The organism is Rhizobium terrae (assembly GCF_003425685.1).
Lineage (GTDB): Bacteria > Pseudomonadota > Alphaproteobacteria > Rhizobiales > Rhizobiaceae > Neorhizobium > Neorhizobium terrae.
In genome coordinates this window covers 170762-281666 of record NZ_QJKM01000004.1, presented here as the reverse complement: position 1 = coordinate 281666, position 110905 = coordinate 170762, and the positions used below count along the sequence as shown (strand labels likewise).

The 110905-nt window shown below is 61.5% G+C and carries 114 protein-coding genes, 1 tRNA gene and 1 pseudogene (2 of these 116 cut by a window edge); 68 read left to right on the top strand and 48 right to left on the bottom strand.

All coding sequences use genetic code 11. The features are described 5' to 3' along the window. Positions 1-684, top strand: the 3' portion of a protein-coding gene (gene serA, locus DMO26_RS09330; RefSeq protein ID WP_117191780.1) for a phosphoglycerate dehydrogenase. It extends 912 nt beyond the left edge of the window; 684 of the gene's 1596 nt are visible here — the last part of the coding sequence; the start codon falls outside the window, past its left edge; its stop codon occupies positions 682-684. A 92-nt stretch (positions 685-776) separates the two neighbouring features. Here serA and DMO26_RS09325 read toward each other — a convergent pair whose 3' ends face one another. Next, complete coding sequence (locus tag DMO26_RS09325; protein WP_117191779.1) at positions 777-1682, bottom strand: alanine--tRNA ligase-related protein; 906 nt, start codon at positions 1680-1682, stop codon at positions 777-779. Between the two features lie 242 nt (positions 1683-1924). On the opposite strand from DMO26_RS09325, the gene DMO26_RS09320 reads away from it, so the two are divergent. Beyond that, entirely contained in the window at positions 1925-2953 is a 1029-nt protein-coding gene (locus tag DMO26_RS09320; protein ID WP_117191778.1) for a Tim44 domain-containing protein, read from the top strand. Here DMO26_RS09320 and DMO26_RS09315 read toward each other — a convergent pair. Both DMO26_RS09315 and DMO26_RS09310 read right to left on the bottom strand, forming a co-directional pair. Continuing rightward, the gene (locus DMO26_RS09315) at positions 2950-3369 is read right to left on the bottom strand and encodes a DUF1810 domain-containing protein (RefSeq protein ID WP_117191777.1); all 420 of its coding nucleotides are present in this window, start codon (positions 3367-3369) and stop codon (positions 2950-2952) included. The genes DMO26_RS09320 and DMO26_RS09315 overlap by 4 nt on opposite strands. A 200-nt stretch (positions 3370-3569) precedes the next feature. Continuing rightward, positions 3570-4283, bottom strand: a complete 714-nt coding sequence (locus tag DMO26_RS09310; RefSeq protein WP_162894778.1) for a methyltransferase domain-containing protein — start codon at positions 4281-4283, stop codon at positions 3570-3572. A 301-nt stretch (positions 4284-4584) separates the two neighbouring features. Between DMO26_RS09310 and mnmA the strand changes: the two genes are divergently transcribed. Both mnmA and DMO26_RS09295 read left to right on the top strand, forming a co-directional pair. Beyond that, entirely contained in the window at positions 4585-5781 is a 1197-nt protein-coding gene (gene mnmA / locus DMO26_RS09300) for a tRNA 2-thiouridine(34) synthase MnmA (protein WP_117191774.1), read from the top strand. Between the two features lie 134 nt (positions 5782-5915). Continuing rightward, positions 5916-5992 (top strand) — tRNA-Met (locus DMO26_RS09295). Positions 5993-5999: 7 nt separating this feature from the next. Here the strand turns inward: DMO26_RS09295 and DMO26_RS09290 are convergent. Then, entirely contained in the window at positions 6000-7361 is a 1362-nt protein-coding gene (locus DMO26_RS09290) for an amidase (protein WP_117191773.1), read from the bottom strand. A gap of 155 nt (positions 7362-7516) precedes the next feature. On the opposite strand from DMO26_RS09290, the gene DMO26_RS09285 reads away from it, so the two are divergent. Next, positions 7517-7831: a hypothetical protein gene (locus DMO26_RS09285; RefSeq protein WP_117191772.1), complete on the top strand. Its 315-nt coding sequence runs from the start codon at positions 7517-7519 to the stop codon at positions 7829-7831. On the opposite strand, the gene DMO26_RS09280 is transcribed toward DMO26_RS09285, so the two are convergent. Then, complete coding sequence (locus tag DMO26_RS09280) at positions 7832-8701, bottom strand: glycerophosphodiester phosphodiesterase (RefSeq protein ID WP_117191771.1); 870 nt, start codon at positions 8699-8701, stop codon at positions 7832-7834. A 216-nt stretch (positions 8702-8917) separates the two neighbouring features. On the opposite strand from DMO26_RS09280, the gene DMO26_RS09275 reads away from it, so the two are divergent. Next, positions 8918-9334, top strand: coding sequence for a DUF983 domain-containing protein (locus tag DMO26_RS09275; RefSeq protein WP_117191770.1), 417 nt, complete (start codon positions 8918-8920; stop codon positions 9332-9334). Between the two features lie 161 nt (positions 9335-9495). After that, positions 9496-10353 carry an SDR family oxidoreductase gene (locus DMO26_RS09270; RefSeq protein ID WP_117191769.1) on the top strand — a complete coding sequence of 286 codons (858 nt, stop codon included), beginning with the start codon at positions 9496-9498 and terminating at the stop codon, positions 10351-10353. Positions 10354-10440: 87 nt separating this feature from the next. On the opposite strand, the gene DMO26_RS09265 is transcribed toward DMO26_RS09270, so the two are convergent. From DMO26_RS09265 to treZ, 4 genes are all read right to left on the bottom strand, one after another. Continuing rightward, positions 10441-10725, bottom strand: a complete 285-nt coding sequence (locus DMO26_RS09265; RefSeq protein WP_117191768.1) for a hypothetical protein — start codon at positions 10723-10725, stop codon at positions 10441-10443. Further along, positions 10722-12047, bottom strand: coding sequence for an NAD(P)/FAD-dependent oxidoreductase (locus DMO26_RS09260; protein ID WP_117191767.1), 1326 nt, complete (start codon positions 12045-12047; stop codon positions 10722-10724). Before DMO26_RS09260 ends, DMO26_RS09265 begins: the two co-directional genes overlap by 4 nt. Before the next feature lie 329 nt (positions 12048-12376). Then, positions 12377-14917 carry a malto-oligosyltrehalose synthase gene (treY, locus tag DMO26_RS09255; RefSeq protein WP_117191766.1) on the bottom strand — a complete coding sequence of 847 codons (2541 nt, stop codon included), beginning with the start codon at positions 14915-14917 and terminating at the stop codon, positions 12377-12379. Continuing rightward, positions 14914-16740, bottom strand: a complete 1827-nt coding sequence (gene treZ / locus DMO26_RS09250) for a malto-oligosyltrehalose trehalohydrolase (protein WP_117191765.1) — start codon at positions 16738-16740, stop codon at positions 14914-14916. Before treZ ends, treY begins: the two co-directional genes overlap by 4 nt. A gap of 188 nt (positions 16741-16928) precedes the next feature. Between treZ and DMO26_RS09245 the strand changes: the two genes are divergently transcribed. The 7 genes from DMO26_RS09245 (at position 16929) to DMO26_RS09215 (ending at position 24484) form a co-directional block, all read left to right on the top strand. After that, the gene (locus DMO26_RS09245; protein WP_117191764.1) at positions 16929-18059 is read left to right on the top strand and encodes an acyl-CoA dehydrogenase family protein; all 1131 of its coding nucleotides are present in this window, start codon (positions 16929-16931) and stop codon (positions 18057-18059) included. Positions 18060-18070: 11 nt separating this feature from the next. Beyond that, complete coding sequence (locus tag DMO26_RS09240; RefSeq protein WP_117191763.1) at positions 18071-18832, top strand: SDR family NAD(P)-dependent oxidoreductase; 762 nt, start codon at positions 18071-18073, stop codon at positions 18830-18832. Between the two features lie 38 nt (positions 18833-18870). Further along, positions 18871-20121 carry a 3-methyl-2-oxobutanoate dehydrogenase (2-methylpropanoyl-transferring) subunit alpha gene (locus DMO26_RS09235; protein ID WP_117191762.1) on the top strand — a complete coding sequence of 417 codons (1251 nt, stop codon included), beginning with the start codon at positions 18871-18873 and terminating at the stop codon, positions 20119-20121. Positions 20122-20314: 193 nt separating this feature from the next. Beyond that, entirely contained in the window at positions 20315-21328 is a 1014-nt protein-coding gene (locus tag DMO26_RS09230) for an alpha-ketoacid dehydrogenase subunit beta (RefSeq protein ID WP_117191761.1), read from the top strand. A gap of 1 nt (position 21329) precedes the next feature. Continuing rightward, positions 21330-22637 carry a dihydrolipoamide acetyltransferase family protein gene (locus DMO26_RS09225; protein WP_117191760.1) on the top strand — a complete coding sequence of 436 codons (1308 nt, stop codon included), beginning with the start codon at positions 21330-21332 and terminating at the stop codon, positions 22635-22637. Positions 22638-22652: 15 nt separating this feature from the next. Then, complete coding sequence (gene lpdA, locus DMO26_RS09220) at positions 22653-24050, top strand: dihydrolipoyl dehydrogenase (RefSeq protein WP_117191759.1); 1398 nt, start codon at positions 22653-22655, stop codon at positions 24048-24050. 71 nt (positions 24051-24121) lie between these two features. Continuing rightward, complete coding sequence (locus DMO26_RS09215; RefSeq protein ID WP_404947029.1) at positions 24122-24484, top strand: DUF4087 domain-containing protein; 363 nt, start codon at positions 24122-24124, stop codon at positions 24482-24484. A 39-nt stretch (positions 24485-24523) separates the two neighbouring features. Here DMO26_RS09215 and DMO26_RS09210 read toward each other — a convergent pair whose 3' ends face one another. From DMO26_RS09210 to DMO26_RS09200, 3 genes are all read right to left on the bottom strand, one after another. Further along, a complete protein-coding gene (locus DMO26_RS09210) occupies positions 24524-25210 on the bottom strand; it encodes a metallophosphoesterase family protein (protein ID WP_117191937.1) in 687 nt (228 codons plus the stop codon). A 62-nt stretch (positions 25211-25272) separates the two neighbouring features. Next, positions 25273-26067 (bottom strand): nucleotidyltransferase family protein, encoded by a 795-nt coding sequence (locus tag DMO26_RS09205; RefSeq protein WP_117191936.1) that lies wholly within the window; start codon positions 26065-26067, stop codon positions 25273-25275. A 185-nt stretch (positions 26068-26252) separates the two neighbouring features. After that, the gene (locus tag DMO26_RS09200) at positions 26253-26468 is read right to left on the bottom strand and encodes a hypothetical protein (protein WP_117191758.1); all 216 of its coding nucleotides are present in this window, start codon (positions 26466-26468) and stop codon (positions 26253-26255) included. A gap of 176 nt (positions 26469-26644) precedes the next feature. Between DMO26_RS09200 and DMO26_RS09195 the strand changes: the two genes are divergently transcribed. Next, positions 26645-26833 carry a DUF3008 family protein gene (locus DMO26_RS09195; protein ID WP_117191757.1) on the top strand — a complete coding sequence of 63 codons (189 nt, stop codon included), beginning with the start codon at positions 26645-26647 and terminating at the stop codon, positions 26831-26833. An 84-nt stretch (positions 26834-26917) separates the two neighbouring features. Next, positions 26918-27148, top strand: a complete 231-nt coding sequence (locus DMO26_RS09190; RefSeq protein WP_117191756.1) for a hypothetical protein — start codon at positions 26918-26920, stop codon at positions 27146-27148. 270 nt (positions 27149-27418) lie between these two features. Here the strand turns inward: DMO26_RS09190 and hutX are convergent, their stop codons facing one another. Together hutX and DMO26_RS09180 are read right to left on the bottom strand one after the other, a co-directional pair. Then, complete coding sequence (gene hutX / locus DMO26_RS09185; protein WP_117191935.1) at positions 27419-27940, bottom strand: heme utilization cystosolic carrier protein HutX; 522 nt, start codon at positions 27938-27940, stop codon at positions 27419-27421. Between the two features lie 8 nt (positions 27941-27948). Next, positions 27949-28293: an antibiotic biosynthesis monooxygenase family protein gene (locus DMO26_RS09180; protein WP_117191755.1), complete on the bottom strand. Its 345-nt coding sequence runs from the start codon at positions 28291-28293 to the stop codon at positions 27949-27951. 165 nt (positions 28294-28458) lie between these two features. Here DMO26_RS09180 and DMO26_RS09175 point away from each other — a divergent pair, with 165 nt between their 5' ends. The 3 genes from DMO26_RS09175 to DMO26_RS09165 are packed head-to-tail and all read left to right on the top strand — an operon-like array spanning position 28459 to position 31228. Beyond that, the gene (locus DMO26_RS09175) at positions 28459-29361 is read left to right on the top strand and encodes a heme/hemin ABC transporter substrate-binding protein (protein WP_117191934.1); all 903 of its coding nucleotides are present in this window, start codon (positions 28459-28461) and stop codon (positions 29359-29361) included. Further along, positions 29361-30449 carry a FecCD family ABC transporter permease gene (locus DMO26_RS09170; RefSeq protein WP_117191754.1) on the top strand — a complete coding sequence of 363 codons (1089 nt, stop codon included), beginning with the start codon at positions 29361-29363 and terminating at the stop codon, positions 30447-30449. The genes DMO26_RS09175 and DMO26_RS09170 overlap by 1 nt, the downstream gene beginning before the upstream one ends. Further along, positions 30446-31228, top strand: a complete 783-nt coding sequence (locus tag DMO26_RS09165) for a heme ABC transporter ATP-binding protein (RefSeq protein WP_117191753.1) — start codon at positions 30446-30448, stop codon at positions 31226-31228. The genes DMO26_RS09170 and DMO26_RS09165 overlap by 4 nt, the downstream gene beginning before the upstream one ends. A 20-nt stretch (positions 31229-31248) precedes the next feature. Here the strand turns inward: DMO26_RS09165 and DMO26_RS09160 are convergent, their stop codons facing one another. Further along, positions 31249-31605 carry a YbaN family protein gene (locus DMO26_RS09160; RefSeq protein WP_117191933.1) on the bottom strand — a complete coding sequence of 119 codons (357 nt, stop codon included), beginning with the start codon at positions 31603-31605 and terminating at the stop codon, positions 31249-31251. Positions 31606-31761: 156 nt separating this feature from the next. On the opposite strand from DMO26_RS09160, the gene galE reads away from it, so the two are divergent. From galE to DMO26_RS09140, 4 genes are all read left to right on the top strand, one after another. Next, positions 31762-32751, top strand: coding sequence for a UDP-glucose 4-epimerase GalE (gene galE / locus DMO26_RS09155; protein WP_117191752.1), 990 nt, complete (start codon positions 31762-31764; stop codon positions 32749-32751). A gap of 10 nt (positions 32752-32761) precedes the next feature. Further along, on the top strand, positions 32762-33469 hold the full coding sequence (gene ung / locus DMO26_RS09150; RefSeq protein ID WP_117191751.1) for a uracil-DNA glycosylase: 708 nt from the start codon (positions 32762-32764) through the stop codon (positions 33467-33469). 129 nt (positions 33470-33598) lie between these two features. Further along, complete coding sequence (locus tag DMO26_RS09145) at positions 33599-34528, top strand: VOC family protein (RefSeq protein WP_117191750.1); 930 nt, start codon at positions 33599-33601, stop codon at positions 34526-34528. 74 nt (positions 34529-34602) lie between these two features. Then, positions 34603-35217 carry an alpha/beta hydrolase gene (locus DMO26_RS09140; protein ID WP_117191749.1) on the top strand — a complete coding sequence of 205 codons (615 nt, stop codon included), beginning with the start codon at positions 34603-34605 and terminating at the stop codon, positions 35215-35217. 66 nt (positions 35218-35283) lie between these two features. On the opposite strand, the gene DMO26_RS09135 is transcribed toward DMO26_RS09140, so the two are convergent. Then, a complete protein-coding gene (locus tag DMO26_RS09135) occupies positions 35284-36213 on the bottom strand; it encodes a DUF4344 domain-containing metallopeptidase (protein ID WP_162894777.1) in 930 nt (309 codons plus the stop codon). A gap of 316 nt (positions 36214-36529) precedes the next feature. Here DMO26_RS09135 and DMO26_RS09130 point away from each other — a divergent pair. From DMO26_RS09130 to DMO26_RS09115, 4 genes and pseudogenes are all read left to right on the top strand, one after another. Next, positions 36530-36832 (top strand): annotated as a pseudogene (locus tag DMO26_RS09130) (EmrB/QacA family drug resistance transporter); the annotation flags it as partial. Between the two features lie 80 nt (positions 36833-36912). Then, complete coding sequence (locus tag DMO26_RS09125; protein ID WP_117191747.1) at positions 36913-38340, top strand: aldehyde dehydrogenase family protein; 1428 nt, start codon at positions 36913-36915, stop codon at positions 38338-38340. Next, positions 38330-38722: a RidA family protein gene (locus DMO26_RS09120; protein WP_117191746.1), complete on the top strand. Its 393-nt coding sequence runs from the start codon at positions 38330-38332 to the stop codon at positions 38720-38722. The genes DMO26_RS09125 and DMO26_RS09120 overlap by 11 nt, the downstream gene beginning before the upstream one ends. Before the next feature lie 211 nt (positions 38723-38933). Further along, positions 38934-39362, top strand: coding sequence for a L,D-transpeptidase (locus DMO26_RS09115; RefSeq protein ID WP_117191932.1), 429 nt, complete (start codon positions 38934-38936; stop codon positions 39360-39362). An 8-nt stretch (positions 39363-39370) separates the two neighbouring features. Here the strand turns inward: DMO26_RS09115 and DMO26_RS09110 are convergent, their stop codons facing one another. Next, positions 39371-39946: a transglycosylase SLT domain-containing protein gene (locus DMO26_RS09110; RefSeq protein WP_117191745.1), complete on the bottom strand. Its 576-nt coding sequence runs from the start codon at positions 39944-39946 to the stop codon at positions 39371-39373. 54 nt (positions 39947-40000) lie between these two features. After that, entirely contained in the window at positions 40001-41203 is a 1203-nt protein-coding gene (locus tag DMO26_RS09105; RefSeq protein WP_226951242.1) for a low temperature requirement protein A, read from the bottom strand. A gap of 101 nt (positions 41204-41304) precedes the next feature. Between DMO26_RS09105 and DMO26_RS09100 the strand changes: the two genes are divergently transcribed. Next, a complete protein-coding gene (locus tag DMO26_RS09100) occupies positions 41305-41913 on the top strand; it encodes a GNAT family N-acetyltransferase (RefSeq protein ID WP_117191744.1) in 609 nt (202 codons plus the stop codon). 121 nt (positions 41914-42034) lie between these two features. Here DMO26_RS09100 and DMO26_RS09095 read toward each other — a convergent pair whose 3' ends face one another. The 6 genes from DMO26_RS09095 to DMO26_RS09070 form a co-directional block, all read right to left on the bottom strand. Next, a complete protein-coding gene (locus tag DMO26_RS09095) occupies positions 42035-42613 on the bottom strand; it encodes an NAD(P)H-dependent oxidoreductase (protein WP_117191743.1) in 579 nt (192 codons plus the stop codon). Continuing rightward, entirely contained in the window at positions 42613-44019 is a 1407-nt protein-coding gene (locus DMO26_RS09090; protein ID WP_117191742.1) for an FAD-binding oxidoreductase, read from the bottom strand. Before DMO26_RS09090 ends, DMO26_RS09095 begins: the two co-directional genes overlap by 1 nt. Position 44020: 1 nt before the next feature. Beyond that, entirely contained in the window at positions 44021-45334 is a 1314-nt protein-coding gene (locus tag DMO26_RS09085; protein WP_117191741.1) for a cytosine deaminase, read from the bottom strand. Then, positions 45334-46185, bottom strand: a complete 852-nt coding sequence (locus DMO26_RS09080; RefSeq protein WP_117191740.1) for an ABC transporter permease — start codon at positions 46183-46185, stop codon at positions 45334-45336. The genes DMO26_RS09085 and DMO26_RS09080 overlap by 1 nt, the downstream gene beginning before the upstream one ends. After that, complete coding sequence (locus DMO26_RS09075) at positions 46185-47009, bottom strand: ABC transporter ATP-binding protein (RefSeq protein WP_117191739.1); 825 nt, start codon at positions 47007-47009, stop codon at positions 46185-46187. Before DMO26_RS09075 ends, DMO26_RS09080 begins: the two co-directional genes overlap by 1 nt. Before the next feature lie 253 nt (positions 47010-47262). After that, positions 47263-48279: an ABC transporter substrate-binding protein gene (locus tag DMO26_RS09070; RefSeq protein ID WP_117191738.1), complete on the bottom strand. Its 1017-nt coding sequence runs from the start codon at positions 48277-48279 to the stop codon at positions 47263-47265. Between the two features lie 190 nt (positions 48280-48469). On the opposite strand from DMO26_RS09070, the gene DMO26_RS09065 reads away from it, so the two are divergent. Next, the gene (locus DMO26_RS09065) at positions 48470-49429 is read left to right on the top strand and encodes a LysR family transcriptional regulator (protein ID WP_117191737.1); all 960 of its coding nucleotides are present in this window, start codon (positions 48470-48472) and stop codon (positions 49427-49429) included. Between the two features lie 21 nt (positions 49430-49450). Here the strand turns inward: DMO26_RS09065 and DMO26_RS09060 are convergent, their stop codons facing one another. Beyond that, positions 49451-50239, bottom strand: a complete 789-nt coding sequence (locus DMO26_RS09060) for a creatininase family protein (protein ID WP_117191736.1) — start codon at positions 50237-50239, stop codon at positions 49451-49453. Positions 50240-50494: 255 nt separating this feature from the next. On the opposite strand from DMO26_RS09060, the gene DMO26_RS09055 reads away from it, so the two are divergent. Next, positions 50495-51046 (top strand): transglutaminase-like cysteine peptidase, encoded by a 552-nt coding sequence (locus DMO26_RS09055; RefSeq protein WP_117191735.1) that lies wholly within the window; start codon positions 50495-50497, stop codon positions 51044-51046. An 84-nt stretch (positions 51047-51130) separates the two neighbouring features. On the opposite strand, the gene DMO26_RS09050 is transcribed toward DMO26_RS09055, so the two are convergent. Further along, the gene (locus tag DMO26_RS09050) at positions 51131-52024 is read right to left on the bottom strand and encodes a DMT family transporter (RefSeq protein ID WP_117191734.1); all 894 of its coding nucleotides are present in this window, start codon (positions 52022-52024) and stop codon (positions 51131-51133) included. A 284-nt stretch (positions 52025-52308) separates the two neighbouring features. Between DMO26_RS09050 and DMO26_RS09045 the strand changes: the two genes are divergently transcribed. Continuing rightward, positions 52309-53607, top strand: coding sequence for an adenylosuccinate synthase (locus DMO26_RS09045; RefSeq protein WP_117191733.1), 1299 nt, complete (start codon positions 52309-52311; stop codon positions 53605-53607). 59 nt (positions 53608-53666) lie between these two features. Then, positions 53667-56324: a hypothetical protein gene (locus tag DMO26_RS09040; protein WP_117191732.1), complete on the top strand. Its 2658-nt coding sequence runs from the start codon at positions 53667-53669 to the stop codon at positions 56322-56324. A gap of 120 nt (positions 56325-56444) precedes the next feature. Here the strand turns inward: DMO26_RS09040 and DMO26_RS09035 are convergent, their stop codons facing one another. The 7 genes from DMO26_RS09035 to DMO26_RS09010 all read right to left on the bottom strand — a co-directional run bounded on the left by DMO26_RS09035 (position 56445) and on the right by DMO26_RS09010 (position 61607). After that, complete coding sequence (locus tag DMO26_RS09035; protein WP_117191731.1) at positions 56445-56828, bottom strand: ACT domain-containing protein; 384 nt, start codon at positions 56826-56828, stop codon at positions 56445-56447. 89 nt (positions 56829-56917) lie between these two features. Next, complete coding sequence (rpoH, locus tag DMO26_RS09030; RefSeq protein WP_117191730.1) at positions 56918-57820, bottom strand: RNA polymerase sigma factor RpoH; 903 nt, start codon at positions 57818-57820, stop codon at positions 56918-56920. Positions 57821-58014: 194 nt separating this feature from the next. Further along, entirely contained in the window at positions 58015-58800 is a 786-nt protein-coding gene (locus DMO26_RS09025) for a class I SAM-dependent methyltransferase (protein ID WP_117191729.1), read from the bottom strand. A gap of 225 nt (positions 58801-59025) precedes the next feature. Beyond that, the gene (locus DMO26_RS09020; RefSeq protein WP_117191728.1) at positions 59026-59343 is read right to left on the bottom strand and encodes a DUF1127 domain-containing protein; all 318 of its coding nucleotides are present in this window, start codon (positions 59341-59343) and stop codon (positions 59026-59028) included. A gap of 91 nt (positions 59344-59434) precedes the next feature. Continuing rightward, positions 59435-59596, bottom strand: coding sequence for a hypothetical protein (locus DMO26_RS33615; protein ID WP_162894776.1), 162 nt, complete (start codon positions 59594-59596; stop codon positions 59435-59437). Between the two features lie 79 nt (positions 59597-59675). Beyond that, complete coding sequence (locus DMO26_RS09015) at positions 59676-60509, bottom strand: helix-turn-helix domain-containing protein (protein ID WP_117191727.1); 834 nt, start codon at positions 60507-60509, stop codon at positions 59676-59678. 72 nt (positions 60510-60581) lie between these two features. Continuing rightward, a complete protein-coding gene (locus DMO26_RS09010; protein WP_117191726.1) occupies positions 60582-61607 on the bottom strand; it encodes an RluA family pseudouridine synthase in 1026 nt (341 codons plus the stop codon). Positions 61608-61648: 41 nt separating this feature from the next. On the opposite strand from DMO26_RS09010, the gene DMO26_RS09005 reads away from it, so the two are divergent. Together DMO26_RS09005 and DMO26_RS09000 are read left to right on the top strand one after the other, a co-directional pair. Next, the gene (locus DMO26_RS09005; protein WP_117191725.1) at positions 61649-62035 is read left to right on the top strand and encodes a hypothetical protein; all 387 of its coding nucleotides are present in this window, start codon (positions 61649-61651) and stop codon (positions 62033-62035) included. Then, positions 62035-62856, top strand: coding sequence for a TrmH family RNA methyltransferase (locus DMO26_RS09000; RefSeq protein ID WP_117191724.1), 822 nt, complete (start codon positions 62035-62037; stop codon positions 62854-62856). Before DMO26_RS09005 ends, DMO26_RS09000 begins: the two co-directional genes overlap by 1 nt. 2 nt (positions 62857-62858) lie before the next feature. Here the strand turns inward: DMO26_RS09000 and DMO26_RS08995 are convergent, their stop codons facing one another. Together DMO26_RS08995 and DMO26_RS08990 are read right to left on the bottom strand one after the other, a co-directional pair. Then, positions 62859-64070 carry a coiled-coil domain-containing protein gene (locus DMO26_RS08995; RefSeq protein ID WP_117191723.1) on the bottom strand — a complete coding sequence of 404 codons (1212 nt, stop codon included), beginning with the start codon at positions 64068-64070 and terminating at the stop codon, positions 62859-62861. Positions 64071-64241: 171 nt separating this feature from the next. Continuing rightward, positions 64242-64835, bottom strand: coding sequence for a DUF1134 domain-containing protein (locus DMO26_RS08990; protein ID WP_404947034.1), 594 nt, complete (start codon positions 64833-64835; stop codon positions 64242-64244). A 190-nt stretch (positions 64836-65025) separates the two neighbouring features. Between DMO26_RS08990 and chpT the strand changes: the two genes are divergently transcribed. Both chpT and DMO26_RS08980 read left to right on the top strand, forming a co-directional pair. Continuing rightward, the gene (chpT, locus tag DMO26_RS08985; protein WP_117191722.1) at positions 65026-65673 is read left to right on the top strand and encodes a histidine phosphotransferase ChpT; all 648 of its coding nucleotides are present in this window, start codon (positions 65026-65028) and stop codon (positions 65671-65673) included. A 110-nt stretch (positions 65674-65783) separates the two neighbouring features. Continuing rightward, positions 65784-66146, top strand: a complete 363-nt coding sequence (locus DMO26_RS08980) for a response regulator (RefSeq protein WP_117191929.1) — start codon at positions 65784-65786, stop codon at positions 66144-66146. 141 nt (positions 66147-66287) lie between these two features. On the opposite strand, the gene ctrA is transcribed toward DMO26_RS08980, so the two are convergent. After that, positions 66288-66989 carry a response regulator transcription factor CtrA gene (ctrA, locus tag DMO26_RS08975; RefSeq protein ID WP_117191721.1) on the bottom strand — a complete coding sequence of 234 codons (702 nt, stop codon included), beginning with the start codon at positions 66987-66989 and terminating at the stop codon, positions 66288-66290. Positions 66990-67413: 424 nt separating this feature from the next. On the opposite strand from ctrA, the gene DMO26_RS08970 reads away from it, so the two are divergent. Then, a complete protein-coding gene (locus tag DMO26_RS08970) occupies positions 67414-67764 on the top strand; it encodes a flagellar export protein FliJ (RefSeq protein ID WP_117191720.1) in 351 nt (116 codons plus the stop codon). Positions 67765-67887: 123 nt separating this feature from the next. Here DMO26_RS08970 and DMO26_RS08965 read toward each other — a convergent pair whose 3' ends face one another. Next, on the bottom strand, positions 67888-68166 hold the full coding sequence (locus tag DMO26_RS08965; protein ID WP_117191719.1) for a GNAT family N-acetyltransferase: 279 nt from the start codon (positions 68164-68166) through the stop codon (positions 67888-67890). Between the two features lie 67 nt (positions 68167-68233). Here DMO26_RS08965 and DMO26_RS08960 point away from each other — a divergent pair, with 67 nt between their 5' ends. Next, positions 68234-68743 (top strand): paraquat-inducible protein A, encoded by a 510-nt coding sequence (locus DMO26_RS08960; protein ID WP_404947033.1) that lies wholly within the window; start codon positions 68234-68236, stop codon positions 68741-68743. Between the two features lie 73 nt (positions 68744-68816). Here DMO26_RS08960 and sciP read toward each other — a convergent pair whose 3' ends face one another. The 3 genes from sciP to DMO26_RS08945 form a co-directional block, all read right to left on the bottom strand. Further along, positions 68817-69092: a CtrA inhibitor SciP gene (gene sciP / locus DMO26_RS08955; RefSeq protein WP_007769470.1), complete on the bottom strand. Its 276-nt coding sequence runs from the start codon at positions 69090-69092 to the stop codon at positions 68817-68819. Positions 69093-69289: 197 nt separating this feature from the next. Then, on the bottom strand, positions 69290-70030 hold the full coding sequence (locus tag DMO26_RS08950; RefSeq protein WP_404947028.1) for a sugar transferase: 741 nt from the start codon (positions 70028-70030) through the stop codon (positions 69290-69292). 121 nt (positions 70031-70151) lie between these two features. After that, positions 70152-71180: a DUF2793 domain-containing protein gene (locus DMO26_RS08945; RefSeq protein ID WP_117191718.1), complete on the bottom strand. Its 1029-nt coding sequence runs from the start codon at positions 71178-71180 to the stop codon at positions 70152-70154. Between the two features lie 250 nt (positions 71181-71430). Here DMO26_RS08945 and DMO26_RS08940 point away from each other — a divergent pair, with 250 nt between their 5' ends. The 11 genes from DMO26_RS08940 (at position 71431) to DMO26_RS08890 (ending at position 84838) form a co-directional block, all read left to right on the top strand. Continuing rightward, entirely contained in the window at positions 71431-72681 is a 1251-nt protein-coding gene (locus DMO26_RS08940; protein ID WP_117191717.1) for a sarcosine oxidase subunit beta family protein, read from the top strand. A gap of 10 nt (positions 72682-72691) precedes the next feature. Beyond that, entirely contained in the window at positions 72692-72973 is a 282-nt protein-coding gene (locus tag DMO26_RS08935) for a sarcosine oxidase subunit delta (RefSeq protein WP_117191716.1), read from the top strand. Further along, positions 72970-75927 carry a sarcosine oxidase subunit alpha family protein gene (locus tag DMO26_RS08930; RefSeq protein ID WP_117191715.1) on the top strand — a complete coding sequence of 986 codons (2958 nt, stop codon included), beginning with the start codon at positions 72970-72972 and terminating at the stop codon, positions 75925-75927. The genes DMO26_RS08935 and DMO26_RS08930 overlap by 4 nt, the downstream gene beginning before the upstream one ends. A 9-nt stretch (positions 75928-75936) precedes the next feature. After that, entirely contained in the window at positions 75937-76485 is a 549-nt protein-coding gene (locus DMO26_RS08925; RefSeq protein ID WP_117191714.1) for a sarcosine oxidase subunit gamma, read from the top strand. Positions 76486-76612: 127 nt separating this feature from the next. Beyond that, positions 76613-79039 carry a GcvT family protein gene (locus tag DMO26_RS08920; RefSeq protein WP_117191713.1) on the top strand — a complete coding sequence of 809 codons (2427 nt, stop codon included), beginning with the start codon at positions 76613-76615 and terminating at the stop codon, positions 79037-79039. Positions 79040-79317: 278 nt separating this feature from the next. Then, a complete protein-coding gene (locus DMO26_RS08915) occupies positions 79318-80220 on the top strand; it encodes a branched-chain amino acid ABC transporter permease (RefSeq protein WP_117191712.1) in 903 nt (300 codons plus the stop codon). A gap of 37 nt (positions 80221-80257) precedes the next feature. After that, positions 80258-81610, top strand: a complete 1353-nt coding sequence (gene livM / locus DMO26_RS08910; protein ID WP_404947032.1) for a high-affinity branched-chain amino acid ABC transporter permease LivM — start codon at positions 80258-80260, stop codon at positions 81608-81610. Continuing rightward, positions 81610-82491: an ABC transporter ATP-binding protein gene (locus tag DMO26_RS08905; protein ID WP_117191710.1), complete on the top strand. Its 882-nt coding sequence runs from the start codon at positions 81610-81612 to the stop codon at positions 82489-82491. The genes livM and DMO26_RS08905 overlap by 1 nt, the downstream gene beginning before the upstream one ends. Beyond that, entirely contained in the window at positions 82491-83219 is a 729-nt protein-coding gene (locus tag DMO26_RS08900) for an ABC transporter ATP-binding protein (protein ID WP_117191709.1), read from the top strand. Before DMO26_RS08905 ends, DMO26_RS08900 begins: the two co-directional genes overlap by 1 nt. 10 nt (positions 83220-83229) lie before the next feature. Beyond that, entirely contained in the window at positions 83230-83583 is a 354-nt protein-coding gene (locus tag DMO26_RS08895; protein ID WP_117191708.1) for a DUF6867 family protein, read from the top strand. 139 nt (positions 83584-83722) lie between these two features. After that, the gene (locus DMO26_RS08890) at positions 83723-84838 is read left to right on the top strand and encodes a branched-chain amino acid ABC transporter substrate-binding protein (RefSeq protein ID WP_117191707.1); all 1116 of its coding nucleotides are present in this window, start codon (positions 83723-83725) and stop codon (positions 84836-84838) included. Between the two features lie 78 nt (positions 84839-84916). Here the strand turns inward: DMO26_RS08890 and DMO26_RS08885 are convergent, their stop codons facing one another. The 4 genes from DMO26_RS08885 to DMO26_RS08870 form a co-directional block, all read right to left on the bottom strand. Next, a complete protein-coding gene (locus DMO26_RS08885; protein WP_117191706.1) occupies positions 84917-85477 on the bottom strand; it encodes a chemotaxis protein CheD in 561 nt (186 codons plus the stop codon). Between the two features lie 269 nt (positions 85478-85746). After that, entirely contained in the window at positions 85747-86685 is a 939-nt protein-coding gene (locus DMO26_RS08880) for a response regulator (protein WP_117191705.1), read from the bottom strand. After that, complete coding sequence (locus DMO26_RS08875; protein ID WP_117191704.1) at positions 86678-90064, bottom strand: hybrid sensor histidine kinase/response regulator; 3387 nt, start codon at positions 90062-90064, stop codon at positions 86678-86680. The genes DMO26_RS08880 and DMO26_RS08875 overlap by 8 nt, the downstream gene beginning before the upstream one ends. Before the next feature lie 123 nt (positions 90065-90187). After that, entirely contained in the window at positions 90188-90922 is a 735-nt protein-coding gene (locus DMO26_RS08870; RefSeq protein WP_117191703.1) for an SDR family oxidoreductase, read from the bottom strand. 355 nt (positions 90923-91277) lie between these two features. Between DMO26_RS08870 and DMO26_RS08865 the strand changes: the two genes are divergently transcribed. After that, entirely contained in the window at positions 91278-92039 is a 762-nt protein-coding gene (locus DMO26_RS08865; RefSeq protein ID WP_117191702.1) for an aspartyl/asparaginyl beta-hydroxylase domain-containing protein, read from the top strand. Between the two features lie 76 nt (positions 92040-92115). Here the strand turns inward: DMO26_RS08865 and DMO26_RS08860 are convergent, their stop codons facing one another. After that, positions 92116-92712 (bottom strand): LysE family translocator, encoded by a 597-nt coding sequence (locus DMO26_RS08860; RefSeq protein ID WP_117191701.1) that lies wholly within the window; start codon positions 92710-92712, stop codon positions 92116-92118. Positions 92713-92778: 66 nt separating this feature from the next. Beyond that, positions 92779-93222: a DUF488 domain-containing protein gene (locus tag DMO26_RS08855; RefSeq protein WP_450088444.1), complete on the bottom strand. Its 444-nt coding sequence runs from the start codon at positions 93220-93222 to the stop codon at positions 92779-92781. A gap of 89 nt (positions 93223-93311) precedes the next feature. On the opposite strand from DMO26_RS08855, the gene DMO26_RS08850 reads away from it, so the two are divergent. Further along, complete coding sequence (locus tag DMO26_RS08850) at positions 93312-94352, top strand: GlxA family transcriptional regulator (RefSeq protein WP_117191700.1); 1041 nt, start codon at positions 93312-93314, stop codon at positions 94350-94352. Here DMO26_RS08850 and DMO26_RS08845 read toward each other — a convergent pair. Next, positions 94275-95936 (bottom strand): alpha-amylase family protein, encoded by a 1662-nt coding sequence (locus DMO26_RS08845; protein WP_117191699.1) that lies wholly within the window; start codon positions 95934-95936, stop codon positions 94275-94277. The two genes, DMO26_RS08850 and DMO26_RS08845, sit on opposite strands and share 78 nt — an antisense overlap. A gap of 89 nt (positions 95937-96025) precedes the next feature. Further along, positions 96026-96364: a putative quinol monooxygenase gene (locus DMO26_RS08840; protein WP_404947027.1), complete on the bottom strand. Its 339-nt coding sequence runs from the start codon at positions 96362-96364 to the stop codon at positions 96026-96028. 179 nt (positions 96365-96543) lie between these two features. On the opposite strand from DMO26_RS08840, the gene urtA reads away from it, so the two are divergent. The 17 genes from urtA to ureG form a co-directional block, all read left to right on the top strand. Continuing rightward, positions 96544-97833 (top strand): urea ABC transporter substrate-binding protein, encoded by a 1290-nt coding sequence (gene urtA, locus DMO26_RS08835; protein ID WP_117191697.1) that lies wholly within the window; start codon positions 96544-96546, stop codon positions 97831-97833. Positions 97834-98079: 246 nt separating this feature from the next. Beyond that, a complete protein-coding gene (gene urtB / locus DMO26_RS08830) occupies positions 98080-99696 on the top strand; it encodes an urea ABC transporter permease subunit UrtB (RefSeq protein ID WP_117191696.1) in 1617 nt (538 codons plus the stop codon). Then, positions 99693-100856 (top strand): urea ABC transporter permease subunit UrtC, encoded by a 1164-nt coding sequence (gene urtC / locus DMO26_RS08825; protein ID WP_117191695.1) that lies wholly within the window; start codon positions 99693-99695, stop codon positions 100854-100856. Before urtB ends, urtC begins: the two co-directional genes overlap by 4 nt. Positions 100857-100866: 10 nt before the next feature. Further along, on the top strand, positions 100867-101628 hold the full coding sequence (gene urtD / locus DMO26_RS08820; protein WP_117191925.1) for an urea ABC transporter ATP-binding protein UrtD: 762 nt from the start codon (positions 100867-100869) through the stop codon (positions 101626-101628). A 23-nt stretch (positions 101629-101651) separates the two neighbouring features. Then, positions 101652-102347 carry an urea ABC transporter ATP-binding subunit UrtE gene (gene urtE / locus DMO26_RS08815; protein WP_117191694.1) on the top strand — a complete coding sequence of 232 codons (696 nt, stop codon included), beginning with the start codon at positions 101652-101654 and terminating at the stop codon, positions 102345-102347. 292 nt (positions 102348-102639) lie between these two features. After that, positions 102640-103719: an alpha/beta hydrolase family esterase gene (locus tag DMO26_RS08810; RefSeq protein ID WP_226951240.1), complete on the top strand. Its 1080-nt coding sequence runs from the start codon at positions 102640-102642 to the stop codon at positions 103717-103719. Then, complete coding sequence (locus DMO26_RS08805; RefSeq protein WP_117191692.1) at positions 103656-104501, top strand: urease accessory protein UreD; 846 nt, start codon at positions 103656-103658, stop codon at positions 104499-104501. The genes DMO26_RS08810 and DMO26_RS08805 overlap by 64 nt, the downstream gene beginning before the upstream one ends. A 19-nt stretch (positions 104502-104520) precedes the next feature. Continuing rightward, the gene (locus tag DMO26_RS08800; protein ID WP_117191691.1) at positions 104521-104823 is read left to right on the top strand and encodes an urease subunit gamma; all 303 of its coding nucleotides are present in this window, start codon (positions 104521-104523) and stop codon (positions 104821-104823) included. A gap of 10 nt (positions 104824-104833) precedes the next feature. After that, complete coding sequence (locus tag DMO26_RS08795; protein WP_117191690.1) at positions 104834-105085, top strand: DUF1272 domain-containing protein; 252 nt, start codon at positions 104834-104836, stop codon at positions 105083-105085. Between the two features lie 23 nt (positions 105086-105108). Continuing rightward, positions 105109-105414 carry an urease subunit beta gene (locus tag DMO26_RS08790; protein WP_117191689.1) on the top strand — a complete coding sequence of 102 codons (306 nt, stop codon included), beginning with the start codon at positions 105109-105111 and terminating at the stop codon, positions 105412-105414. A gap of 35 nt (positions 105415-105449) precedes the next feature. Next, positions 105450-105824, top strand: a complete 375-nt coding sequence (locus tag DMO26_RS08785) for a lysozyme inhibitor LprI family protein (protein ID WP_226951239.1) — start codon at positions 105450-105452, stop codon at positions 105822-105824. A gap of 71 nt (positions 105825-105895) precedes the next feature. Further along, positions 105896-107605, top strand: coding sequence for an urease subunit alpha (ureC, locus tag DMO26_RS08780; RefSeq protein WP_117191687.1), 1710 nt, complete (start codon positions 105896-105898; stop codon positions 107603-107605). A 26-nt stretch (positions 107606-107631) separates the two neighbouring features. Further along, the gene (locus tag DMO26_RS08775) at positions 107632-108303 is read left to right on the top strand and encodes a TIGR02117 family protein (protein ID WP_117191686.1); all 672 of its coding nucleotides are present in this window, start codon (positions 107632-107634) and stop codon (positions 108301-108303) included. Between the two features lie 156 nt (positions 108304-108459). Further along, the gene (locus DMO26_RS08770) at positions 108460-108999 is read left to right on the top strand and encodes a peroxiredoxin (protein WP_117191685.1); all 540 of its coding nucleotides are present in this window, start codon (positions 108460-108462) and stop codon (positions 108997-108999) included. 129 nt (positions 109000-109128) lie between these two features. Next, positions 109129-109644 (top strand): urease accessory protein UreE, encoded by a 516-nt coding sequence (ureE, locus tag DMO26_RS08765; protein WP_117191684.1) that lies wholly within the window; start codon positions 109129-109131, stop codon positions 109642-109644. A 6-nt stretch (positions 109645-109650) separates the two neighbouring features. Next, on the top strand, positions 109651-110322 hold the full coding sequence (locus DMO26_RS08760; RefSeq protein WP_117191683.1) for an urease accessory protein UreF: 672 nt from the start codon (positions 109651-109653) through the stop codon (positions 110320-110322). A 42-nt stretch (positions 110323-110364) separates the two neighbouring features. Continuing rightward, positions 110365-110905: the 5' portion of an urease accessory protein UreG gene (ureG, locus tag DMO26_RS08755; protein ID WP_117191682.1), read on the top strand. The gene runs 71 nt beyond the window's last position; only the first 541 of its 612 coding nucleotides appear in the window; the start codon lies at positions 110365-110367; its stop codon lies beyond the right edge, outside the window.

The following is a 110905-nucleotide window of genomic DNA, read 5'->3' as shown; positions in this document are numbered from 1 at the left end:
CTGGTGAAGGGCGCGGTCTCCAACGCCATCAACATGCCGTCGATCACGGCGGAAGAAGCGCCGATCCTGAAGCCGTTCATCCGTCTGGCAGATGTGCTCGGCGCCTTCGTCGGCCAGGTCACCGAGGATGCGATCAAGGAAATCGAGATCCTTTATGACGGCGCGACCGCGACGATGAACACCAAGGCCCTGACGAGCGCGCTGCTCGCCGGCCTCATCCGCAGCCAGGTTTCCGACGTCAACATGGTTTCGGCGCCGATCATGATCAAAGAGAAGGGCATCATCCTTTCCGAGGCCAAGCGCGACAAATCGGGTGTGTTCGACGGCTATATCAAGCTCACCGTCACCACCGACACGATGACCCGCTCGGTCGCCGGCACGGTGTTCTCCGACGGCAAGCCGCGCTTCATCCAGATCAAGGGCATCAACCTCGACGCGGATGTCGGCGCCAACATGGTCTACATCGCCAATACCGACGTGCCGGGCATGATCGGCTTCATCGGCACGACGCTCGGCAATGCCGGCGTCAACATCGCCAACTTCCACCTCGGCCGCGACAAGGAAGGCGGCGACGCCATTGCGCTCCTCTATGTGGACGGCCCGGTTCCGGCGGACGTGCTTGTAAAGCTTACGGCCAACCCGGCGATCCGCCAGGCCAAGCCGCTGGCGTTCAACGTGGATTGAGATCAGGAAAATCTGCTCGCGTCCGTCACGGTCGCGAGAGGGTCGGAACAGGAAAAGGGCCTCCGGCGAAACCCGCCGGAGGCCCTTTTCGTTTATCCCTCCGGTGCCTCCATGTCGGAAAGTTCGATACCATGGGTGTCGAACCACCATTCCGGGCTCATGCCGGGATGTCTTTCGCGCAGGCGCAGATACCTGGCCCGAAGTCGCTCCTGTCGCGCGATTTCCTCCGTGAAGAAGGGATGGTCGACCGCGCCACCCATCCGATGCAGGCTGCGAAGCAGTTTGCGCAGGACATAGCCCTGCTCCTTGTTGCCCGGCCGGTAACCGCTTTCGATGATCTTCGTAATCGCGCTGCGCAACGTTTCCTGCACATCTTCCGGCGGCCTGCCGTTAATGAGCATGTCGAGGCGATCGGCGCCGAAGCCGACGTCGATGCAGGTTCCGAGCGGATTGACGATGTTTCCGATCTCCACGCCGTCTTTGTAGAACTCGGTGCAATATCCACGGATGTTGCCGTCGCTCCATGTGCATTCCGGATCCGGGACGACGGGAACGCGACCGCGGTAAAGCGGTGTCCATTCGGCCAGACGATCGGGATGGATGGTGACGTGATCCGGTTTGAGCCCCAGTGTTGCCAGGAATTCGAACCAGAAGTCGATGGCGTTGCCAACACTCATCTCCCTGAAGGAAAAGAGGCCGAGCATGGTGAAGTGGAGGAAGTGGGTACCGTCTCCGATTTCTTCGAGGTCGCCCAGGCGCAGGCAGGTCTGGCTGTTCGCGACGGTTCCCTTGCAGGATGGATCGGAGAAGTGGGGTTTGTACTGCTGCATGCCCGCACCGCAGAAAAGCGTGGTGGTGTCATACGGCCTTACGGATTCAATGCGTGTAAAGTTTATGCCTTTTGACAGGCAGAAGTCTCGGTAGTGCTGGATCAGGCGTCCAGCAGTGACATAGGCAACCTCCTTTGCTGTTCGTGCCTCCCCTAAAAATAATCGCATCCCGCCCGGCGGGCAACGCGCTCCAGCAAATATATCCCGGGTCATAACGGCCGCCGCGCGCGCATGTCGCAGAGCTGTGATGTAAAAACATTATCTGTGGTTGTGTTTGCGGGGATTGGCTCCCGTTTCGAAGTTTATTATCTACTTCGGCGGGAAAAATGGACGGTGCCACTAAAATCGTGACCGGCCCGTCGCTATATAGATCGGGAATCCCGCACCGATGCGGGCAAGAGGAGAAAGAGATGTTATCCAACCTTCGGCGCTTCAAGCAGCTGTTCGCGGTCGTTGCGATCGGAATGGCGGTTTCCTTGTCCGCCGTGGATTTTGCGGAAGCCCGGCGTGCCGGCGGTGGCAGCAGCTTCGGCAGCCGCGGCACGCGCACCTATTCGGCTCCGCCGACAACCAATACCGCTCCCGCAGGTCCGACCGGCATCAACCGGTCGATGACGCCGAACACGCAGCAGAACGCAGCCAGCCCAACAACGGGCGCCGCGCAAGCCGCCCAGCAGCGCCGTCCCGGCATGTTCGGGGGTATGTTCGGCGGCCTTCTCGGCGGTCTCGCCCTCGGCGGTCTTTTCGGCATGCTGATGGGTACGGGCTTCGGCGGCATGGCCGGTTTCTTCGGTATGCTGCTGCAGATCGCCCTGATCGCCGGCCTCGCCATGCTGGCCTTCCGCTTCTTCGGTCGCCGGCAGCAGCAGCCCGCCGGTCCGGTCGGCAGCTACGGTCAGCAGCGCAATGCCCATGAACAGCCGCAGCACAGCCAGTCCGGCGGCTTCCAGATCCCTAAGATCGGCGGTTTCGGCGGTGGTGCTTCGGCAGGCTACAACGCCGCTCCGCGTCAGGCTGGCCCGGAGACGGACGAGATCGGCATTACCAACCGTGACCTCGATCATTTCGAGAAGCTGTTGACCGACGTGCAGAGCGCCTATGCGGCCGAGGACTATGCGAAGCTGCGCAATATCACCACGCCCGAAGCCATGTCCTATCTGGCCGAAGAACTCGGCGAGAACGCCACGAACGGCCTCAAGAACGAGGTGAAGGACGTGAAGCTGCTGCAGGGGGACCTTGCTGAAGCCTGGCGCGAAAACGGCCAGGATTATGCGACGGTGGCGATGCGTTACTCGAGTGTCGATTACATGAAGGACCGCAACACCGGGGCCGTGGCTGAGGGCGATCCGAACGAGGTCACGGAAACCGTGGAAATCTGGACCTTCGTCCGCAAGCCGGCCAATGACTGGAAGCTCTCGGCGATCCAGGCTGCGGCTTAACTTCCGAGCAGCGCGAGCGTCTTGTCATCGCGCTCACCGTTATAGAACTGTTCAAGGGCTCGCTCGAAAGGCGAGCCCTTTTTACTGACTGCTTCGAACAGCGTCATCGAGCTTTTGAATTTCATGTCGTCGGGCGAGCCGAGGATGGCGTGGGCCGAGAGGTCCGCATGGGAGAGCATCGCCTCCGTGCATTCGAGAAGTCGGGCGCCGAGCAGCGGATGGGCGAGATAGGCCGCGGCTTGCGCCTTCGAAGCGATCGCGAAACGCTGCGACATGATCGAAAAGCCGAGGCCGGCGACTTGGGGGAACACGTACCACATCCAGTGCGAGTGCTTCTTGCCGGCTTTGAGTTCGGCGATCACCCGGTCATAGACGGGGGCTTGCGCGTCGACGAAGCGCATCAGGTCGACTTCCATCCTCGTTTCCGTCCTCTGCCCTGTTGCCGCAAATCACCCCGCAGGCATGAAGCCTGTCAATCTTGAGGTTTTTGCGGCCGCATCTTTCGATGCTGCAATGCAGCTTGGCCGAGGCTTTGGAAAAGTCGCCGGCAGGTGAGGGAGGGGCGACCGGAGGAGAACGGACGATACGGAAAGGCGCCGGGCTTCGGTCTCGTTCGTCAGGCCGCGGCCTTCGCAAGTTCCCCGACAGAGCGCGAGGGGCCGTAGAGCGTGTAGGATTTCGGCAGGCCCAGGAACATCTCCTTGAAAAGATTGGCATTGGCCGGAGAATAACCGCGGAATTCCTTGAGCGTCAGGATCTGGATCTCGTTGAAATAGTCCTTGATGTGCTCTTCCGTCGGCTTGGAGAGGTAGCGCCAGGGCGAATAGCGAACCGCATGTTTTCCGACGCTGCGGGGCAGCCAGTGAAGGGCCGGGCAGAAGAAGTGCGGCTCGATCGGGAAAATGAAAGCCGGCGTCTGGATGAAATAATAGTTCGAAATGCGTTCCATCTCGCGGACCAGATTGGCGCGCAGATGGAGCGGCACGTGCTCGATGACCGAATTGCAGGTCGCGACGTCGAACGACTTGTCTTCGAACGGCAGGCGCTCGCCATCGTAGAGCACGACCTTGAACTGGCCCATCTCGCCGGTAAACGAACGGGCCTGGCCGTCGTCGCGGATATTGACGAGGGTCAGGTCCTTCGGGATGTTGACCGCATCCTGTTTTTCCCAGAAATGCCGGGAACCGCCGACGTCGCAGATCTTCAGCGAAGTGAAATTCGGCAAGACTTCGCGAAACAACGATCCGCGCTTGCGGCGGAAATATTCCGACGAGGCGTGAACCAGCTTGTCCCAGATATCGACGCTATGAGGTACTTGGGTATCTTGCATCGCCATCCTATCCCGCCTTTGGATCTCGATTTTCTTCTAATCGAAAAACGACGGGAATGTTTGGTTTTCGGCCACGATAGTAAATATTGGCTGCACCAGAGGCATAAATCCCTAATCATATCGGTGACGGCGGCAGTCGGTTTCCTTCCCGAATACGGCCTTATCCAGGCACTCCTTGCGCCGGCCTCAAATCCTTTCTATATCCGGCAGCAGCAGTCTCCGACGGCCGAACCCGCCGCAGGCCTTTAAATTCGCCCTCCCGGGCTGGGACAGGCGGCTTGAGATACCGAGAGAGTTACTCGTGAATACGCTGGATTTTGACAAGAGGCCGGAAGACACGCGCGTTGTCGTTGCCATGTCGGGGGGAGTGGATTCCTCCGTCGTCGCCGGCCTGCTCAAACGCCAGGGCTATGACGTGCTCGGCATCACGCTGCAGCTCTATGATCATGGTGCGGCCGTGCACCGGGCCGGCTCCTGCTGTGCCGGCCAGGATATCGATGACGCACGGCGGGTCTCCGAAACGCTCGGCATTCCGCATTACGTGCTCGATTACGAGAAGCGTTTCCGCGAGACCGTGATCAATCCGTTCGCCGAAGCCTATGCGATGGGCGAAACACCGATCCCGTGCGTCGCCTGCAACCAGACCGTCAAGTTCGCCGATCTTCTGGCGACGGCGAAGGAACTCGGCGCCGACGCACTGGCGACCGGCCACTACATCCGCTCGGCCGCCAATCCCTCGCCGGACAACCCGAACCGCCGCGCGCTGTTTCGGCCGACCGACAGCGATCGCGACCAGAGCTGGTTCCTGTTCGCGACCACGCAGGAGCAGATCGATTACCTGCGTTTTCCGCTCGGCGGCATGTCGAAGGCGCAGGTGCGAGAGCTGGCCGAAGAGATGGGCCTCGTCGTCGCCAAGAAGGCGGACAGCCAGGACATCTGTTTCGTGCCGCAGGGCAGATATGCCGACATCATCAACAAGGTGAAGCCGAATGCGGCACTCGCCGGCGACATCGTGCACATGGACGGCCGGGTGCTCGGCCGCCACGAAGGCATCGTGCATTATACGATCGGCCAGCGGAAAGGTTTGGGCATTGCGACCGGCGAACCGCTCTATGTCGTCTATCTCGACGCCCGTTCGCGGCGGGTGATCGTCGGGCCACGGGAAGCGCTCGATACGCACCGCGTCTATCTGCGCGACGTCAACTGGATCGGCGACCGCTCGCTGGAACAGGACGCGAAGGATGGCTTTGCCTGTTTCGCCAAGGTGCGCTCGACGCGCCCGCCGACGCCCGCCACGCTGCATTGCGATGAGAAGGGGATCTATGTGGATCTCGCGATCGGCGAAGCGGGCGTTGCGCCCGGGCAGGCCTGCGTGCTCTACTCGGCGGAAGGTGCCGACGCGCGTGTCTATGGCGGCGGTTTCATAGAGCGCTCGGAACGGGCGCCGGCAGCGGAAGCCTCGCTGAAGGCGCTGCTTTCCGCACCTGTCGCGGCCTGAGGCAGGCATGTCCGGCGGCTTTAAAAAATGCCGCCGGATTTTTGGCCCGACCCTGCTTGACACTTTGGTGACGGGGGACTTATAAGCCGCACGACCGAAGCGGACCGGGCCTTCCGGAACACCGCAGACCCTGTGGCGGGGTAGCTCAGTTGGTGAGAGCGCAGGATTCATAACCCTGAGGTCGGCAGTTCAATTCTGCCTCCCGCTACCAGTCTCCTTCATCCTCTTATGATCTCTTCACAGCCGATGGCTGACCGCAGCAGTTCCTCGTCGCCGTTGGTTTTGGCCGACAGGAGGAAGCCGACCGGCATGTTCGCGTCGCCGGTGCCGCAGGGGATGGAGACGCCGCACCAGTCCAGGAAATTGCCGAAGCCGGTGTTGCGCAGCGTCCTGCCGTTCGTCGCGAAGAAGAGCTCGTCGTCCTTTTCGAGCGGGGCGATCGGCGGGGCGACATGGGCGACCGAAGGCATGGCGACGAAACGGTCGCCGATCAGGGCCTCGGTCTCGGCAATCATGCGGGCGCGGGCCTCCATGATCGCGATGTAGTCGGGCAAAGTGGTCTTCTCTCCCAGCCGCGTACGGGCGACCACGCGGTGATCCATGTCGGCAGCCTGCGGCCCGGCGAGCTTTTCCCGGTGCAGGGCAAAGGCCTCGGCGGTGACCATGGGCCCGTATTTCGCCATCAGCTGCGGCAGCTCGTCGAAACTCGGGAAGGTGAGGCGGGTGATCCTGGCGCCTGCCCTGGCGAGCCGTTCGATCGCGGCCTCGAAGGCCGCTACGACGCCGGGTTCGGCGCCGTCGAAAACGCCGTTGGCCGGTACGACGATATCGAGCGGCCGTACGGGTCGGCGGGCGATCTGCGGAGCCGCAAGGCCGCGCATCGCCGCATCCACCCAGACGGCGTCCTGAACCGAGCGGCAGAGCGGTCCGAGCGAATCGAGGCTGGTCGCCAGAGGGTAGACGCCGTCCATCCGGTAGCGGCCGCGGGTCGCCTTGTAGCCGACGATGCCATTCAGTCCGGCCGGAATGCGGATCGAGCCGCCGGTATCCGTTCCCATCGCGACAGGGACGAGGCCGGCGGCGACGGCCACCGCGGAGCCGGACGAAGAGCCCCCGGGGATGCGTGGTTGGTCCTTGCCGTGCGGATTGTGCGGCGTGCCGTAATGCGGGTTGATGCCGATGCCCGAAAAGGCGAATTCGCTCATGTTGGTGCGGCCGATCGCGATCATGCCGGCCTGTTTCAGGAGATCGACGATTGCCGCATCCTTCGCGGCGGGGTTTGCGGTTCTTAAAACCTTCGAGCCGGCGGTGGTCGGCAGGCCTTCGATATCGAAGAGGTCCTTCCAGGCGATGGGGATGCCGTCGAGCAGCCCGAGCGAGCGGCCTTCCCTGATCCGCTTCGAGGAGGCTTCAGCCTCGGCAAGCGCGCGCTCTTCGAGGAGCGAGATGAAGATCGCCTTGTCCGGATGGGCCTTGATGCCGGAAAGAACCGCCTGCGTGATGTCGACCGGATCTGCGGCTCCGGTCTGGATCACAGCGGAAAGTTCGGCGATCGACATCGCTCCGTAGGAATTCGTCACGGCACTCATTCTCCCATTCGTTACTGGCGGCTGACAGGTGTAGCGAATATTTTGATCGTGGGTAGACGGTTTGTTGCTTCTGCCAAACAGGAACTTCACCGGTTGGTGCCAAGTTTGATGAACCGATGTCAGTGGAAGCCGGGAAGGAGCATCCCATGAGAATAACCATCATCGTCGCCGGCCTTGCCGCGGCACTCGCCGGTTGTGCTGCCGATGGCAGTTCCGGTCCCGGCCGCCCCACGCCCGCCCTCGAGATCGGGCCGGGGATCGAACCCATTCCGGGCAGCATCACCTATCGGGGTCAACCGCGCACCCGGCTCACCAAGGCGCCGGTGGGCAGTATCGTGCCCCATGAATTCCGCAACGAGCTCGGCCAGCGCGTCGATGAGACCTACATCATTCAGCCGGACCGCAGCCTGAAACTCGTGAGCCGGCGGGTCTATCGCGATCCGTTCGGGATCGACGACTGATCAAGTCCGGTCTGCGTCGCCGGCGATCCACGCCCAGGCGCGCTCGGTGGCGACGGATTCGTCGGTGGTGATCTGGTCGGGTTTGAGAGCCATCAGGGCAGAAAAGTCGCGCGACTCGTCGGCGTCAAAACCCCGATCGGGGTTTGCGAGGTTAAAGGTCCATGCATCGACCAGCCTGCCGGCATCATGGCAGAGGCCGATCAGGTCAAGCCCTCCGACCGCTGCCTGGAGCACCAGTTCCCAGGCGAGATAGATCGTATCCGGCTCGGTTGGGCCGGATAGATCGGCCCGCAGATCGTCCTCCACGGCTTTCAGACCCTGATGGCGGTAGATTTCCACCAGCCTGTCGGTGGGATCGATGCCGCGCCTGACCTCCGGAAGCTGCTGCTTGACCGCGATGATGAGATCCAGGTCGTCGCCGCTGACGATGATCGAGGAGCTTGCGCCGGCAAAATATTCGGCGAGGTGCGCCATGCCTCGCGGACCGATGAGCGAGAGACTGTCCTTCATGTCGAATTGCAGGAGTGCATCGGGATGGGCGGTGCGGAGCATTGCGGCAAGGTCTTCGCTGAGGATCGGCGGGTGGCCACCTTGCAGAAGGCGTAGGTTGCGGATGTCCTGTGGCTGAGTGTTGCGGATGAGGCCATGCCCGGTCGTCTCGCCCTCCAGTTCCTCGTCGTGCAGCACCACGAAACCGCCGTCGCCTCGTACGCGCAGATCAAGTTCGGTCGAGGCGCCGAGCCTGAAGCCCTCCTCCATCACCTCGGCGGAAAACAGCGGATCATTGAAGCTGCGGCGCAGGCGGTGCCATTTCAACCGCGTCCTGTGACCGTGATGAATGATGTCGAGGCCTGAAAATTCCGATGTCATGGTACCGTCTATGGATGGCGATTCGATGCATTGAGCTTATGATGGCCGGAGGTATCTGCCATAGATCGATGACGGTCGTTTGGGCATGATGCCGCGCCTTTGCAAATGACCGGGAGCGAGGCAGATTGACGCGTGTCAAGGGAACAGCTTGCTGCCGGGCCGGGTTCGGCAGTATCGCGAACCACGAATTGCATTCCTGAACGAAAGGCAGACATCATGGCTTATGAAGCGAACTGGGCTCCGCTTTCGCCCTACAGCACCGGGGTGCGTGGCCGCTGCCCTCGTTGCGGCCAAGGCCATCTGTTCAAGGGGTTCCTGACCCTGCGTCCGAATTGCGAGGCCTGCGGCCTCGACTATTCCTTCGCCGATCCGGCCGACGGCCCGGCCTTCTTCGTCATCTGCTTTGCCTGCGTGCCGAGCGTGGCGCTGGCCGTGTGGATCGAGGTCATGTTCCAGCCGCCGTTCTGGGTACACCTCCTGATTTCGCTTCCCTTCCTGTTGGTGACCTGCATCCTGCCGCTCAGGCCGCTGAAGGGATGGCTGGTCGCAAGCCAGTATTTCTACAAGGCCGAGCAGGGCAAACTCGACAAAGGGGCTAGCAGCTCCGAGCGGGGAGAGAGCCGGAGCGGCTGAAATTCGGCGGACGCGCAAGGTTCCCGAAAAGCTCCCGATGAAACGTCTGCGGGCGGCTGTGGGCATGATAGCGCCGGGCGCTCGGCAGGTTTGCGGGAACATAGACGGTGCCGGGCAGTTGGAAGCTCAATTCCCCCGAAGCGACGACAAAGGAAGCTCCCATGCCCCAGTATCCGACACCGCCTTTTCCCGAACAACAGCAGCCGATGCCCGGTTTTACCGGCCGCATGGATCCGGTGCCGGATCATGGCGAATTCTCCTATCGCGGCTCCGGGCGGCTCGCCGGCAAAAAGGCCGTCATCACCGGCGGCGACAGCGGCATCGGCCGGGCGGTCGCAATCGCCTACGCCCGGGAAGGCGCCGATCTGCTGCTCTCCTATCTCGATGAGGATGAGGATGCCGAAGATACCCGGCGCCTCGTAGAAGAGGCTGGCCGCAAGGCGGTGCTGATGCCCGGCGCCATCAAGACGCCAGCCCATTGCCGCGCGATCATCGACCGGGCCAGGGACGAACTCGGCGGCATCGACATCCTGGTCAACAATGCCGCTCACCAGGCTACGTTTTCCTCGATCGAAGATATCAGCGACGAGGAATGGGAACTGACCTTCCGGGTCAACATCCATGCGATGTTCTACCTGACCAAGGCGGCCGTGCCGCACATGAAGCCCGGCAGCGCCATCATCAATACGGCCTCCATCAACTCCGACAATCCGAACCCCACCCTGCTTGCCTATGCGACCACCAAGGGTGCGATCCAGAACTTCACCGCCGGTCTTGCCCAGCTGCTGGCGGAGAAGGGAATCCGGGCCAATGCCGTGGCGCCCGGCCCGATCTGGACGCCGCTCATTCCCTCCACGATGCCGGAAGACAAAGTCAAGGAATTCGGCACGCAGGTTCCGATGAAACGCCCCGGCCAGCCCGCCGAGCTTGCCACCGCCTATGTCATGCTTGCCGACCCGCTTTCGAGCTACGTCTCCGGCACGACGATCGCGGTGACCGGAGGTAAGCCCATTCTTTGAGTTTTTTCTCCTCCACGCCCAAAGCGGCGGCGTGTGCGCACGCCGCCGTTCAGGAGGCTGCAAGCTCTTGTTCGTGTCCGCTCAGGCTCACGTCCGCCGGCCGATTTCCCGCGCCAGATCGTCGAAACAGAATTTCGTGCCCTGCTGATGGGCTTCGTTGGCCAGAAGGAGCACCCGCACGGGAAAGGCGACGGCCTTCTGGTGCGAACTCGAAATGGCGAGCTGCTTGTCGTCCGAAAGCACCCCTCGCTCGACCGCCTGCAGGGCATCCTGAATTTCTGAATGGGAAACGACGCCCTTATCCACGAGAAGCCTGTTGATGGCGGCGACAGCGAGATAGAGACCCTCGAGTTGGGGATTTGCGGTGTTCATGTCTCTGTCCTTTGCGTCGAAGACGGCACTGAGATTGCGGCATTCTCATCGATCAGCCGGGCACCCCGCTGGCGCGTCAGGTAACGCCAGATCCACTGGATGCTGACCAGCAGGCGCTTTTCGAAATTGACGAGCAGGTAGACATGGACAATCGCCCAGAGGAACCAGGCGAGGCGGCCTTTCAACGTCCATTTGCCGAAATCGAAGATCGCCGCGTTGCGGCCGATCACGGCGGTGTTGCCGCGGTTCCGGAACTGGAAGGGGCTGGCCACTCGGCCTTCGAGCAGCCCCTGTCGCAGCGCCTTGCCGAGATATTCGCCCTGCTGCTTGGCGACCTGCGCCAGTGCGGGGAGCGGCTTGCCGTCTTCGCCCAGCGCTGCCGACGTGTCGCCCACCGCATAAATGTCGGCAAAGCCGGTGACGGAGAGGTCCGCACCGACGGGAATGCGGCCGGCGGGCTTGCCTTCGATGCCAAGCCATGTGCCGGCGGGCGAGGCCTTGACGCCGGCGCCCCAGATGACGCATCCGGTTCGGATACGTAGCGAACCGGCGACGACCTCGCCGTTGGTGACGGATTGGACGGGCAGGTTGGTCATGACCTCGACGCCCGCCTTTTCGAGTGCCTTCAGCGCATATTGCGTCAGGTTGTCGGGAAAGGCGGCGAGGATCTTCGGCCCGGCCTCGATGAGGATGACCCGCATGTGGTCCGGTTCCAGCCGGCGGAAATCCCGGGTGATCATGAACCGGCCAAGCTCGGCAATGGCGCCGGCCATTTCGACGCCTGTCGGCCCACCGCCGATGATGACGCTGGTGAGCAGCGCCTTCTTTTCTTCCGGATCGTGGGAGAGCTCGGCCTTCTCGAAGGCGATGAGCAGGCGCTGGCGGATCAGCCGCGCTTCGTGGATGGTCTTGAGACCCGGTGCCCAGGCGCGCCAGTCGTCATGGCCGAAATAGTTGTATTCCGAGCCGGTGGCTATGACGAGGCGGTCATAAGCGACATCCGTGCCGCCGTCGAGTTTCACGGTTTTCGCCACGGCGTCCACGCCGATCACTTCCGCCAGCATCACGCGGATATTGCGGTAGCGCCCGAGCGTGCGGCGGATCGGTTCGGAAATGTCGGCTGGGGAAAGGGCCGCGGTTGCGACCTGATAGAGCAGCGGCTGGAAGAGATTGTGGTTCCTGCGGTCGATGACGGTGACGTCTATCGCGGTGTTGCCAAGTTCCCGGGCAGCCGCAAGGCCTGCGAAACCGGCGCCGACGATGACGACCCGCGACGACCTCGCCTGGCTTTCCGCACCGTCTCGCAAACTTGCTTCAGCCATTTGATCCCTGCCTTCCAGCCAATGATACCCTGCGAGACAACCTGCGTTCAACCACCGTTCAGAGCATTTGTTCCCTCCGCAGTTCCCAGTCTTTTGCCGGAACCTTTTTTCGTCGGCGCCGTTCCCTTCACAACATCGAAAGGAGAAGGTCATGAACAGCATCGTATGGTTGGTTGGCGCCGTCGTCATCGTCATCGCCGTTCTGAATCTTGTCGGATTCGCTTGATTTCATTCAAGAAATCCAGCGGAATTAAAGCTCCGCAAGAGAATCAAAGGGCGCCGGTGGGAGTACGACCGGCGCCTTTTCCTTATGCTCCGAAGAAGGCGGATCACTCCGCCAGAAGCAGCGCGAACGGGTGCTCGGCGAACACCCAGTTGACCACCACCTGCTCCTTCGGATCGATCGTTTGGCCGGTGCAGATGTCGCGGTAACGGCGGTTGCGGAGTTTTTCCGGCAGCGCGATTTCCGTTTCCGCCCAGCGTTCGGCGCGGGGCGGCGCAAGGCCGGCATGGAGGGCGCGGAAGACGAGGCGGGGCGCGATTACGATCAGCGCGTCGTCCGCCTCGGCGCGGGCGAAGGCGACGATGTTTTCCGCGCGCTTGCCGGTGGCCGACAGCGGTATGTAATCACCCTTGCGGAAGAGGCTCGGCACTTCCTGCCGGAGCCGGAGGAGGGCAGCGACGACATGCTGTTTCAGCCGGCCCGTCTGCCATTCCTTTTCGTCGTCTGAGGTAAGCTTTGCCTTTTCAGACAGGCGTTTCTGCAGGAGGTCAAAATTCGGTTCACGACGGTTGTCGGGATCGACGAGGCTGAAATCGAGCCCCTCGGTGCCCTGGTAGATATCCGGCACACCGGGTGCCGTGAGCTTGATGATGGTCTGGGTGAGGCTGTTGACAAGACCGGCACGGATGAAAGGGCGCAGCGTGTCGGCGAAGTCCGCGAGGAAGGCCCGATTGTCCGGCGAGAGAAGCTGGCGGGCATAATCGAGCACGGCCTTTTCGTAGGTCTCGTCTGAATCACCCCAGTTGGTGCGGAGCTTCGCCTCCCGCATTGCCTTTTCCACATAGGCGATGAAGCGTTCTTCAAGTGCTTTGAGACCTTCTGAATATTCCGGATGAAGATCCGTCGGCCAGACGCCGGCAAGCGCCTGGTACAGCATCCATTCGACTTCGGGCTCCGGGGCAGGGCCGTCATTGAGAGACTGCACGGCCTCACGGTTCGTCTCCCGCCAGCGCTTGACGCCTTCCGCCCAGAGATCCGGCGCTTCGGTGATGGTGTAGAGCCTTGCGCGGGCATCTTCGCCGCGCTTGGTGTCATGAGTGGAGGTGCCGGAAAGGGCATCCGGCTGCCTTTCGAGCCGCGTCTGCATTTCCTTGTGAAAACGGTCGAGAGAGAAGGGCCGGGGCAGAGGCTCGGCGCCCACTTCGTTCAAGGCCAGCGCCATGTGCTGGCGGAAGAACAGCGTATCCTCGACCGATTTCGCCATCAGCGGGCCGGTTAACTGCTGAAAGCGAGTACGGAAGATCGAGGCCTGGCTTCGAGCCTGTTGCTCGACATCGCCAGCCAGAATGCGTTCGAGGAAGGCGAGCGCCTGAAGGTCGGGAGCATTCGTGCTCCGGCGGACCTGGTCGAGGACATGATCCAGCATCTCCCGGCTTTCCGGCGGGAGGCCGTCACGGGTGCCATAGGTGCGGTATACCGGGAAAGCGACCAGCAGTTCGCGCAATGCCGATCTGATCGAAATCTCGGAAAGGGTGGATTGCCGGTCCTCCGCCCGGCCGATCTGCAGCGCAAGCTTTACGAGAGCCGCAACTTCGCCGGCGAAGTTATTGTCCGCGATCAGCAATTTCGCGCTGCGCAATTCGGCTCGCATGTCTATCGGCTGGCCGACAACCTTTTCATAGGCGGCGCTGAGTTCATCCAGTTTCTCGCCATCCACCAGCGCATCGCTGACCGCCGCGATGAACTCATAGCCGGTCGTGCCGGAGACCGGCCAGTCGGCCGGAACATGTTCGCGTTGGCCGAGGATCTTTTCGACGGTGATGTAGCAGTCCGGTCCCGCTTCGCGACGCAGGCGCTCCAGATAGGCTTTCGGATCCGCAAGACCATCGACATGGTCGACGCGCAGGCCATCCACCTTGCCATTGTGGACGAGTTCGAGGATCAAACGGTGCGTATCGTCGAAGACCGCTCCGTCCTCCACCCGCATGCCGGCGAGGCCGGTGATCTCGAAGAAGCGCCGGTAGGAGAGTTCGCGGCGGGCATCGCGCCAGGACATCAGGCGGTAGGTTTGCCGGTCGTGCAACTCGGCAATGGCTGGCTTGTCGGCGATCTCCAACACTTCGGCCTCGCGGCCGGAATAAGTTGCCGGGTTCAACGGATAGAAGGTCTCGTAATAGGCGAGCGCCGGTTTTCCGGTCTTCGGGTCTGGTCGAACCGAGATTTCACCCGCCTCCAGCACGGTTTCGAACGTGTCGCCCAGAAATGGCAGCGTCAGGCGTCGGCTCCAGTCTATATCGAAATGGCGCGCATAACGGCTCGTCTCGCCGTTTTCGATCACATCGCGCCACCATGGGTTTTCGAGCGATGCCGCCATGTGGTTCGGCACGATATCGAGGATCAGGCCGAGGCCTGCCGCTTTCAATACCCTGACCATCCGTTCAAAACCCTCGCGGCCACCGATCGACGGGTCGATCTCGTTGGCATCGGTCACGTCATAACCGTGGGTGGAACCGGAGGTTGCGGCGAAGATGGGCGATGCGTAGAGGTGGCTGATGCCGAGGCGTTTGAGATAGGGCACCAGCGCCGCAGCGCGGTCGAAGGTCATGCCGTTGCGGAACTGGATGCGATAGGTCGCGGTCGGGATCATCTGGCGGCTCCCGTAGCTTCGAAGCAGGCGAGCGCGGAATTGGGCGGTAGTTCCGTCACGTTTTCGGGATGATCCTTCTTGGGATAGGCAAAGATGCCCTTGCCCGGCATGTCCGGGACGCCTTGTGTCTTGTCACCGATATTGACCGCCATGGAAAACTTGCCCCCCGGGAATTGCCAGGACACCGCAACAAAACCTTTGTCGGTCTTCACGATCCTGCCGGAGCGGCCGCCTGCCGAGCCGAGCAGCGGCACTATGATCTTCTGCCGCAGTTTCAGGAGCGACTTCGTGAAGTCCAGCCAATCCCGGCCCTGTGCGGATTTCATTTTTCCCCAGTCGAGCTTGCTGATGTCGAAGCTCTTTCTGGCATTGGGATCGGGTACGGTCTCGCCTTCATGGCCCGCATGCCCCTCGAATTCCTTGCGGCGACCTTCGCGCACTGCTTTTGCAAGATCGCCGTGGAAATCGGTGAAGAAGAGGAACGGATTCGTCTCCCCGTATTCCTCGCCCATGAAGAGAAGCGGAATATGCGGCGAAAGCAGGAGCGCAACGAGCAGCACCTTCACCTTGTCCGCTCCAGCCAACTCGATCAGCCTCTCCCCCTGGGCGCGATTGCCGACCTGATCGTGGTTTTGGATGAAATCCACGAAGGCGACCGGCGGCTGGTCGATGCTCTTGACGCCGCGCTTCCTGCCGGTCTGTGGCGACACCTCGCCCTGATAGGCGAACCCTTCCGTCAGCACGCGGGCGACCAGCTTTTCGGGGTCCTCGGCGAATTCCTTGTAATAGGCATGCGTTTCTCCCGTCGCAAACACATGTACCGCGTTGTGAAAATCGTCGTTCCACTCGCCGGTGAAGAGCGGTGCTGAACCGTCCTCGTTGCGCGGATGCAGGAAGATGACGTTGCGGCTGTCTTCCGTCGTCAGATGGATCGGCCGGTCGGTGATCTCGGCGCGGATGCGTTCGGCGATCTCGACCAGCACATGCTTTTCGGAGATATCCTCGATCTGGTCGATGGCGTCGAAGCGGAGGCCATCGAGATGGAATTCCTCCAGCCAGTAAAGCGCGCATTCCGCAATGTAGCGGCGGACAGGCTCGACGTCATAGGCGATCGCGGCGCCCCAGGGCGTCATCTTTTCTTTATGGAAGAAATCGGGCGCCAGGAGCGGCAGGTAATTGCCTTCCGGGCCGAAGTGATTGAGCACGATATCCAGCACGACCGAAAGGCCGTGGCCATGGGCGGCATCGATGAAAGCCTTGAAATCCTCCGGTGCGCCATAGGCCGCATGCGGCGCGTAGAGCAGCACGCCGTCGTACCCCCAGCCGCGGTTGCCGCCGAAATGGGCGACCGGCATTACCTCTATCATGGTGATGCCGAGCTCGGCGAGATGTGGCAGCTTGTCGATCGCGGCGCGGAAGGTACCCTGTTCGGTGAAGGTTCCGACATGCAGTTCGTAGACGACGGTCTCTTCCCATGGCCGGCCTTTCCAATCCGGATGCCGCCAGTCGTAGCTTGTGGGATCGATGACGAGGGAAGGGCCGTTGACATCCTTCCTCTGGCCTCGCGAAGCCGGATCGGGCACGACCATGCCGTCCGCCAGGACGTAGCTGTATTCCGCACCGGGTGTGACGCCGGTTGCCAGTAATTCGAACCACCCGTCGTCACTGCGGCTCATTTCGGTGTCTTCGCCGTTCAGGCGCAGCGCCACCGTTTTCTGGCCCGGCGCCCAGAGCCGGAAGCGCACTTCGCCGGCAGCGACATATTCGGCTCCCCATGTTTTTGGATAGATGCGGAACTCGGCTACGGCGTCCAGATCCGGCATATGCTCACCTGCCCCTGATTGAAAGAGACCGGCAAACGATCAAATGGCTTTGTGGTTCCATGGCACCTTTCTGGCGAAAGAAAATTGCTGGAACTCGCAATAAATAACAAGTTCGAAAGAGTGGCCTGCCGTGGTTTGAGGCCCTAAATTAGGCGCTATGCAGACGGTTTCGAGGAGGAGATCTTTGCATGCTGACAGATGAGGAGGAGCTCATCCGTTCCACCGCCGCGGAGTTTTCCCGCGAGGTTCTGAAACCCGGTGCCAGCGCGCGCGACAAGGCGCATGCGATCGAGCCGGACGTGCTGCGCCAGCTCGGCGAGCTCGGTTTTCTCGGCATGCGCGCGGGCGAGGAATGGGGTGGCGTCGGCTGTTCCTATGTCGCCTATGCCAGCGCGCTGATGGAGATCGCGGCCGGCGACGGGGCGGTTTCGACACTGGTCAGCGTCCACAATTCTCCCGTCTGTTCGCTCATCGACGCCCATGCTTCCGACGCCCAGAAGGAAACATTCCTGCGACCGCTCGCCGAGGGCCGGCATATCGGCGCCTTCGCGCTGACCGAGGCCGATACAGGCTCCGACGCTGCGGCGATCCGCACCCGCGCCACGAAAGACGGTGACGATTATGTCATCAACGGTTCGAAGATGTTCATCACCTCCGGCAAGATCGCCGGGACGATCATCATCTTTGCCGTGACCGATCCTTCGGCCGGCAAGCGCGGCATTTCCGCCTTCGTGACTTCAACCGATGTTCCGGGTTTCGCCGTCTCGAAGATCGAGGACAAGCTCGGGCAGAAGGCATCCGACACCGCGGCGCTGATGTTCGACAATCTTCGCATTCCCGAAAGCCAGCGGATCGGCGCGGAAGGCGCGGGGCTGAAGATCGCGCTCTCGGGTCTCGAAGCGGGTCGCATCGGCATCGCCGCGCAATGCGTCGGCATGGCGCAGGCGGCGTTCGATGTGGCGCTGACTTACGCCAAGGAGCGAAAGACCTTCGGCAAGATCTTGCTGGATCATCAGGCGATCGCGTTCCGGCTGGCCGATGCCAAGACGCAGATCGAGGCGGCTCGTCAACTCGTGCTGCATGCGGCGCGGCTGAAGGATCGCGGCGAACCCTGTCTCGACGAGGCCTGCATGGCCAAACTTTTCGCCTCCGAGATGGCGGAAAAGGTCTGCTCGGCGGCGATCCAGACGCTCGGCGGCTACGGCTATATTTCCGATTTCCCGGTCGAGCGCATCTATCGCGATGTACGCGTCTGCCAGATCTACGAGGGTACGTCCGATATCCAGAAGATCATCATCGCCCGCGGGCTTGCGAACTGAGGAGAGGCGGGATGCGGATCGAAGGCGGAAACTTTCTGGTCACCGGCGCTGCCTCCGGCCTCGGGCTCGCGACGGCTAAAATGCTGGTCGAAGCCGGCGGTAAGGTTGCTCTGCTCGACCTCGATGAAAAGAACGGTCAGGCGAAGGCGGAAGAACTGGGGGTTATCTTCGTGAAGGCGGATGTGCGGAGCGGCGAGGCGGTCGAGCAGGCGGTTGCGAAGGCGGAAGCGGTCAATGGTCCGATCCGCGGCGCGATCTGCTGCGCCGGCGTGGCGCCTTCGGAGAAGGTTCTCGGCAGGCAGGGCGTCCATGCGCTCGAAAGTTTCGTCCGCGCACTGGAGATCAACACGGTCGGCACGTTCAACGTGATCCGGCTGGCGGCGCAGGCCATTGCGAAGGCCGAGCCGAACGAGGAGGGCGAGCGCGGCGTGCTGGTCGCCACCGCGTCGGTCGCGGCCTATGACGGACAAATCGGCCAGGCCGCCTATTCCGCCTCCAAGGCGGCTGTGGCCGGCATGACGCTGCCGATCGCCCGCGAGCTTGCCCGCGACGGCATCCGCATGATGACGATCGCGCCGGGCATTTTCGAAACGCCGATGATGGCGGGCTTTTCCGAGGAGGTGCGCGCCTCGCTCGGCAAATCCGTGCCGTTTCCGCAGCGGCTCGGACGGCCGGCGGAATATGCACGCCTGGTGCGCGACATCATCGAAAACCCGATGCTCAACGGCGAGGTTATCCGCCTCGACGGCGCACTGCGCATGGCCCCGCGTTGACGGGGCTGAAATACTCGGTTCTTTGGGAGGAGAAGCGAATGACGGACGGACAAGGCAACAACCCCACGGGCAGGCTCAGCCTGCATGTGCCGGAGCCTGAGGTGAGGCCGGGGGGCAAGCCGGACTTTTCCAACGTGACCATCCCCAAGGCGGGTTCGGTGCGCCGGCCGGAGGTGGACGAACATCCGGAAGCGATGCGCGACCTCGCTTTCTCGATCATCCGCGTGCTGGACCGCGAAGGCGAGGCCGTCGGCCCCTGGGCCGGGTCGCTCACCAATGAGGAACTGATGGAGGGCCTCAGGCACATGATGCTGCTGCGCGCCTTCGACAGCCGGATGCTGATGGCGCAACGGCAGGGCAAGACCTCGTTCTACATGCAGCATCTCGGCGAGGAGGCGGTCTCCTGCGCCTTCCGAAAGGCACTGCTGCCCGGCGACATGAACTTTCCGACCTACCGGCAGGCCGGCCTTCTGATCGCCGGCGGTTACCCCATGGTCGACATGATGAACGAGATCTATTCCAACGATGCCGATCCACTGAAGGGGCGACAGCTACCGGTCCTCTACTCCTCCAAGGAATACGGGTTCTTCACCATTTCCGGAAATCTCGCCACGCAATATATCCAGGCTGTCGGCTGGGCGATGGCATCTGCCATCAAGAACGATACCAAGATCGCCGCCGGCTGGATCGGCGACGGAGCGACGGCGGAGTCGGACTTCCATGCGGCCCTGGTATTTGCCTCCACCTACCGGGCGCCGGTCATCCTCAATGTCGTCAACAACCAGTGGGCCATTTCCACCTTTCAGGGCATAGCACGCGGCGGTTCGGGTACGTTTGCGGCGCGGGGCCTCGGTTTCGGCCTGCCGTCGCTGCGCGTCGACGGCAACGATTATCTCGCCGTGCATGCGGTCGCCAAATGGGCGGCGGAACGGGCGCGGCGCAATATCGGCCCGACGCTGATCGAATATGTCACCTATCGCGTCGGGGCGCATTCAACCTCCGACGATCCGTCCGCCTATCGGCCGAAGGAGGAGTCGGAAGCCTGGCCGCTCGGCGATCCGGTCATCCGGCTGAAGAACCATCTGATCCGGATCGGCGCCTGGAGCGAGGAGCGCCACAAGCAGATGGAGGCGGAAATCCGAGATACTGTCGTGGCGGCGCAGAAGGAGGCGGAGAAGCACGGGACGCTTCATTCCGGCGGGCGACCTTCGATGCGGGACATGTTCGAGGGTGTGTACGCGGAGATGCCGCCGCATCTGAAGCGGCAGCGGCAGCAGGCGGGGGTGTGAGGATGAGTTTGTTGAACGCTTGGACACCGAGCCCCCTCATCCGACCCTTCGGGCCACCTTCTCCCCGTGGGGAGAAGGGAAGTGCTGCGCCATCTCCACTCCTCCTCTCCCCTCGGGGAGAGGGTGGCCGAGCGAAGCGGAGGCCGGGTGAGGGGGCCTCTTGCTCCAACTTCAAATCCATGGAGGCCTCCTCATGCCACGCATGACGATGATTGAGGCGATCCGCAGCGCCATGGATGTCTCCATGGAGCGCGACGGCGATGTGGTCGTGTTCGGCGAAGATGTCGGCTATTTCGGCGGCGTCTTCCGCGGCACGCAGGGCCTGCAGCAGAAATACGGCAAGACGCGCTGTTTCGATGTGCCGATCAACGAATCCGGCATCGTCGGTGCTGCGATCGGCATGGCGGCCTATGGCCTGAAACCCTGCGTCGAGATCCAGTTCGCCGATTACATGTATCCGGCCTATGACCAGTTGACCCAGGAGGCGGCGCGGCTGCGCTATCGCTCGAACGGCGATTTCACCTGCCCCGTGACAATCCGCATGCCGACCGGCGGCGGCATCTTTGGCGGTCAGACGCATAGCCAGAGCCCGGAGGCGCTGTTCACTCATGTCTGCGGCCTGCAAGTGGTGGTACCGTCCAATCCCTACGATGCCAAGGGTCTGCTGATTTCCTCGATCGAGAACCCGGACCCCGTGATCTTCCTCGAACCGAAGAGGCTTTATAATGGCCCGTTCGACGGGCATCACGACAAGCCTGTAACGTCCTGGGCAGCGCATCCGCTCGGCGAGGTGCCGGCGGAGCATTATACCGTGCCGCTCGGCAAGGCGGTGGTGCGCCGGCCTGGATCGGCGGTGACCGTGCTCGCCTATGGCACGATGGTGCATGTGGCCGAGGCGACGGCGGAGGAGACGGGCATCGATGCGGAGGTAATCGACCTTAGGACGTTGTTGCCGCTCGATCTGGAAACCATCGTCCAATCCGTGAAGAAGACCGGCCGGTGCATGGTCGTGCATGAGGCGACGCTGACCTCCGGCTTCGGCGCGGAACTGGCGGCGCTGGTGCAGGAGCATTGCTTCTACCACCTCGAAGCGCCGATCGTGCGTGTCGCCGGCTGGGACACGCCTTATCCGCATGCGCAGGAATGGGATTATTTTCCGGGGCCGGCGCGCGTCGGCCGGGCGCTGCGCGAAATGATGGAGGCTTGAGATGGGCGAGAAGATCATCAAGCTGCCGGATGTCGGCGAAGGTGTCGCGGAGGCCGAGCTTGTCGAGTGGCATGTGAAGGTTGGTGATATCGTGCAGGAGGACATGGTGCTTGCCGCCGTGATGACCGGCAAGGCGACCGTGGAAATCCCGTCGCCGGTGGAGGGCGAGGTGACCTTCCGCCACGGCGAGATCGGCGATGTGATTGCGACGGGTACCGTCATCCTGAAGATCAGAACTCCCGGGGACGATGGCGATAGCGACGTGGAGCCTCACATCGCGGCTCCTCAGCCGGAAAAGGCGCCGGAGGTCACTCCTCTTGTCGTCGAGCCGAAACAGCAGCCGGTTGCGGAGAAGCCGAAGCCGGTGACGGAGGCGGCTTCGGCGAAGCCTGCAGCGACTTCCCTGCCGAAGGGGGCGGGGGCTCCGCGCGCTGAAGGCGAAAAGCCGCTGGCCCCTCCCGCCGTGCGCCTGCGCGCCAAGGAAGCCGGTGTGGATTTGCGGCAGGTGCCGGGAAGCGGTCCGGCCGGACGCATCACCCATGAGGACCTTGACGCATTCCTGAGTCGCGAAAGTGGTGGCGCAGCCGCTGCCGGTCTCCAGCCGAACAAGAGCGTGCAGGAGGTGAAGGTCGTCGGCCTGCGCCGCCGGATCGCCGAAAAGATGGCGCTCGCCAAGTCGCGTATCCCTCACATCACCTATGTGGAGGAGGTGGACATGACGGCGCTGGAAGAACTGCGCGGGCGGCTCAACGGCAATCAGAAGCCGGGCAAGCCGAAGCTGACGATCCTGCCCTTCCTGATGCGCGCCATGGTGAAAGCGATTGCCGAGCAGCCGGGGATCAATGCGCATTTCGATGACGAGGCGGGCGTCATCCGTCAGTTCGGTGGCGTGCATATCGGCATTGCGGCGCAGACGCCTTCGGGGCTTGTCGTGCCGGTGGTGAAGCATGCGGAGGCACGCGACATCTTCGACTGCGCCCGCGAGGTGACCCGACTTTCCGATGCCGCAAAGAGCGGCACCGCCCAGCGGGAAGAGCTTTCGGGCTCGACGATCACCATCAGTTCGCTCGGCGCCATGGGCGGCATCGTCTCGACGCCGGTCATCAACCATCCGGAAGTGGCCATTATCGGCGTCAACAAGATGGCGATCCGGCCGCATTGGGACGGCACGCAGTTCGTTCCACGCAGGATGATGAACCTGTCTTCCAGCTTCGATCACCGAGTGATCGACGGCTGGGATGCGGCAACCTTCGTGCAGCGGCTGAAGGCGCTTTTGGAAACGCCGGCGCTTATCTTCGTCGAGGAGTGAGGTGAAAGAAGAACAATGAAGGATATCACCTGCAAACTTCTCGTCATAGGGGCCGGTCCGGGGGGCTATGTCTGCGCCATCCGGGCCGGCCAACTGGGGGTGGACACGGTCATCGTCGAAATGGCGAAACCCGGCGGCACCTGTCTCAATATCGGGTGTATCCCATCCAAGGCGCTGATCCACGCGGCTGACGATTTCCACAACACGGTCATCATGGCGGCGGGCAAAAATGCGATGGGCATCCGGGCTGAAAATCCCGCCATCGACCTTGCGAAGACCATGGCCTGGAAGGACGGCATTACCGGCCGGTTGACCATGGGCGTGTCTGGCCTCCTGAAAAAGGCGGGTGTCAAAATCGTCGTCGGCCGTGCGAAATTCCGGGACGGCAAGACAGTGGCGGTGGAGACGGAGACCGGCGAGCAGGTGATCCGGGCGGAAAACATCGTCATCGCCACGGGCTCGGCACCGGTCGAGCTGCCGGCGCTACCCTTCGGCGGTAAGGTGATTTCCTCGACTGGTGCTCTGTCCCTGACCCAAGTTCCGCAAAGGCTGGCGGTGGTGGGAGCAGGTTATATCGGCCTGGAACTCGGCATCGCCTTCGCCAAGCTGGGGTCGAAGGTCACGATCGTCGAAGCGCTCGACCGCATCCTGCCGCTCTACGATACACAACTCACGCAGCCGATCGCGAAAAGGCTTTCGGCCCTGGGCGTCGAAGTTCTGCTCGGCACCAAGGTGAAGAGCATGTCCTCGAACGGCGAGGCGTTGCTGGCCGAGACCGGCGAGGGCGAGGAAAAGCGCATCGCCGCCGACAAGGTGCTGGTCACCATCGGGCGCAGGCCGTTGACCGAGGGCTGGGGCCGCGAGGAACTGGAACTCGACATGGACGGCCGGTTCCTCAGGATCGACGAGCAGTGCCGCACCGCGATGCGCGGCATCTACGCGGTCGGCGACGTGACAGGCGAACCGATGCTGGCGCACCGGGCGATGGCGCAGGGCGAGATGGTGGCCGAAATCGTCTCCGGCAAACGCCGCTCCTGGGACAAGCGCGCCATTCCCGCCGTCTGCTTTACCGACCCGGAAATCGTTTCGGTGGGCTTGTCGCCGGATGAAGCGCGGGCGGGTGGGCGTGAGGTCAAGATCGGGCAGTTTCCGTTCACTGCCAATGGTCGGGCGATGACCTTGTCGGCGGAAGAGGGTTTCGTGCGGGTGGTGACGCGCGCCGACAACCACCTCGTTCTCGGCATCCAAGGGGTGGGAGCGGGGATTTCGGAACTGTCGGCGGCGTTCTCGCTGGCGCTAGAGATGGGCGCGCGGCTGGAGGATATAGCGGGAACGATCCATGCGCATCCGACCCAGTCCGAAGCCTTTGCCGAGTCGGCGCTGAAAGCGCTGGGGCATGCGCTGCATATTTGAGCGTGTCGGCACCAGGGTCGCCGTGGACACGCAGATCAACGCACACCGTATTGGTGGGTTGAACGGGGGCGATGATGAAGAAACTGTTTGCGATATGCTTGGCCTGTCTGTTCGTGCCGGCGGCGGCGCTTGCCGAAACGCGGTGCGGCTGGCTGATCAATCCGAGCCCTCGCAACTGGACGCTGGTTGATGCGGAGAGCGAATGGCTGATCATGCTCCAGGGTGGCTACGGAGCGAAAGGCATGGACAAGATCAAGGACATGGCCGAGGGCGAGCATGTGACCATCAACTACAGTCACGGCTACGCCTGCTTCTGCATGAATGTTTCGAGCGACAAGGACGGCAGCATCAGGCAGATTTTCTCCACCCGTCAACTGCCCTTGTCGAAATGCCGGCGTGATCCCGAGCTGCACGAACCTCGGACGGACGAATAGGCTTGCCGCGCAATCCGGCCGGTTTGATGCAGGAACGTCCTAGAGTTCCAGCAGAGCATACGGTTTCCCGGTCGGCTTCTCGATATGCGAGGCGACGTTGTAGACCGGAGCGCCGCCGGGGGTCTTGCCCTCATAGGTGCCGCGATGGGCATGGCCGTGAACGACGGCAGACACGGGGAAGCGGTCGATGGTTTCCGCGAGGCGCGAGGAGCCGAGGAAGGGATAGATTTCCTCGGGTTCTCCGGCAACGGTCTCACGGATCGGCGCATAGTGCAACACGACCATCGCCCGCTCGGAACGAACCTGCCGCAGCGCATTTTCCAGCCGCATGGTTTCCTCGACGCTTTCCGTCACCATGGCCTTGATTGCCGGTTCACCGAAGGAGCCGAGCATGTGGCGGCCAAAACCGCCGGCAAAGCCCTTCGCGCCAGCAAAACCGACGCCGTCGATCTCGACCGCCTGGCCTTCGAGGAGATGGATGCCAGCCTCCTTGAGAATATGGGTGACCTCCTCGACGCAACCGCATTCGTAGTCGTGGTTGCCGAGCACGCCGACGATGGGGATGGAGCAGGAGCGCAGGTCGGAGGCCAGGATTTCGGCCTCCTTGACCTTGCCGAGGTCGGTAAGGTCGCCAGTCAGGACGAGGATGTCGGCGGCCTGGGAGATCTCGGAAAATAGATCCTTGTAGGAGGTCGTGCCATGTTCCTTGACATGCAGGTCGCCCATGGCGGCGATCCTCGCCTTCTTCGTCCCGGGCCTGGTCGTTTCCTTCTTTTCCGGCGCTTTGCTCACGCGGGACCTCCTTCAGCAATTTCCTCTTGCACGCCGTCGCGCAGGTCGCCTTCGCCGCCGACATCGGCAAAGCCCCATTCCTTCACGTCGATCTCGAAATCCACGCGGCTGAACATGCGGCCGCGGCAGACCTTCATCTGCGGCAGCGGCAGCTCGCGCTGTGCCTTCAGCCGATCGAGCAGCTCGTCCAGCAGCCAGTCCGGCACCTTGTCGCGCTCGGTCGGATAGATCCAGCGGAAGTTCAGGAGGTGGATCAACAGCACTTCCCAATGCACTTCCATGTGGTTCAGAAGCCGTTCCCAGTCGATCTCGGCATGGGCTCGCAGGATCATGTGGACGATGTCGCCACCGTCATAGCGATGACGGAGCTGCACGAAGCATTTCGACCAGATGAGTTCGGTCGGCGCGATGATGCGCACCTTGTGGCCGTTCATGTCGATCTGGCGGGCGTTTTCGAACCAGGCGTCGCTGATCGGCATGGTGCCGTTCGAGGCGGCAAAGATGACGTCGAAGAAATGCCGGCCCTTTTTTACCTTGCCGAGCCAGCGGTCGTCCTCGACCTCAATCTCATAGCCCTTTTCCTTGAAGTGCGCGAGAATTCGGGCATAGTCGCCAGCTTTGCAGAAGATGTCCAGATCCTTCGTCTGGCGGGTAATACCCGTATAGGCGCTGATGGCGAAGGTGCCAGCGAGCAGGAAGGGGATATGACAATCGACCAGATCCTCGAGTGCTTCGGCGACAAAAGCCTCGGCATCCGCGTCGGCCAGTGTCGGAGCGGCCTTCACTTCCATGCCCGGCATGGTATCGACCGGGTGAGCATCCTTGTCGCGGGGCAGCTTCTGCCCGGCGACGAGGTTCTGCGCGGTGTTGACGTCGGCGTTCATCGGCAATCTCCGAATGTCGGTTGCGCAGGGGAACACCTGGAATGGTCCTGTGGTTCCGCGACCGGTCGTTTTGCCGAACCGTGGGCCGATCCTCAGCGCTCCGGATTGTCGGCATTCGCCATGGGGCTGGCGCGCCCGTCCGGCTGGTCGCCAGCCTCGCGCTGGTCGCGTTCCTGCAGGTCGGCATCGACAAGATAGCCATCCTTGTTGCCGAGGCGGGCCGCTTCCTTCAGCGCCTCCGGATTGGTCGTGTCGAGCTGTTCGTCGGTGATGCCGTTATCCGCGGCCTTCTTGCCTGTTGCGCTCATCGTCAGGTCCCTTTCTTAAAATCCCGGCGCGCACCGATATCGGACGCCGATGTCGATAAGCCTCTCAGCAGAACACATCGGCCGGCGAGAGGTTCCGCAGGCATAGGGAGGGAAGGCAGGGGGAACCAAAACCCGATTGTCCGGTTGGGTTTGAAAATCCAGACGAGGAGACAGACATGCCCGCAAAATCCAAGGCACAGCAGAAAGCAGCCGGTGCGGCACTTGCCGCCAAGCGCGGTGACATCAAGAAGAGCGAGCTGAAGGGCGCTTCGAAAGGCATGGAAAAATCCATGAGCGAGAAGCAACTCGAGGATTTCGCTTCGACAAAACGCAAGGGCAAACCGGAACACGCCGCTCACCGTTGATCCAAGGAGGTCGCATCCGGACCGGAACTTCGCGGAAAGATCGACGTTCTTCGAAACGCACGTCTTTTCGCGGAGGAGGAAGCCATGCCGCCGGAGGAACTGGATGCGACGCTCATTGCCCTGCCGCTCAGGATCGGCGTCTATATTCCCGACGACCTTATGGAGGATTGGTTTGCCCCAGGCACGGGGATGAAGCCGGTCAGCGACGCTGCCCTCGCGGCAGCCGAGGCCTATGGACGCCGTTTCGAATGCGAGTTCAAATATTACCCGGAGCGGATGGAAGGCGTCTTCTGGAAATGGGTTCCGGCGATGTGACCTCACCAGAATGTCCAAACGCACCAGGTGGCTCGCCGCGCCACTCAAGATCGTTTCCTTCCAGATGAATTAGGACGCGACCGGTCCGCCAATGGCGCGGCGGCACAACCCATAATGACAGCGGAGCGACATTCGACAGTTCGCGGCAGCAAATGCTTTCCCGCGCTCTTCCCGGCTTACTCCACGCCATAAGATCTTAAACATCGACCGGAAGGATTGGTTCCCAAAAAAACGATTCGGGCGTTATTTTTTTGCCCGAATCATCAAAATTCACATGGAATACCGGTTTTTCAGCGATTCGAATTTTGCCAGCTGTTCGCCGATCAGTTCACGGTTTTCGTCCCGCTTGACGAACACCTTGAACATGGCTGAGCCTTTTTCATTCATGAACCAGACTGAACAGGAGCGGCGGCCGTGGAAGGCACGGTCGACGAAGGTCACCGAGACGCAGTTGTCCTTCTTGATATGACCGCCGATCGGGCTGTCGCCGTGGATGTTGAACCAACCATGGGCTTCCGACCCCATCGGCAGGGTGCCTTCGGCTTCCAGCACGATGTCTTCCGTATGAACGATGAAGAGCACTTCGCCCCAGCTGGCCATCTCGGCCCAGATATCCAGGAAATGTTCCTTGCCGGCAATGACGGCGGCGCCCTTCGGAAGGATTTCGAGGATCTCGGCCGGCGTAACGTCGGCCTTGCCGGCAATCGCCTCGACGACGCCGTCCGGCTTTTCGGCCAGCGCCGCCAGTGCCCGCTCGCGGCGGTCCGGCTTGATATCGGTAACGGCGTTCATGACGAGCCTCATGCGGCGTCGGCGCGCACGCCGTTCTTGTCTTCGTGGATGATTACCTCGAAACCTTCGAAATGCGGGCCGGAGAGGTATTCCACCTTGCCGCGATTGTTGCCGGCATTGGCGTGGGCCGCGCGGAACTGTTCCGACTTCGTCCAGGCCTGGAAATGTTCGAACGTCTCCCAGACGGTGTGGGATGCGTAGAGGGTGTGATCCTCCGCCTTCGGACCCTTCAGCATGTGAAATTCGATGTAACCGGGCAATTCCGCGAGGCGGCCCTGGCGGCTGCGCCAGATGGCTTCGAACGCTTCTTCATAACCCGGCACCACACGGAATCGGTTCATGGCGATGTACATGGATCAGTTCCTCACTTTAAGTTTCATTTTCGGCTCAAGATATCTGCGGCCGATCCCCTTGAAAAGCCCAAAAAACTTGCGTAGTCAACTCAAGTTATAGCCGTCGGAAAGGCGGAATGCGGGGCGTTTTTGGTCCCGGCTTTGGCAGACAAGGAGCAGAATATCATGGGGTCTTCCTTCAGCTTCAGCGGTTTTTGGAGGCGGGGATTTTTCGCGACCGCCCTGCTCGGTGCCGGCCTGGCAGCCGGCGCGGCGGCGGCATCCGACAAGGGTAACCCGGAAGCCAGGCGGATCGTTTCCATCGGCGGCACGGTCACGGAGATCCTCTATGCGCTCGGCGCACAGGACCGCATCGTTGCGCGAGATTCCACAAGCTTTTATCCGGCCGAGGCGAATACCAAGCCGGATGTCGGTTACATGCGGGCGCTTTCGGCGGAAGGCATCCTTGGTCAGAAACCCGATCTCATCCTGATGGAAGAGGGTTCCGGCCCGCCGCCGGTGCTCGAAATCCTGAAGGCCAGCGAAGTGCCGATGGTCGTCGTGCCGACGCCGCCGGAAGCCGACAAGATCGGCAAGAAGATCCGCGATGTCGGTGCCGCTGTTGGCCTGTCCGACAAGGCGGAGGCGCTTGCTGCCAAGACCGAGGCGGATATCAAGAAACTCGCCGCGGATGTCGCCAAAATCCCAGGGCCGAAGAAGAAGGTCCTGTTCGTCCTGTCGCTTTCCAACAACCGCGTCATGGCCGGCGGTGCGGATACGGAAGCCGGTGCGGTGATTGCCATGGCCGGCGGCGTCAACGCGGCGCCGATGATCAACGGCTACAAACCGCTTTCCGACGAAGCGGTGATCGCCGCACAGCCGGACGTCATCCTGGCCATGATCTCCGGCCCCGGCCATGAGATTACGCCTGAAAAGGTATTCTCCATGCCGTCGATGCAGACGACGCCAGCTGCCGCCAACAAGGCGCTGGTCTCCATGGACGGCCTGCTGCTGCTCGGCTTCGGTCCCCGCACGCCGGATGCCGCCCGCGCGCTCGCGGCACAGATCTATCCCGGAGCGATCAACTGATGATGAAGGCGCTCGCCATGCCCTTCCGACCGGCAGCCGATGGTGACAGGACGCGCCAGGGCGCGGTCATGCTCGGCCTGCTGGCGGTCCTGCTTCTCGCGGCCTGCCTCCTGTCCCTGGGCATCGGGCCGACGGGGGTTGGCCTGCGTGACCTTTGGGCTTATGCCACGGGCCATGGCGACAGCCTTACCACCCGCGAACGCGTCATCCTCGAAGCGGTGCGCCTGCCGCGCACGGCACTCGGCCTGCTGGTCGGCGCCGGCCTTGCGGTTTCCGGTGCGATGATGCAGGGCCTGTTCCGCAACCCGCTCGCCGATCCGGGCATTGTCGGCGTGACCTCCGGCGCCGGCCTCGCCGCGGTTGCGGCCATCGTGCTCGGCAATTCCATTCTGGCGCCGGTTGCCATGCTGCTCGGCAACCAGTTCCTGCCGCTGATGGCGTTCTTCGGCGGCCTTTTCAATACCTGCATGCTCTATGTCATCGCCACCCGCGACGGGCGAACCTCCACCACGGCGCTCATCCTCTGCGGCATCGCGATCGGCGCTTTGGCGGCGGCGCTCATGGGCCTCCTGATCGTCATGGCCGACGACCGGCAATTGCGGGACATCACCTTCTGGAGCCTGGGTTCGCTCGGCGGCGCCACCTTCGGCCGCGTCATGTCGATCCTGCCGTTCATTGCGATCGTACTCGCCATCATTCCCTTCGTGGCGCGCGGGCTCGACGCGCTGATCCTCGGCGATGCGGCCGCCTTCCACATGGGTATCCCGGTGCAGCGGCTGAAGAAGGTCGTCATCGTGGCGGTCGCGGCCGCCTGCGGCTCGACAGTTGCCGTGGCCGGTTCGATCGGCTTCGTCGGCATCGTCGTGCCGCATCTCCTGCGTCTGACGATAGGGCCATCGCACCGCTTCCTGCTGCCGGGTTCGGCGCTCGGCGGGGGAGCCTTGCTGCTCATCGCCGATTGTGTCGCCCGCACCGTTGCGGCACCGGCCGAGCTGCCGATCGGCGTGGTTACGGCGTTGTTCGGTGCGCCGGTCTTCCTCTTCCTGCTGCTGGGAAAGAACGGCATCAGCCTGCGGGACATGCCATGATCTCCGCCGAACACATCACCGTCACGCGCTCCGGCCGCAAGCTGCTGGACAATGTCGGCATCGATCTCGAAGCCGGAAAATTCACGGTGGTCATCGGGCCGAACGGCGCCGGTAAATCGACGCTGATGAAAGTGCTTTCCGGCGAGATGAAGCCGGACAGCGGCCTTGTCACGTATTACGGGACGGATGTCGAACTCTGCCAGCCCGTCGATCTGGCCAAGCGCCGGGCCGTGCTGCCGCAGGCGACACAACTTGCGTTTCCGTTCACCGCCTTGGAGATCGCCCGCATGGGGGCGGTGGCGCAAGGTGCGCTGAACCCGACCGAGCAGGCCCGTCAGGCGCTGTCGCGCGTGGGCTTGCGCGGCTTCGAAAGCCGGCCCTATCCGTCTCTGTCAGGCGGCGAGCAGCAGCGGGTGCAGTTCGCCCGTGTGCTGGCGCAAGTGCCGCAGCCAGTCGCGGACGGCGTGCCGCGGGCTCTCTTTCTCGACGAACCGACGGCGAGCCTCGATCTCGGCCACCAGATCTCGGTGCTGGAAATCGCCCGCGATTTCGCTTCCGCCGGCGGCATGGTGCTGGCGATCCTGCACGATCTCAATCTGGCGGCGGAATTCGCCGACCATCTCGTGGTGCTGAACCATGGCCGGGTGGTGGCGGAAGGCGCCTGCGCCGAAACCGTCAACGACGAGATCATCAGCAGCGTCTATGGCATTGCCGGCGCCGTCGGCCGCCTGCCGGCCGCCCATATTCCCTACGTGCTGCCGCAGTCGCGACACCGCTGAACCTTGATGCGATAAACGGGTCAGGCGTTCGGCCGCGTCAGCATGAAGATCGCCGGGCCGATCATCAAAGCAGCGACCAGCGCCGCCCGCCAGAAGGGCGGCGAGGTGCCGAACCAGAAGATAGCATAGCTTGCCGCCATCGTCGATACGGCCATTATCTTCGCCTTGGCCGAGATCGCGCCTCTTTCGCGCCAATTTTGCAAGGGCGGGCCGAATTTCGAGTGGTTCATCAGCCAGGCCTCAAGGCGCGGCGAGGAGCGTGCAAAACAGGCGACCGCGAGCAGCAGGAAGGGCGTGGTCGGCAGTACGGGCAGGAAGGCGCCGACGACGCCGAGCGCCACGAACAGCCAGCCGAGGGTGAGAAAGAGAAGACGCATGAACGACCTGTTGAATATCATGACTAGAATAGACAAGTTCGATGTCCCTGTCTTCCTGTCATGACGAAGTCGATCTGTCGCGCCTCCCTCTCCGCACTTCCCATTTGACCGACGCCCGCTATAGTGCGGCCCACTTCAACAGCCATTGGAGACATAATGTCGAAGAAGAAAGTGCTTGTCGTCGGGGGAGCTGGGTATATCGGCTCCCATACATGCCTGGTGCTCGCCGAGCGGGGTTATGAGCCGGTGGTTTTCGACAATCTCTCCAATGGTCATGCGGAATTCATTCGTTGGGGCGCGCTTGAACGGGGCGATATCCGGGACCGAGCCCGGCTCGATGAGGTTTTTGCGGCACACAAGCCGGATGCGGTACTGCATTTCGCGGCGCTGATCGAGGTGGGTGAATCGGTCAAGAATCCGGTAGCCTTCTACGACAACAATGTCATCGGCGCTCTGACGCTGCTGTCGGCGGCGATCGACGCCGGGGTGAAGGCCTTCGTGTTCTCTTCGACCTGCGCGACCTATGGGCTGCCGGACCGGGTGCCGATGGACGAGACGCACAAACAGGCGCCGATCAACCCCTACGGCCGCACCAAGTTCATCATTGAGCAGGCGCTCAAGGATTACGGCCAGTACAGGGACCTGAAATCGGTCATGCTGCGCTACTTCAACGCCGCCGGCGCCGATTTCGAGGGCCGGATCGGCGAATGGCATACGCCCGAGACGCATGCTATTCCGCTTGCCATCGAGGCGGCACTCGGCCGACGCCAGGGGTTCAAGGTCTTCGGCGACGACTATGACACGCGCGACGGTACCTGTGTGCGCGATTATATCCACGTGCTCGATCTCGCGGATGCGCATGTACGTGCCGTCGATTATCTGCTGGCGGGCGGCGAGACGGTGGAGCTCAATCTCGGCACCGGCACCGGAACGACGGTGAAGGAACTGTTGGCGGCGATTTCGGAGGTTTCCGGAAAGCCGTTTCCGGTCGAATATGTCGGCCGGCGCGAAGGTGATTCCACCTCGCTCGTCGCCAACAATGACAAGGCGCGGACGGTGCTCGGCTGGGAGCCGAAATATACCTTGAACGATATCATCCGCTCCGCCTGGGACTGGCATTCGCGCTCGAACCACCACGTCGTTTGAGGAGAGTGAGATGGCGGAAGGCGAGATCAAGCTCGAGGAAAGCTGGAGGAACGTGCTGGGGCCGGAATTCCAGAACCCCTATATGAGCGAGTTGCGTCGCTTCCTGGTCGCCGAGAAGGAGGCGGGCAAGCGCATTTTCCCGAAGGGTTCGGAATATTTCCGGGCGCTCGACCTGACGCCGCTCGATGAGGTGAAGGTCGTCATCCTCGGCCAGGATCCGTACCATGGTTTCGGCCAGGCACATGGGCTCTGCTTTTCGGTGAAGCCCGGCGTGCGCATCCCGCCTTCGCTCGTCAACATCTACCAGGAGCTCGAAAGCGACCTAGGTATTCAGCCCGCCCGTCACGGCTTTCTCGAACATTGGGCGAGCCAGGGCGTGCTGCTCCTGAACAGCGTGCTGACGGTGGAAGAGGGCAGGGCGGCCGCCCATCAGGGCAAGGGCTGGGAGCGCTTTACGGATGCGGTCATCCGTGCCGTCAACGAGGAATGCGAGAACGTCGTCTTCATGCTGTGGGGTTCCTATGCCCAGAAGAAGGCGGCCTTCGTCGATGCGAAGAAACATCTGGTGCTCAAGGCGCCGCATCCCTCGCCACTCTCCGCCCATAACGGCTTTTTCGGCAGCCGGCATTTTTCGAAGGCGAACGATTACCTCATGCAGCACGACCGGGAGCCGATCGATTGGGCTCTGCCTCCTAAGGCTGATCCTGTGAACGATTAATCATAGTTCGTCAACATAAGATGAACAATCCGTTCGGGCCCGACCGTCTATGCATTCGGCCGCCCATGGACCAAATATTGCCCCAGAACAACGGGCCGCCCAGGGCGGTTTCCAGAAAGGGGTATTTAAATGCTCGACCAGATCAAGGGCCTCCACCACGTCACGTCGATGGCTGCGAGCGCCGGCATCAACAACAAGTTCTTCACGGATACGCTCGGCCTGCGCCGGGTCAAGAAGACCGTCAACTTCGACGCTCCGGATGTCTACCATCTCTACTACGGCGATGAAGTCGGCACGCCCGGCTCCGTCATGACGTATTTCCCGTTCCCGCACATCGCCCGCGGCCGTCCCGGCACCGGCGAAGTCGGCACCACGCTGTTTTCGGTCCCGGAAGGATCGCTTGGTTACTGGAGCGACCGACTGGCCAAGGCCGGCGTGGACGGCATCAAGGCCGACAGCGCCTTCGGGGAAAACCGGCTGCATTTCGCAGGACCTGACGGCGACGGTTTCGCGCTGGTGGAAATCAAGGACGACAAGCGCGCTCCCTGGACCGGCAACGGCGTCGGCGAAGATCAGGCGATCCGCGGTTTCCATTCCGCCTCGTTCCGTCTTCGCGATGAAGGAGCAACCGGTGAACTTCTGAAGTTCATGGGTTACGAACAGGTCGATTCCAAGGATGGCGTGACCCGTTTTGGTATTCCGGGCGGCAACGGTGCCGACTTCATCGACGTCGAAACCATGCCGAACATCAGTGGTGCGCGGCTTGGGGCCGGCTCGGTCCATCACATCGCGTTTGCGGTCGAGAACCGTGAAAAGCAGCTCGAGGTCCGCAAGGCGCTGATGGATACCGGTTATCAGGTGACGCCGGTCATCGACCGCGATTACTTCTGGGCGATCTATTTCCGTACGCCGGGTGGCGTTTTGTTCGAAATCGCCACCAACGAACCCGGCTTCAACCGCGACGAGGACACCGCCCATCTCGGCGAGGCCCTGAAGCTGCCGACGCAGCACGAGCACCTGAGAAAGTCCCTCGAACAGCATCTGGAACCGATCGTCTAAGCGGTCGTTGGCGGCGGGCCGAAAAATGTAAACGGTTCGGGCATCCGCCGCCGCACAGATTCAGGAGAAAAGACATGAGTTACGACAGTTATGTGCACCGGGCGCGTACCGGTGCGCCCGGATCGCCGATCCTGTTCGTCTTCCATGGCACGGGCGGCGATGAAAACCAGTTCTTCGATTTCGGCGGCCGGCTTCTGTCGGGCGCCACCGTGATCTCGCCCCGCGGCGACATTTCCGAACACGGTGCCGCGCGCTTCTTCCGGCGCAAGGCGGAAGGCATCTACGATTGCGAGGACCTTGCCCGGGCGACCGAACGAATGAGCGAATTCGTGGCCGCCAACCGCGACCGCTACGAATCTTCGACCGTGCTGGGTCTCGGTTTCTCGAACGGCGCGAATATTCTCGCCAATATCATGATCGAGAAGCCCGGCCTGTTCGAAGCCGGCGTGCTGATGCATCCGCTGATTCCGTTTGCCCCGAAGGATCGCAAGGGCGGCGAGAAGGCACATGTGCTGATCACCGCCGGGCAGCACGACCCGATCAGTTCCGTTGTTCAGACGACGGATCTGGCCGAATATTTCAAGCGGCAGGGTGACCGGGTGACGCTCGAATGGCATGGCGGCGGCCACGAGATCCGCCCGAACGAGATCGAGGCCGTCAAGAAATTCCTGGCGCCCTATCACGCCTAAGCCAAAGGCTAAATCGCCCGGTCACCCACGCGGGAACCGGGCAATTTTGGTCTCGACCCGGATTGGTTATTTCTGAGATTTCACGGCCTGACCGAAGACATTCTTGAGGACGGGCTTTGTCTCTTCCGTCTCATCCGATGCAGTCTCTTCCGCGTCGTCGGAATTGTTTTCCTCTTCGCGGAAATATTTGGCGATGGCCTGGGAATGCCATTGCATCAGTTCGTAGCAATAGGTCGCTTCCCGCTCCGTGGGCGACCAATAGGCATTCGGTTCTCCACATTCGGCCGCCGTCAGCTTGATGCCCTTCTCCAGCTTGTAGAGGCTGGAAAGCAGCTCGGCCAGGATGTCCAGAACCTTCGCCTCCTTCGTCAGCTCGGCATAGTCCTTGAGGTCCTTGCTCTTCGGCGTCTGGTAGGCGATCGTGAACCTGGTCTTCTTGCCGTCTGTCCTCAGATGCGGCTTGAGGATCCCGAACCAGCTGTCATGGGCCTTCTTGAATTCTCCAACGCATTCCTTGCGGCGGCTTTCCGGCAGTTCCAGGTCGTCGGCGGTTTCTTTGAACTTTTCGGGGTCCTTGCCGACCATCAGACAGACCATGTTGAAGGCGCGCTGGCGATCGAGGCCATGTGCATCCCAGAGTATCTGTTCATGCTCCGCTTCCTCGGCCTGTTCGGCGGAGAAGGTCCAGCCGTCGACTGAATCGATCAGCGCCGTATCGAACACCTCGTCATCCGCCTCGAGCAGCAGAAGCGTGGAAAGCGTGTCGACCGCATCTTCCTCCCGCCCGAGAACCGGCAGGTTGAATTCTGAAACGAGCATGTGGCCCGCTTCGTGAAACAGGAAGAACAGCGCGTTGCCGAAGGCGAACTCGACCGTATCCTCAACCTGCTCCTCGCTCAGCCCTTTCAGATCATCCTCCAGGGTCGATGCGTGCGCATTCGATGCCGCAAGGGCAATGACGCCCGCAAGGACGATCTGGAGAAAACTGCGTCGCATCGGCCTTGCCTTTCCTTGGATGGGGTTTTTCGCTGTCAGCGAAGTCATGAGTCGCGGCTCTTCTGCGCAGCATCTCATGAAACCGGATCATTTTATAGCGGAGCTAGTTTAATATCGGATAAACATTTGCAATTTCAGTATTATGTATGGATTTTAAAGTGAAATGTTAACTTTTTTCAAAAGCGCGTTACTCCGGTTGATATTTAAAATCCTAATTTGATGCTTCTGTTGCTTTTTCACGGGCATCGGTCGGCCAACTATTTTTGGGGGCACTGGATCTGCGCCGGGGAATATCGGTCGCGCATGCTGAAGGTGCGGCGGCGCCGTGGTTTCGGCGCTGCTGGTGGAGAATATCCAGCGCAACCATGCGGACATGGCGCGCTGTATAACGCCCTTCAATCCCGCGATCCATACCAAGGCGGCGACCGGGCTCGACCCGATGACGGCTGCCGGCGCCGCGTCGCTGGACAACACCATCACCCTGCAATCGACGATCATCGCCTATATGGACGATTTCAAGCTGTTGATGATCATGTCGTTCGCCGTCGTGCCGCTGATCCTCGTTCTCCGGAAACCGTCGAAGCCGCCGGCCATCGATCACGGCGCCGCGATGGAGTAACCGCGCCTTCCGGGCTTGCGACCTCCCGGGTGATCGCCGATAGTGGCCCACCAATTCCGTCGTGAGCCCGGAGGTCTTCCATGAGCAACCATCTGAAATTCTTCATCGACGGGGCCTGGGTCGAGCCGGTCATCCCTGTCGCGCTCGATGTCATCGATCCTTCTACCGAAGAGGCCTATACGCAGATCGCGCTCGGTTCCAAGGCGGATGTCGACAGGGCCGTCGCGGCCGCCAAGACGGCATTTCCGGCTTTTTCACAATGGCCGAAGGAGGAGCGGCTGACGCTTCTCAAGCGCATTCTGGCCGAATACGACAAGCGTTATGAGGATATCGCCGAGGCCGTTTCCCGCGAGATGGGGGCGCCGATCGGCTTTGCCCGCGACGCGCAGGCCGCCGCCGGCCAGGGGCACCTGAAGGCGACCATCGAGGCGTTGAAGACTTACGAATTCACCGAGGCGCGTGGCGGCACGATGATCGTCAAGGAGCCGATCGGCGTCGGTGCGCTGATCACGCCGTGGAACTGGCCGCTCAACCAGATCGTCTGCAAGGTGGCGCCGGCGATCGCTGCGGGTTGCACCATGATTCTGAAGCCTTCCGAGATCGCGCCGATTTCCGGCCTCATCTTCGCCGAGGTGATGGAGGCCGCCGGTACGCCGAAGGGCGTCTTCAACCTCGTCAACGGCACCGGTCCGGACGTCGGCCAGGTGATGGCCGGTCATCCGGGCGTGGAGATGGTTTCCTTCACCGGCTCGACCCGCGCCGGCGTGATCGTCGCGAAGACGGCCGCCGATACGGTGAAGCGCGTGGCACAGGAGCTTGGCGGCAAATCGCCGAACATCATCCTGCCCGATGCGGACTTCGAAAAGGCGGTAGCCGATGGCGTCACCGCCTGCTTCGGCAATTCGGGCCAGTCCTGCGATGCACCGACCCGTATGCTCGTGCCGGCCAGGCGTCATGACGAAGCGCTCGGCATTGCCAAGGCCGCGGCCGAAAAACTCACGACCGGCGACCCCCGGGCGGAAGGAACCGACCTCGGCCCCGTCGTCAGCAAGGTACAGTTCGACAAGATACAGCGGCTGATCGAAGCCGGCATTTCGGAGGGCGCGACGCTTGTCACGGGCGGTCCGGGTCGGCCGGAAAACCTCAATCGCGGCTATTACATCCGCCCGACGGTCTTCGGTCATGTCACCAACGACATGACGATCGCGCGCGAAGAGATTTTCGGACCGGTTCTTTCGATCCTTTCCTATGAGAACGAGGAGCAGGCGATCGAGATCGCCAACGACACGCCCTATGGCCTGGCGGCCTACGTGCAGTCCGGCGACATTGTACATGCCCGCAAGGTGGCGGCGCGGCTTCGTGCCGGCTCGGTCTTCATCAACTACCCCGAATGGGATCTTTTCGCGCCCTTTGGCGGCTACAAGCAATCCGGCAACGGTCGGGAATATGCCGACTGGGCCATTCACGATTTTCTCGAGATCAAGGGTATCGTCGGTTATGGAGTCTAAGACATTCAATCCTCCCTCCGTCCGCAAGCCGTTCGGCGCTTACAATCACGGCCTGCTCGTGCCGCCGGGAGCAAGCCTGCTCGTCACCTCCGGCCAGCTCGGCATCGGGGTGGACGAGAAGATACCGCCGGATGTCACGAGCCAGGCGGAGCTGTGCTTCAAGGCGATCGGAGCGATCCTCGAAGAGGCGGGCATGACCTATGCGGACGTCATCCGCATCTCCGGCTTCGTCACCAGCCGGGAGGATTTTCCAGCCTATATGGCGGTGCGCGACCGCTTTACGCTGAACCCGAAGCCCGTCTCTACGCTGATCATCGTCGGCGGCTTCACCCGTGCGGAATTCCTGGTGGAAGTGGAAGTCACGGCGGCGAAAGTGTTCTGAGGCATTTTAAAGTAGAGATATTCTTGCCAATATCGCCAGCTGCGATCTTCAGGGGCCAAACGATTCATCTTTTATTGATCACGCAATTGTTTTTATTGGCGCTCCAGCCGCCATATTTTTGGTTTGCGGAGAAATGCAGAAACGCCTTTAAATGTTCCTTGAGCTGATTGGGGTATCAGCAGGTCTCAGGGGTTCATTTTCGGGGTCTTCTATGCGAAATATCGTAATGGGAGCGGCGGCGCTCGTCTGCGCGCAGTTTGTCGCGTCATCCGCATTGTCTGCAAATCTTATTGCCAGTGTCAGCCTATCCGGGCAGACCATGACCGTCATGCAGGACGGTGTCGTAACGCATGAGTGGAAGGTCTCGACCGCGCGGTCGGGTTACTCGACGCCGGTCGGAAGCTGGAGCGCCAAATGGTTGTCCAGAGATCATCGCTCACGCAAATACGACGACGCGCCCATGCCGTTCGCGGTGTTCTACAACGGGGGCTATGCCGTGCACGCGACGTTTGAGACCAAACGCCTCGGCAGGCCGGCGTCCCACGGCTGCATCCGGCTTCACCCGGACAATGCGGCGACCTTCTTCTCGCTGACGAGCCGCTACGGCCTGTCCAACACGCGGATCGTCGTCAGCCGCTGAAGGTTCGATCAGTATCCGCAGCTTCGAAGCTGGGCTTCGTATTTCGCGGCCATGCCGGCGGATTTCTGGGCGGTCTGCTTCAGGCCGCCGCTGAACTGTCCGCGATCGTAACCCGCGTGGCCGCTGTAATAGGCAAGGTAGAGGTTGTAGCTGTCCGTCAGGGGAATGCCGTTCTTGACATGGCTCCGATAGTGGTACCAGCCGACGAAACGAATGGCATCGCCGAAATCGCTTCGGCTTGCCGCCCAGCGGCCGGTGTCCTTCTTGTAGGTGTCCCACGTGCCGTCGAGCGCTTGGGCGTAACCATAGGCTGACGAGACGCGTCCCCACGGAATGATGCCGAGGATATATTTGCGCGGCGGCTTGGCATAGGCACGAAAGCCGGATTCGACGTAGATGGTGGCCATGAGAGTCGGCACGGGTACGCCGTATTCCCGCTCCACCGACTTTGCGTCCCTCGCCCAATTGTTGAACAGGCCGTCGCGCTGCTCAAAGATCGCGCAGGCATTGGTGATCCGGCTCGGCGGGGACGCGCAAGCGCTCAGGGTGACGGCCATGAGGGCGATGAAAAACGCAACACGCATCGCTCGATCTCTCGGTTTCGAGAGATTAATGACAGGTAAAATTTAAAGAAAAGTTTAGTGACCGTTATGGGTTTGCGTGGGTCTGCGCGCGGCGGGCCGGTTGCGAACCACCACGCCGAGGACGGCTGCCGCGGCGATGCCTTCGAGGCCGAGCCCTGCAGCCGGTGCGGCAAGACCTAGGAGGCCGAAGACCAGAAGCGCATAGCGGGCCAGCCCGATGCCGGCAAAACGGTCACGCACGAACCTTAGGCTTGCATAGAAGACCGCAACCGGGATGGCGACCGCGTAGTCGCCGGCGAGAAGCGGGATCTCCGAGTGATGGGTGATGATGTCGACGAGGACGGCAAACCCGGCGCCGACCGCCGCACCGGATGCGAAAATGAAGAAATGGCTGTATCCCCATTGCAGGGAGCGACTGAGCTTGTGGCTGCCAAGCTGCTCCTCGCGGGCGAAATAGGCCCACCAGAGCGCAAAGACAATCACCAGTGCGGAAATCGCGGTATGCACCAGCATGATGTCGAAATGCCCCGACGCCTGCCGCAAGGCCGTGGAGCCGGACAGAAGCGTTTCGCCGAGCACGATGATGTTGAGCAGGCCATAACGCTCGATAATATGGTGGCGATGCCAGGGCGTGTTCTTCGTCAGCGGCTCGGCGATCGTCGGAACCAGGATTTCCAGGAGGACGCCGATCGCCCAGACGACATAGGAAATACCGAAGGCGAGCGGTTGCAGGGCGAGGAAACTCAGCCACAGGATCTGGCAGAGGAAGATGCCGCCGGCATAGGCAATGGCGGTCCGGCGGCATTCGGGATCGTGATAGGCGGCACGCAGCCACAGGACGATCATGGCGATACGCATGATCGCATAACCGAAGATCACCATCGTAAAATTGGGCGTCTCGGTGAAGAGTGCCGGAATGCCGGCGGCAATCGTCAGCGAACCTCCCATGGCGACCATCGTGAGCAGCCGGTAGGCGACGTCGTCGTTGTCATAGGCGGACGAGAACCAAGTGAAGTTCATCCAGGCCCACCAGATCGCGAAGAAGGCCATGATGAAGGTCATGACGCCCTGTGCGGCATGGTTCTCCGCAATCGCATGGTGAAGGCCGGCGGCGGCGGAAGCGATGGCTATGACCGACACAAGGTCAAAGAGCAGTTCGAGCGGGGTTGCGACGCGATGATGCTCTTCCGGGTCACGCGGACGAAGCGGGCGAAGGATGGTGGCGATCGGAGAGGCCGGATTCGTCATCGTCTGCATGCTTTCTGGAAACGTGAAATGATGGTGATGGGAATAGCGCAAAAAAGTCTTGCGAAGTAAAGGCGGTACGGTCGGCAAAGCCGTTGATCGGGGAGGGAAGGGTGCGAAAGATTCTCGAAACGGAGCGGTTGGTATTGCGGGAGATAGGCGAGGCCGACCTGCCGATGCTGCATCGCATTTTCAGCGATCCGGAAAGCATGCGCTATTATCCGGCCGTCAAGAGCTTCGACGAAACCGCCGCATGGTTCGGCAGGCTCGCCTTTCGCAGTTACGCCGAAAACGGGTTCGGCCTCTGGGCCATCGTCGGCAAGGCGGGCGGCGAGATCATCGGCGATTGCGGCATCACGCTGCAGTCGGTGCCGGGAGGCATCGCGCCGGAGATCGGTTACCATCTGCGGCGCGAGCATCTTGGCCGCGGTTACGCGGCCGAAGCGGCGTCAGCCTGCCGCGACCATGCTTTCGAGGTGCTTGGCCTGGATCGTATCGTCTCGATCGTCAGTCCGGAAAATACGCCGTCGCTTCGGGTCGCCGCCAGAGTACATCAACGGTGGGAGACCTATCGGACCCGGACATCTGCCGGCGCCGAAGTGAACCGCTTTCTGTTCGTTTCGGAGCGGCTGGCGACGGCCGCGAAAATTGCGGATGCCGGTGCAAGGATCGCAGAAATCGAGGCGCAGGCACGGAGCCTGCAGGACCAGTCCCGTCGTTGAACGCCGTCCACCGGCAAGTGCCCGTCACCCGGCTCTTCCCTCAAGGCTATTCCGTCTGACAGATGACGCTCATCGACGTGCTGCCGTTCGACGACGGCATCCTCCACCTCGGCTATGCAGTCTAAAACCGCTCCATCTCGTGCCTGACCCTGTCGAGGAAAGCCGCGCGGGTGTGCGGCGTGCAGTTGTTCATGTCGTAATGGGCGAGAAATCGCACCGACCGCGCCGGGTTGGTCTGCGCCCGCAGCACGCGTTTCGCGAGCTTGCGCGGCGGATCGCCGGCGAGGAAGGCACGCCAGCGGGTGGCGCCGTAAGTGGTGATGACGGCAACCTTGTCGATATGCAGCTTGCGTGTGAGCACACCGTCCTTCAGTTCGAAGGTGATGCCGGGCAGCCAGACGCGATCGAAATAACCTTTGAGCATGGCCGGCCAGCCGAAATTCCAGACAGGGGTGACGATCACCAGACCTTCCGCCTTCTGGAGCCGGTCGACATAGGGTTTCACCAGCGCAAGGTTGTCTGGATAGGTGTGATAGATCATCCGGTCATGGCGGGACATGACTGGATCGAAACCTTCGGCATAAAGGTTGCAGTCATCCACCTCGTGACCGGCTTTCTGCAGGCTTTCGCGTGCCTGTTTGTGCAGGGCAGCGCCAAAACTTTCCTCGACCGGGTGGGAGTGGATGAGCAGGACCCGCATCAACCACCTGCCACCGCTAGGCCAGGGAAGAGGTAGTTCTTGCCGGCGGAAAAATCGAAGTCCGGATTGTCCCAGGCGATCATCTTGCCCGGGTTGAGCAGGCCCTTAGGATCGGTTTCCTTCTTGAAGGCGAGCTGCACGACATCCGTCTGTTTCATGCCGCCTTCCTCCAGCGTATAGCGGTGCGGGTTGAAGATCGGGCAGCCGTTGTCGCGATGGATCTGCATGATTTCCTCCAGCCGCTCCCTGGTGGTGTAGCGCACCAGCGGCAGGCCGGAGCATTGCATGCGACCGTCGAACCTGATGAATTCCAGATGGCCCGGCACTTCGTCGCCGAAAATCTCGACCATCTTCTGCACCTTGGCGACATGATCCGGGCCGGGATACTGAACCTGCAGATAGGTGAAGCCGGGATCGACCTTGAGCGCCCGCAGCGTCGTGTGGTTCCAGGCAAGCTCGTAGGCATGCGGGATGCCCTTCATGCTATCCACCTTGTCGGAGCGGAAGAGGATTTCGCCCTTCTGGCGTTCGGTGAAGGCGGTGAAGGCATCCATGGAATGCGGCGCCACCATCAGCACGCAGATCGACTGGCCGCGATGGCGGATGAAGGGCTTGTGGCGCGGGAAATAGTCATAGGGGATCGGGGCGGCGATCGGGGCGATTTCCTTGACGAGAATGCCGTTCTTGTGGGCAATCTGGTCGCCGAAGCGCACCGCATCCATGAAGTCGTCATAACCGACCAGCACGTCTACCCAGTCATAGGCGGGTGCAAGAGGCATCTCGACCTCGACGATGATGCCGTTGGTCCCGTAGGCATGGGTAACCTTCTGGAGATCCCAGGCGGTGAGATCGAGCACGCGCGGCTCGGCTTCCATGGTGACGACGCGGAGTCTCAGAATATTGCCGAGATCGCGCAGGCCGCCCCAGTGGATCGAGCCCACGCCGCCCGAACCGCCGGCGATGAAACCGCCGATCGTCGCCGTCTGGGCAGTCGAGGGGTGGAAACGCAGTTCCTGGCCGGAATGAGCCTTGGTCTGGCGGTCGAGTTCGGCAATGACGATGCCGGGTTCGGCGATGACGCGGCCCGGATGGATCTCCTTGACCTTGTTCATGTTGATGAGGTTCAGCACGATGCCGCCCGAGAGCGGCATGGCTTGGCCGTAATTGCCGGTGCCGGCGCCGCGCGGGGTGACCGGCACGCCATGCGCATAAGCCACTTTCAGAACCCGGACGACCTCTTCCTCGGTCTTCGGCGAGACGACGAGATCGGCGGTGACGGTGTCGAGTTCCTCTTTCAGGATCGGCGAATACCAGTAGAAATCGCGGCTCTTCTGGCGCACCAGGGCGGGATTGTCCTCCACCGCGATGCCTTCGAGTTCCTGTTTGATCTTTGCGTAGTCGGCCATCTTATTTTTCCAGAAGCGGGTCCAGGTCACGGTAATCCGGCAGGCGACGGTCGATGCCCATGCCATTCCGCATCACGATGCGGTCGGCCTGCGGACGGGAGAGGAATTCGCTCCAGCGCCTTGCGCTGAAGAGCACGAGATCGGCAGGGCCACCTTCGGCGATGACGCCAATATCGGGGCGGCCGAGGATTTCGGCGGGCGTCGAGGTGACGACGCGGGCCGACGTGTCGAGCGGATGATCGAGATGCAGGATGCGCACCGCCTCGCGAAACACCTCGACCGGATCCATGTCGCCATAGGCGTAGAATGGGTCGCGGGTATTGTCGGAGGAGACGGCGGTCCTGACACCGGCGGCGGTCAGTTCATGGAATAGCGTGACGCCGCGCCAGCGTGGAGTGCGGTTCGCGTGACGGTCCTGCAGGTACATGTTGCACATCGGCAGCGAGACGACCGAGATGCCGGTCTCGGCGACCTTGCCGATAACGCGTTTGGCTGTGTCGTCGTCCTGACGGGCAAGCGAACAGCAATGGCCGACGGTGACCGAGCCCTCGAAGCGGTTGCGAAGCTTGGCATCGGCGATGGCTTCCAATGTCAGAACCTGTTTGTCCTCGGTTTCGTCCACATGCAGGTCGATGTCGAGGCCGTTGTCGGAGGCCGCCCGGAAAAGGGTGTCGAGGATCTTTTCGAAATCGGGAAGGATGCGGGTGGCGCCGCCAAGGAGCCCGCCATAACGTTTCGTCGTCGCGACGATGCCGTTGAAAACCGCCTCGTCGGGCACACATTCCAGCGGCAGCAGAGCGACCGCCTGCAGCGCAATCCGGTCCTTCCACTCCTCGCGCAGTTCCGCAAACAGCGGAAAGGAGATATCCGGCTGCGGCGGAATGCTGTCGAGATGGGTGCGGATCAGCTTCGTGCCATGGGCATAGGCGCTTTTCAGCGAAAATTCGAAGCGGACACGGATATCCTCGGCCGACCAGTTGGCGATTCGGTCCTCGCGCACATTCATCAGCGCGCCGTCGAACGTGCCGTCCGGGTTCGGCCTGCGGTCCCAGAAATGGCCCTTGTCGAGATGGGTGTGCATGTCGACGAAGCAGGGCCAGGCCATGCCGCCGCGCATGTCCGCCTTCATCAGGTCGGCGGGCGCGGTGGCGGCCGGAAGTATCCTTTCGATCTTGCCGTCCGAGATAATCAGATCCGCGGCGATCAGGCCCTCCTTTGCCGGGGCGGCAAAACCTTTGACGAGGACCGCCGGCAGGGTGGCGTTGACGAGCGCAAAACGGCCGGCGTCGGGAAGTGTCATGAATTCGGCAGGCATCAGTTTTCTCTCTTGAGGCTGCTTTCATGCCAGCGGTGCAGGAAGAACCAGGATATGAAGGAGGTGATGGCGAAGATCACCACGCCGAGCAGCGAGAGCAGGACCAGAGCCGCAAACAGGCGCGGGATATTGAGGCGATATTGGGATTCCAGAAGCCGGAAGGCGAGGCCGGATCCTGCGCCCGCCGAGCCCGCCGCAAATTCCGCCACCACCGCGGCAATCAGCGCCAGGCCACCGCCGATCCTCAGCCCCGTCATGAAATAGGGGAGCGAGGAGGGGAGCTTCAGGTAAAGCAGCGTCTGCCAACGCGAGGCGCCATAGAGGTCGTAAAGATTGAGCAGGTTGTGATCGACGCTCTTCAGACCCTGCACCATGTTCGACAGGATCGGGAAAAAGGCGACGAGGAAGGCGCAGATCAGGAGCGCCACCTGCGTCGTCGGCGCGTAGATCAGGATCAGCGGTGCGATCGCCACGATCGGCGTCACCTGCAGGATGACCGTGATCGGATAGAAAGCCGTCTCGATCCATTTCGACTGGACGAGGAAGATGGCGATGCCGACGCCGCCGATCAGCGCCAGCGCCAGCGCCTGCATGGTGATCTGGGTGGTCACCCAAAGAGCCGGCCAGAGAGTGCCCCAGTCGTTGTAGAGCGAACCGGCGACCGCCAGCGGTCCCGGCAGGATATATTGCGGAATGCCGTTGACGGTGATGATGAGCTGCCAGAGGAGGATCAGGCAGATCACCACGCCGATCGGGATCAGCGTGCGCAGGATCGTATCCCGATTGCGGCCGAAAAAGCCGGGCTTCGGCGGGGCGAAGGCGGATTGTCCACCGGAAACCGTGTCGGCCATCAATGTTCCTCCCCGCCGATCGCTTCAAGCAGCATGGTCGAGACTTTTTCGCAAGCCCGGCGATAATCTTCCGATGTGCGGTAATGAGCGTCGCGGCTCATGCTCGTCTTGAGCGGGAAATCCGCATGCACCCGGCCGGGCCGTGCCTTCATCACCACGATACGGTTGGACAGATAGGCGGATTCGAAGACGGAGTGGGTGACGAAGATCACCGTGATGCCCGTTTCGCGCCAGAGCCTGAGCACGTCGTCGTTGAGCTTCTGGCGGGTGATCTCGTCGAGTGCCGCAAACGGTTCGTCCATGAGGAGCAGTTTCGGCCTGGTGACCAGTGCGCGAGCAATCGAGACGCGCATCTTCATGCCGCCCGAGAGCTCGCGCGGATAGGCATCGGCGAAATCCTGAAGGCCGACGGTCGAGAGCGTCTTCATGATCTCGTCGCGGGCGGCGGATTTCGAAATGCCGCGCAATTTGAGCGGCAGGTAGACGTTGCCGAACACCGTCTGCCACGGCATCAGAGTGGGTTCCTGGAAAACGAAGGAAATGTCGCCTTCCGGCAGGCCCTTGGAATTGATGCGGGAACTCGGCCAGTCGATCGTGCCGGCCGAGACGTCGCCGAGGCCGGCGATGATCCGGAGCGCCGTCGACTTGCCGCAGCCGGAGGGGCCGAGCAGGCTCACGAATTCACCGCCCTCGACGGTCAGCGACATGTCGGAGAGCGCGAGCGTGCCACTGGAAAACTGTTTCGAGACGTTGCGCATCACGACCAGCGGGCGTCTGCGGCTGTCTCCTGGGGCTGGCATCAGCGGGGCTTGGTACGTGGTCATTACGGGCCTTGCAATTCCATGACGATATGCCCCTCACTCTAGCCCTCTTCCCGCAGGCGGCGAGAGGGGACTTGCCAAATGCAGCGCCTCGATCGGAGGAAGAGCGGGCGGCATACCTCCTCCCCCTGCGGAGGGAGAAGGTGGCGGCAGCCGGTTGAGGGGCTGAAGTACCGGCCCTTCGCTATGGCGCAGGACGGTTAGGAGCTGCAATCGATTCACTGGATCGATTGCTCGGGCTGCGCCCGGCCGCTCCTTACTTCTTCAGCGCCATGCCGACGCCCTTGCAGACGAACTTGGTCGAATAAGCCTTCTTGAAGTCGAGGTTGGCCGGTTCGACATTGATCGCCACCATGCTGTCGAAGAATTTCTTGTAGCGCTCGTCGGTAATGCAGCCGATGCCCTTGGTTTCGGCATCACCGGAAACCACGATGCCGTATTCCTTCATCTTGGCGATCGAATAAGCGATCTGGCCATCCGTCATTTCCGGATTGTCCTTCTTGATCAGATCGTTGGCAGCCTTGTTATCGCCGTAGAGATATTTGTACCAGCCCTCGATGGAAGCGTCGACGAAGCGCTGTACGACGTCCGGCTTCTTGTCGATCATCGGCTGTGTGGTTGTGATCATCGTCGAATAGGGGCCGTAACCGGCATCGGCGATCAGGAAGACCTTCGGCGTCCATCCGGCCTGCTTGGCGATCTCATAGGGCTCGGAGGTCAGGTAACCCTGCTGCGCGGACTTCTTGTCGGCGATGAACGGGGCCGGGTTGAAGGTGTAAGGCTTGTACTGATCGTCGCGGAAACCCTTGAAATTCTTCTTCATCCATTCGAAGTAGGTGACGTAGCCTTCCTTGCCCATGAAGATGGTGCTGGCCTTGGCGAGATCCTCGAACTTCTCGATGCCGGCGTCCGGATGCGCCATAAGGATCTGCGGGTCCTTCTGGAAGATCGACGCGACGCTGACTATCGGGATGCCTTGCTTGACGGCGTCCATGTCACCGAGCGGCCCGCCCATGTAGAAATCGACCTTGCCGGCGATCAGCAGCGCACGGTTGGCGGCATTCGGGCCGCCCTGGACGATCTTCACCTTGAGGCCATGCCTCTCGTAGGTGCCGTCGGCGACGGCCTGGTAGAAGCCGCCATGCTCGGCCTGGGCAAGCCAGTTGGTGCCGTAGGAGACTTCATCGAGGGCGGCAGCCGGCTGCACGGCGACCGAAGCGGCCGTGAACCCGAGTGCGGCCAGAAAACCCTTCATCATCAGTGTATTGGACATGGTGAGCTGTTCCCCTGTTAAACCGTGCGGCATCGTGAGAGCACTTCTTTTATTGCATTTGTACGGTTGCGTTGCTCTTTGAAAAGCATCAAATTTCGTGCACATTGATGCCTTTATGGCATCGGTTGAATTTTGCTCTGCCAAATTGTGCGGCATGATCAAAAAACATGCAATGAGGTTTGGGCAAGAAATGCTGCATTCGCGAAAACTCCAGTATATCGATGAGATCGCGCGCTGCGGGTCGATCCGCAAGGCGGCGGCGCGGCTCAACGTTGCCTCCTCGGCGATCAACCGGCAAATCCTGGCGCTGGAGGAGGAGTTGGGGGCGCCGATCTTCGAGCGCATGCCGCGCGGCCTGAAGCTGACGGCGGCCGGCGAGCTTTGCATCGAGCACATCCGCGAGGTACTGAAGACCTATGAGCGCATGGAGGCGCGCATCCGCGGCCTCAAGATGCCGCAGGCGGGCAAGGTGTCGCTGGTGGCGACCGTTGGGCTCGCGGCCGGGCCGCTGGCAGATATCATTGCCCGTTTCATCACCCAGCATCCGCGGGTGCGTGTTCACCTGAGGAATGACGGACCTTCAAACACGCTTCATCCGGTGCTGGCAGGCGAGGTCGATCTCGGTATCGGTTTCAATATCGCCGCGACGCCCGGCATTCGCACACTCGCCAATTTCGATATTCCGATCGGCGCCGTGCTGCCTCCAGGGCATCGCCTTGCGCAGGAAGAGGGACCGATTGACCTGGCGGATATGGCGCAGGAGCCGATGGTGCTGGCGCAGCCGGGCACCAGCCTGCGTAATGTCATCAACTTGGCGCTTGCACCGCTTTCGGTGCCTGTCGAGCCGGTGGTGGAAAGCAATGCTTCGGACATGCTGAAGAAACTGGTGAAGGCCGGTATCGGGCTGACGCTCCTCAATCCGCTCGACGTGCTGCCCGAATGCCGTCGCGGCGAGCTGGTGTTTCGGCCGCTTGCCAATCCCCATGCGCGGCACCAGCCGATGAAGCTTTTCGCGCGTTCGCGCACGGCGCTCGATACCGCGACCAGTCTTTTTCTGGAATTCCTGCTGTCGGAACTCGCCGCCATGGTGAGCGAGCTGCAGGCCAAGGGTCATCTGCCGCCTCAGCCACGGGATGCTCAGCGGGAATAGTGCGGCCGGGGCCGCAGGGAGCTATCGGGAATAGAGGTCGGAGAGCGAAAACGCCTCGAACTCGCGCAGCATCTCGATAAAGCCGGCGACTTGATGCCGGCAGATGACGGCGCCTTTTTCAGCCGTTCCCTTGGAGGCATCGCCGACGACGCCGTTGGGGTTCAGGTCGTGCGCCAGCCAGGAGAGCACATGCGGTGGGGCCGGCTGCATGTATCGGGAGCGGCTTTCCGCCCTGGAGATGAAATTCTCGGCCTTTTCCATCCGCACCAGTTCGGGGCGGAAATGCAGCATGAGCGAGGTTTCCACTTCGCCGCCGTGGATGCCGTATTTCTGTTCGTGTTCGCTGATCAGACCCGCCGGATTGCCGAAGCGGCCCCATTGGGTGCCGATCACCGCCATCTGATGGCGGACGCGCAGCTCGCGGCCGACGATACTCATGATATCGACATTGCCGCCGTGCGAATTGACGAAAACGAGTTTTCTCACCCCCGCTTCCGCCACCTTGGCACCGATCGCCGTCCACATGGGAATGAGCAATTCGGGGCCGAAGGAGAGGGTGCCGGGACCGTAGACATGTTCGTTAGCCTTGCCGATCTCCTGTGTCGGCAGGACGAGGATGTCGAGATCTTGCGGCCGCTGCGTCTTCAGCTCCGCCAGCATGCCGTTGGCGATCGCCACGTCGGTCGCGACCGGCAGATGCGGGCCGTGCTGCTCGGTCGAGGCGATCGGCAGGATGGCGATGGTCTTTTCGGGCGAGAGGTGAGCGAAATCGAGTGTGTTGAGTTCGTTCCAATAAAACGGCTTGCTCATGCTTCCACTGCCTTTCTTTCCATATAGGCACAGGGTTAGGAGATCGGCCGCATCTCGAAAAGCATCATTTTCCGCCCGGTGCGGTGCCTTTTTGCGCGCACCTATCCCGGCCATTGTGCCAAGCCGGGAAAAAAACCGATTTCAATAAAATTGCATGCTTCTGTTTAAGCGGTGCGAAAACCATCCGGCGTATGGTTGTCCCATCAAGAAACGAGACGGCGAAAAGTCGTCCGATATGAAACAGGGTGCAGTTCCATGATCAAGAAGCTCATCATTTCGGCGGTCGTTCTGGCTGCCCTCATTTCCTCCAAGGAAGCCAATGCGTTCAGCATCGGCGGTTTTGCCCGCGGCCTTGCCTCCAGCGGCGCCTTCCAGATCCAGACGGCGACGATCCCGTCGGCGGAACCGAAGACCGATGACGAGGCGGTCGTGACGCTGACCTTTGCCAAGCGTCGCGAACTTCTACGGGTCAACTCGGTCGTCAACAGCGCGATCGACGACGTCGACGGCTATCTCGACACCTTTGCCGGCGAGATGGCTATGGCATTCGGCAATGCGGATTGTCTCGACTGCGCCAATTTGAAGCGCGAGCAGCTCGTTGCGCTCGGCTGGTCGGAAAAGGCGATGAGGATCGCCTATTCGGTCGGCGCGGAAGGCCAGATCGAACGCGCCCTGGTGATCGCTACCGATCGCGGCGACGTGATCCTCGGCAACGACAGCCCGGTCATCGACATGTCCGGCGCGACCGGCACGGTAAAGGCCGAAAAGAACGACAAGCCGGGCGAGCCTGCCTTCATCGATCTCTGATCCCAGCGCGACTGCCCTGCGCTCGGCCTGCCTCCATCGGGCAGGTTTTTCCCGCCTTCTCGCAGGAAGGCGGGCTTTTTGCTGTTACTTGTGCGCCGGAACGGGCTTTCCCCATTCGGCGATCGCGATGCCGCCAAGCGCCAGTGCCAGCGCGACGATGTGGAAGAGTTGCAGCTCTTCGCCGATCACGGCGACGGAAAGCAGAGTGCCGAAGACCGGCACAAGGTTGATGAAGAGGCCGGCCCGGTTGGCGCCGATTTCCTGTACGCCGAGAATGTAGAGGACCTGGGCCACCAGCGAGGCGAACAGCGCCGTGTAAAGCGCGACGATCCAGCCGGTCGTGTCGGGCCAGATCATGCGGTCTGCGGAATATTCCCACAGAACCAGCGGCAGCGAAAAAATGAGGGCGACGAGGGCAGGGATCGCCATCATGGTCCGCCAGTCGATCTGCGGACGCCAGCGAAGCGCCACCGTGTAGATCGCATAACCGACGACGGCGATCATCATGATGGCGTCGCCGATATTCACAGTCAAAGTCATAAGCGTGTAGAAGTCGCCGTGCACGGCGGTGATCACTCCGCCGACAAACGTCAGACTGAAACCGAATATCTGTGCCCAGGAGACCTTCATTCGAAAGAGAATGAAGTTCAGCACGAAAATCAGCATCGGGATGAGCACCTGCTCGACGGACACGTTGATCGCGGTCGTGTAGTTGACGGCGGTATATTGTGCGGCGTTGAACACGACGTAGCCGACGACACCGAGAAAGATCAAAATGGGCCAGTTCTTCTTGACGACCGGCCAGTCTTTTTTGATCTGCGGCATGGAAATCGCAAAGATGACCGCAACGGCGAAGAGCCAGCGGCAGAAGGTCAGCATCATCGGGCTGACATGGCCGACGGCAAGCTTGCCTGCCACTGCATTGCCGCCCCAGCAAAGTGTCGCGATGATGAGGGAAAAATAGGCCTTTTTATGCAAGACAGTCTCCGACGCCGGCCTGGCGGCCGCGTATCTTCAGGTTTCGGGGCGAAATAGCCCGCGCCTTGTGCATTTGTCACGCAAAAACCATGGAAGAGTCACAAACAGGTCGCTTTCCTCCGGGCAAGGCATTATAGATGCGCCCGTTTGCAATGGCGTTGCGGGATTGAGATCCGACGCAGTGCAGGAAATCGGAATAGCGCATCGACCGTAAATCATTATTTGATCTGCGGACGATGTGCCTTTGGTCGCGTGGGCTTTTGCTCGAAGGGCAGGATTAAGAGATGACGAACGTAGTCGTGGTTGGTTCGCAATGGGGTGACGAAGGCAAGGGCAAGATTGTCGACTGGCTTTCCGAACGCGCCGATATCGTCGTGCGCTTCCAGGGCGGCCACAATGCCGGCCATACGCTCGTCATCGATGGCGTCAGCTACAAGCTGTCGTTGCTGCCGTCAGGCATCGTCCGTCCGGGTAAGATCGCCGTCATCGGCAATGGCGTGGTCCTCGATCCGCATGCGCTGCTTGCCGAAATCGACAAGCTGGCAGGGCAGGGGGTGACGGTAACGCCGGAGAACCTGCGCATCGCCGACAACGCGACGCTGATCCTTTCGCTGCACCGGGAACTCGACGGCATGCGCGAGGATGCCGCTTCCAACAGCGGCACGAAGATCGGTACGACCCGCCGCGGCATCGGTCCGGCTTACGAAGACAAGGTCGGCCGGCGAGCGATTCGCGTGATGGACCTTGCCGACATGGAGACCCTGCCGGGCAAGGTCGACCGCATCCTCACGCATCACAACGCGCTGCGCCGCGGTCTCGGGGAAAGGGAAGTTTCGCACGAGGCGATCATGCAGGAGCTGACCTCGGTCGCCGAGCGCGTGCTGCCTTTCCGCGAAACCGTCTGGGAATTGCTCGACAAGGAGCGCCGCAAGGGTTCGCGCATCCTCTTCGAAGGGGCGCAGGGCTCGCTGCTCGACATCGACCACGGCACCTATCCCTTCGTCACCTCGTCCAACACGGTCGCAGGCCAGGCGGCCGCCGGTTCCGGCATGGGCCCCGGCGCGCTCGGCTATATCCTCGGCATCACCAAGGCCTATACGACGCGCGTCGGCGAAGGTCCGTTCCCAACCGAGCTCAAGGACGAGATCGGCCAATTCCTCGGCGAGCGCGGCCATGAATTCGGCACCGTCACGGGCCGCAAGCGCCGCTGCGGCTGGTTCGATGCGGCGCTGGTGCGCCAGTCGGTCGCCACCAACGGGATTACCGGCATCGCGCTCACCAAGCTCGACGTGCTCGATGGCCTGGACGAGCTGAAGATCTGTGTGGGTTACATGCTGGACGGCGAGCGGATCGACCATCTGCCGGCAAGCCAGGGCGCCCAGGCTCGCGTCGAGCCGATCTACGTGACGCTGGAAGGCTGGAAGGAGTCGACGGTCGGCGCCCGCTCCTGGGCCGACCTGCCGGCGCAGGCGATCAAATACGTACGCCAAGTGGAGGAATTGATCGGCGCGCCCGTCGCACTACTTTCCACCAGCCCGGAGCGGGATGACACCATACTTGTGACCGACCCATTTGAAGATTAAGGTTCACAATTGATTACCTAGTCGGCCGGCGAGGAGCCGGCCATCATGAGAAAGTGCTGATGGCTGATTTTGTAGCGGTGATCCGCCGCGCCGTTGACGGACTGGCGAACAATACGCCGGAGATGCGCGCGAAGGTGTATGACAAGGCTCGTGGCGCCGTCCAGCGGCAACTCGAGAACATGAAGCCGCGCCCGCCGGAAGACATGCTGCGCCGGCAGATGGAAAAGCTTGAAGCCGCCATTCTGGATGTCGAGAGCGAACACGCCGAAGCGTTGGAGCCGCTTGTCGATGATGCCGCCGCCCAGCCGACCGAGGAAGCGCCTGCCGAGTCCGTGGCCGAGGCTGCTTCCGAGGGGCGCAACTATGTGTCGGCGCCGGAAGGACAACCGGAGGAGCCGGTTGCCGCGGAACATGCTTTCGAGCCGGCGAGGGACGAACCAGTTCCGGTCTCTCATCCGGAAAGACCGGTTTTCCGCGAAGACGATTACGAAGAGCCGGTGCCGGCCGAGACGGCGGCGGAGCCTGTGGCAACCCACGAACCGGTGGCTGCTGAGCCGCCTGCGGCCACGCCTTCGCTTGAGCAGGAACCGGCTGCTGCCGCTTTGGCCCCGGAAGAGCCTGCGCCGCAGCATTACGGCGACTGGCGAGACGATCTGCCGCCTGAAGACGACATGCCCGCGCCGGCTAGCCATCGGGTGCCCGAACCCGCACCGGCCCCCGCCGTGTTTTCTCCGGTTTTCGACGAGGAGGTCGACCGGCTTCCCTTGCAGGAAGAGCGGCCGGTATTCGAGCCCGAGATACCCGCGGCGGCTGCCGAGCCGCCCGCCATTGAGCCTGCTCCGCCGGAACCGCCTTCCGCCGAAGTGCCGGTAGACCCATCGCATCCGGCCGAACCGTCCTTCGTCGAACGGCAGCCTTCCGCAGAACCCCGTGCGGCAGAACCGGTGGAAGACGATTTTCCCTATCCGGGGCGCGGTGACCAGCATGCGGCGGCGGCCGTTCCGGAGTTTGCCGGATGGGATAGCGCGGCCGCCGTCGAGCCGCCCCCGCAGGCCGTGGAAGCGCCGAAGCCGGTCGAAGAAGACTGGGGTTGGGAAACGCCGGCGCCTTCGGCAGCGAAGGAGGCAGATGTTGCCGCGGCATGGGACGAGGTGCCGGAACTTTTCCCGGCCGGCCCCGTCGAGCCGATCGATCATGGCGCGAAGCCGGCAGCCGTCGATGCGCATTTCGACGCGGAAACCCATGTGGCGGCGGATACGGTGCGGATGCCTTCCGTATCGGAGCTTCCGGATCTTGCTGCCGCTACGCCTGCAGTTGCAGGTGCTGCGCCCGCAGGCGCTTTGCCGTCGAGCACGGATCCTTTCGCTGACTACCTCGATCCTCTCCCCGAGGCGGATAATTCCCAGCGCAAGGCGGACACCAAGGCCAAGCCGGTGGAAAGCGATCCCTGGGGCGATTTGGAGGAGCTGATCGGCTTCACGAAGGACCCGTCCCAGTCCGGCGGGGCGTCGCGTAGCGCGCTGCATACCGATGCAGATGCGGACGACCTGATGTCGGCTCCGGCCCGGCCCTATCGGGTCACGCCGGTCCGCAAGCGCAACTATGTCGGCATCATCCTCGCCATTATCGGCCTTGCTTTGGTCGGCGGCGGTGGATACGCGATCTGGCTCAACCGCGACTCCCTGAACGACATGGTGGACGGCCTCATTCAGTCGAGCCTTCCGGGCAGACAGACGGCCGAGCAGACCCCGCCGCCTGCAAGCCCGGCGCCTTCAAGGCCGGCTCCCGCGAACACGACATCCAGCCAGCCGGCACCGGCAAGGCCGGTTCAGCCGCCGCCCGTTGCGGCAAACAACAATACCAATACGACGGCCTCGCCGCGTCCTGCGGACGGGTCGATCGCCGGCAGCAAGTTCACGCAGCGCCTGATGCCGGATGGCAGCGAGTTGGACAGCGGTCCGGGGGGCGCTGGCGGCCTGGCGCAGAACGCCGAGGGTCAGTCAGTCGCGCAGCTCAATGCGCCGCCTGCCAATCCGCGGCCTCCGTCGACACCGGCTGCCCCCGCGCCTGCAGCCAATACGGCAACGCCGGCTCCGAATTCCGCAACGCCTCCCGTCAACGCGCCGGCGACCAGCCCCGCGGATGCCCCGGCACTGGCCGGCGAAAAGATGTTCCTCTACGAGGAGCGGCTCGGCCAGACTGCGCCGACGGCGATCGAGGGCGCGGTCTCCTGGTCGCTGCAGCGCGAAACGGCTGCCAACGGGCGGCAGGAGCCGGTGGTGCAGGGGCGGATCAACGTGCCTGGACGAGGTCTTACCGCTCTCCTGACCTTCAAGCGCAATTCCGATCCGTCGCTGCCGGCAAGCCATCTGATCGAGATCGTCTTCGCCGTGCCTCCTGATTTCGAGGGCGGCGCGATCGACAGCGTGCAGCGCATCGCCATGAAGTCTACGGAACAGGATCGCGGCAACGCGCTGATCGCCGTGCCGGCCAAGATCACCGATGATTTTCACATGATCGCCCTCAACGATTTTCCGGACGCGCGCACCACCAATCTGGAACTGCTGCGTACCCGTAACTGGATCGACATCCCGATCGCCTACCGCAATGGCCGGCGGGCGCTGCTGACGCTCCAGAAGGGGCCGGAAGGCGAGCGTGCCTTCAACGAGGCGATCCGCGAATGGGGAACGCTCGGTGCCACCGCCAACGGCCAGTAAGGGCCCGTAGAGGCTTCATATCAAAAACAGAAAGGCCCGGTTGCCAAGGCACCGGGCCTTTCTTTTGGGCCACTCGGGTATTTCCGTTCGGAAAGCCCTCAGGCCGGTCGGTTCCGTGTCTCAAACGACGTCGTGACCCGCGGCGAGCAGAAGTTCCCGGGCGGGGCCGCCATCCACGGCCTTGATCAGCAGATGGTCGCCGTCGAAGGTGGAGACCACGAAGATGCCGATCTGGTTTTCCGACAATGGACGGATGACCGAGAGAACGATGCCGGTCTCCTCGAAGGCAAACGGCCCCTGAAACCTATAGCAGATCCAGCCGGCATCCTGTTTTACCTCGGCCGGCACTCTTTCGGCCCGGCACACGACGGAGAGCTCGTCTTCGGTCCGGCTGATGCTGGTAAAACCTTCGCCATCCGCCCAGCGGGGCATGGGGTCGCCCGGATCGAGCCGCGCTATGGCGTAGCTGCCGGCCAATTCCTTCAAGGTGACGCGGGATGCCATCGTTGCCTCTCCATTGCGCTTGCGCATGCCAGGTAAAAGAAAAGGGGCTGCCGAGGCAGCCCCTTTCGATGTCACGTTGCGAAGCCTGATCACGCGTCGACGACGCGCAATGCGTTGGCCTGGGCCAAGGCTTCCTTCTGGACCGCTTCCTGCACCTTCTCGAAGGCGCGGACTTCGATCTGACGGACGCGTTCGCGGCTGATGTCGAACTCGGCGGAGAGTTCTTCCAGCGTCACCGGATCATCAGCCAGGCGACGGGCTTCGAAGATGCGGCGTTCACGGTCATTGAGAACGCTCAATGCGCGAGCCAGCATGCGGCGGCGCGTGTCGAGTTCGTCCTGCTCGATCAGCACTTCTTCCTGGCTGTCGTGGTCATCCACCAGCCAGTCCTGCCACTGGCCGGCTTCGCCTTCGGTGGCCCGGATCGGCGCATTGAGCGACGCGTCGCCGGACAGGCGACGGTTCATGGAAACCACTTCCTCCTCAGAGACGTTCAGTTTGGTGGCGATTTCCGCCACCTGATCCGGCTTCAGATCGCCGTCGTCGATGGCCTGGATCCGACCCTTCAGCCGGCGCAGGTTGAAGAACAGGCGCTTCTGGTTGGCGGTGGTGCCCATCTTCACGAGCGACCAGGACCTCAGGATATATTCCTGGATCGAGGCCTTGATCCACCACATGGCATAGGTTGCCAGGCGGAAGCCGCGTTCCGGATCGAACTTCTTGACGGCCTGCATCAGGCCGACATTGCCCTCGGAGACGACTTCGCCGATGGGCAGACCGTAGCCGCGATAACCCATTGCGATCTTCGCCACGAGACGGAGGTGGCTGGTGACCAGCTTATGGGCGGCATCGCGGTCTGCGTGTTCGGCATAACGCTTGGCGAGCATGTATTCCTGCTGCGGCTCAAGCATAGGGAATTTGCGGATTTCGTCGAGATAACGATTGAGACCGGCTTCGCCGGCGGTAATGGAAGGCAGAGTATTGCGGGCCATAAAGCACCCCTTTCCGATCGTTGTCGGTTCCCTCTGGATTTAGCGTCTGCATGCTGAAGGCGAACCGAAAATGGCGCGGGTCATTTTCGACCCCGCACCAATCCACGTAACAAATAAGTGCGGCAGAACAGTGATTCAAGAGATCACAGAGGCGTTATATCATTACAATGCGGTAATGTATTCCGCTTGGAATTCTACCGATAGACGCGTTCGGAAAACGCTCCCATGCCCGATCGCATCATTAGTTCGTAGACCATGCGGCGGTTCATCGGATTGTGCAGACGGGCAACTTTCGAGCCGAGAAATTCGGTTTCCACGTGCTCAAAGGCAAGTAGGTCCGGTGCCTTGGCGATGGCGTCGAGATAGAATTCGTGAAACTCGCGGCGGCAGACATAGGTCTTGTATTTGGTCATGCAGAAGGTCGAGAAGGTGTCCTTCCGTTCTCGCAGGAAATCGGAGACGCCGACCGTGACTTCCGGCCAGGCGGGATTGAATGTGTCGTCGAAGGCGATGACACCATGGTCGGCGAGCGTCTCGGTCGCAAGCGTGCTGTCGGCGGCGATGTGATGCAGCATGTGGCCGCCGTCGATGCTGAAGAAGCGTGTGCGGCCGATCTTGCTGACAATCTCGTCCGCCCGCAGGCGAGTGCTGTCGCCCTTGATGATGAGATCTTCTTCCACCGGCAAGCCGAGGCGGCGGCCATTGTCGACAAAGCGCCCGTACTGGGTCGGCACACCGTCCTCGGTCTGGCCGATATCGAAAAGATCGATCGCCAGAACCTTATCGCTGTCATCGCTTATCTTCCTGAACAGAAAGTAGGAACGTCCGTAGAAGACACCGATCTCCGCGATGCCGCCTTCCAGTGCATTGTTCGTCTGAGCCTGCAGGAGCGAAAGGAAGACCAGCGCGTCGGGCGGATCGATATATCCTTCGATGGTCTGCAGGTCGTTGAAAATGAACTTCCGGAGGTGTGCATTCATATCCGACGCGTCCTTCCGTTTCTGACTATCCTGCCACAAATAGATCACGCCAGGCGCAATCCGGACCGGAGGTTGAATTGGGTCATGCAGAACATGATTTCTGCACTGCAGCAGGGAAGATAAATCAAGCGAAAGTTTGACAATGTTCCGCTCTGTTGCGAAGCATGGATATCCTGACCGATGATCATGTTATGTGTGTCACCGGATTGCTTATTCAGACCCCGGCTACCGGCATTTTCTTTCCAAGTCGTGTGAGTTGCTTTGCCGATAGCGGCTGTAATCGCCATAGGCCTGGCAACGGGAAAGGCCGACATCCTTCAACTGCTCGTCGGACAACTCCAAAAGCGCCATACGGTTGCGACGCGCGCGGATTTTTTGGACGACGAATGTGATCAGGCACGAAATCAGGTGCCGCTGGTCCGACGGTTCGGCGGCCGGAGCCGCCTCTGCCGGAAGGTGAGCGCGGAGTGGGTGCGGCAGCTCCACGGCAAGGTCGTACCGCTCCGATAAGCGGTCAAAGACCGCCCGGTTTTCGTTTCTCATGTCTGTCTCCTTAGGGGCGATCGGTCGCCGGTTTTCACAGGAGGCGGGCGTCGACCGCCCGCCTCATCTTCGTGATCTGTCGGATCGACGGCTATTTGTCGGATGCCTGGGCGGAACGGGTCGCGGCTTCCGCTTCCCGGAGCGCCTCGGCGCATTCCTGGCAGCAGACCTCGACCGTCTTGCCGCCGATCTTTACGGCAATCCGCGTTGCATCGAGTTCGCAATCGCAGGCGGCGCAGGTATTTTCTTTCATGATGTCATCTCCCGAGTTGAGCTTACGGGGAGAGAGAACCATTTTGCGGGATACGCCGCTGTCAGAATCTTTAGCGACTTTATCTGAGCCCGGCGAAGCGCTGGAATTCCGCCGGCGTGCGGCCGTAGGCCTGGCGGAAAGCCGAGGAGAAATGGCTGTGGCTTGAAAAGCCGAGATCGAGGCCGAGTTCCGTCAAGTCATCGTAACTGCCGAGGAGGTCGAGCGCGCGGGCAAGCCGAAGGCGAAGCTGGTAACGGTAGAGCGGCGTGCCTTCGACCTGCTGGAAGACCTGAGTGAGATAGACCGGCGAGACGCCCGCTTCGCAGGCGATTTCGGCAAGCGTCCAGCGGCGCGCGAGATCCGAGGACAAGGCGAGCTTCGCCCGGTCCACCAGCTTCTGCCTGCCGGAGCTGGCGGTCGCGGCGCGAGCCGTTCTTACGCCTACGGCACGGCGCACCAGCGTCATGGCAAGGGTTTCGCCTTCCAGCGTCTCGGCGGCGCCGCGCATGAGGCTGTGCCGCAGCAGCGCCACCAGAACCTGGGCGCGCGCATCGATCAGGAGCCGCTGCTTGTTGAAGACGAAGCGCGAGCCTTTCGGATTGCGGTGCTCCTGCGGCACCAGTTCCTCCAGCATGGCTTCCGGCACCTCCATGCTGAGGCAGGCATCGCCGCCTTCGACCGGATGGCTGATCTGGTAGCCCTCGTCGCAATTGAAGAACAGGACCTGATTGGCCTCGGCAACCGTATCGTCGCGGCCGACATGGCGCATGAAGACGCCGCGATAGGGAAAGACGAGGCTCGTCGCGTGCGAGCACTCCTCCCCGCTGCGGTGCCGGCAGGAGCCGTCGCACACGACATCGCGAACCGTGATGAGGCCTGTATCGAGCAGCTTTTTAACGGCGAACTGGCTCATGGTGGTTTCCAGGATGTCTCGGGTTGTCGAGGATCCCTATATACGCTCCGCTGGCGTCTCCCACCACCCGAATCAAGCTCTCAGCGCGTCGATCAGTTCTTCCATGTCCTGCGGCATAGGGGCCTCGAACTCCATCACCTCGCCGGTGCGGGGGTGTTCGAAGACCAGCAGATAGGCATGAAGGGCCTGCCGTGGAAAACGGCTGACGAGGTTTTTGGCAGGTTCGGGCAGAAGGTTCGCCTTGGTCCTGAAACCCGCCGAATATTCCGGATCGCCGATCAGCGGGTGGCCGATATGGGCCATGTGGACACGAATCTGATGGGTGCGGCCCGTCTCGAGCCGGCATTCGATCAGCGCGGCGAGGGCGGTCGCATCCGGTTTTTCGTGGAATCGCTCGATCACCTCGTAATGGGTGATGGCTTCACGGGCGTCGTCGCTGTCCTCGCGTTTGACCGCGCGCTTGGTGCGGTCGGAACCGGAGCGCCCGAGCGGCGCGTCGATGGTGCCTTTGAGCCCGCGGGGACGACCCCAGACCACCGCCTGATAGGCGCGTTCCAGCGGCCCGGAGCGGCCATGGTCGGCAAACTGGTCGGCGAGGTGCCGGTGGGCGATGTCGTTCTTGGCGGCGACCATCACGCCGCTCGTCTCCTTGTCGAGGCGGTGGACGATCCCCGGCCGTTTGACGCCACCGATGCCGGAGAGACTTGCGCCGCAATGGTGGATCAGCGCGTTGACCAGCGTGCCGGTCCAGTTGCCGGCGCCGGGATGCACGACGAGGCCGGCGGGCTTGGCGATGACGATCAGGTCCTGATCTTCGTAAAGCACTTCAAGCGGAATGTCCTCGCCCTTGGGTTCCGGGTCCTCCGGTTCGGGAAGGGCGATCTCGATCTTGTCACCGGCGGTCACCTTTTTCTTCGGTTCGGTAACCGGCTTGCCGTTCAGCACGACCGCGCCCTGTTCGATCAGCGCCTTGATGCGGCTTCTGGAAAACTCGCCCTCCAGCACCGCGGTCAACCAGGCATCCAGCCGCCCTTCCGCCTCTTGTGAGGCAGTCAGGACTTTCCTCGGGCGCTCTATCTCGTTAAAGGGATCGTTCATTCAATCATTCCGACAGCAATCCGAGAACCAAGGACGACCCGATGCCCCAACCCGAGATCGAGGAAAAGGAAGAGCCGCTTGATCCGGCGATGGAGAGAATCCGCCGGAAAATGGTGCTTCTGCAGCTCGTTTCGGGCGGTATCTTGTTCGTCTGCTTTATGGCGGTCCTTGCCGCGGTTGTCTACAAGGTCTCACAGCGGCCTTCGACACCGGCGTCCGTTGCCTCCAGCGGCGGCTTCTCGGTGCCGGCGGGACAGCCGCTGACAGCGACGGCCGAACTGCCGGCAGGCTTCCAAATACACTCGGCGTCGCTCTCCGGCAGCCAGATCCTGTTCCACGGCCAGTTGAACGGCACGCAGAAGCTTTTCGTCTTCGATCTTACCGCCGGCCGCATCGTTGCCGATGTTACGGTGGCGATCCCGCAGTAATGGAGCCGGTCCGCATCGATGACGCGGACGATCCGCGGATCGCCGAGTTCCGCTCGATCCGCGAACGCGACCTAACCGGCCGCGAAGGCCGGTTCATCGCCGAAGGCACGGTGGTGCTGCGAATGCTGGCTGCGGCGCACCGGGCGAAAGGCGATTTCGAGGCGGAGAAGATCCTGCTTCTTGAAAACCGTGTGGCAGGACTTGGCGATATCCTCGCCGGTTTTCCGGATGACGTGCCTGTCCACGTTGCGTCCCAGGCGGTGCTGGACGGGATTGCCGGTTTTCATCTGCATCGCGGCGTGCTGGCGCTAGGCCGCCGGCGGCGGGAGCGGACGGCTACCGCGTTGATCGGAAGCCTGCCCGAAAAGGCGCTGGTGGTTGCCGCCTTCGGCATCTCCAACCATGACAATGTCGGCTCCATTTTCCGTAACGCGGCGGCATTCGGCGCCGATGCCGTCCTGCTCGATCAGACCTGTTGTGACCCGCTCTATCGCAAGGCGTTGCGCGTGTCCGTCGGCGCGGTTCTTTCGGTTCCTTATGCGCGTGGCGGCATGACAGCCGAAGTTCTGGCCGCGCTCGCGGCAGGCGGTTTTTCGGTCTGGGGGCTTTCGCCGGCGGGCACGGTCGAGATCCGCGACGTGCCGGCCGCAAATCGGATGGTACTGGTCACCGGCACGGAGGGCGAGGGGCTGCCGGCCGATATTCTCTCCAGTATCAACACGACACGGATTGCCCAGGCGCCGGGACTCGACAGTCTCAATGCGGCGACGGCAACCGGCATTGCGCTCTATGAGATTGCCATGGCCCAGGGAAGGCTCTGAGGTTAATTCGCCGCGTCCTGCGTGATCGCCAGCGTTTTCTTGGATTTCGCCGCAAGACTCTCCCGTTTGGTGTCCCCTGACTTTCCGGAGAGGATCTTGTGGATCGGCGACGACTTGCCTTCGGCCGTCGCGGTCAGCGCCACCATGTTGGCGGCGATCGACGCAAGTTCCTGGCGGATCGCCTCATCATTGCCGCCGTCGGCCTTGTACAGTCGCTCCGCCAGTGCTGTGGCGCGGTTGTGGGTTTCGTCGATCATCTCCGCAATCACAGGGTTGGCGCCGGCCTGTTCGGAAATCCGCGCAGGTTTCGGCGACGGGGCATAAGGCAATTCTCGCAGAGTGACATCCTCCGGGGTGATCTTCTTTTTCGGGCTGGCGATCCTGATTTCCGGCCGGCCGGTTGTCGTGTCGCGCAGAGCGCGGCTTGCCTCCCGGGCCTCGGCATTCGCCGTCTTGAGCTTTTCCCGCAGCCGGGCGATTTCGGCCAAGCGGCGTTCCAGCGCATTTTCCCGATCCGCCCGGTCGGCGATCTCCCTCGCAAGCTTGTCTTCCAGCCGCTGCACCCGGTTCTCTTCCTGGGCAAGCCGCGCTTCGGCATCCTTCGCACGGCTGGTCTGCAGCCGCACGTCGTTGCGCAGCGTATCCCGTTCGTCGCGTAACGCGGTGATGCGGAATTTGAGGTTCTCCACCTCGGTGTCGCGGGTCGACAGGTCGATGCGGAAATTGTCCGCCTCCGACATCATCATCACCTGCCGTTGCCGCAGGTTTTCGATCTCGAGTTCCTTGGCGGCGCCGGCTTCCTCGGCAGCTTCGAGGGCCGCTTTCAACTGCTGGATATAGCTGTCTTCCTGGCGAAGGCGGGAGCGGGCCTCCGCCGCTTCAACGTCGAGATCGTCGATCTGGCTGCGAAGTTCCGCGGCTTCTGCGTGCAGGCGCTTTGCCTCCTCGGCGAGCTCGTCGGCCTTGATCTGCAGGGCGACGGTCTTATCGCGCTCCTGGATCAGTTCCTGTTTCGTGCGGGCATTCTCAGCCGCATAGACGGCACGCGCCATGTCGCGCTGGGCGCGCACCTCCTGCGGGCTGATCGGCAGGGTGGCCTTGATACGGTTTTCGGTATAGCGGACGACGCGGGCATGAATTGCCGGTGCGATCAGCATCGTGGCAAGGGCGGCGCTGAGGAAGCCGAGGCCGAACAGAAGAGCAAATTCGATCACGACGAAGCCGTTTCCCAGGCTGGTTTGGAACGCGCATCATGTTTAAGCATGGCTGCATGAAGCCGGCAAGCATTCCGGCGGGCGATAACCGGCCTAATCGCAGTTATGATGAATTTCATAAAATGCCTTCGAAGTCCGGTTACCGGCGCTTCGAAAGGACAATGCCGTTCTTCAGAATGGGTTCCATGTCGGCGACTGGGTGAGCTTGAGATAGCCTACATTGATGCCGAGGCGTGCACCGAGGCCGGTGCGGATCGGCACGAGAACGACGTTGTTGTTCCGCAGCACCGTCATGCCGACGCCGGCAACGACGAAAGCCGAGCCGGAAACGCCGCCGAAACGGGCGTAGAGACTGTTGACCGAGGGAAGGTCGTAGACCAGCATCATGGCACGCGTACCTTGCCCACCGTAATCGATGCCGAGCGAAGGACCCTGCCAGAAGACCGGATGCTGTCCGGCATTCTTGGTATAGAGCTCGCCTTCGCCATAGGTCAGGCCGGCGATGAAGGCGCCGGAACCTTCCTGTCCGAGGATGTAGCCGTTCGGCAGGCCGAACTGGGCGAACGCATTTTCGACGACCTTAGCCAGTCCGCCGCTGGTGGAGCCGAAGAAGCCGTGGCCGGCATCGACGATCTCCTGCGCCGAATATTGGTTGGCGCCCTGCTGGGCGGCGGCTGGACCGGCAAACAGTGCGGCGGCGAGGACCGCAAACGCCGCCGCGGCGAAACGAGCGAAGGCGGAAGATGTGTGGGCGCGCATTGTCAAATCCATCGATTGGTTCATCCAGGGCCAAACCTCCCGCATCATGCTGAAGGCCCGGTTATTTTGCTGCCATGGTCTTAATAATCGGTTTACCAAATATGGTGTCATTATGGCCTCATAGATTGCACCATCTCCGCGCAACCTTAACGTGGCAGAGCGGAACCGGCGCAATATGCAAAAACAGGAGAACGACATGCCGAAGAATCCCAATCTCACGCTGAGTGGGCCTGATCTCGCGGCACTTCTGTGCAGCCGGGTCTGCCATGACGTCATCTCTCCCGTCGGTGCAATCAACAACGGTCTGGAACTTCTCGACGAAGGTGCCGCGGATAGCGACGCCCTGGATCTCATCCGCACGTCCGCGCTGAACGCGTCGGTGCGTCTCCGGTTCGCCCGCCTTGCCTTCGGCGCCTCCGGTTCGGTCGGCGCCTCGATCGATACGGGCGAGGCGGAAAAGGCCGCCAAGGACTATGCCTCCGCCGAAAAGAAGACCGAGGTGACGTGGAGCGGTCCGCGCGCGATCATCGCCAAGAACCGGGTCAAGCTGCTCCTCAACCTCTTCCTGGTCGCCTATGCCGGGATTCCCAGAGGCGGTTCGGTCGATGTCGTGCTGGAGAACCCGGAATACGATGCGAAGTTCATCATCACCGTAAAGGGCCGCATGATGCGCGTGCCTGCGAAATTCGTGGAGATCGTCGGCGGCACGTTGGAAGAGCCGATCGATGCCCATTCGATCCAGCCCTATTACACTGTGCTGCTGGCGGAAGAGGCCGGCATGGACCTGAAGCACGTCGTTTCCGAAGACAAGATCGTCTTCATCGCCGAAACCGTGACCGCCTGAAACTATCCGGCCGGACAGCGGCAGGAAGGTAACCATTCCTTAGCGAGATGCCCCCATCATAGGCGCTCCCAGGAAGCCCAGCCAGGGCGGGTAGCATCAAGGGGAACATGATGCAGCGTTTGATGATTGCCGATGGCTCGGACATCGTCCGGAAGGTCGGCAAGCGGATTCTTTCCGAACTGGGTTTTCTCGTCGCGGAGGCGGGGAGCGCGCAGGAGGCTATTACCCGCTGCCGTTCGGAACTGCCGAACTTCATGATCGTCGACGCGGCGCTCGAAGGCGCTCTCGATCTGATCGCCGGTATTCGCGCCATGCCGAACGGCAAGAATGTGCGGATCTTCTACTGCGTCATCGAGGCCGATCTCAAAAAGATGATGGTCGGCAAGCGCGCCGGCGCGGATGATTTTCTCCTGAAGCCCTTCGACAGGAAGATCCTGACCTCCGTCTTCTCAGGCCTTGCTCAAGCGGCTTGAAACGAACATCCTTTTCGATCGAACAAAACGGCAGGCGTCGGTCTGCCGCCTCCGGTTGTTCGTTCGCGGCACGGGCGCACGCGAAAAAAAGCCCGCCGGTCGGGACCAGCGGGGCGTCTTTGGTAAAGGGGAGGCTCTGGATCAGGCGGTCTCGGCGTAATCGGCGCCGTCCGGCTCGCGCAGCACATAGCCGCGGCCCCAGACGGTTTCGATGTAGTTGGCGCCGCCTGCAGCATTGGCGAGCTTTTTGCGCAGCTTGCAGATGAAGACGTCGATGATCTTCAGTTCCGGCTCGTCCATGCCGCCATAGAGGTGGTTGAGGAACATTTCCTTGGTGAGCGTGGTGCCCTTGCGGAGCGAAAGCAGCTCCAGCATCTGATATTCCTTGCCCGTCAGGTGGACGCGCTGGCCACCAACTTCGACGGTCTTGGCGTCAAGGTTGACGATCAGTTCGCCGGTGACGATGATCGATTGGGCGTGGCCCTTGGAACGGCGGACGATCGCGTGGATGCGGGCGACCAGTTCATCCTTGTGGAAGGGCTTGGTCATGTAGTCGTCGGCGCCGAAGCCGAGACCGCGAACCTTGTCTTCGATGCCGGCCATGCCCGACAGGATGAGGATGGGGGTCTTGACCTTCGAAAGTCTCAAAGTGCGGAGCACTTCGTAACCCGACATGTCGGGGAGATTGAGGTCGAGAAGGATGATGTCGTAGTCGTAGAGTTTGCCGAGGTCGACACCCTCTTCACCGAGGTCGGTGGTATAAACGTTGAAGCTTTCCGATTTCAGCATCAGCTCGATGCTCTGGGCAGTCGCGCTGTCATCTTCGATGAGTAGAACCCGCATATTTTTCCCCTTTACCGCCGCGTAAGGTACCTGATGCCCCCTTACTCGTTACGGATCCAGACTGAGCCTGATTTGGAAGCTGCCACTAAATGGTTAACAAATTATGAGCAAGCCTGACAAGGTGCATCATTTCGTTAAGCAAAATTAGTAGCAACCTGATTTCCCTTGAGGATTGGCCATCACCAGGATTGAATCAGCAGATGAGGAAACTCTGCTAAATGATTCATTCGACTCACACATTGTCGAGGCCAATTTAGGCCCTGGCATTTACCGACCCTTAAACGATCAGGCTTATCATTAATGATGCCTGTAAACGAAAGGTTAACGCGGAGCAGATTTTATTAACGCCGCGGAAATTTTTTGATCCGGAGTGTAACAAACCGGATACACGGGTCTGGGTCTCGCTATCCACGGAGTATTGCGTATGAAGTCGCGTGACAGTCTGGTTCGCCTGAAGGGTTTTCAGGTTAACGAAAAACGCCGCCAGCTCCAGCAGCTGCAGATGATGATGGCAGAGTTCGAGCGGATGGCCAAAGAGCTCGAGCATCAGATTACCGTCGAAGAGAAGAAATCCGGCATTGCCGACCCGAATCATTTCGCTTACCCGACCTTTGCAAAGGCGGCGCGCCAGCGTGCCGACAATCTGCAGGTCTCGATCCGCGAACTCCGGGTCCAGCAGGAAAGCGCCGAACTGGCGTTGGAAGAGGCGGAAGCCGAACTCGCCAAGGCCTCGGCTCTCGAAGAGCGCGATGGCGGAATGCGCGCCCGGGCCTGAGCCCTCGGGCGTCAGGATAAGGAATTTTGCAATGCGGGGCGGCGCCACGGCGCCAGCGCCCCATTTTTGCGTTTTAATATATTCGTTAACGTCCGCGGGTAGCTCCGCGTTCTTACCGGATTCTTACCGGAGAATATCCCGCCATTCAGGATGCCGCTCCACCTGCGCCTTGAAGAACGGGCAGAGCGGAATGATCTTCCAGCCGCCCTTGCGGGCCTCTTCGACTGCATGAAGCGCCAGCGCCTGGCCGACACCTTTGCCGCGCAGCGTCTCCGGCACACCCGTATGATCGATGATGACGAGTTCGGGCGAGGCTCGCGAATAGGTCATTTCCGCCTGGTCGTCGTCGATCTCGGCGATATAGCGCCCGCCCGACCGCGTTTCTTCATGGGTGATATTCATGATTGCCCCGTTCCTTGCATCTGCGGATGATGTAGTACGCCAAGGGGTGAAGGGAAATAGCTGCCGGATGAGGAAGGGAGCCATGCCGCCGATGGAAAACATGAGGAAATGGCTGCGGCCGCTTCTTCTTCTCATGGCCGCGGTGTTTCTGGTGCTCGGGCTTTTTCTGCCGATCATCCGCTTCGAGCGCCTGTATTTCTTCAGCGACGCGCCGTCTCTGGTGGGGCTGGTATCGGGACTTTTCTTGGAAGGGAACGTCGCGCTTTCCCTGCTGGTCGGATTGTTTTCGATTGTGTTTCCGGTCGCCAAGCTTGTCGGGCTGGCCGTCCAGCTCTCCGGCAAGGCGGCGGAGGCAGGGCTTTTTCGCCGCGCGATGCCGCATCTTTCCAAGTGGTCCATGATGGATGTGATGCTGGTCGCGATCGTGGTTTTCGCGGCGAAAAGCAGTGGTCTGGCGACCGCCATGACGCAACCCGGCCTGTGGTTCTATGCCGCCTCGACGGCAATTGCCGGATTGCTGTCTTCCCTGATCCGGAGCGGACCAAAAGAGCCCTATGACGGGAAGAGGTCAAACTGAAAGGTGCCGTTGCGGTCTTCGCAGCGGCACCTTCTTTTCCGGAAGGAGAAGTTCTCTCCTCGCAAATTCTTCGTCAGTGGCGATATTGCTGTATGCGGGTCGTGCGCAGGCCAGCCAGACCATGGTCATTGATGGAAGACTGCCAGGACAGGAATTCCTCGACGGTCAGAGTGTAACGTTCACAGGCTTCTTCCAAGCTCAACAGGCCACCGCGAACCGCGGCCACCACCTCTGCCTTGCGGCGGATGACCCAGCGGCGCGTATTGGCCGGAGGAAGATCCGCAATCGTCAGGGGGCTGCCATCGGGGCCGATGACATATTTCACTCGGGGACGTATCAATTCGGTCATTGGACTCTCTACACAACACAAGACCACGTCAGTCAGCCTAGCGCCGCAGTTTTAACATTTGACTAAATAGGGTGCGGCATTTGTCGGGAGATCGGCGATAACCGCAATACGTGTCCTCGAACGGTACGAAAAGGCAGCCTTCATTGCGGAAGGCGGCTCCAAAAACGCTGCATTTCACCCGTTCTGCGGGAAAAAGGTCAGAAACCCTTGCCGCCGCGAAGCTCGGCGAGCACGGTGCCGAACATGATGCGCAGGTCGAGCAGTACGGAAAAATTGTCGATATAGTGGAGGTCGCAGGCGATCCGGGCCCGTGCCTTGCCGGGGCGGTCGGTCGGGCCGCGCAGCCCGCGCATCTGCGCCAGGCCGGTCATGCCGGGTTTGACCGAATGGCGGCGGTGATAGTCGGGAACAAGGTCCTCGTACGGAATGCCGGCGGCGAGCATGCCGATGGCATGACAACGGGGGCCCACGAGCGACATGTCGCCCTTCAGGACATTGAGGAGTTGCGGAAGCTCGTCGATATTGGTCTTGCGGATGACGGCGCCGATCCGCGTTACGCGCGGATCGTTCTGGACCGTTTGCGCCACGCCGGTCGCATCTCCAAGATCAGTCCGCATCGAACGGAACTTGTAGACCCGGATCTTGCGGCAGTCCTTCCCCCAGCGCACCTGGGTGAAGAGCGCTGGCCCCGGACTGTCGAGGCGGATGAGAAGCGCGACCGCCAGCATCAACGGCAGGAGCACGAGCAGGGCAGTGAGCGATATGCCGATGTCGATCGTCCGCTTGACGGCGAGCTGCACCCGGAAGGCCGCCTGCCGCTTGCGGGGCAGGGGCGTTTGCTGAACGTCGGCAAGAAGCGGCGCAGCATCCCGGCTGCTGACCGGCATATAAACGGCGTTGTTGTGCAGATCGGAAACGCTCAAAACACTCACCCGCATCGTACCCCTGGGAGCCCCCTGACGGCCAGTTATGCCCCTTAATATAACAGGTTATTGCGAGAGTCATCAGTCTAGTTAAGATCTGGTTAACGATGAATAGAATCTTTCTTGCACTGCGGCATCAGAGCAAAGCCAAAGATATTTCCGTTTTTCCCGCCCCAAGTTCCAGTTGCGCGGTACCGGCGTGCCCGAATGTGAGGAAATCCCCGGCAGACAAGGAAAAAACTCCCGTAGAGGACTGCGTTTGTGCTCCGCTGCCGGTGCCGCTCAGAGAAACAAGCGTTTGTGCGCCATTAAGCATCAAACTGGTCGTATGGCCGCTCGAAGTGAGTACAGCGACCTGAATTGCCACCAAAAAAGGTCCGGCAGCCGGCACCACGAGAGCATTTCCCCCACCGGCCACGGCCGCTCCGAATGTGAATCCGCCCTGGTTGAGGCCGAAGGCGGAGACGCCGCTCTGCTGGCCGGCGGCAGGCGAGAAGCTGGTCCCGCTCCGATAGGCGCGCGCCGCCGGCTGGTTCGGCCGGGATACGTGGCCGGCAGACGAGATCGACAAACCGTTCTTCCAAGTCGCGCCGTCGCTGACCTTGACCGAAAACGCATTGTCGCCAGCCAGTCCCATTTCCGCATGACCCGTGAAATCGGTCTGGAACAGGAGCGAGGCGGTATCGGCGGCGACGGCCTTGTTGATCTTGATCTGATGGCCGCCGCCCGCGTGGTTGAAGAGGCTTGCGGGCGAGGAGAGCGCCAGGCGATTTGTCGCGTCGGGCGTGGCGTCGATGCCGAGTTCCGCGAAACTTCCGCTCGCCGGCAGCGGGATGTCCTGCCAGCCGGCTCCCGAAAATACCTTGAGGCGCGAGAGCGCTGAAAACCAGGCGCGCCAGCCGGTTTTCGGTGCGACAAAGCTCCAGGCACCATCCTGCCAGATGGCGACACAGCCGGTTTTTCCCGACCGGGCACCCGTCGGCTCGGCGGCAACACTGTAGCAGGTGCCGTCGGCAGGCGAGGTTGGCGGTATTGCCTGTTCGGCAACGATCGTCAGATGCACAAGGGCATCAAGCCTCAGCAGCGCCTCGTTGTGGGTTACGTGTTTTTGCGCCTGCGAGGGCAGGATGAAAGGCATGTCCAGGTTGGCGGTCGTGTCGGTCATGGGGTCTCTCCGTTCGATTTGGAACGAAGTCTAAGGCCGGGTGGAAAAGCGGGGATATGAAACCGGGTAAGTTCTTGAAATATCGAGTGCGGCGTCTTCCGGCATGCCCGCACGAAGGATGCGTGCCCGATCTGCAACAGTTCCTGCGGCGATCGATCCCGCCGTCTCCTCAAGGCTTCCGAATGTCCTGATTGCGCTTGTCCTTTATCCCGCATATGCGAATGTGGCGCGGCGAGAGACAGGAAAAAGCATGCGTTATTCGGCGTATTCGATCTTCAAGCAGGCGCTTTCCGGCAACCGGCTCTGGACGCCGGCCTGGCGGGAGCCGGAACCCAAGCCGCATTACGACGTGATCATCGTCGGCGGGGGCGGGCACGGCCTTTCGACGGCCTATTATCTCGCCAAGGAGTTCGGCATCACCAATGTAGCCGTCGTCGAAAAGGGCTATATCGGCTCGGGCAATGTCGGGCGGAATACGACGATCATCCGCTCCAACTACCTGCTCGAGGGCAACAATCCTTTCTATGAGTTTTCTCTAAAATTATGGGAAGGGATCGAGAAAGACTTCAACTATAATGCGATGGTGTCGCAACGAGGCATCATCAACCTGTTCCATTCCGATGGCCAGCGGGACGAATATGCACGGCGCGGCAATGGCATGCGCATGCACGGCGTCTATGCGGAACTGCTGGATCGCGAGCAGGTGCGCCGCATGATGCCCTATCTCAACTTCGACCATGCGCGATTCCCGATCATGGGCGGGCTTTATCAGAAGCGCGGCGGCACGGTGCGGCACGATGCCGTCGCCTGGGGTTATGCGCGCGGCGCGGATCAACGCGGCGTCGACATCATCCAGCATTGCGAAGTCACGGGCATACGCCGCGAGAACGGCGTCGTCACCGGCGTCGAGACGACGAAGGGTTTCATCGGCTGCAACAAGCTGGCGCTGGCGGCGGCGGGGAATACGACGACCGTCGGACGCATGGCCGATCTCGAACTGCCGATCGAGACGCATGTGCTGCAAGCCTTCGTCTCCGAGGGGCTGAAGCCGGTGATCGACCATGTCATCACCTATGGCGCCGGGCACTTCTATATATCGCAGTCGGACAAAGGCGGGCTCGTCTTCGGCGCCGAGATCGACTTCTATTCTTCTTACGCGCAGCGCGGCAACCTGCAGACTGTCGAGCATACGATGGAAGAGGGCGTCTCACTGATCCCCGGCCTGTCGCGCGCCAAGGTGCTGCGGAGCTGGGGCGGCGTGATGGACATGTCGATGGACGGTTCGCCGATTATCGATCGCACGCCGGTCGACAATCTCTACCTCAACTGCGGCTGGTGCTACGGGGGCTTCAAGGCGACGCCCGCGTCGGGCTTCTGTTTCGCCCACCTGATCGCCAGGAACGAGACGCATCACGTTTCGCGCTTCATGCGGCTCGACCGGTTCGAGCGCGGTTATACGATCGACGAGGCGGGCAAAGGCCCGCAGCCGAACCTTCATTGAGACCGATCCCATGGCAAGCCTGATCACCTGTCCGCATTGCGGCGCAAGACCCAAGGAAGAGTTTTCGGTTCGCGGCGCAGCCATGCCGGCACGTCCCTCGCCGATGGCAAAGGACGAGGCCTGGCATGCCTATGTCTATATCCGCGACAATCCCAAGGGACGCTATCAGGAGTACTGGCATCATGCGGCCGGCTGCCGGCGATGGCTGGTTGTCGACCGCGACAACCTGACACACGACGTCTTCGGCGTGACGGACGCGGCGGATTTCGTGCAGGCGAGGGGGATCGAATGACCTCCTATCGCCTCGCTTCAGGCGGCGCGGCCAATCGCGGCCGGTCGCTCACCTTCACATTCGATGGCCGTACCTACAAGGGTTTCGAGGGCGATACGCTCGCCTCGGCGCTGCTTGCCAACGACCAGATGCTGATGGCCCGCAGTTTCAAGTACCATCGTCCGCGTGGCGTGGTGACGGCGGGCTCGGCGGAGCCCAATGCACTGATGACGATCGGTGCCGGCGCCCGCAGCGAGCCGAATGCGCGCGCCACGGTCGTCGAGCTCTACGACCGGCTTGTCGCAGTGAGCCAGAACCGCTGGCCCTCGCTGAAACATGATTTCGGCGCGCTCAACAATGTGCTGTCGCCTTTCCTGGGCGCGGGCTTCTACTATAAGACTTTCATGTGGCCGGCGCTTTTCTGGGAAAAGCTCTACGAGCCGCTGATCCGCCGCGCCGCGGGGCTCGGCAAGGCAGTGATGCAGGCCGATCCCGATCGCTACGAAAAATCCTGGACGCATTGCGATCTGCTGGTCATCGGCGCCGGGCCGGCCGGGTTGACGGCGGCGCTCGCGGCGGGGCGCGCGGGAGCACGGGTCATCCTGGCGGACGAAGGGTTCAGGCTCGGCGGCTCGATGCTTTCGGAAAGCGCCATGGTCGGTGGAATGCCGGCCTGCGATTTCGCAACAACGACCGTCGAGGAGCTGGCGACGCTGCCGAATGTGACGCTGATGCCGCGCACCACGGTGTTCGGCTGGTATGACGACATGGTGTTCGGCGCGGTCGAGCGGGTGCAGAAACACGTGGCAACGCCTTCGCCGGACCTGCCGATGGAGCGGCTGTGGCGCATCGTCGCGAAACGGGCGATCCTTGCCGCCGGCGCGGAAGAGCGGCCGCTTGTCTTCGGCGGCAACGACAGGCCGGGCGTGATGACGGCCGGCGCGATACGCACTTATCTCAACCGGTACGGCGTCGCCGTCGGCGGCAAGGTTGCGGTTTTCACCAATGGCGGCTCGGGGTATCGGACCGCGGCCGATCTCGTCGCGCGCGGCGTCGATGTGACGGCGATCATCGACGCACGGCCAGGATCGGCCGATCCGGTGCCGCAAGGCATCCGAGTCATTCGCGGCGGCTCGGTGACCGACACGAGGGGATGGCACCGCATCGATGGTTTGATCGCCGAACGTTCTGGATTCGAGGAAGTGATCGCCTGCGACGCGCTCGCCATGTCCGGTGGTTGGTCGCCCGTCGTCCATCTCATGTGCCAGCGCGGCGCCAAACCAGTCTGGTCGGATGAAAAACAGGCGTTCATGGCTCCCGATCTCGGCGGCGCCTTCGTGGCGGCGGGTTCCGCGGCCGGGTTCGACGGCCTCTCCGACTGCCTCAAGGACGGTGCCGCCAAAGCGCATACGGTGCTTGAAAGCCTCGGCCGCCGGGCCTTGCCGCTCGCTCTACCCCGGGTGGAGGGCGAATACGACGCGTCCTTTGCACCGCTCTGGTATGTGCCCGGCGCCAAGAACAAGGCATTCGTGGATTTCCAGAACGACGTGCATGTGGGTGATCTCGGCCTCGCTCAGCGTGAGGGTTTTCGCCATATCGAACATACCAAGCGCTATACCACCGCCGGCATGGCGACCGATCAGGGCAAGCTCGGCAATATCAACACCGTCGGCATCGTCGCCGGCATGCGCGGCGTCTCACCGGCCGAGATCGGCACGACCACGTTCCGGCCCTTCTATACGCCTGTCTCTTTCGGCGCGTTGGCAGGAAGCGCGCGGGCGGAACATGCTGCCCCTGTCCGCACCTCACCGCTTGCCGGCTGGGCAAGGAAGAATGGCGCCGCCTTCGTGGAAGCAGGGCCCTGGCATCGTTCCGCCTGGTTTCCGCGTGAGGGGGAGAAGACCTGGCGCGAAAGCGTCGACCGGGAAGTCCTGAACGTCCGCGCCAATGCCGGACTTTGCGACGTCTCGACCCTCGGCAAGATCGAGATTTTCGGCGCCGGCGCCGCGGAGTTTCTCGACCGCATCTATTGCAACGGTTTCCTGAAATTGCCGGTCGGAAAGGCGCGCTACGGCCTGATGCTGCGCGAGGACGGCATCGTCTTCGACGACGGCACGACCAGCCGGCTTTCCGAAAACCATTATGTCATGACAACCACCACGGCCTATGCCGCCGAAGTGCTCTCGCACATGGAATTCGCCGCCCAGACCTTCTGGCCGGAACTCGACGTGCGATTCGTATCGGTGACCGACCAATGGGCGCAGATGTCGCTGGCCGGCCCGAAGGCGCGCATCATCCTGGGCCGCGTGGTACAGGACGACATATCCGATGCGGCCTTCCCGTTCCTCGCGGCGAAGGAAGTGACACTGCGGGGCGGGCTGAGAGCACGGCTTTTCCGCATTTCGTTTTCGGGCGAACTCGCCTACGAGCTTGCCGTGCCGGCCGGCTTTGGGGAGGCGGTGGCGGATGCGATCATGGATGCCGGCCATGAGGATGGCATCTGCGCTTATGGCGTGGAGGCTTTGAACGTGCTGCGCGTCGAGAAGGGCCATGTGACTCACAGCGAACTCGAGGGCCGCACGACGGCCGACGATGTCGGTCTCGGCCGCATGATGGCGATGCAGAAGCCGGATTTCATCGGCAAGCGGCTCTCCACCCGCTTCGGCCTGACCGCCGCCGACCGGCTGCAGCTCGTCGGTCTGAAACCGGTGGAGGCGGACAAGGAGATCAGGGCCGGCGCGCATCTTCTGAAAGACCAGGCCAAGCCGTCGCTCGCCAATGACCAGGGTTTCGTATCTTCGGCCTGCTTCTCTCCGACATTGGGTCATTTCATCGCGCTCGCGATGCTGAAATCCGGCCGCGAGCGTTTCGGTGAGAAGATCATCGTCTGGGACGGGCTGCGCGGCACGGAGGTGCCGGCGGAAGTATGTCCGCCTGTCTTCGTCGATCCCGAAAACACCAAGCTTCACCTCTGAGGGCGGCCGATGTCGATCAACCTTCTTCACCGGCATGTGCTTGAGGATTATATTTCCGGCTTCGAAACCGATCCGAACCCGAACCATGTCGCGGTCAGCCGTCGGCCGGTGATCTTTTCGGTTCTGGCCCATCGCGGGCAGGAGACGGCGGTGGCGGAAGCGCTCGGATCAGCGCATGGCGTCGTATTACGGTTCTGCAGCCCGTCGGAATGGCTTCTCGTGTCGAGGACGGCGGGGCCGGCAACCGTTGCCGGAATTCTCTCCGACATCGCCGGCGCGTCCTTTGCCGACCAGAGCGATGGCCGCGTGCTGATGACGATCTCCGGACCGAGCGTGCGCAATATCCTTGGCAAATGCGTCGCCGTGGACTTGCATCCGGAGGTTTTCGCCGAGGACTATTCGGCGAACATGTTGTTCTGCCACGTGGCCGCGAACGTAGCCCGCAGCGGCCCCGACACGTTCGAGATCATCGTGCCGCGTTCGCTCGCCGGCTCCGCCTTCGAGGAACTGCTCGAGATGGGCCGCGAACACGCGCTGACGCGTGGCTTCAGCGACTGAAGGTGGCGCGATCCGAACATTGACTATGTCGGAAACGACAAATCCCGCTTCGCAGAAGGGGCTATTGGGTGGCTGCGGGAGCCACTAACCTCGCCGGAGATCGCCTTCCTCAACGGAGACAGTTTCCATGAAGAGCCATGCCCGTGTCGTCGTCATCGGCGGCGGTGTCGTCGGATGTTCGGTCCTCTATCACCTGACCAAATTCGGCTGGAGCGACGTGGCGCTGGTCGAGAGGTCGGAGCTGACCTCCGGCTCCACCTGGCATGCGGCGGGCGGCATGCACACGATCAACGGCGATCCGAACGTCGCCAAGCTGCAAAAATATACCGTCGAGCTCTATAAAGAGATCGAGGCCTATTCCGGGCAGGATATCGGCCTGCACATGACCTCCGGCCTGATGCTGGCGGCGACGCCGGAGCGCTTCGACTGGCTGAAATCGATCCTCGCCAAGGGCAAGTATGCGGGCATGGAGGCGCATCTGCTGTCCGCGAAGGAAGCGCACGAGATGATGCCGCTGCTCGACCCGTCGCAGTTCGTCGGTGCGGTTTACGATCCGAACGAGGGGCATCTCGACCCCTACGGCACGACACACGCCTATGCGAAGTCGGCGAAGAAGAACGGCGCGGAGATCTACCTCCACACCAAGGTCGAGGAACTGGTGCAGCTTGAAGACGGTACTTGGCGGGTGATCACCGACAAGGGGGAGATCCGCGCCGAGCATGTGGTCAATGCAGCGGGTCTCTGGGCGCGCGAGATCGGCCGCATGGTGGGTTTGGAACTGCCGGTGCTCGCCATGGAACACATGTATCTCCTGACCGAAGACATGCCTGAGGTCATCGAGTTCAACAGGACCACCGGTCGCGAGCTGCAGCATTGCGTCGATTTCGACGGAGAGATCTACATCCGCCAGGAACGCAACGGCATGCTGATGGGGACTTACGAAAAAGCCTGCCGGCCGTGGTCGCCGATCGAGACGCCGTGGGATTTCGGCCATGAGCTTCTCGCCGAGGACCTGGAGCGCATCACGAACGAGCTGGAGGTCGGTTTCCGGCACTTCCCGGCCTTCAACAAGGCCGGCATCAGGAAGATCATCAACGGACCCTTCACGTTCTCGCCGGACGGCAATCCGCTGGTCGGCCCGGTGCGGGGCATGACGAATTTCTGGTCTGCCTGTGCTGTCATGGCGGGCTTCAGCCAGGGCGGCGGCGTGGGGCTCGCGCTCGCCAACTGGATCATCGAGGGCGATCCCGGCTTCGATGTCTTCGCCATGGATGTCTGCCGCTACGGCGACTATGCGACGCTCGCCTATACCAATGCCAAGGTGCGCGAAAACTATTCCCGCCGCTTCTCGATCCGCTATCCGAACGAGGAACTGCCGGCCGCGCGACTGCTGCTGACGACACCGATCTACGATCGGCTGAAGGCGGAGGGCGCCGTGTTCGGCGCGTCGTATGGGCTTGAAACTCCGCTCTGGTTCGCGCCAGAGGGTGTGGAGGACAGATTCTCCTGGCGCCGCTCGACGGATTTCGAATCGGTCGGGCGAGAGGCGAGGGCGGTGCGTGAAAGCGTCGGGCTGATGGAGACCTCGGGCTTTGCGAAATATTCGGTGACGGGCGAGGGCGCCCGCGACTGGCTCGACGGCATCCTGGCCGGCAAGGTCCCCGAAATGGGTCGGATGGCGATCACGCCGATGCTGAATGAGGCAGGCAAGCTGATCGGCGACTTCACGCTCGCCAATCTCGATGACGAAGAATTCCTTCTCATCGGTTCCGGTATCGCGGAAGACTATCATATGCGCTGGTTCGAACGGCACTTACCGGATGACGGATCGGTGGCGGTCGAAGCCCTGAACCTTGGGCTCCTCGGTCTATCCGTTGCCGGCCCCAAAGCGAGGGATGTGCTGCAGAAACTCACGCATCTCGATCTTTCGGATGCAGCCTTCCCGTTCATGGCGATCCGCGAACTCGATCTCGGCATGGCGCCGGTCGTTCTCGGAAGGGTCAGCTACACGGGCGATCTCGGTTATGAACTCTGGATGAAGCCGGAGTACCAGCGCTACCTTTTCGATCTGCTGATGGAGGCAGGCGCCGGGTTCGGCATCACGCTCTTCGGCCTCAGGGCGCTCAATGCGCTGCGGCTTGAAAAATCCTTCGGAAGCTGGGCGCGGGAATACCGGCCGCTCTACGGTCCCGTCGAGGCCGGGCTCGGCCGGTTCGTGGCCTATGGCAAACAGGCCGATTTCATCGGCAAGGCGCCGGCGCTCAAGGAGCGGGCAGAAGGCGGAGCGCTCAGGCTTGTCACCTTCACCGTCCAGGCACAGGACGCGGACGTGATCGGGGACGAGCCGATCTATTTCCACGGCGAGGTGCGCGGCTGGGTCACTTCGGGAGGTTATGCGCATGCGTCAGGCGTCTCAGCGGCCATGGGCTATGTTCCGCAGGAGATCGCCGACGAGATCGACGGTTGGCAGATCGAGCTGCTCGGAGACATGCTGTCGGCGAAACTGCAGCCGCTCCCCCTCTTCGACCACAACGGGACGAGGATGCGGTCCTGAGGGCCGTGTGACTTTAACGTCAACCGAAGTTCAACGTTAAATTTCGTATCTTCGCAGTTTTGACTAATTTTTTTACATAAGGTGCCGGTTTTTTGGAATTAATGGTCTTTATGGCGCCAGATTGTTGAGAAGTGCCGCGATTTTGCCGGTCTCTCGGCTTTTTGTCTTCACATTTCTTACGAAAACGTTATGGAATGCGCCAAGAACTCAAGAACCCGCAAGGGACATATATACAAGAGATGCGGCCCATATAGAGGATCGCATCCGGGGGAAAGCGTATGGATTATTTTATCCAGCAGCTCATAAACGGGCTGACTCTTGGATCCATCTATGGCCTCGTGGCAATCGGCTATACGATGGTTTACGGCATCATCGGCATGATCAACTTCGCCCATGGTGACATTTTCATGCTCGGCGGCTTCGCGGCCCTTATCATATTCCTCATCCTCACGTCTTTTTTTGCCGGCATTCCGGTGGCGTTGCTTCTCCTGCTGATGCTGGTCGTCGGCATGCTGATGACGGGATTGTGGAACTGGACGATCGAGCGCGTTGCCTATCGGCCGCTCAGAGGGTCCTTCCGGCTGGCGCCGCTGATCACCGCGATCGGCATGTCGATCGTGCTGTCGAACTTCATCCAGGTGACCCAGGGGCCGCGCAACAAGCCGATCCCGCAGCTCGTCACCGATGTCTATCATCTCGGCGAGATCAGCATTTCGCTGAAGCAGATCCTCATCGTGGTCATCACGTCGGTCTTGCTCTTCGCCTTCTGGTACATCGTCAACAAGACGCCGCTCGGGCGCGCCCAGAGGGCGACCGAACAGGACCGCAAGATGGCGGCGCTGCTCGGCGTCGATGTCGACCGGACGATTTCCATCACCTTCGTGATGGGGGCGGCGCTTGCCGCGGTCGCAGGCGGCATGTACCTGATGTATTACGGCGTCGCCTCGTTCAACGACGGCTTCATTCCGGGCGTTAAGGCATTCACCGCGGCCGTTCTCGGCGGCATCGGTTCGCTGCCGGGCGCCGTTCTCGGCGGGCTGATGATCGGCCTCATCGAATCCCTCTGGTCTGCGTATTTCACGATCGCCTACAAGGACGTCGCCACTTTCGCGATCCTCGCCTTCGTGCTGATCTTCAAGCCGACGGGCATCCTCGGCCGGCCGGAAGTGGAGAAGGTCTGACATGGCTTCCCCATCGGAAAACACCCAATCCGGCCTGATGGCGAAGGCCGTCAAGGAAGGCATCTTCGCCGGTGCAATAGCCTTCGGCATGTTCCTCCTCTATGTCGGCATCGAGACCTATCAGGATATCGATAACCGGCTCGTCTGGCGTACCCGCTGGGGATTGTTGGCGATCTTCGTCCTGGTGGCGGCGGTCGGCCGCTTTCTGACGGTCGGTTTCATCAAGCCGCATATCGATCGCCGCAAACTTGCCAAGGCGAAGAGCGGCGTCCTCGAAATCTCCGAGGACAAGGGCTTCTTCCACAAGCACTTCCTCAAGATCGCGCTGATCGCGCTGCTGCTTTATCCGATCGGCTCCGTCATGCTGTTCGGGCCGCAGGGCTCGCTGAAGTATGTCGATAATTTCGGCATCCAGATTCTCATCTATGTCATGCTGGCCTGGGGGCTCAATATCGTCGTCGGGCTTGCCGGTCTGCTCGACCTGGGTTATGTCGCTTTCTACGCGGTGGGCGCCTATTCTTACGCATTGCTCTCGGCGAATTTCGGCTTGTCCTTCTGGATACTGCTCCCGCTCGCCGGCATCCTCGCCGCCATGTGGGGCATTATTCTCGGTTTCCCGGTGTTGCGCCTGCGCGGCGACTACCTGGCGATCGTAACGCTCGCCTTCGGGGAGATCATCCGCCTCGTCCTCATCAACTGGACGGATGTCACCCAGGGTACGTTCGGCATCTCCGGCATCGCCAAGGCATCGGTCTTCGGCATCTGGTCGTTCGATGTCGGATCGCCGAACTATTTTCCGAGGGCCATGGGACTTGCGACCTCCTCGGCGTGGTACAAGATTTTCCTGTTCTACGTCATCCTGGCGCTCTGCCTCGTCACTGCCTATGTGACGATCCGCCTTCGCCGCATGCCGATCGGCCGCGCGTGGGAAGCGCTCCGCGAAGACGAGATCGCCTGCCGTTCGCTGGGCATCAACACGGTCGCGACCAAGCTTACCGCTTTCGCCACCGGCGCGATGTTCGGCGGTTTCGCGGGCTCCTTCTTCGCCACCCGTCAGGGCTTCGTATCCCCGGAAAGCTTCGTCTTCCTGGAGTCGGCGGTCATCCTGGCGATCGTCGTCCTCGGCGGCATGGGCTCTCTGACCGGCATCGCGATCGCCGCAGTCGTCATGGTCGGCGGTACTGAACTGCTTCGCGAAATGGAATTCCTGAAGCTGATTTTCGGGCCTGATTTCACGCCGGAACTCTACCGCATGCTGCTCTTCGGCCTTGCGATGATCATCGTGATGCTCTTCAAACCGCGCGGTTTCGTGGGATCGCGTGAACCGACAGCCTTCCTCAGGGAGCGCAAGGCGGTCTCCGGAAGCTTCACCAAGGAGGGGCACGGCTGATGACCTCCGGAACAAATGCGATGACGTCCAATATGAGCGGCGACACCATCCTCAAGGTCGAGCACCTGTCGATGAAGTTCGGCGGCCTGATGGCCATCAACGACTTCTCCTTCGAGGCGCGGCGTGGCGAGATCACGGCGCTGATCGGCCCGAATGGTGCGGGCAAGACGACCGTCTTCAACTGCATCACCGGCTTCTACAAACCGACGATGGGCATGATCACGATGACGCAGCGGGACGGGAAGGATCACCTTCTCGAGCGGCTGAAGGATTTCGAGATCACCAAGCATGCCAAAGTGGCCCGTACCTTCCAGAACATCCGGCTGTTTTCCGGCCTGACGGTTCTCGAAAACCTCCTGGTCGCACAGCATAACGTGTTGATGAAGGCGTCCGGATACACGATCCTCGGACTTCTGGGCCTGCCGGCTTACAAGAACGCCGCCAAGGCTGCGATCGAGAGGGCGCAGTACTGGCTGGAAAAGGCCGACCTGGTCGATCGCGCCGACGACCCCGCCGGCGACCTCTCCTATGGCGCCCAGCGTCGTCTGGAGATCGCCCGCGCCATGTGCACCGGCCCCGAGCTTTTGTGCCTGGACGAGCCTGCCGCCGGCCTCAATCCGAAGGAGTCGCTGACCCTCAATGCGCTGCTGCGCGGCATCCGCGACGAAGGTACGTCGCTGCTCTTGATCGAGCACGACATGTCCGTGGTCATGGAGATTTCCGATCACGTCGTGGTGCTTGAATACGGCCAGAAGATTTCCGACGGCACGCCGGATCATGTGAAGAACGACCCCAAGGTGATCGCCGCCTATCTCGGCGTGGAAGACGACGAGGTGGAAGAGGTGATTTCGGAAGTCGAGAGCGAAGGAGGGGCGCACTGATGGCCGGTGAAACCCTTCTGAAGGTCCAGGGTGTCGAGACATACTACGGCAACATCCGTGCGCTCGCGGGTGTCGATGTCGAGGTCAACAAGGGTGAGATCGTCAGCCTGATCGGTGCTAACGGAGCCGGCAAGTCGACGCTGATGATGACGATCTGCGGCAGCCCGCAGGCCCGAAGCGGCCAAGTCATATTCGACGGCGAGGATATCACCAAGCTGCCGACGCATCTGATTGCCCGGAAGCGTATCGCACAATCGCCGGAAGGACGCCGCATCTTTCCGCGCATGACGGTTCTGGAAAATCTCCAGATGGGTGCGAACCTCGATAACCTCAAATACTTCAAGGAAGACGTAGAAAAGATCTTCGTCCTCTTCCCGCGTCTCAAGGAACGCCAGAGCCAGCGTGGCGGCACGCTTTCCGGCGGCGAGCAGCAGATGCTGTCGATCGGCCGCGCGCTGATGGCCCGCCCGAAGCTGCTTCTCCTCGACGAGCCGTCGCTCGGCCTCGCGCCACTGATCGTCAAGGGCATTTTCGAGGCGATCAGGAAGCTCAACCAAGAAGAAGGGCTGACCGTCTTCCTCGTCGAGCAGAACGCATTTGCCGCCCTGAAGTTGTCCGACCGTGCCTATGTTATGGTCAACGGCAAGGTGACGATGTCGGGATCCGGCAAGGAGCTTCTGGCCAATCCGGAAGTCCGTGCCGCCTATCTCGAAGGCGGAAGGCACTAGGAGATCCAAGATGCAGGGACTTTTTTTCGAAGAAGGTGACGGCGTCCACCTGGTGTTGCGCTTTGCCGTGGTGATCCTCGGCTTCTGGACCGCATGGCGTACCGGCAAGGCCGTCGCCGAAGGCTGGGGCGGTCTGGCGACCGTTGTGATCTATACGCTACTCCTGGGCATTGTGATGCGTTTCCTACATTACGCGCTGTTCCAAGGGCCGTTCATCAGCGGCTTCTATTATATCATCGACGTGGTGCTTCTGCTGGTCTTTTCGATCGCCGGATTTCGTATTCGACGGACGCGTCAGATGGTGCAGAACTACTATTGGCTCTACGAGCCGACCTCGGCTTTTTCTTGGAAGAAGAAAGATTGACAGGCGGACCGATCTGTTCTCAGATTGCTGCTGGTCAATCCTAAATGGAACCTGGAGTGGAACAATTTCCGGCATGATCGTGGTGGGTATCGCGCCGGCATATCAACCCAACCCGCTTAAAAAAACTGGGAGTAAATCAATGAAGAAGTCTCTTCTTTCCGCTGTTGCGCTGACCGCCATGGTCGCTTTCAGCGGCAGCGCATGGGCCGATATCATCGTCGGCGTCGCTGGCCCGCTCACCGGCCCGAATGCAGCCTTCGGCGCCCAGCTTCAGAAGGGTGCCGAACAGGCAGCCGCTGACATCAACGCTGCCGGCGGCATCAACGGCGAAAAGATCAAGATCGTCCTCGGCGACGACGTATCCGACGCCAAGCAGGGCGTCTCGGTCGCCAACAAGTTCGCGTCCGACGGCGTCAAGTTCGTCGTCGGTCACTTCAACTCGGGCGTTTCCATCCCGGCTTCGGAAGTCTATGCCGAAAACGGCATCGTCCAGGTAACCCCGGCTTCGACCAACCCGAAGTTCACCGATCGTAACCTGTGGAACACCTTCCGCACCTGCGGTCGTGACGACCAGCAGGGCGGCGTTGCCGGCAAGTACATTGCCGACAACTTCAAGAGCGGCAAGGTCGCCGTCGTTCACGACAAGACCCCGTACGGTCAGGGTCTCGCCGACGAAACCAAGAAGGCCATGAATGCAGCCGGCGTCAAGGAAGTGCTCTACGAAGGCGTTACCCCGGGCGACAAGGACTACTCGGCTCTGATCGCAAAGATGAAGCAGGCTGGCGTCACGCTCGTCTACTGGGGCGGTCTGCATACCGAAGCCGGTCTGATCATGCGCCAGATGAAGGATCAGGGCATCAAGGCTCCGATGATGTCGGGCGACGGTATCGTTTCGAACGAACTCGCTTCGATCGCCGGTGACGCCGTTGACGGCACGCTGATGACGTTTGCTCCGGATCCGCGCAAGAACCCGGCTGCGAAGGAACTCGTAGAGAAATTCCGCAAGGCCGGTTTCGAGCCGGAAGCCTACACGCTCTACTCCTATGCTGCCCTGCAGATCATCGCGCAGGCTGCCAACAAGGCGAAGTCCACGGACGGCCAGAAGGTTGCCGAAACCATGAAGTCCTCCGGCCCGTGGAAGACCGCGATCGGTGACATCGGCTTCGACAAGAAGGGTGACATCACCCGCCCGGACTACGTCATGTACAAGTGGGGCAAGGGCTCCGACGGCAAGTACACCTACAACGAAATGTAATCCGTGCGGGGCGAGCCCCGTATCGGATGATCTTTCAGGGAAGCCCGGCAGAGCCGGGCTTCTTTTCGTCTCGGGTGGTCATTGGCAATGTACACGGCGGCCACAGCCGGCTGCGGCGGACCTGTCGCGATCTCGCACCAGCGGCGGCCTACCGCAGAGGCCCGGTTGTTCCTGGCCTGGACTTGCCCTCACCAGCGTCATGCCCGTGGCCGGCTGGAAGACGATCCATCGCGCCAGATCTTCGCCGAGGCAGCAGTCGGTCAGCGCAATGCCTTCGGTCTGAAGGAACTGCCTGGCGAAGGCGGAATTGAGCGAACCCGGATCGGTGGCTCCCCATTTCCGGGAGCGACCGCCGTAGAGCTTCGCCTGAAGCCGCCAGCGCATGGCTCCAAGATTGCACAGAGCCTCTACGAGAGTGCGCATCGCGACGTCGCCATAACGTTGCTGACGGCCCGAATTCTCGACCTCGCCTCCGGTCGGCAGGATGAAATGGTTCATTCCTCCCACAGCTGCCACGGGATCGTAGATGCAGGCCGAGACGCAGGAACCAAGAACGGTCATGAATACGGTGTCCGGGTTTGCGGAGACCGCACACTGGCCGCCAATGACATGGATGGGATGATAGCCTGCCTCGGTCATCTGCCTCTCTTTTTATAATTATCTAAATTAGACTATATCGAAGAATATGAAGGTGGCGGGCACACCCAAAGGACTAAGAATGAATGGCGATAAATATGGATGAGTGTCTTTTTTCCAAGTCCATATGCTTGGCGGGGTAGGTCGGATCCGTCGAACAGGGCGCATCGGGCGGTGCTATCCTGGATAAGGAAAGTGTGGCGACCGCTCCACTTTTGGTCGTGGCCTAAGGTATTCGCCGCTCCTCACGATCCGCTGAATTGTTGCGTCGGTTAGGCCGACCGTTCCTCGCCATGCAGGACGTGGGCGGCCTTGACGGCGGCAGATGCGCGATTTTCGACGCCGAGCTTCACGTAGATCTGCTCCAGATGCTTGTTCACCGTGCGGGCGGAGAGGCCGAGGATATCGCCGATGTCCCGGTTCGACTTGCCCTTGGCGATCCACAGGAGGACCTCGGATTCGCGCTGGGTGAGCGGAAAATGCTGGCGCAGCACCTCGTCGTCGGGGCGCTTGCTGACGGCTGCGGTCAGGCGGAAGAGGTATTCGTCGGCGCCGATCGCCCCGAGAAAGGAGAGCTGCAGGCTAGCCTGGCCACTCTCCTTCAGGGAGAAGGCAGCATCGCGGGCAAAACCCGGCTTGTCGCGCTCGGCCATCCAGGCGGCGATGCGGCGGGAGACGATATCAAGTCCGTCGTCGCTGTTGGTGGCGGCGTTGATCAGTCGGGTCGCCTGCGGTGTAGACCAATGGACGCCGCCATTGCCCTTGACGGCGAGCAGGTGCCGACCGGCGGCATCGAGCGCCACGCGGGCGCTTTGGGCCGAGCGAGCATTGGAGAGATGGACGCGGATGCGGGCGCGCAGTTCATCGATGTTGATCGGCTTTGTCAGATAATCGACGCCACCGGAATCGAGCGCATTGACCACATGCTCCGTTTCGGTGAGCCCGGTCATGAAGATCACCGGCACCTGCGCCACGACGGCATTGGTCTTCAGCCTGCGGCAGGTCTCGAAACCATCCATGCCGGGCATGACCGCATCCAGCAGGATGAGGTCGGGCGTGATGCGCTCGACAATGTTGAGCGCCGCCTGGCCAGATGTAGCGATCAGCACCGAAAAGCCTGATCCTTCAAGCGTTTCGGTCAGGAAGCCGAGCGCCTCCGGGCTGTCATCCACCAGAAGGACAATGTCGCGCGGCAAGGGGGCCTCAGCCATCGATCGTCCTCTCTGTGTCCAGCCGAGTCAGGAATTGCATGTAACCGGCGATATCGAAGGCTTTAACATAGGCGCCAAGCTCGTCGGTGAAGGCGCGGTTCGTCTCGTCCTGGGCAAGATCGGCAAGCTTTGCCTCGATACCGCGCACGTAGCCGATTTCGCCGAGCCGCAAAAGATCCTGAACGTCAGCCATCCCCGGACTTTTGATCGTCGGCCTGGGGTCGACAGGGGCGGGCAGCGCCGTTTCGTTTTCGTAAACCCAGACAAGGCCGAGATGGACGGCGAGCTTGTCGGCGAGGCGCCGGATGTCGACCGGCTTGGCGATCGCGTCGTTATGGCCATCTGTACCGGCATTTGCGCCCGATCCGTCGCCGATATTGGCGGAGAGCATTACGATCGGCGCGGTCTGACCCATCTCGCGCAGCTTCTCGACCAGTTGCCAGCCGCTCATGCCGGGCATGGAGATATCGACCAGGAAGAGGTCGGGTGTGGCGCCCTCGATCAGTGTCAGGCAGTCCGGGCCGCTATTGGCGGTGAGCACCACGAAATCCATCGGTACCAGCACTTCGCGCATCAGGTCACGATGGTCCTCGTTGTCGTCGACGATGACGATCGTGCGGCGTGGACCGGTATAGGAGACGATCTTCTTTTCCGGCGCCGGTGCGGTGTTTGGCCTCTCTATGGCCGAGAGCATCAGCCGCACCTTGAAGATCGAACCTTCGCCCCTGGTGCTGGCAACCGCGATCTCGCCACCCAGCGTATTGGTCAGGAGCTGCGTGATGGTGAGGCCGAGCCCAAGGCCAGGCATCGGGCGAATGCTCTCCGCCTCGCCACGCTGAAACGGCTCGTAGATGCGGGCAAGGTCCTTCTCGGCTATGCCGCGGCCGGTGTCCGTCACGGTGAAGGTCGCAACCTGGCTGCGGTAGGCGACGTCGAAACGGACCTTGCCCTCGTCGGTGAACTTGATGGCATTCGAGAGCAGGTTGACGAGGATCTGGCGCAGCCGCTTTTCATCGGTCCGGACATATTGGGGAAGCGACCGGGCGCGCTCGTGTTCGAAGACCAATCCTTTCGCCTGGGCCTGCAGCCCGAACATTTCGACGATCTGGTCGAGAAAATCCTGGATATTGATCTCGTTGGAATAGACCTGCAGGCGCCCCGCCTCGATCTTGGAAATATCGAGGAGGCCGTCGATCAGACCGGACAGATGGTCGGCGGAGCGTTTGATGACCTTGATTGCCGACTGGCGCGGGGCAGGGATCGTCTCGTCGCGCTCGAGAATCTGCGCGTAACCGAGCACGGCGTTGAGCGGCGTGCGTAGTTCGTGGCTGAGACCCACGACATAGCGGCTCTTGGCGCGGTTGGCGGCTTCGGCGGTTTCTTTAGCGTCCTGCAGGGCGGCGTCGGTTTTCTTGTGGGCGGCGATTTCCTTCAGCAGCAGCGTGTTCTGGCGGGAGGATTCCTCTTCCGCCACGACCCGGCTGTCATGGGCGAGCACATAGAACCACGACACGATACCGGCGATGATGGCGAAGACAAAAAAGACGATGAAGACCGTGCCATATATGACATCCGCGTTGGCCGGTGTCGCCTGTCCGACCTGATAGGCGATCATTGCGAGGATGGCGCCGATCAACGAGATGGCGAGCACCGTCGTCGTTGCGTAGCGGCCGAGGCGGGTGGTCAGGCGGCTGATGACGGTTTCCGGCAAGAAGGAGCGGGCGACGGTGCCGACCTGGGTGTTCAGCCGCGCGTGCGGTTTGCACATATCGTGGCAGCGGCTGTCCAGCGAACAGCAGAGCGAGCAGATGGGCGCCGCATAGGCCGGGCACCAGGCCATGTCCTCGTGCTCGAACGGGTGTTCGCAGATGGAGCAGGTGATCGAGCCGAGGCTTTTCCAGCTCTGGCGCGGCTTGCGGGCGAGATAGAATTTGCTCTTGGTGGCGAAGGCGATGGCCGGCGAGATGAGGAAGGCGATCAGGGTGACGTAGGTGGCGAGCGAGGCCATCAGCGGCCCGAACAGGCCGAAATGCGCTGCGAGCGCCACCGCCGCCGAGCCGAACATCGAGCCGAGGCCGACAGGGTTGATGTCGTAGAGATGGGCGCGCTTGAACTCGATGCCTTCGGGCGAGAGGCCAAGCGGCTTGTTGATGAAGAGATCGGCCGAAATCGTGCAGAGCCAGGCCATGGCGATGATCGAGAAGATGCCGAGCGTCGCTTCCAGCAGCCGGTAGATGCCGAGTTCCATCAGGAGAAGGGCGATCACCACGTTGAAGACCAACCAGACGACGCGGCCCGGGTGGCTGTGGGTGAGGCGCGAGAAGAAGTTCGACCAGGCGAGCGAACCGGCATAGGCGTTCATCACGTTGATCTTGAGCTGCGAGACGACCACGAAGGCGGCCATCAGCAGAAGCGCCGCCGTCTCGTTCGGGATCATGTAGCCGAAGGCGGCAAGATACATATGCGCGGGATCGGCGGCCTCCCGCACCGGCGTGCCGGTTGCAAGCGTCAGCACGGCGAGGAACGAGCCGGCCAGGAGTTTCGGCACACCGACCACGACCCAGCCGGGGCCGGCGAGGAAGACCGCCAGCCGGTGCCGCCACTTGCGCATTCCTTCCGCCGGCAGGAAGCGCAGGAAATCCACCTGTTCGCCGATCTGCGGCATCAGGGCCAGGATGACGGCGGAAGCGGCACCGAACTCCACGAGATCGAACGGAGCGGGACCTGCGATCTGCGCATTGGAATGCCCGACGCCGGCAAAGGCCCGCCAGAGATCGAATTTCTCCCAGTCGAGAAAGGCGATGAACACGAAAGGCAGGATGTTCAGCACGATCCAGAAGGGCTGGGTGACGAGCTGAAAGCGGGAGATGAGCTGCACGCCATAGATGACGAGCGGAATTACCACCGCGGCACTGATGATGTAACCGATCCAAGGCGGAATGCCGAAGGCAAGCTCCAGCGCGCCGGTCATGATCGAGGCTTCGATCGCGAACAGCATGAAGGTGAAGCTTGCATAGATCAGCGAGGTGATGGTCGAGCCGATGTAACCGAAGCTCGCCCCGCGGGTGAGAAGGTCGATATCGACTCCGTGGCGGATCGCGTAACGGCTGATCGGCAGGCCGATGACCAGCATGGCGACGGCGGCCGCACAGATGGCGAAGAAGGCGTTGGTCGTGCCGTATGAGAGGGTGATCGTGCCGCCGATCGCCTCCAGCGCCAGGAAGGAGATGGCGCCGATCGCCGTATGGGAGATGCGGCTCGACGAAAACCGGCGGGCACTCTTCGCCGTGAATCGGAGCGCATAGTCTTCCAGCGTCTGGTTGGCGACCCAACGATTGTATTCACGCCGAACGGGAATGATGCGTTGCCGCGCTGCCATGCCTAATTTTCAGCACCTTGAGAGGAAAGACTGTCGATTGGGCACTTTCGACTGTGGCGGCAGGTTTTGCAAGCGAAGGATGATGCGGTGCGGTAAATCCCCACCGCATCATTGACGATCGGGTCACACCGTGGCGCGCGTGGGGGTAACGACGATCTCGTTGGTATCCACGTCGTCCGGCTGGTCGATGACATGCAGGATGGCACGGCCGATGGCATCCGGCTTCAGGGCGATGCTGCGGAAGTCCTTCATCATGTCGGCGGCGGCCTGATCGGTGATCGTTCCGGCAAGCTCGGATTCGACGACGCCCGGATAGACGCAAGTGACGCGGATCTTGTCGTTTTCCTGCCGCAGGCCGTCGGAGATCGCCCGCACGGCAAATTTCGTGGCGCTGTAGACGGCCGAGGTCGGGTAGACCTTGAAGCCGCCGATCGACGAGACGTTGATGATCTGGCCGAAACCCTGGCCGTTCATGATCGGCAGCACGGCGGCGACGCCATAAAGCACGCCGCGGATGTTGACGTCGATCATCCGGTCCCATTCCTCGACCTTCAGCGAGGCCATGGGGGAAAGCGGCATCAGGCCGGCATTGTTGACGATGACGTCGATGCGGCCGAATTCCGCCATCGCCGCATCGGCGAAGTTCTGAAAGTCCTGCCGGTCGGTGACGTCGAGACCGCGGACGAGAACCGTGGCGCCCAGGGCGCGCAGTTCGTCGGCCAGCGCTTCGAGCCGGTCGGTGCGGCGGGCACCGAGCACGACCTTGGCGTCGGCCGCCGCCAGCACGCGGGCAGTTCCTTCGCCGATGCCGCTGCTTGCACCGGTGATCAGCACGACTTTTTCGGTAATATCGGTCATCTGTTTTTCCTCTGATCGGGGAGCGGCGGAATGTCGCCGCGAGCAGAGGGGTTATGAAACATCCGGCGGCGCAGCCGGTATCAAGCTCGTCCGGACTTCTTGCCCGATCGTCCGAGACTTCCGTCGAAATGCCTGTCACAGAATTGTCATATGGCAGGTGCTGCAATCAGGCCACGGCTTGCGGCAATGATTGTTCCAGGGCTTGCAACTCGATTATCGACAACCATGTCAGGGGTGCAATTATAAAACCTTCCGGATCCAATCAACCTTTATTCCTCATGTGGCTCCCGTGAAACCATCCTCCCCCAGCGTTCCAGAACCTCAACAAGATTTCGGCACCAGCGGCATCGCGCCGATGGATCGTCCGAGCTCGATAACCCGCTTCTTCATGGGCATCGTTGCCTGGGCCGAGCGGCTGAACTTCAGATATGCCAAACTCGGCAACCCGCCGGTCTATGACAACGCGACATTCCCGTGGGCGGCAGAAATCGAGAAGGCGGCACCGGCCATCCGTGCCGAACTCGACCACATCCTGCTCCGCAAGGACGAATTGCCGACCTTCCAGGACATTTCCACCGACGTGAAGACGATCTCCACCGACAACGGGTGGAAAACCTTCTTCCTGCTCGGCTTCGGCGTGAGGTCGGAGCAGAACATCAAGGCCTGCCCGGACACCTGGAAGGCGATGCAGAAAATCCCCGGCCTCACGACCGTCATGTTCTCGATCTTCGAACCGGGAAAGCACCTGCCTGCCCATCGTGGCCCCTATAACGGCGTCCTGCGCCTGCATCTGGGCCTCATCGTTCCGGAACCGCGCGACAAGCTGGCAATCCGCGTCAAGGATCAGGTCTGCCACTGGGAAGAGGGCAAGGTGCTGATTTTCGACGATGCCTACGAACACGAGGCCTGGAACCACACGGACAAGACCCGCGTGGTGCTGTTCGTCGATTTCGTCAAGCCGCTGAAATTCCCGGCGCGGCTAGTGAACTGGCTGCTGATGAATATGGCGATCTTCACGCCATTCATCAGGGAGGGTCTGGATAACCACAAGGAGTGGGAGAAGAAATTCTACGCCCAGGCGGAAGCCTGGCGGAACCGGCCGGGCACCAGCGGGTAGTCGGGTTTCGCGGACCGGCCGATGGCTGCACTTCGCTCGTCATTCGAAATCCTCCTCCTGCGAGGCCGCGTTCGGTTTATCTGAGCAGCGGCCAAAGGGAGGCGACGAGGAGCAGACCCATGGCGATGTTGAACCATTTGAGTCGAACCGGATCGGAGAGGAAGTTTCTGAGCGCTGCCCCGAAGCCTGCCCAGACTGCGACGCTCGGCAGGTTGATGGCGGCTGTCACGCCGGTGATCAACAGCACGGAAACGAAAGGGTTTTCGGTGCTGGCATAAGCTGCCATGGCGGTCAGAGCCGCAATCCAGGCTTTCGGGTTGACCCATTGGAAAGCGGCCGATTCCAGCAATGTGAGGGGCCGCGCGGAGGTCGATTCGCCGCTTGGAACAGCTCGGGACATCGCAATCCGCCAGGCGAGGTAGAGAAGATAGGCGGAGCCGGCGATCTTCATCGCCAGGCCGATCGGCGGATAGGCGGTGATCAGCGCGCCCAGTCCGAAGCCGACTGCCAGCAACACCGAAGACAATCCGACGGTGATGCCAAGGATTTGCGGCATCGTGCGCCGGAAACCGAAATTGGTGCCCGAGGCAAGCAGCATGAAGTTGCTCGGCCCCGGCGACACCGAGCCGACCAGCGAAAAGAGCGCGATGGCAAGAATGGTCTCATAGGTCATGGCAATAGCTCCCCACGCGGGGAGTTTGCCTTCCCCCAGCGTTCAAAGATCGAAATGTGGATCAGGTCAGAGATGGCGGACGCTCAGCTTTCCGCCCCATTTGCCATTCAGATAGTCGCAGACGAGCCTGCGGTGGCAATGGTGCGGTTTGTCTTCCGAGCAGAGCAGGCAGGAGCCGTCGAAAGCCTCCGGCTTCAAGTGACTTTCCACCTGACGTTCCGCCATCAGGTTCATGAAATCATTCTGGAAAACGCTCCAGTCACCCTTGTCCTTCTTGAAGGCGGCCATGATTTCCTCGGTCGGCGCCAGCAGCGGCTCATGCAGGTAGCCGGCGCCACAGATCGTCTTCAGGAAGAAGGCGAGGTCGTCGGATTTGGCGAAGCCGGCAAGCTGCGACGTGTTGTGGAGGCGGACATCCATGACGCGTTTCACGCTTGCGGCCTTGATGCGGCCGAAGAAATCCTCAGCCGTCGTCTTGGTGAAGCCGATCGTCGTGACGTCCATGGTCATTGCCCGTTTCCTCTTTCGATATGCCATCATGGCGCAGGCCCTGCTCGTCTGCTACTGTCAATATTGACATTCTTGATAGGGATATTGCCATGAAGCTGCAGGTTCTGGCGCTCGACGGCGTGTTTGATACGGGCCTCTCCACGATCCTCGACGTATTCACGACGGCGAACGAGCTCAACGTCATGCTGTCGCTCGGCATGCCGCCCTTCGAAGTTTCGGTGGCCGGCACCCGTGAACGCGTGCAGACTTCTCAGGGTTTCGCGGTGCCGCTTTCCGGCATTTTCGATCCGCGGGGCAGTGATTGGCTGATAATTCCGGGCATCGGCTACAAGATGCCGGAATTGCTGGTGCCGGCGCTGGACCGGTCGGATATTCGCGACGCAAAGCTGGCAATCCGGGCGGCGAAAGGCGCCGGCATGAACATCGCGGCCGCCTGTATCGGCACATTCGTGCTGGCGGAGAGCGGTATGCTCGACGGTGAGAAGGCTACGACCACCTGGTGGCTTGCGCCGCTCTTCCGCCAGCGTTATCCCAAGGTGCGGCTGGAGGACGGCAACATGCTGGTGCGATCCGGTTCGCTGGTAACGGCGGGTGCCGCGCTCGGCCATATGGACATGGCGCTCTGGCTGGTGCGGCAGGTGAGCCCCGAACTTGCGAGCCTCGTCGCACGCTACCTGATCGTCGACAGCCGGCCGGCCCAGTCGGCTTACGTCCTTACCGATCACCTCGCGCATGCGGATCCCATGGTGGAGCGTTTCGAGCGGTGGGCGCGCAGCCGCCTCTCGGAGGGCTTTTCGCTCGACGAGGCGGCGGAGGCGGTGGCTGTCAGCAAGCGCACGCTGGCGCGACGCCTGCAGCAAGTGCTCGGCAAGACGCCGCTTTCCTTTTTCCAGGATCTGCGCGTCGAGCGGGCCGTGCATCTATTGAAGACCAGCGACAAAAGCCCGGACGAGATCGCCGCGCTGGTCGGTTACGCCGATGGCGCGACGCTTCGTGCATTGCTGAGGCAGAAGCTTGGCCGTGGTGTGCGCGAAGTCAGGACGGGAAACGGATCAGACCTCCCGCCGCTTGAGCAGATAATCCAGACCGCCGACACGGAACCAGCGATAGGCATAGGCATCGAGCATTAGGCAATGCCTGCCTTTATCATCCGCCTCGCTGTTGCCGTCCTCGGCGATGTCGATCAGTGTCTTGCCCTGTTCGCCGAGACCGACCGAGAATTCGACCTCGACCGGGGTCGAATGCAGGTTATGGACGACGAGGATGGAGTTGTTGCGCCAGTCGTAACGCAGCACAAGTACGCCTTTGTCGCTGGTTTCGATCGGAGTGCATTCACCCCAGCCGATTTCGGGGGCTTCCTTGCGCATGCGGATCAAGCGTTCCGTCCAGTTCAGCATGGAATTCGGATCCCGCCGCTGATCCGCGACGTTGAGATGTTCGAAACCGAACGGGCCGCCGCTGATGACGGGCAGGACGGGCTTGTCGTTCTTGGTGAAGCCGCCATGCGGCTCCGTCGACCATTGCATCGGCGTGCGGGTGCAGTTGCGCTCTGGCAGCGACAGGTCGTCGCCCATGCCGATCTCGTCTCCGTAACGCAGGACAGGCGTGCCGGGCAGCGAGAACATCAGGCTGTAGGCGAGTTCCAGCCTGCGACGATCTCCGTTGAGCATCGGCGCCAGCCGCCGCCGGATACCCCGGTCGTAGAGCTGCATGGCCTTCTCCGGGCCGAATTCGGAAAACACTTTCTGGCGCTGCTTTTCGGTTAGCCGGCCGAGATCAAGTTCGTCGTGGTTGCGCAGGAAAAGTCCCCATTGGGCGGTGGCCGGGCGCTCATAGGTGTCGATGATCGCCTTTGCGAGCGGTCGCGCGTCGGCCGAGGCCAGCGCGTAGAACAGCGCCTGATTGACATGGAAGTTGAACATCATCTGCATGCGATCGCCGTCCTCGCCGAAGTATTGGAAATTTTCCTTCGGCACCACGTTGGCTTCCGCAAGGATGATGGAATCGGCGAGCCGCCACTGCAGGAATTCGCGAAAGCTGCGCAGCATCTCGAATCGCGGCTTGGGTTTCGTCACCTCGGCGCCCTTCTCGGCGATCACGAACGGCACCGCATCCATGCGAAAACCGGAAACACCGAGCTGGATCCAGAAACCCATGATCTTCAGGATTTCCGCCTGAACATGTGGGTTGGCGGTATTGAGGTCCGGCTGGAACATGTAGAAGCGGTGGAAATAATATCGTTTCGCTTTCTTGTCATAGGTCCAGGTGGATTTCTGGACACCCGGAAACACCATGCCCTGGTCGGCATTGGCCGGTTTCTCGTCCGACCAGACATACCAGTCGCGGTAGAAGGAATCGGGATCGCTACGTGCCTCTTGGAACCAGGGATGTTCGTCGGACGTGTGATTGACGACAAGGTCGATCAGCACGCGGATGCCGCGCTGCTTGGCGCCATGGGTGAATTCGATGAAATCGCCGAGCGTGCCGTAACGGGGATCGACGTTGTAGTAATCGGAGACGTCATAACCATCGTCTCGGCCAGGCGAGGTTTGGAAAGGCATCAGCCAGATCGCGTTGACGCCGAGCCCGGCGAGATAATCAAGCCTGCGTCCCAGCCCCTGGAAATCGCCGATACCGTCGCCATTGGCATCCATGAAAGTCTCGACCGACAGGCAATAGATGACGGCGTTCTTATACCAGAGATCGTTGATCACGGGGCAGGCTCCTCGGACAGGTGATGGTTCCCGCGGAGCCAAGTGCTGAGGGGCAAAAATGTTCCCGCCGAGCGGTGGCCGAGGGGATATTACGCGGCTCGGTCCTCGCGCACCGGTTGCCAGATGGAGATATCGCGCGGGCTTTCAAGCAGGTCCGGCAATGCTTCATGCCAAGCCTCGCGATAAGGGCGCTTCAACTGAACTTCCAGCACGTCCGCATGATCCTCCCATGTCTCATAGAGCATCATATGGTTCTTATTTCCCGGATCGGCATGCAGGACCGCATTGCGGAACATCGGCTCGTGCCGCATGGCATCCAGCACACCTTCGAGAAGTGTCATGAAGCGGTCGCGCTGGCGAGGACGGATATGGAAGCGGATGACATAGGTGACGGGCATGGCCGATCCTTTCGTTTGCTTGTCAGTCATTAGTCCTGCCCGACCGTGAGATCGATTACGTCACGGGTAATCGCCGAACGAACCTTCCCCCTTCTCCCCCTCGCATACGTCATTTTGCGTATGTGGTTTTGCGATGCAGCAACCGATAGTCGCTCCAGCAACGGTTAAGGTCTTCGTTGCGGAACGAACGAGAAGAGGGGTTCGAACCAATGAATTTCAAGATGAAACTCGGTGGCGCATTGCTTGCCGCCGCATTGTCGACGACGGCGTTCCAGGGCGCCTTCGCCGCTGACGACACGATCAAGATCGGTGTGCTCCACTCGCTTTCCGGCACCATGGCGATCTCCGAGACGACGCTCAAGGACGTCATGCTGATGCTCGTCGCCGAGCAGAACAAGAAGGGCGGCGTGCTCGGCAAGAAGCTCGAAGCCGTCGTCGTCGACCCGGCCTCCGACTGGCCGCTGTTTGCCGAAAAGGCTCGCCAGCTGATTTCGCAGGACAAGGTCGCCGCCGTCTTCGGCTGCTGGACTTCATCGTCGCGAAAGTCGGTCCTGCCGGTCTTCGAAGAGCTGAACTCGATCCTGTTCTACCCGGTCCAGTACGAGGGTGAGGAATCCTCGCGCAACATCTTCTACACGGGTGCCGCTCCGAACCAGCAGGCCATCCCTGCCGTCGACTATCTGGCGAAGGAAGAGGGCGTGAAGCGGTGGGTTCTCGCCGGGACCGACTATGTCTATCCGCAGACGACCAACAAGATCCTCAAGGCCTACCTGATGTCGAAGGGCGTTCCCGAATCCGACATCATGATCAACTATACGCCTTTCGGTCATTCCGACTGGCAGACGATCGTCTCCGACATCAAAAAGTTTGGCTCGGCCGGCAAGAAGACCGCCGTCGTCTCCACCATCAACGGTGACGCCAACGTGCCGTTCTACAAGGAACTCGGCAACCAGGGCATCAAGGCTGAAGACATCCCGGTCGTCGCCTTCTCGGTCGGCGAAGAAGAGCTCGCCGGTCTCGACACCAAGCCGCTGGTCGGGCATCTGGCCGCCTGGAACTATTTCCAGTCCGTCGATGCCGAGGTCAATGCCGATTTCATCAAGGAATGGAAGGCCTTCACCAAGAACGACAAGCGCGTCACCAACGACCCGATGGAAGCCGCCTATATCGGCTTCAACGCCTGGGTAAAGGCCGTCGAAGCTGCCGGCACCACCAATACCGATGCCGTGCTGGACTCGATCATCGGCGTCTCCGTTCCGAACCTGTCGGGCGGCACGTCCACCGTCATGCCGAACCACCACATCACCAAGCCGGTGCTGATCGGTGAAATCCAGGCCGACGGTCAGTTCGACATCGTCCAGGAAACCGCTCCGGTCGTCGGCGACGAGTGGTCAGACTACTTGCCGGACAGCAAGAATCTGATCTCCGATTGGCGCAAGCCGATGTCTTGCGGCAACTTCAACGTCGCTTCCGGCAAGTGCGGCGGCAAGGGCAGCTGATTGGGTTAACTCCGCTGGGAGGGGGTATTCTACCCCCTCACCAACAAAATCTACGACTTAGCTAAAGCTAAGATCGTGATTTTGTAACCTCTCCCGCAAGGGAAGAGGTAGGCCGCGGCAGTGCCGCATCCCTATCTCTCCCCTTGCGGGAGAGAAAGCGATTTCAAAATCTTAGTGCAGCTAAGTTTTAGAAATCGCAAGTGAGGGGATCCGCAACGGGCAGGTCGCTGGACGAGGGGCGATATCATGACTTTGAAGATTTTATTCCGGACACTTCTTGCCTGCTTCATTCTCGTTTTCGCCGCGCCGTCCTTCGCGCAGCAGGGTGATCCCAAGCCTTTGATCGATGCGCTGGCCAAGGCCGATTTCGGCGAGGCCGAAAAACTGCTGGGACAGATCGCGGCCACCGGCGATACCCGGGTCGTGCCGGCGCTCGACGCCTTTTCGAATGGTGATCTCTATTTCCGAAAGTCCGACAATGCCGTCTTTATCGGCAAAACAGCGGGTTCCGGTTTCGATCTGATCGATCCGCTGACGGGCGCCTCCGCCGGGCAGGCGGCAAAGAACGCCGTCACCAAGATCAAGATCAACAACAACCTGCGCCGCGTCATCCGCTCGGCGATGGGCGGGCTTACGCTTCTAAGCCCCGACAGGACGGTGCGGCTCTCGGCCGCCGACGCGGTTCTGCGTTCGCCGAGCCCGGAAAACCTCGAACTTGTCGAGGCGGCACTCGCCAAGGAGGCCGACAAGGAAGTCAAGGCTCGCATGGAGGAAGCCCGCGCCGTCTCGGTCCTCTCCTCGGACCGTTCGGTCGATGAGAAGCGCGGCGCCATTCAGACCATCAAGAACCTTGGCGGACGCAATGCGCTCGGAATCCTGAGCGGCGTTTCGGGTTCGATCGATCCCAGCCTCAAGCCGGATCTCGACGCGGCAATTTCCGCGATCGAGAGCGAACAGCAGCTCTGGGACATGGTCCAGAACGTCTGGTACGGCCTGTCGCTCGGTTCCGTCCTGCTGCTGGCTGCGATCGGGCTTGCCATCACTTTCGGCGTCATGGGCATCATCAACATGGCGCATGGCGAAATGGTCATGCTCGGCGCCTATTCTACCTTTGTGGTGCAGCAGGTGATCCGCGAGAGCGCGCCCGGCCTTTTCGACTGGTCGCTGGCGATCGCGCTGCCGATTGCCTTTCTCGTTACCGGCGCGGTCGGTTTCGTGATCGAACGCGGCGTCATCCGCTTCCTCTACGGCCGGCCGCTCGAAACGCTGCTTGCCACCTGGGGCGCCTCGCTCATCCTGCAGCAGACGATCCGCTCGATCTTCGGGCCGACCAACCAAGAAGTCGGCAATCCGTCCTGGATGTCCGGCTCGTTTCCTGTCGGCGGCATGACCATCACCTGGAACCGCATGTGGATCATCCTCTTCTCGCTGACGATCTTCGTGGCGCTGCTGGTGGTAATGAAGAAATCCGCCTACGGGCTCAACATGCGGGCCGTCACCCAGAACCGCCGCATGGCGTCGTCCATGGGCATCAAGACGCCATGGGTCGATGCGCTGACCTTTGCGCTCGGCTCGGGTATTGCGGGCATTGCAGGCGTGGCGCTTTCCCAGATCGACAACGTCTCGCCAAACCTCGGCCAGAGCTACATCATCGACAGCTTCATGGTCGTGGTTTTCGGCGGGGTCGGCAATCTCTGGGGCACGCTGGTCGGCGCGCTGTCGCTCGGCGTGTTGAACAAATTCCTCGAACCCTCGGTCGGTGCGGTGCTCGGCAAGATCCTGGTCCTGGTCCTCATCATCCTCTTCATCCAGAAACGTCCGCGCGGCCTCTTCGCGCTCAAGGGAAGGGCGGTGGAAGCATGATCGCCAGCTTCATTCTTCGCGCGCTCGAAGGAAAGATCGTTGTCGCCGTTGCCATCCTGCTCGGTGTCGCAATCCTGGTGCCGGCGCTCAACCTGTTGACGCCTCCGGACAGCGCACTTCACATCCCGACCTATGCCATGGCGCTCTTCGGCAAATATCTCTGCTATGCGCTGCTGGCGCTCGCGCTCGATCTCGTCTGGGGTTATTGCGGCATTCTCTCGCTCGGCCACGGCGCCTTCTTCGCGCTCGGAGGCTACGCGATGGGCATGTACCTGATGCGCCAGATCGGCTCGCGCGGCGTCTACGGCAACCCTATCCTGCCGGATTTCATGGTCTTCCTGAACTGGAAGGAACTGCCGTGGTTCTGGCATGGGTTCGACTGGTTCGTTTTCGCCATGGCCATGGTGCTGCTGGTGCCTGGCCTGCTCGCCTTCGTGTTCGGCTGGTTTGCCTTCCGCTCGCGCGTCAACGGCGTCTATCTCTCGATCATCACCCAGGCGATGACCTATGCGCTGATGCTCGCCTTCTTCCGCAACGACATGGGTTTCGGCGGCAATAACGGGCTGACCGACTTCAAGGACATCCTTGGCTTCCCGGTCCAGGCGGACGGTACGCGCGCGGTTCTCTTCGCCATGTCGGCGATCATGCTGTCGCTCTGCCTTGTCGTCGCTTCCGCCATTACCCGTTCGAAATTCGGCAAGGTTCTGGTCGGGGTGCGCGATGCCGAAAGCCGGGTGCGCTTCCTCGGCTTCCGGGTCGAAAACATCAAGCTCTTCACCTTCGTCGTCTCGGCCATGTTCGCCGGCATCGCAGGAGCGCTCTTCGTGCCGCAGGTCGGCATCATCAATCCGGGCGAGTTCGCGCCGGCCAACTCCATCGAGGTTGTCGTCTGGACAGCAGTCGGCGGGCGCGGCACGCTGATCGGCCCGATCATCGGCGCGGTGCTGGTCAATGGGGGGAAAAGCTTCTTCACCGGCGCATTTCCGGAATTCTGGCTGTTCGCGCTCGGCGGCCTGTTCATAGCGGTGACGCTTTTCCTGCCCAAGGGCATCGTCGGCACGATCCAGCACGGTTACCGGACCCGCAAGGCGCACAAGGCTGCCGCCGAGGCGGAAAAGGGTAGGGATGCCCCGGCATCCATCGCACAGGCCGCGGAATAAGAGGGGCATGATGAACACAATTGCTGAAACCAGAACAAAAAGCCTGCTCTATCTCGAAAACGTCTCCGTTTCCTTCGACGGATTCAAGGCGATCAACTCGCTGTCCTTCGTGGTCGAGCCGGGTGAGCTCCGGGCGATCATCGGCCCGAACGGCGCCGGCAAGACGACGATGATGGATATCATCACCGGCAAGACCCGGCCCGACAGCGGCACCGTTCTGTTCGAGGACTCGATCGACCTCACCAAGAAGGACGAGGCCGATATCGCCCAGCTCGGCATCGGCCGGAAATTCCAGAAGCCGACGGTCTTCGAAAGCCACACGGTCTGGGACAATCTGGAACTGGCACTGAACCGCGACCGCGGCGTTTTCTCCACGCTGTTCTATACGCTCTCGCCGGAAGACAAGGCGCGGATCGAGGAAATCCTGGAGACGATCCGCCTGACACATCGCAAGGATGAATATGCTGCAAATCTCAGCCACGGCCAGAAACAATGGCTGGAGATCGGCATGCTGCTCGCTCAGGAGCCGAAGCTTCTGTTGGTCGATGAACCGGTAGCCGGCATGACGGACGCGGAGACGGCCGAGACTGCATTGCTGCTCAAGGAGATCGCCAAGACGCGATCCGTCGTCGTCGTCGAGCACGACATGGGCTTCATCCGCGACCTTGGCGTCAAAGTGACATGTCTGGCCGAGGGTTCGGTGCTGGCGGAAGGCTCGATCGATTTCGTTTCGAGCGATCCTAAGGTTATCGAGAATTATTTAGGTCGCTGACGTGAAACTGATGGATGAACGGGATGCTGACAGTCAACAACGTCAATCTTCATTACGGCGCGGCACAGGCTCTGCGCGGCGTCTCGATCACTGCCGAAATGGGCAAGATCACCTGCGTGCTCGGCCGCAATGGTGTGGGTAAAAGCTCGCTGCTGCGTGCCGTTACCGGCCAGCATCCGGTGAGCGCCGGCACGATCAGCTTCCAGAGCGAGGTGCTGAACGGCCTGCCGCCCTATGCCCGAGCCAAGCACGGCATCGGTTATGTGCCGCAGGGTCGGGAGATCTTTCCGCTGCTGACGGTGCAGGAAAACCTGGAAAGCGGTTACGCACCGCTTGCCCGCAAGGACAAATTCATTCCCGACGAGATCTTCTCGCTATTTCCGGTGCTGAAATCCATGCTCGGCCGGCGCGGTGGCGACCTTTCCGGCGGTCAGCAGCAACAGCTTGCGATCGGTCGCGCCATGGTCACGCGGCCGAAGATCCTGGTGCTCGACGAACCGACCGAGGGCATCCAGCCGTCGATCATCAAGGATATCGGCCGGGCGATCCGCTACCTGCGCGATTCGACCGGCATGGCGATCCTGCTGGTCGAACAGTATCTCGACTTCTGCCGGGAACTCGCCGACCAAGTCTACATCATGGATCGTGGCGAAATCGTTCATGAAGGGCCGGCGGAGACCTTGGACACGGCCGAAGCGCGCAAGCATCTCACGGTGTGATATGTGGGTTTTTCATATGTGAATGTTTGGAGTGCGCCGCAGCACATCAATTGTATCAATAGGTTCTAATGTGTGTTAGGTAAGCGGCATCGGAAGCGCTCCAGGATTGGACCGCTTCAGGGCAGATACCCCGCACAACACTGACACACACAGCACCCATGATGAGGCGTTGATGGATTTTGCTTGCGTCGACGGTACCTTCTCTCGTTCCGCTCTTATTCGCTCAATCGCGGTAGGAGCTGTTTTTTTGGGCGCCATGACCGGTAGCGCTTTCGCAGGATGCGGTCAGCCGATGCAGCCAGGCCGTCACCGGATGACCATCGAGGCCGATGGCGTTGCCCGTTCGGCGGTCTATTTCATCCCGTCTTCCTATACCGGCAAGGACAAGGTGGCTGTCGTCTTCGATCTTCATGGTAGCCACAGCAACCCTGAAGCGCAGCTGAACAGAAGCTCCTGGGACAAGGTCGCCGAGAAGAACGGCTTCATCGTCGTCGCCCTGCAGGGCAGCCTGCCTGGAAGCTCGACCGGCACTTATGCCTGGAACGTCCCGTTCGTCACCGAACAGAAAGGCGGGCTCGACGAGATCGAATATATCGAGGAAGCCGTGCAGGAGACGAAGGAAGATTTCTGCGTCGATCCGGCCCGCATCTATGCCTCGGGTTATTCCGGCGGCGGCCGCATGCTGTCTGCCTTCCTCTGCTCCGGCCACGACGAATTCGCCGCCGCAGGCTTCGTGCATTCGCTGCGCGCCGGCCGCCCGGTCGAGACGGGAGGCAAGTGGGGTCCGGAAAAAGCCAATTGCAGCCCGGCCCGGCCGATCTCGATTATGGCTTTCGCCGGCGTCAAGGACGAAGCCAACCCCTACGCGGGTGGCGGCAAGCCCTATTGGCAGTACAGCTTCAATACAGCGATCCAACGCTGGACCGAACTCGATGGCTGCACCGGCAACGGTGACGTTAAGACGACCGAGGGTGTGACGTTTAGTCTCTACGGTACCTGCAAGAATGGCGCGCGGATCGCCTCCTACGTTTTTGCCGACGGCACGCATGACTGGCCGAAACCGGCGCCGGCGACGGAGGCCGTGATGGCCGCCGCCAAGGACAGTGCAGCGAGCGTCACCAAGGTCGCCGCGGTCGTTCCGGCCAAGCCTGCCTTCGACGCGAATGTTGATCCCGCGTCGCGGATGTGGGAGTTCTTCGGTAAGGCCGACAGCACCGACGTCATCGCCACAGCCGCTCCTGCGAAGGCCAAGTCTGGCACGGGCGTTGCATCGGACTGCGCAACCGAAGCCGAACTTCAGGGAACGACGTGCGAGAACAGCCAGCCGATCAATATGCGCCGCAGCGGGCAAGGGGTGCAGGACGCCTTGTAACCAAGGCGTTCGGCGGGCGCACGCGGCTTGCCGAATTCTTTCAGGAAGGCTGCGCAAAAATTCGCCTTCCGGAAACATTTTCGCCTGAAATGGAGGCGATCCTCATCAATACGTCAGGGGGACTGACGGGCGGCGACGTGATCGAATGGTCCGTCGCCGCCGCGGCTTCTACCCGCCTCTCGATCACCACCCAGGCGAACGAGAAGATCTACAAGGCGGCTGCCGATACCGCCTCCGTCTCCACCCACATCACGGTCGGCGAAGGTGCCTCTGTCCACTGGCTGCCGCAGGAAACCATCCTTTTCGACCAGGCTTCGCTGACCCGGCGGCTCGATGTCGACCTTTCCGAAAATTCCGAATTCCTGGCGGTCGAAGCCGTTCTGCTTGGCCGCAAGGCCATGGGAGAAGCCGTGACCTTCGGCTTTTTCCGGGATCGCTGGCGGGTGCGCCGGGACGGCCAACTTATCCATGCGGAAGAAATGAAATTCGAGGGCGAGATCGAGCGATTGAGCCAAGCGGCTGCGGTCCTTTCCGGCCAAGTCGCCTTTGCGACGCTCTTTTACACCGGTCCGCTTGCGGAGGCGCTTTTCCCCCGGCTCCGTCAATGCCTGGACGGTGAAGCCGGTGGCGCAAGCCCATGGACGGGCGGTGCGAGCCACTGGAACGGCAAGCTGATCGTGCGTCTTGCGGCGCCCGATGGATTTGCCTTGAGAAAAATCCTGACACCGGCAATTTCCGTATTGCGCAACGGCACGCCAGTGCCGAAAGTCTGGAACATCTGAAGTTGAACTTGGTGCCCTCATGAACCTGACGCCCAGAGAAAAAGACAAGCTTTTGATCGCCATGGCGGCGATCGTCGCCCGCCGCCGGCTCGATCGCGGCATCAAGCTCAATTATCCGGAAGCGATCGCGCTAATCACCGATTTCGTCGTCGAAGGTGCCCGCGATGGCCGCTCCGTTGCCGACCTGATGGAGGCGGGTGCGCATGTCATCACCCGAGCCCAGGTGATGGAAGGCATTGCCGAGATGATCCACGACGTGCAGGTGGAGGCGACCTTCCCCGATGGAACGAAGCTCGTCACCGTGCACGAGCCGATCAGGTGATGAGGCCGTGATGCTGGAACTGCGCCCCAACTGCGAATGCTGCGACCGGGACCTGCCCCCGGAAAGCCGCGAGGTGATGATCTGCACATTCGAATGCACGTTCTGCGCCGATTGCGCGACGAGCGTGCTTGCCGGTACCTGCCCCAATTGTGGCGGAGAACTGGTGCGCCGTCCGGTCCGTCCGGCGGACAAGCTTCCGAAATACCCGGCGTCCACGAAACGCGTTCTGAAGGCCGAGGGCTGCGCGCCCAAGGCGGCCTGAGAGCCGGCTTGAAGGAGAGAGTCATGATCCCTGGTGAAGTGATTGCCGCAGCAGGCGAAATCGAGCTGAATGCCGGCGCCCCGACGGTAACGATCGAAGTGTCCAACACCGGCGACCGGCCGGTGCAGGTGGGTAGCCACTACCATTTCTTCGAGACGAACAACGGTCTAGCCTTCGATCGCGACAAGGCGCGCGGCATGCGGCTCGATATTCCCGCCGGCACAGCGGTACGATTCGAACCCGGCCAGACCAGGGCTGTTACGCTGATCCCGTTATCGGGAAAACGCGCCGTCTACGGTTTTCAGCAGAAGATCATGGGTGCTCTATGAGGCTCATTTTCGCCCTGCCTTTCGTCGTGGTCGCCATGGCCGCGCAGCCGGCGCTGGGCCAGCAGCCGAAGGTCAATTGCAAGAAGGCCGAGACGCAGATGGAGATGACCTACTGCGCCGAACAGGATTATAACGCCGCCGACAAGGCCTTGAACATCCAGTATCAGGCCGCGCGCAAGGCGACGAAAAAGTGGGATACCGACGCCGCCACGGATCTTCCCGCCTCCGACGCCGCCCTCGTGAAGGCGCAGCGCGCCTGGGTTGCCTATCGCGACGCGCATTGCGAGTCCTACGGATATCAGGCGCATGGCGGGACCATGGAGCCGCAGCTGATCTATGCGTGCTCCGCGGACCTAACACGGAAACGCACTGCAGAACTCAAAGAACTGACAGACGCCTTCGGAAATTGATTTTCCGGGGCCGAATTTCCGAATCGACCAAGCCGTTTTTGAATTCGTGTGAAAGCCTGAGGTAGACCGCCATGCCCCATAAGATGTCCCGCGCCGCCTATGCCTCGATGTTCGGTCCGACCACCGGCGATAAGGTGCGGCTTGCCGATACGGAACTCTTCATCGAGGTCGAAAGGGACTTCACCACCTATGGCGAAGAGGTGAAGTTCGGTGGCGGCAAGGTCATCCGTGACGGTATGGGACAGAGCCAGGCGACACGCGCCGAGGGTGCCGTCGATACCATTATCACCAATGCGCTGATCGTTGACCACACCGGCATATACAAGGCCGATGTCGGCCTCAAGGACGGCCGCATCCATGCGATCGGCAAGGCCGGCAATCCGGATACGCAGCCGGGGGTGACGATCATCGTCGGCCCTTCGACGGAGGCGATCGCCGGCGAAGGCAAGATCCTGACGGCGGGCGGCATGGACGCACATATCCATTTCATCTGCCCGCAGCAGATCGAGGAGGCGCTGATGAGCGGCGTCACCTGCATGCTGGGAGGCGGTTCCGGCCCGGCGCACGGCACGCTGGCTACGACCTGCACCGGAGCCTGGCATATCGAGCGGATGATCGAGAGCTTCGATGCCTTTCCGATGAACCTCGCTCTTGCGGGCAAGGGCAATGCCTCGCTTCCTGCGCCGCTGGAAGAGATGATCCTCGCCGGCGCCTCCAGCCTGAAGCTGCACGAGGATTGGGGCACGACGCCTGCTGCGATCGACAATTGCCTGACGGTTGCGGACCAGTTCGACGTGCAGGTGATGATCCATACGGATACCCTGAACGAGAGCGGTTTCGTGGAGGATACGGTCGCGGCCATCAGAGGTCGCACGATCCATGCCTTCCATACGGAAGGAGCAGGGGGCGGTCATGCCCCCGACATCATCAAGGTCTGCGGCAATCCGAACGTCATCCCGTCCTCGACCAACCCGACGCGCCCTTATACGGTCAACACGCTTGCCGAGCATCTCGACATGCTGATGGTCTGCCATCACCTGTCGCCATCGATCCCGGAAGACATAGCATTTGCCGAAAGCCGCATCCGCAAGGAAACGATCGCTGCGGAAGACATCCTGCACGATATCGGCGCCTTCTCGATCATCTCCTCGGATAGCCAGGCCATGGGCCGTGTCGGCGAGATCGCGATCCGCACATGGCAGACCGCCGACAAGATGAAGCGGCAGCGGGGGCGCCTGAAGGAGGAGAAGGGCGAGAACGACAATTTCCGCGTCAAGCGCTACATCGCCAAATACACGATCAATCCGGCGATCGCCCATGGCGTTTCCCACGAAATCGGTTCGGTGGAAGTGGGCAAGCGTGCCGACCTCGTGTTGTGGAACCCGGCCTTCTTCGGCGTGAAGCCGGAAATGGTGCTGCTCGGCGGCTCGATCGCAGCCGCTCCGATGGGGGATCCAAACGCCTCGATCCCGACGCCGCAGCCCATGCACTACCGGCCGATGTTCGCGGCCTACGGCAAGCTCAGGACCAGTTCCTCCGTCACCTTCGTTTCCCAGGCCTCGCTCGATGCCGGTCTTGCCCACAGGCTCGGTGTCGCCAAGAAGCTGGTTGCGGTGAAGAACGTCCGTGGCGGCATCTCGAAGGCGTCGATGATCCACAATTCGGCCACGCCGCATGTGGAAGTCGATCCGGAGACCTACGAGGTGCGCGCCGACGGCGAACTGCTGACCTGCCAGCCGGCGACCGTACTGCCCATGGCGCAGCGTTACTTCCTGTTCTGAGGTCGCTGGCGCTTCGGAACCCATTCATGAAGAAAGCCTTGCGCCGGCTGCTCATCTTGATCCTGATCATCGTGCTTGCCGTCATGGCAGGCACGTTTATCCCGCGCCCTTTTCTGGTGCCGGAGAGGTCGCCAACCGCAGAGACACGGCGCATTCTCGTGCTCTCGAACCCCATCCATACCGATATCGCCATTCCTCTGAACGAGGATACCCGGATGGTCTACGCGTTCCTGGCGGAAGCGGGTGTTCCGGTTGCCGATCCTGCGGCACAATGGCTGATACTTGGCTGGGGAGGTCGGGCCTTCTACCTCGAAACGCCCACCTGGGGCGATCTCAAGCCGTTTCCGGTTTTCCGTGCGCTGACGATCGATCGTTCCGTCATGCACGTGGATGTTGCCGGCGGCATAGACGAAGGGCATCCGACGGTCACCGCTTTCGATCTCGCCCCGCAGCAGTTCCAGCAGCTATCCGATTTCATCCAGGCGAGTTTCGTGCGCGAGGGGGACAAGGCCGCGGTGATCCCGGAGGCCGGTTATGGCGCCTATGACCGCTTCTTCGAGGCAAACGGCTCGTTCAATGCCCTGATCGGCTGCAATACCTGGACGGCGCGGGCGCTCAGGGCCGCAGGTCTCAGAACAGGTTGGTGGAACCTGCTGCCGCAGACGCTTCAGATCTCGCTCAAGCTCTTCAATCGATAAAGAAAATTGCTGATTTTTTTTCGAGGAGTGATGCTTCCTGTGAATATCAGGTTTGCGTTGCAATATATTAGCAAGAAGTTTGCTGCATTGCGGCGAGCAGATCGCTATGACCTTTGTATCGGCCCTTCGGGGCGTTGCAGTTTCATGGAGATAGTCATGCTCGGCAAGCGAGTTCCCAACGTCACCTTCCGCACCCGCGTTCGCGACGAAGCTGTTGGCGGGTCCAACCCGTTCCGCTGGCAGGATGTCACGTCGGACGACTATTTCGCCGGCAAGCGTGTGGTGCTCTTCTCGCTGCCGGGCGCCTTCACACCGACCTGCTCGACCTACCAGCTCCCCGATTTCGAGAAGCTCGCTGCCGAATTCCGCGCCGAAGGCATCGACGAGATCTACTGCATCTCGGTCAACGACGCCTTCGTCATGAACGCTTGGGGCAAGAGCCAGAACCTCGAAAACGTCAAGCTGATCCCGGACGGTTCGGGTGAATTCACCCGCAAGATGGGCATGCTGGTCGCCAAGGACAATCTCGGCTTCGGCATGCGCTCCTGGCGTTACGGCGCGGTCATCAACAACGGCACCGTCGAGCAGTGGTTCGAGGAGGAAGGTTATTCCGACAATTGCGAAACGGACCCCTATGGCGTCTCTTCGCCGCAGATCATCCTGGAAGCCCTGAAGTCGGTGAAGATCGCCGCCTGAGGCTCTCTTCGACGACCTTGAAAAGGCCCGGCTCCGCGCCGGGCTTTTTTGTTGCGCTTCCTACGGCTGGGCTTGTGCGCTGCCAAACAGTTGGCAATGATTGAGCCTCAACATTCGGACGAGTTTTCCATGCAACATATCCATTCGTATCGCCCGGCCGGAGAGATCACCGATCCTCCCGTCGATATCGTGACCCTGCCGCACGACTTGCGTCACCTACGCCGCAAGCTTCTGCATCTTTCGAACGGCGACATGGTGATGCTCGACCTCAAGGAGGCGGTGCTCTTCCATCACGGCGACCGCTTGGTGCTCGACAACGGCGATACGGTCGAGGTTCGGGCTGCGCCGGAAAAACTCTTCGAGGTCAAGGGGCGCGATACGCTGCACCTGATCGAGCTCGCCTGGCATCTCGGCAACCGGCATCTTTCGGCGCAGATCGAGGAAAGGCGAATCCTGATCCTGCGCGACCACGTCATCCGCTCCATGCTGGAAGGTCTCGGCGCCACCGTAACGGATGTAGAGGAGGGGTTCCAGCCGGCCCGCGGCGCCTACCATTCTCATGGCGGACATTCGCACGGCCATTCCCATGGACACGGTCAGGGGCATGGAGACCGCCATGACCACGACCATCATCACCACGACTGAGTCGGTATGAACCAGGTGCTCGATACCCAGGCACTGTTGCGGTTGATGGCTTGGCTGTCGCCGGCTTTTCCGATCGGCGCCTTTGCCTGGTCGGGCGGCCTGGAGAGCGCGGTGGCCAACCGGCTGGTGAAGAATTCGGTCGATCTCGGCGACTGGCTATCGGCGCTGATGCGGCATGGCGCCTTTTGGAACGATGCGGTCTTGTTTTCGGAGGCGTGGCGGCGTTTTGAAGACGCGGTAGCACTGAAGGAGACGGCGGAACTCGGGTTGGCGATGGCAGGTTCGGCGGAGCGCTTCGCCGAGACGCTGTCGCTCGGCAAGGCCTTCGTTGCGGCTGCCTCCGCGTGGCCCGATCCGGTGCTTGAACGCCTGCCGTCCGATGTGCCTTTTCCGGTTGCAGTCGGTGCGGTTGCGGCGGCGCACGGCGTACCGGCGAACAAGGCGCTGGCGGCTTTTCTGCATGCTGCCGCGTCCCAGGCGGTGTCGGCCGGCATACGGCTCGGCTGCTGTGGCCAGGTCGACGGGGTGAAAATTCTGGCGGGATTGGAGGGGGCGATCGCGCAGCTTTCGGATCGCGCGCCCGGCTTGACACTGGACCATCTCGGCGGCGCAGCGGTGCAGGCGGAAATCGCTTCGCTGCGCCATGAAACCCAGCATTCGCGGCTTTTCCGCAGTTGAGGGCGGACGTAAGCTCTCTTCGAAAATGAGAAAGGAAGACCCATGAAATCGGTAAACGGACCGCTCCGCGTCGGCATTGGCGGCCCCGTCGGCTCCGGCAAGACGGCCCTGACGGAGAAGTTATGCAAGGCGATGCGGGAGGACTATTCGGTCGCCGTCGTCACCAACGACATCTACACGAAGGAGGATGCCGAGGCGCTGGTGCGCATGCAGGCGCTTTCATCCGACCGTATCGTCGGGGTGGAGACGGGCGGCTGCCCGCATACCGCCATCCGGGAGGACGCGACGATCAATCTGCAGGCGATCGCCGGCCTCAATGAGCGCATTCCCGATCTTGACGTGGTGTTCATCGAATCAGGCGGCGACAATCTGGCCGCGACCTTCTCGCCTGACCTTGCCGATATCACCATCTATGTGATCTCCACCTGCCAGGGCGAAGAAATCCCGCGCAAGGGCGGACCCGGGATTACCCGCTCCGATCTCTTGATCATCAACAAGAAGGACCTCGCGCCCTATGTCGGAGTGGATATCGACGTGATGGACCGCGACGCCGCCCGCATGCGCGAAATGAAGCCGCATGTCT

What these genes read in the sequence shown, in the direction of transcription:
- DMO26_RS08775 (WP_117191686.1), top strand. Translation starts at nt 107,632, where the DNA reads ATGAAGAAAGCCTTGCGCCGGCTGCTCATCTTGATCCTGATCATCGTG.
- DMO26_RS09160 (WP_117191933.1), bottom strand. Translation starts at nt 31,605, where the DNA reads ATGCGTCTTCTCTTTCTCACCCTCGGCTGGCTGTTCGTGGCGCTCGGC.
- sciP (WP_007769470.1), bottom strand. Translation starts at nt 69,092, where the DNA reads ATGACCGAATTGATACGTCCCCGAGTGAAATATGTCATCGGCCCCGAT.
- chpT (WP_117191722.1), top strand. Translation starts at nt 65,026, where the DNA reads ATGCCGAAGAATCCCAATCTCACGCTGAGTGGGCCTGATCTCGCGGCA.
- DMO26_RS08935 (WP_117191716.1), top strand. Translation starts at nt 72,692, where the DNA reads ATGGCAAGCCTGATCACCTGTCCGCATTGCGGCGCAAGACCCAAGGAA.
- DMO26_RS08800 (WP_117191691.1), top strand. Translation starts at nt 104,521, where the DNA reads ATGAACCTGACGCCCAGAGAAAAAGACAAGCTTTTGATCGCCATGGCG.
- DMO26_RS33615 (WP_162894776.1), bottom strand. Translation starts at nt 59,596, where the DNA reads ATGAAAGAAAATACCTGCGCCGCCTGCGATTGCGAACTCGATGCAACG.
- DMO26_RS09140 (WP_117191749.1), top strand. Translation starts at nt 34,603, where the DNA reads ATGAGTTACGACAGTTATGTGCACCGGGCGCGTACCGGTGCGCCCGGA.
- DMO26_RS09210 (WP_117191937.1), bottom strand. Translation starts at nt 25,210, where the DNA reads ATGGGCGACCTGCATGTCAAGGAACATGGCACGACCTCCTACAAGGAT.
- urtD (WP_117191925.1), top strand. Translation starts at nt 100,867, where the DNA reads ATGAACACAATTGCTGAAACCAGAACAAAAAGCCTGCTCTATCTCGAA.
- DMO26_RS09265 (WP_117191768.1), bottom strand. Translation starts at nt 10,725, where the DNA reads ATGAACACCGCAAATCCCCAACTCGAGGGTCTCTATCTCGCTGTCGCC.
- DMO26_RS09065 (WP_117191737.1), top strand. Translation starts at nt 48,470, where the DNA reads ATGCTGCATTCGCGAAAACTCCAGTATATCGATGAGATCGCGCGCTGC.
- DMO26_RS09280 (WP_117191771.1), bottom strand. Translation starts at nt 8,701, where the DNA reads ATGACATCGGAATTTTCAGGCCTCGACATCATTCATCACGGTCACAGG.
- DMO26_RS09215 (WP_404947029.1), top strand. Translation starts at nt 24,122, where the DNA reads ATGATGAAGAAACTGTTTGCGATATGCTTGGCCTGTCTGTTCGTGCCG.
- DMO26_RS09125 (WP_117191747.1), top strand. Translation starts at nt 36,913, where the DNA reads ATGAGCAACCATCTGAAATTCTTCATCGACGGGGCCTGGGTCGAGCCG.
- rpoH (WP_117191730.1), bottom strand. Translation starts at nt 57,820, where the DNA reads ATGGCCCGCAATACTCTGCCTTCCATTACCGCCGGCGAAGCCGGTCTC.
- galE (WP_117191752.1), top strand. Translation starts at nt 31,762, where the DNA reads ATGTCGAAGAAGAAAGTGCTTGTCGTCGGGGGAGCTGGGTATATCGGC.
- urtA (WP_117191697.1), top strand. Translation starts at nt 96,544, where the DNA reads ATGAATTTCAAGATGAAACTCGGTGGCGCATTGCTTGCCGCCGCATTG.
- DMO26_RS09230 (WP_117191761.1), top strand. Translation starts at nt 20,315, where the DNA reads ATGCCACGCATGACGATGATTGAGGCGATCCGCAGCGCCATGGATGTC.
- DMO26_RS09200 (WP_117191758.1), bottom strand. Translation starts at nt 26,468, where the DNA reads ATGAGCGCAACAGGCAAGAAGGCCGCGGATAACGGCATCACCGACGAA.
- DMO26_RS08940 (WP_117191717.1), top strand. Translation starts at nt 71,431, where the DNA reads ATGCGTTATTCGGCGTATTCGATCTTCAAGCAGGCGCTTTCCGGCAAC.
- DMO26_RS09060 (WP_117191736.1), bottom strand. Translation starts at nt 50,239, where the DNA reads ATGAGCAAGCCGTTTTATTGGAACGAACTCAACACACTCGATTTCGCT.
- DMO26_RS09105 (WP_226951242.1), bottom strand. Translation starts at nt 41,203, where the DNA reads ATGCAGACGATGACGAATCCGGCCTCTCCGATCGCCACCATCCTTCGC.
- DMO26_RS08970 (WP_117191720.1), top strand. Translation starts at nt 67,414, where the DNA reads ATGAAGTCGCGTGACAGTCTGGTTCGCCTGAAGGGTTTTCAGGTTAAC.
- DMO26_RS09240 (WP_117191763.1), top strand. Translation starts at nt 18,071, where the DNA reads ATGCGGATCGAAGGCGGAAACTTTCTGGTCACCGGCGCTGCCTCCGGC.
- DMO26_RS09045 (WP_117191733.1), top strand. Translation starts at nt 52,309, where the DNA reads ATGACGAACGTAGTCGTGGTTGGTTCGCAATGGGGTGACGAAGGCAAG.
- DMO26_RS09115 (WP_117191932.1), top strand. Translation starts at nt 38,934, where the DNA reads ATGCGAAATATCGTAATGGGAGCGGCGGCGCTCGTCTGCGCGCAGTTT.
- DMO26_RS09080 (WP_117191740.1), bottom strand. Translation starts at nt 46,185, where the DNA reads ATGGCCGACACGGTTTCCGGTGGACAATCCGCCTTCGCCCCGCCGAAG.
- DMO26_RS09090 (WP_117191742.1), bottom strand. Translation starts at nt 44,019, where the DNA reads ATGGCCGACTACGCAAAGATCAAACAGGAACTCGAAGGCATCGCGGTG.
- DMO26_RS09035 (WP_117191731.1), bottom strand. Translation starts at nt 56,828, where the DNA reads ATGGCATCCCGCGTCACCTTGAAGGAATTGGCCGGCAGCTACGCCATA.
- DMO26_RS08855 (WP_450088444.1), bottom strand. Translation starts at nt 93,222, where the DNA reads ATGACCATGGACGTCACGACGATCGGCTTCACCAAGACGACGGCTGAG.
- DMO26_RS08875 (WP_117191704.1), bottom strand. Translation starts at nt 90,064, where the DNA reads ATGGCAGCGCGGCAACGCATCATTCCCGTTCGGCGTGAATACAATCGT.
- ureC (WP_117191687.1), top strand. Translation starts at nt 105,896, where the DNA reads ATGCCCCATAAGATGTCCCGCGCCGCCTATGCCTCGATGTTCGGTCCG.
- DMO26_RS09085 (WP_117191741.1), bottom strand. Translation starts at nt 45,334, where the DNA reads ATGCCTGCCGAATTCATGACACTTCCCGACGCCGGCCGTTTTGCGCTC.
- DMO26_RS09260 (WP_117191767.1), bottom strand. Translation starts at nt 12,047, where the DNA reads ATGGCTGAAGCAAGTTTGCGAGACGGTGCGGAAAGCCAGGCGAGGTCG.
- DMO26_RS08865 (WP_117191702.1), top strand. Translation starts at nt 91,278, where the DNA reads ATGGATCGTCCGAGCTCGATAACCCGCTTCTTCATGGGCATCGTTGCC.
- DMO26_RS08890 (WP_117191707.1), top strand. Translation starts at nt 83,723, where the DNA reads ATGAAGAAGTCTCTTCTTTCCGCTGTTGCGCTGACCGCCATGGTCGCT.
- DMO26_RS08885 (WP_117191706.1), bottom strand. Translation starts at nt 85,477, where the DNA reads ATGACCGAGGCAGGCTATCATCCCATCCATGTCATTGGCGGCCAGTGT.
- DMO26_RS09075 (WP_117191739.1), bottom strand. Translation starts at nt 47,009, where the DNA reads ATGACCACGTACCAAGCCCCGCTGATGCCAGCCCCAGGAGACAGCCGC.
- DMO26_RS09120 (WP_117191746.1), top strand. Translation starts at nt 38,330, where the DNA reads ATGGAGTCTAAGACATTCAATCCTCCCTCCGTCCGCAAGCCGTTCGGC.
- DMO26_RS08880 (WP_117191705.1), bottom strand. Translation starts at nt 86,685, where the DNA reads ATGGCTGAGGCCCCCTTGCCGCGCGACATTGTCCTTCTGGTGGATGAC.
- DMO26_RS08945 (WP_117191718.1), bottom strand. Translation starts at nt 71,180, where the DNA reads ATGACCGACACGACCGCCAACCTGGACATGCCTTTCATCCTGCCCTCG.
- DMO26_RS09055 (WP_117191735.1), top strand. Translation starts at nt 50,495, where the DNA reads ATGATCAAGAAGCTCATCATTTCGGCGGTCGTTCTGGCTGCCCTCATT.
- treZ (WP_117191765.1), bottom strand. Translation starts at nt 16,740, where the DNA reads ATGCCGGATCTGGACGCCGTAGCCGAGTTCCGCATCTATCCAAAAACA.
- DMO26_RS08930 (WP_117191715.1), top strand. Translation starts at nt 72,970, where the DNA reads ATGACCTCCTATCGCCTCGCTTCAGGCGGCGCGGCCAATCGCGGCCGG.
- DMO26_RS09010 (WP_117191726.1), bottom strand. Translation starts at nt 61,607, where the DNA reads ATGAACGATCCCTTTAACGAGATAGAGCGCCCGAGGAAAGTCCTGACT.
- DMO26_RS09235 (WP_117191762.1), top strand. Translation starts at nt 18,871, where the DNA reads ATGACGGACGGACAAGGCAACAACCCCACGGGCAGGCTCAGCCTGCAT.
- DMO26_RS08900 (WP_117191709.1), top strand. Translation starts at nt 82,491, where the DNA reads ATGGCCGGTGAAACCCTTCTGAAGGTCCAGGGTGTCGAGACATACTAC.
- DMO26_RS09135 (WP_162894777.1), bottom strand. Translation starts at nt 36,213, where the DNA reads ATGCGACGCAGTTTTCTCCAGATCGTCCTTGCGGGCGTCATTGCCCTT.
- DMO26_RS08770 (WP_117191685.1), top strand. Translation starts at nt 108,460, where the DNA reads ATGCTCGGCAAGCGAGTTCCCAACGTCACCTTCCGCACCCGCGTTCGC.
- DMO26_RS09015 (WP_117191727.1), bottom strand. Translation starts at nt 60,509, where the DNA reads ATGAGCCAGTTCGCCGTTAAAAAGCTGCTCGATACAGGCCTCATCACG.
- DMO26_RS09025 (WP_117191729.1), bottom strand. Translation starts at nt 58,800, where the DNA reads ATGAATGCACACCTCCGGAAGTTCATTTTCAACGACCTGCAGACCATC.
- urtB (WP_117191696.1), top strand. Translation starts at nt 98,080, where the DNA reads ATGACTTTGAAGATTTTATTCCGGACACTTCTTGCCTGCTTCATTCTC.
- DMO26_RS09095 (WP_117191743.1), bottom strand. Translation starts at nt 42,613, where the DNA reads ATGCGGGTCCTGCTCATCCACTCCCACCCGGTCGAGGAAAGTTTTGGC.
- DMO26_RS09275 (WP_117191770.1), top strand. Translation starts at nt 8,918, where the DNA reads ATGGCTTATGAAGCGAACTGGGCTCCGCTTTCGCCCTACAGCACCGGG.
- DMO26_RS09195 (WP_117191757.1), top strand. Translation starts at nt 26,645, where the DNA reads ATGCCCGCAAAATCCAAGGCACAGCAGAAAGCAGCCGGTGCGGCACTT.
- DMO26_RS09110 (WP_117191745.1), bottom strand. Translation starts at nt 39,946, where the DNA reads ATGCGTGTTGCGTTTTTCATCGCCCTCATGGCCGTCACCCTGAGCGCT.
- DMO26_RS09005 (WP_117191725.1), top strand. Translation starts at nt 61,649, where the DNA reads ATGCCCCAACCCGAGATCGAGGAAAAGGAAGAGCCGCTTGATCCGGCG.
- DMO26_RS09285 (WP_117191772.1), top strand. Translation starts at nt 7,517, where the DNA reads ATGAGAATAACCATCATCGTCGCCGGCCTTGCCGCGGCACTCGCCGGT.
- DMO26_RS09020 (WP_117191728.1), bottom strand. Translation starts at nt 59,343, where the DNA reads ATGAGAAACGAAAACCGGGCGGTCTTTGACCGCTTATCGGAGCGGTAC.
- DMO26_RS08870 (WP_117191703.1), bottom strand. Translation starts at nt 90,922, where the DNA reads ATGACCGATATTACCGAAAAAGTCGTGCTGATCACCGGTGCAAGCAGC.
- DMO26_RS08905 (WP_117191710.1), top strand. Translation starts at nt 81,610, where the DNA reads ATGACCTCCGGAACAAATGCGATGACGTCCAATATGAGCGGCGACACC.
- DMO26_RS08860 (WP_117191701.1), bottom strand. Translation starts at nt 92,712, where the DNA reads ATGACCTATGAGACCATTCTTGCCATCGCGCTCTTTTCGCTGGTCGGC.
- DMO26_RS08915 (WP_117191712.1), top strand. Translation starts at nt 79,318, where the DNA reads ATGGATTATTTTATCCAGCAGCTCATAAACGGGCTGACTCTTGGATCC.
- hutX (WP_117191935.1), bottom strand. Translation starts at nt 27,940, where the DNA reads ATGAACGCCGTTACCGATATCAAGCCGGACCGCCGCGAGCGGGCACTG.
- DMO26_RS08810 (WP_226951240.1), top strand. Translation starts at nt 102,640, where the DNA reads ATGCAGCCAGGCCGTCACCGGATGACCATCGAGGCCGATGGCGTTGCC.
- DMO26_RS09180 (WP_117191755.1), bottom strand. Translation starts at nt 28,293, where the DNA reads ATGTACATCGCCATGAACCGATTCCGTGTGGTGCCGGGTTATGAAGAA.
- DMO26_RS09320 (WP_117191778.1), top strand. Translation starts at nt 1,925, where the DNA reads ATGTTATCCAACCTTCGGCGCTTCAAGCAGCTGTTCGCGGTCGTTGCG.
- DMO26_RS08925 (WP_117191714.1), top strand. Translation starts at nt 75,937, where the DNA reads ATGTCGATCAACCTTCTTCACCGGCATGTGCTTGAGGATTATATTTCC.
- DMO26_RS08950 (WP_404947028.1), bottom strand. Translation starts at nt 70,030, where the DNA reads ATGCGGGTGAGTGTTTTGAGCGTTTCCGATCTGCACAACAACGCCGTT.
- ctrA (WP_117191721.1), bottom strand. Translation starts at nt 66,989, where the DNA reads ATGCGGGTTCTACTCATCGAAGATGACAGCGCGACTGCCCAGAGCATC.
- DMO26_RS08980 (WP_117191929.1), top strand. Translation starts at nt 65,784, where the DNA reads ATGCAGCGTTTGATGATTGCCGATGGCTCGGACATCGTCCGGAAGGTC.
- DMO26_RS09225 (WP_117191760.1), top strand. Translation starts at nt 21,330, where the DNA reads ATGGGCGAGAAGATCATCAAGCTGCCGGATGTCGGCGAAGGTGTCGCG.
- DMO26_RS09205 (WP_117191936.1), bottom strand. Translation starts at nt 26,067, where the DNA reads ATGGAAGTGAAGGCCGCTCCGACACTGGCCGACGCGGATGCCGAGGCT.
- DMO26_RS08790 (WP_117191689.1), top strand. Translation starts at nt 105,109, where the DNA reads ATGATCCCTGGTGAAGTGATTGCCGCAGCAGGCGAAATCGAGCTGAAT.
- DMO26_RS09170 (WP_117191754.1), top strand. Translation starts at nt 29,361, where the DNA reads ATGATGAAGGCGCTCGCCATGCCCTTCCGACCGGCAGCCGATGGTGAC.
- DMO26_RS08795 (WP_117191690.1), top strand. Translation starts at nt 104,834, where the DNA reads ATGCTGGAACTGCGCCCCAACTGCGAATGCTGCGACCGGGACCTGCCC.
- DMO26_RS09310 (WP_162894778.1), bottom strand. Translation starts at nt 4,283, where the DNA reads ATGCAAGATACCCAAGTACCTCATAGCGTCGATATCTGGGACAAGCTG.
- urtC (WP_117191695.1), top strand. Translation starts at nt 99,693, where the DNA reads ATGATCGCCAGCTTCATTCTTCGCGCGCTCGAAGGAAAGATCGTTGTC.
- DMO26_RS09245 (WP_117191764.1), top strand. Translation starts at nt 16,929, where the DNA reads ATGCTGACAGATGAGGAGGAGCTCATCCGTTCCACCGCCGCGGAGTTT.
- DMO26_RS09040 (WP_117191732.1), top strand. Translation starts at nt 53,667, where the DNA reads ATGGCTGATTTTGTAGCGGTGATCCGCCGCGCCGTTGACGGACTGGCG.
- DMO26_RS09175 (WP_117191934.1), top strand. Translation starts at nt 28,459, where the DNA reads ATGGGGTCTTCCTTCAGCTTCAGCGGTTTTTGGAGGCGGGGATTTTTC.
- treY (WP_117191766.1), bottom strand. Translation starts at nt 14,917, where the DNA reads ATGATCCCGACCGCGACCTATCGCATCCAGTTCCGCAACGGCATGACC.
- DMO26_RS08920 (WP_117191713.1), top strand. Translation starts at nt 76,613, where the DNA reads ATGAAGAGCCATGCCCGTGTCGTCGTCATCGGCGGCGGTGTCGTCGGA.
- DMO26_RS08760 (WP_117191683.1), top strand. Translation starts at nt 109,651, where the DNA reads ATGAACCAGGTGCTCGATACCCAGGCACTGTTGCGGTTGATGGCTTGG.
- DMO26_RS08840 (WP_404947027.1), bottom strand. Translation starts at nt 96,364, where the DNA reads ATGACTGACAAGCAAACGAAAGGATCGGCCATGCCCGTCACCTATGTC.
- DMO26_RS09325 (WP_117191779.1), bottom strand. Translation starts at nt 1,682, where the DNA reads ATGCGATTATTTTTAGGGGAGGCACGAACAGCAAAGGAGGTTGCCTAT.
- lpdA (WP_117191759.1), top strand. Translation starts at nt 22,653, where the DNA reads ATGAAGGATATCACCTGCAAACTTCTCGTCATAGGGGCCGGTCCGGGG.
- DMO26_RS09190 (WP_117191756.1), top strand. Translation starts at nt 26,918, where the DNA reads ATGCCGCCGGAGGAACTGGATGCGACGCTCATTGCCCTGCCGCTCAGG.
- livM (WP_404947032.1), top strand. Translation starts at nt 80,258, where the DNA reads ATGGCGAAGGCCGTCAAGGAAGGCATCTTCGCCGGTGCAATAGCCTTC.
- DMO26_RS08785 (WP_226951239.1), top strand. Translation starts at nt 105,450, where the DNA reads ATGGCCGCGCAGCCGGCGCTGGGCCAGCAGCCGAAGGTCAATTGCAAG.
- ung (WP_117191751.1), top strand. Translation starts at nt 32,762, where the DNA reads ATGGCGGAAGGCGAGATCAAGCTCGAGGAAAGCTGGAGGAACGTGCTG.
- DMO26_RS09000 (WP_117191724.1), top strand. Translation starts at nt 62,035, where the DNA reads ATGGAGCCGGTCCGCATCGATGACGCGGACGATCCGCGGATCGCCGAG.
- DMO26_RS08960 (WP_404947033.1), top strand. Translation starts at nt 68,234, where the DNA reads ATGAGGAAGGGAGCCATGCCGCCGATGGAAAACATGAGGAAATGGCTG.
- DMO26_RS09070 (WP_117191738.1), bottom strand. Translation starts at nt 48,279, where the DNA reads ATGTCCAATACACTGATGATGAAGGGTTTTCTGGCCGCACTCGGGTTC.
- ureE (WP_117191684.1), top strand. Translation starts at nt 109,129, where the DNA reads ATGCAACATATCCATTCGTATCGCCCGGCCGGAGAGATCACCGATCCT.
- DMO26_RS08895 (WP_117191708.1), top strand. Translation starts at nt 83,230, where the DNA reads ATGCAGGGACTTTTTTTCGAAGAAGGTGACGGCGTCCACCTGGTGTTG.
- DMO26_RS08850 (WP_117191700.1), top strand. Translation starts at nt 93,312, where the DNA reads ATGAAGCTGCAGGTTCTGGCGCTCGACGGCGTGTTTGATACGGGCCTC.
- DMO26_RS09145 (WP_117191750.1), top strand. Translation starts at nt 33,599, where the DNA reads ATGCTCGACCAGATCAAGGGCCTCCACCACGTCACGTCGATGGCTGCG.
- DMO26_RS08965 (WP_117191719.1), bottom strand. Translation starts at nt 68,166, where the DNA reads ATGAATATCACCCATGAAGAAACGCGGTCGGGCGGGCGCTATATCGCC.
- DMO26_RS09165 (WP_117191753.1), top strand. Translation starts at nt 30,446, where the DNA reads ATGATCTCCGCCGAACACATCACCGTCACGCGCTCCGGCCGCAAGCTG.
- urtE (WP_117191694.1), top strand. Translation starts at nt 101,652, where the DNA reads ATGCTGACAGTCAACAACGTCAATCTTCATTACGGCGCGGCACAGGCT.
- DMO26_RS09270 (WP_117191769.1), top strand. Translation starts at nt 9,496, where the DNA reads ATGCCCCAGTATCCGACACCGCCTTTTCCCGAACAACAGCAGCCGATG.
- DMO26_RS09315 (WP_117191777.1), bottom strand. Translation starts at nt 3,369, where the DNA reads ATGGAAGTCGACCTGATGCGCTTCGTCGACGCGCAAGCCCCCGTCTAT.